At 53.5% G+C, this 112,859-nt stretch carries 112 protein-coding genes, 3 tRNA genes and 1 pseudogene (2 of these 116 cut by a window edge); 66 read left to right on the top strand and 50 right to left on the bottom strand.

The window, feature by feature from the left end:
- Positions 1–1,820: the 5' portion of an MMPL family transporter gene (locus E3E23_RS03610; RefSeq protein ID WP_371807515.1), read on the bottom strand. 1,543 nt of this gene lie to the left of the window's left edge; the window shows 1,820 of its 3,363 coding nt (coding positions 1–1,820); the start codon lies at positions 1,818–1,820; the stop codon falls past the left edge of the window.
- Positions 1,821–1,927: 107 nt separating this feature from the next.
- Here E3E23_RS03610 and E3E23_RS03605 point away from each other — a divergent pair, with 107 nt between their 5' ends.
- A complete protein-coding gene (locus tag E3E23_RS03605; protein WP_371807514.1) occupies positions 1,928–2,425 on the top strand; it encodes a helix-turn-helix transcriptional regulator in 498 nt (165 codons plus the stop codon).
- Between the two features lie 16 nt (positions 2,426–2,441).
- Here the strand turns inward: E3E23_RS03605 and E3E23_RS03600 are convergent, their stop codons facing one another.
- The gene (locus E3E23_RS03600; RefSeq protein WP_167906681.1) at positions 2,442–3,515 is read right to left on the bottom strand and encodes a Xaa-Pro peptidase family protein; all 1,074 of its coding nucleotides are present in this window, start codon (positions 3,513–3,515) and stop codon (positions 2,442–2,444) included.
- A 129-nt stretch (positions 3,516–3,644) separates the two neighbouring features.
- Here E3E23_RS03600 and E3E23_RS03595 point away from each other — a divergent pair, with 129 nt between their 5' ends.
- The 3 genes from E3E23_RS03595 (at position 3,645) to E3E23_RS03585 (ending at position 5,449) form a co-directional block, all read left to right on the top strand.
- On the top strand, positions 3,645–4,229 hold the full coding sequence (locus E3E23_RS03595; RefSeq protein WP_068666027.1) for a 50S ribosomal protein L15e: 585 nt from the start codon (positions 3,645–3,647) through the stop codon (positions 4,227–4,229).
- A 93-nt stretch (positions 4,230–4,322) separates the two neighbouring features.
- Positions 4,323–4,778, top strand: coding sequence for an RNA-binding protein (locus E3E23_RS03590; RefSeq protein WP_167906679.1), 456 nt, complete (start codon positions 4,323–4,325; stop codon positions 4,776–4,778).
- Positions 4,775–5,449 (top strand): Ribonuclease P protein component 3, encoded by a 675-nt coding sequence (locus tag E3E23_RS03585; RefSeq protein ID WP_167906347.1) that lies wholly within the window; start codon positions 4,775–4,777, stop codon positions 5,447–5,449. Before E3E23_RS03590 ends, E3E23_RS03585 begins: the two co-directional genes overlap by 4 nt.
- Here E3E23_RS03585 and E3E23_RS03580 read toward each other — a convergent pair.
- Positions 5,446–6,777: a TrpB-like pyridoxal phosphate-dependent enzyme gene (locus E3E23_RS03580; protein ID WP_167906345.1), complete on the bottom strand. Its 1,332-nt coding sequence runs from the start codon at positions 6,775–6,777 to the stop codon at positions 5,446–5,448. The two genes, E3E23_RS03585 and E3E23_RS03580, sit on opposite strands and share 4 nt — an antisense overlap.
- A gap of 572 nt (positions 6,778–7,349) precedes the next feature.
- Between E3E23_RS03580 and E3E23_RS03575 the strand changes: the two genes are divergently transcribed.
- Positions 7,350–8,357, top strand: coding sequence for a TIGR00341 family protein (locus E3E23_RS03575; protein WP_167906343.1), 1,008 nt, complete (start codon positions 7,350–7,352; stop codon positions 8,355–8,357).
- On the opposite strand, the gene E3E23_RS03570 is transcribed toward E3E23_RS03575, so the two are convergent.
- Positions 8,354–8,800 carry a hypothetical protein gene (locus E3E23_RS03570; RefSeq protein ID WP_167906341.1) on the bottom strand — a complete coding sequence of 149 codons (447 nt, stop codon included), beginning with the start codon at positions 8,798–8,800 and terminating at the stop codon, positions 8,354–8,356. The genes E3E23_RS03575 and E3E23_RS03570 overlap by 4 nt on opposite strands.
- Positions 8,801–8,882: 82 nt before the next feature.
- On the opposite strand from E3E23_RS03570, the gene nikR reads away from it, so the two are divergent.
- Positions 8,883–9,299: a nickel-responsive transcriptional regulator NikR gene (gene nikR / locus E3E23_RS03565; RefSeq protein WP_167906340.1), complete on the top strand. Its 417-nt coding sequence runs from the start codon at positions 8,883–8,885 to the stop codon at positions 9,297–9,299.
- Positions 9,300–9,318: 19 nt separating this feature from the next.
- Entirely contained in the window at positions 9,319–9,741 is a 423-nt protein-coding gene (locus tag E3E23_RS03560) for an amino acid permease (RefSeq protein WP_167906338.1), read from the top strand.
- On the opposite strand, the gene rqcH is transcribed toward E3E23_RS03560, so the two are convergent.
- Positions 9,738–11,690 carry a ribosome rescue protein RqcH gene (rqcH, locus tag E3E23_RS03555; protein WP_167906337.1) on the bottom strand — a complete coding sequence of 651 codons (1,953 nt, stop codon included), beginning with the start codon at positions 11,688–11,690 and terminating at the stop codon, positions 9,738–9,740. The genes E3E23_RS03560 and rqcH overlap by 4 nt on opposite strands.
- A 124-nt stretch (positions 11,691–11,814) precedes the next feature.
- On the opposite strand from rqcH, the gene E3E23_RS10110 reads away from it, so the two are divergent.
- Both E3E23_RS10110 and E3E23_RS03545 read left to right on the top strand, forming a co-directional pair.
- The gene (locus E3E23_RS10110; RefSeq protein WP_167906336.1) at positions 11,815–13,512 is read left to right on the top strand and encodes a 1,4-alpha-glucan branching protein; all 1,698 of its coding nucleotides are present in this window, start codon (positions 11,815–11,817) and stop codon (positions 13,510–13,512) included.
- 343 nt (positions 13,513–13,855) lie between these two features.
- A complete protein-coding gene (locus E3E23_RS03545; protein WP_167906678.1) occupies positions 13,856–14,173 on the top strand; it encodes a P-II family nitrogen regulator in 318 nt (105 codons plus the stop codon).
- Here E3E23_RS03545 and E3E23_RS03540 read toward each other — a convergent pair.
- Positions 14,170–14,898 carry an alpha-glucosidase gene (locus E3E23_RS03540; RefSeq protein ID WP_167906335.1) on the bottom strand — a complete coding sequence of 243 codons (729 nt, stop codon included), beginning with the start codon at positions 14,896–14,898 and terminating at the stop codon, positions 14,170–14,172. The genes E3E23_RS03545 and E3E23_RS03540 overlap by 4 nt on opposite strands.
- A 156-nt stretch (positions 14,899–15,054) precedes the next feature.
- Positions 15,055–16,638, bottom strand: a complete 1,584-nt coding sequence (locus E3E23_RS03535) for a sodium-dependent transporter (RefSeq protein ID WP_167906334.1) — start codon at positions 16,636–16,638, stop codon at positions 15,055–15,057.
- A 623-nt stretch (positions 16,639–17,261) separates the two neighbouring features.
- Between E3E23_RS03535 and gdhA the strand changes: the two genes are divergently transcribed.
- A complete protein-coding gene (gene gdhA, locus E3E23_RS03530; RefSeq protein WP_167906333.1) occupies positions 17,262–18,524 on the top strand; it encodes a glutamate dehydrogenase in 1,263 nt (420 codons plus the stop codon).
- A 119-nt stretch (positions 18,525–18,643) separates the two neighbouring features.
- On the opposite strand, the gene E3E23_RS03525 is transcribed toward gdhA, so the two are convergent.
- Positions 18,644–19,807 (bottom strand): hypothetical protein, encoded by a 1,164-nt coding sequence (locus E3E23_RS03525; RefSeq protein ID WP_167906332.1) that lies wholly within the window; start codon positions 19,805–19,807, stop codon positions 18,644–18,646.
- A 112-nt stretch (positions 19,808–19,919) separates the two neighbouring features.
- Here E3E23_RS03525 and psmB point away from each other — a divergent pair, with 112 nt between their 5' ends.
- The 6 genes from psmB (at position 19,920) to E3E23_RS03495 (ending at position 25,097) form a co-directional block, all read left to right on the top strand.
- Complete coding sequence (psmB, locus tag E3E23_RS03520; RefSeq protein WP_167906331.1) at positions 19,920–20,531, top strand: archaeal proteasome endopeptidase complex subunit beta; 612 nt, start codon at positions 19,920–19,922, stop codon at positions 20,529–20,531.
- 10 nt (positions 20,532–20,541) lie between these two features.
- Positions 20,542–22,488: a beta-CASP ribonuclease aCPSF1 gene (locus tag E3E23_RS03515; RefSeq protein WP_167906677.1), complete on the top strand. Its 1,947-nt coding sequence runs from the start codon at positions 20,542–20,544 to the stop codon at positions 22,486–22,488.
- Between the two features lie 5 nt (positions 22,489–22,493).
- A complete protein-coding gene (locus E3E23_RS03510; protein ID WP_167906675.1) occupies positions 22,494–23,828 on the top strand; it encodes a pyridoxal-phosphate dependent enzyme in 1,335 nt (444 codons plus the stop codon).
- A gap of 39 nt (positions 23,829–23,867) precedes the next feature.
- A complete protein-coding gene (locus E3E23_RS03505; protein WP_371807513.1) occupies positions 23,868–24,221 on the top strand; it encodes a hypothetical protein in 354 nt (117 codons plus the stop codon).
- Between the two features lie 4 nt (positions 24,222–24,225).
- A complete protein-coding gene (gene rpiA, locus E3E23_RS03500) occupies positions 24,226–24,909 on the top strand; it encodes a ribose-5-phosphate isomerase RpiA (protein WP_167906330.1) in 684 nt (227 codons plus the stop codon).
- 100 nt (positions 24,910–25,009) lie between these two features.
- Positions 25,010–25,097 (top strand) — tRNA-Leu (locus E3E23_RS03495).
- 141 nt (positions 25,098–25,238) lie between these two features.
- Here E3E23_RS03495 and upp read toward each other — a convergent pair.
- The 5 genes from upp to E3E23_RS03470 all read right to left on the bottom strand — a co-directional run bounded on the left by upp (position 25,239) and on the right by E3E23_RS03470 (position 34,148).
- Entirely contained in the window at positions 25,239–25,907 is a 669-nt protein-coding gene (gene upp / locus E3E23_RS03490) for a uracil phosphoribosyltransferase (RefSeq protein ID WP_167906329.1), read from the bottom strand.
- A 171-nt stretch (positions 25,908–26,078) separates the two neighbouring features.
- A complete protein-coding gene (locus E3E23_RS03485; protein ID WP_167906673.1) occupies positions 26,079–27,530 on the bottom strand; it encodes an MATE family efflux transporter in 1,452 nt (483 codons plus the stop codon).
- A 39-nt stretch (positions 27,531–27,569) separates the two neighbouring features.
- A complete protein-coding gene (locus tag E3E23_RS03480; protein WP_167906672.1) occupies positions 27,570–28,955 on the bottom strand; it encodes an MATE family efflux transporter in 1,386 nt (461 codons plus the stop codon).
- A 141-nt stretch (positions 28,956–29,096) separates the two neighbouring features.
- On the bottom strand, positions 29,097–31,448 hold the full coding sequence (ppsA, locus tag E3E23_RS03475) for a phosphoenolpyruvate synthase (RefSeq protein WP_167906327.1): 2,352 nt from the start codon (positions 31,446–31,448) through the stop codon (positions 29,097–29,099).
- Positions 31,449–31,682: 234 nt separating this feature from the next.
- The gene (locus E3E23_RS03470) at positions 31,683–34,148 is read right to left on the bottom strand and encodes a glycosyltransferase family 39 protein (protein WP_167906325.1); all 2,466 of its coding nucleotides are present in this window, start codon (positions 34,146–34,148) and stop codon (positions 31,683–31,685) included.
- Between the two features lie 57 nt (positions 34,149–34,205).
- Between E3E23_RS03470 and E3E23_RS03465 the strand changes: the two genes are divergently transcribed.
- From E3E23_RS03465 to cdr, 5 genes are all read left to right on the top strand, one after another.
- Entirely contained in the window at positions 34,206–35,243 is a 1,038-nt protein-coding gene (locus E3E23_RS03465; RefSeq protein ID WP_167906324.1) for a hypothetical protein, read from the top strand.
- 236 nt (positions 35,244–35,479) lie between these two features.
- Positions 35,480–39,883: a S8 family serine peptidase gene (locus E3E23_RS03460; protein WP_167906323.1), complete on the top strand. Its 4,404-nt coding sequence runs from the start codon at positions 35,480–35,482 to the stop codon at positions 39,881–39,883.
- A gap of 75 nt (positions 39,884–39,958) precedes the next feature.
- Positions 39,959–40,258 carry a DUF424 domain-containing protein gene (locus tag E3E23_RS03455; protein ID WP_167906670.1) on the top strand — a complete coding sequence of 100 codons (300 nt, stop codon included), beginning with the start codon at positions 39,959–39,961 and terminating at the stop codon, positions 40,256–40,258.
- Between the two features lie 5 nt (positions 40,259–40,263).
- Complete coding sequence (locus tag E3E23_RS03450) at positions 40,264–41,430, top strand: 60S ribosomal export protein NMD3 (protein WP_167906671.1); 1,167 nt, start codon at positions 40,264–40,266, stop codon at positions 41,428–41,430.
- 60 nt (positions 41,431–41,490) lie between these two features.
- A complete protein-coding gene (gene cdr / locus E3E23_RS03445) occupies positions 41,491–42,819 on the top strand; it encodes a CoA-disulfide reductase (protein WP_167906669.1) in 1,329 nt (442 codons plus the stop codon).
- Between the two features lie 21 nt (positions 42,820–42,840).
- Here the strand turns inward: cdr and E3E23_RS03440 are convergent, their stop codons facing one another.
- Entirely contained in the window at positions 42,841–44,085 is a 1,245-nt protein-coding gene (locus E3E23_RS03440) for an MFS transporter (RefSeq protein ID WP_167906321.1), read from the bottom strand.
- A gap of 128 nt (positions 44,086–44,213) precedes the next feature.
- Positions 44,214–44,513, bottom strand: a pseudogene (locus E3E23_RS03435) (Rossmann-like domain-containing protein); the annotation flags it as partial.
- A 59-nt stretch (positions 44,514–44,572) separates the two neighbouring features.
- Between E3E23_RS03435 and E3E23_RS03430 the strand changes: the two are divergent.
- From E3E23_RS03430 to E3E23_RS03405, 6 genes are read left to right on the top strand one after another with little or no spacing between them, the layout of a single operon-like run.
- On the top strand, positions 44,573–45,364 hold the full coding sequence (locus E3E23_RS03430; RefSeq protein ID WP_167906319.1) for a hypothetical protein: 792 nt from the start codon (positions 44,573–44,575) through the stop codon (positions 45,362–45,364).
- A gap of 4 nt (positions 45,365–45,368) precedes the next feature.
- On the top strand, positions 45,369–45,611 hold the full coding sequence (locus E3E23_RS03425; protein WP_167906318.1) for a DUF4405 domain-containing protein: 243 nt from the start codon (positions 45,369–45,371) through the stop codon (positions 45,609–45,611).
- A gap of 44 nt (positions 45,612–45,655) precedes the next feature.
- On the top strand, positions 45,656–46,606 hold the full coding sequence (locus E3E23_RS03420) for a radical SAM protein (protein ID WP_167906317.1): 951 nt from the start codon (positions 45,656–45,658) through the stop codon (positions 46,604–46,606).
- 33 nt (positions 46,607–46,639) lie between these two features.
- Positions 46,640–48,085: a potassium channel family protein gene (locus tag E3E23_RS03415; RefSeq protein ID WP_167906315.1), complete on the top strand. Its 1,446-nt coding sequence runs from the start codon at positions 46,640–46,642 to the stop codon at positions 48,083–48,085.
- Positions 48,086–48,089: 4 nt separating this feature from the next.
- Positions 48,090–49,232 carry an ATP-NAD kinase family protein gene (locus tag E3E23_RS03410; RefSeq protein ID WP_167906313.1) on the top strand — a complete coding sequence of 381 codons (1,143 nt, stop codon included), beginning with the start codon at positions 48,090–48,092 and terminating at the stop codon, positions 49,230–49,232.
- Between the two features lie 49 nt (positions 49,233–49,281).
- Positions 49,282–50,010 carry a P-loop NTPase gene (locus E3E23_RS03405; RefSeq protein ID WP_167906668.1) on the top strand — a complete coding sequence of 243 codons (729 nt, stop codon included), beginning with the start codon at positions 49,282–49,284 and terminating at the stop codon, positions 50,008–50,010.
- Positions 50,011–50,075: 65 nt separating this feature from the next.
- Here E3E23_RS03405 and E3E23_RS03400 read toward each other — a convergent pair whose 3' ends face one another.
- From E3E23_RS03400 to E3E23_RS03375, 6 genes are all read right to left on the bottom strand, one after another.
- Positions 50,076–51,275, bottom strand: a complete 1,200-nt coding sequence (locus tag E3E23_RS03400; protein WP_167906311.1) for a cysteine desulfurase — start codon at positions 51,273–51,275, stop codon at positions 50,076–50,078.
- Positions 51,272–51,565, bottom strand: coding sequence for a hypothetical protein (locus E3E23_RS03395; RefSeq protein ID WP_167906309.1), 294 nt, complete (start codon positions 51,563–51,565; stop codon positions 51,272–51,274). Before E3E23_RS03395 ends, E3E23_RS03400 begins: the two co-directional genes overlap by 4 nt.
- A gap of 79 nt (positions 51,566–51,644) precedes the next feature.
- Positions 51,645–52,655: a hydrogenase expression/formation protein HypE gene (hypE, locus tag E3E23_RS03390; protein ID WP_167906307.1), complete on the bottom strand. Its 1,011-nt coding sequence runs from the start codon at positions 52,653–52,655 to the stop codon at positions 51,645–51,647.
- A 160-nt stretch (positions 52,656–52,815) separates the two neighbouring features.
- Positions 52,816–55,128, bottom strand: a complete 2,313-nt coding sequence (gene hypF / locus E3E23_RS03385) for a carbamoyltransferase HypF (protein WP_167906667.1) — start codon at positions 55,126–55,128, stop codon at positions 52,816–52,818.
- A 92-nt stretch (positions 55,129–55,220) separates the two neighbouring features.
- A complete protein-coding gene (gene hypD, locus E3E23_RS03380) occupies positions 55,221–56,324 on the bottom strand; it encodes a hydrogenase formation protein HypD (protein ID WP_167906305.1) in 1,104 nt (367 codons plus the stop codon).
- Position 56,325: 1 nt separating this feature from the next.
- Positions 56,326–56,571: a HypC/HybG/HupF family hydrogenase formation chaperone gene (locus E3E23_RS03375; RefSeq protein ID WP_068666102.1), complete on the bottom strand. Its 246-nt coding sequence runs from the start codon at positions 56,569–56,571 to the stop codon at positions 56,326–56,328.
- A gap of 296 nt (positions 56,572–56,867) precedes the next feature.
- Here E3E23_RS03375 and E3E23_RS03370 point away from each other — a divergent pair, with 296 nt between their 5' ends.
- From E3E23_RS03370 to mobA, 19 genes are all read left to right on the top strand, one after another.
- On the top strand, positions 56,868–57,419 hold the full coding sequence (locus E3E23_RS03370) for a TetR/AcrR family transcriptional regulator (protein ID WP_167906303.1): 552 nt from the start codon (positions 56,868–56,870) through the stop codon (positions 57,417–57,419).
- Positions 57,420–57,834: 415 nt separating this feature from the next.
- A complete protein-coding gene (fdhF, locus tag E3E23_RS03365; RefSeq protein WP_240920724.1) occupies positions 57,835–59,898 on the top strand; it encodes a formate dehydrogenase subunit alpha in 2,064 nt (687 codons plus the stop codon).
- Positions 59,899–59,903: 5 nt separating this feature from the next.
- A complete protein-coding gene (locus E3E23_RS03360) occupies positions 59,904–60,401 on the top strand; it encodes a 4Fe-4S dicluster domain-containing protein (RefSeq protein ID WP_012571238.1) in 498 nt (165 codons plus the stop codon).
- Between the two features lie 14 nt (positions 60,402–60,415).
- A complete protein-coding gene (locus E3E23_RS03355; protein ID WP_167906299.1) occupies positions 60,416–61,867 on the top strand; it encodes a hydrogenase 4 subunit D in 1,452 nt (483 codons plus the stop codon).
- A 6-nt stretch (positions 61,868–61,873) separates the two neighbouring features.
- Positions 61,874–63,853, top strand: a complete 1,980-nt coding sequence (locus E3E23_RS03350; protein WP_167906297.1) for a complex I subunit 5 family protein — start codon at positions 61,874–61,876, stop codon at positions 63,851–63,853.
- A 10-nt stretch (positions 63,854–63,863) separates the two neighbouring features.
- On the top strand, positions 63,864–64,766 hold the full coding sequence (locus E3E23_RS03345; RefSeq protein ID WP_167906295.1) for a respiratory chain complex I subunit 1 family protein: 903 nt from the start codon (positions 63,864–63,866) through the stop codon (positions 64,764–64,766).
- Between the two features lie 3 nt (positions 64,767–64,769).
- On the top strand, positions 64,770–66,521 hold the full coding sequence (locus E3E23_RS03340) for an NADH-quinone oxidoreductase subunit C (protein ID WP_167906294.1): 1,752 nt from the start codon (positions 64,770–64,772) through the stop codon (positions 66,519–66,521).
- A complete protein-coding gene (locus tag E3E23_RS03335; RefSeq protein ID WP_167906293.1) occupies positions 66,521–67,138 on the top strand; it encodes an NADH-quinone oxidoreductase subunit I in 618 nt (205 codons plus the stop codon). Before E3E23_RS03340 ends, E3E23_RS03335 begins: the two co-directional genes overlap by 1 nt.
- On the top strand, positions 67,135–67,935 hold the full coding sequence (locus tag E3E23_RS03330) for an NADH-quinone oxidoreductase subunit B family protein (protein WP_167906292.1): 801 nt from the start codon (positions 67,135–67,137) through the stop codon (positions 67,933–67,935). Before E3E23_RS03335 ends, E3E23_RS03330 begins: the two co-directional genes overlap by 4 nt.
- Positions 67,925–68,191, top strand: coding sequence for a hypothetical protein (locus E3E23_RS03325; RefSeq protein ID WP_167906291.1), 267 nt, complete (start codon positions 67,925–67,927; stop codon positions 68,189–68,191). Before E3E23_RS03330 ends, E3E23_RS03325 begins: the two co-directional genes overlap by 11 nt.
- 4 nt (positions 68,192–68,195) lie before the next feature.
- Positions 68,196–68,480 carry a monovalent cation/H+ antiporter complex subunit F gene (locus E3E23_RS03320; protein ID WP_012571230.1) on the top strand — a complete coding sequence of 95 codons (285 nt, stop codon included), beginning with the start codon at positions 68,196–68,198 and terminating at the stop codon, positions 68,478–68,480.
- On the top strand, positions 68,477–68,833 hold the full coding sequence (gene mnhG / locus E3E23_RS03315; RefSeq protein ID WP_167906290.1) for a monovalent cation/H(+) antiporter subunit G: 357 nt from the start codon (positions 68,477–68,479) through the stop codon (positions 68,831–68,833). The genes E3E23_RS03320 and mnhG overlap by 4 nt, the downstream gene beginning before the upstream one ends.
- Positions 68,826–69,080: a hydrogenase subunit MbhD domain-containing protein gene (locus tag E3E23_RS03310; RefSeq protein ID WP_167730531.1), complete on the top strand. Its 255-nt coding sequence runs from the start codon at positions 68,826–68,828 to the stop codon at positions 69,078–69,080. Before mnhG ends, E3E23_RS03310 begins: the two co-directional genes overlap by 8 nt.
- Positions 69,081–69,854: an MnhB domain-containing protein gene (locus E3E23_RS03305; protein WP_167906289.1), complete on the top strand. Its 774-nt coding sequence runs from the start codon at positions 69,081–69,083 to the stop codon at positions 69,852–69,854. It abuts the gene before it with no gap.
- Entirely contained in the window at positions 69,851–70,243 is a 393-nt protein-coding gene (locus tag E3E23_RS03300) for a sodium:proton antiporter (RefSeq protein ID WP_167900179.1), read from the top strand. The genes E3E23_RS03305 and E3E23_RS03300 overlap by 4 nt, the downstream gene beginning before the upstream one ends.
- Positions 70,240–70,725 (top strand): Na+/H+ antiporter subunit E, encoded by a 486-nt coding sequence (locus E3E23_RS03295; protein ID WP_167906288.1) that lies wholly within the window; start codon positions 70,240–70,242, stop codon positions 70,723–70,725. Before E3E23_RS03300 ends, E3E23_RS03295 begins: the two co-directional genes overlap by 4 nt.
- A gap of 10 nt (positions 70,726–70,735) precedes the next feature.
- Positions 70,736–72,301 carry a proton-conducting transporter membrane subunit gene (locus E3E23_RS03290; protein WP_167906286.1) on the top strand — a complete coding sequence of 522 codons (1,566 nt, stop codon included), beginning with the start codon at positions 70,736–70,738 and terminating at the stop codon, positions 72,299–72,301.
- A 25-nt stretch (positions 72,302–72,326) separates the two neighbouring features.
- On the top strand, positions 72,327–72,767 hold the full coding sequence (locus E3E23_RS03285) for a nucleotidyltransferase (RefSeq protein ID WP_167906277.1): 441 nt from the start codon (positions 72,327–72,329) through the stop codon (positions 72,765–72,767).
- Positions 72,764–73,345, top strand: a complete 582-nt coding sequence (gene mobA, locus E3E23_RS03280) for a molybdenum cofactor guanylyltransferase MobA (protein ID WP_167906275.1) — start codon at positions 72,764–72,766, stop codon at positions 73,343–73,345. Before E3E23_RS03285 ends, mobA begins: the two co-directional genes overlap by 4 nt.
- Positions 73,346–73,562: 217 nt before the next feature.
- Here mobA and E3E23_RS03275 read toward each other — a convergent pair whose 3' ends face one another.
- The 3 genes from E3E23_RS03275 to hypA are packed head-to-tail and all read right to left on the bottom strand — an operon-like array spanning position 73,563 to position 75,214.
- On the bottom strand, positions 73,563–74,039 hold the full coding sequence (locus tag E3E23_RS03275) for a hydrogenase 3 maturation endopeptidase HyCI (protein WP_167906274.1): 477 nt from the start codon (positions 74,037–74,039) through the stop codon (positions 73,563–73,565).
- A gap of 27 nt (positions 74,040–74,066) precedes the next feature.
- The gene (locus E3E23_RS03270; protein WP_167906272.1) at positions 74,067–74,798 is read right to left on the bottom strand and encodes an Mrp/NBP35 family ATP-binding protein; all 732 of its coding nucleotides are present in this window, start codon (positions 74,796–74,798) and stop codon (positions 74,067–74,069) included.
- Complete coding sequence (gene hypA / locus E3E23_RS03265; protein ID WP_167906270.1) at positions 74,795–75,214, bottom strand: hydrogenase nickel incorporation protein HypA; 420 nt, start codon at positions 75,212–75,214, stop codon at positions 74,795–74,797. The genes E3E23_RS03270 and hypA overlap by 4 nt, the downstream gene beginning before the upstream one ends.
- A 145-nt stretch (positions 75,215–75,359) precedes the next feature.
- On the opposite strand from hypA, the gene E3E23_RS03260 reads away from it, so the two are divergent.
- Entirely contained in the window at positions 75,360–76,247 is an 888-nt protein-coding gene (locus E3E23_RS03260) for a cation diffusion facilitator family transporter (protein WP_206205611.1), read from the top strand.
- 351 nt (positions 76,248–76,598) lie between these two features.
- On the opposite strand, the gene tdt is transcribed toward E3E23_RS03260, so the two are convergent.
- Positions 76,599–77,603, bottom strand: coding sequence for a tellurite-resistance/dicarboxylate transporter (gene tdt, locus E3E23_RS03255; RefSeq protein ID WP_167906664.1), 1,005 nt, complete (start codon positions 77,601–77,603; stop codon positions 76,599–76,601).
- A gap of 59 nt (positions 77,604–77,662) precedes the next feature.
- The gene (locus tag E3E23_RS03250) at positions 77,663–78,037 is read right to left on the bottom strand and encodes a NifB/NifX family molybdenum-iron cluster-binding protein (RefSeq protein WP_167906268.1); all 375 of its coding nucleotides are present in this window, start codon (positions 78,035–78,037) and stop codon (positions 77,663–77,665) included.
- A 119-nt stretch (positions 78,038–78,156) separates the two neighbouring features.
- Here E3E23_RS03250 and E3E23_RS03245 point away from each other — a divergent pair, with 119 nt between their 5' ends.
- Genes E3E23_RS03245 through E3E23_RS03230 form a run of 4 tightly spaced genes read left to right on the top strand, consistent with a single transcriptional unit; the run spans position 78,157 to position 81,806 of the window.
- Positions 78,157–78,858: an FmdE family protein gene (locus E3E23_RS03245; protein WP_167906266.1), complete on the top strand. Its 702-nt coding sequence runs from the start codon at positions 78,157–78,159 to the stop codon at positions 78,856–78,858.
- A 1-nt stretch (position 78,859) separates the two neighbouring features.
- The gene (locus E3E23_RS03240; RefSeq protein ID WP_167906264.1) at positions 78,860–79,993 is read left to right on the top strand and encodes an iron ABC transporter substrate-binding protein; all 1,134 of its coding nucleotides are present in this window, start codon (positions 78,860–78,862) and stop codon (positions 79,991–79,993) included.
- Between the two features lie 5 nt (positions 79,994–79,998).
- Positions 79,999–81,033 (top strand): iron ABC transporter permease, encoded by a 1,035-nt coding sequence (locus tag E3E23_RS03235; protein WP_167906662.1) that lies wholly within the window; start codon positions 79,999–80,001, stop codon positions 81,031–81,033.
- Entirely contained in the window at positions 81,030–81,806 is a 777-nt protein-coding gene (locus tag E3E23_RS03230) for an ABC transporter ATP-binding protein (protein WP_167906262.1), read from the top strand. The genes E3E23_RS03235 and E3E23_RS03230 overlap by 4 nt, the downstream gene beginning before the upstream one ends.
- Here the strand turns inward: E3E23_RS03230 and E3E23_RS03225 are convergent.
- Positions 81,774–82,733 (bottom strand): tetratricopeptide repeat protein, encoded by a 960-nt coding sequence (locus E3E23_RS03225; RefSeq protein ID WP_167906260.1) that lies wholly within the window; start codon positions 82,731–82,733, stop codon positions 81,774–81,776. The two genes, E3E23_RS03230 and E3E23_RS03225, sit on opposite strands and share 33 nt — an antisense overlap.
- Positions 82,734–82,822: 89 nt before the next feature.
- On the opposite strand from E3E23_RS03225, the gene E3E23_RS03220 reads away from it, so the two are divergent.
- The 12 genes from E3E23_RS03220 to glmM all read left to right on the top strand — a co-directional run bounded on the left by E3E23_RS03220 (position 82,823) and on the right by glmM (position 94,055).
- On the top strand, positions 82,823–83,752 hold the full coding sequence (locus E3E23_RS03220; RefSeq protein ID WP_167906258.1) for a ribonuclease Z: 930 nt from the start codon (positions 82,823–82,825) through the stop codon (positions 83,750–83,752).
- 2 nt (positions 83,753–83,754) lie between these two features.
- The gene (locus E3E23_RS03215) at positions 83,755–84,438 is read left to right on the top strand and encodes a TraB domain-containing protein (protein WP_167906256.1); all 684 of its coding nucleotides are present in this window, start codon (positions 83,755–83,757) and stop codon (positions 84,436–84,438) included.
- A 10-nt stretch (positions 84,439–84,448) separates the two neighbouring features.
- The gene (locus E3E23_RS03210; protein WP_167905487.1) at positions 84,449–84,634 is read left to right on the top strand and encodes a hypothetical protein; all 186 of its coding nucleotides are present in this window, start codon (positions 84,449–84,451) and stop codon (positions 84,632–84,634) included.
- 49 nt (positions 84,635–84,683) lie between these two features.
- Positions 84,684–84,863 carry a KH domain-containing protein gene (locus E3E23_RS03205; protein ID WP_167906254.1) on the top strand — a complete coding sequence of 60 codons (180 nt, stop codon included), beginning with the start codon at positions 84,684–84,686 and terminating at the stop codon, positions 84,861–84,863.
- A complete protein-coding gene (locus E3E23_RS03200) occupies positions 84,860–85,474 on the top strand; it encodes a site-2 protease family protein (protein ID WP_167906252.1) in 615 nt (204 codons plus the stop codon). Before E3E23_RS03205 ends, E3E23_RS03200 begins: the two co-directional genes overlap by 4 nt.
- Positions 85,475–85,540: 66 nt before the next feature.
- Positions 85,541–86,110 carry a glucose-6-phosphate isomerase gene (locus E3E23_RS03195; protein WP_167906660.1) on the top strand — a complete coding sequence of 190 codons (570 nt, stop codon included), beginning with the start codon at positions 85,541–85,543 and terminating at the stop codon, positions 86,108–86,110.
- Between the two features lie 68 nt (positions 86,111–86,178).
- Positions 86,179–87,540, top strand: coding sequence for an ADP-specific glucokinase (locus E3E23_RS03190; RefSeq protein WP_167906250.1), 1,362 nt, complete (start codon positions 86,179–86,181; stop codon positions 87,538–87,540).
- 75 nt (positions 87,541–87,615) lie between these two features.
- Positions 87,616–88,998, top strand: a complete 1,383-nt coding sequence (locus tag E3E23_RS03185) for a mannose-1-phosphate guanylyltransferase/mannose-6-phosphate isomerase (protein WP_167906248.1) — start codon at positions 87,616–87,618, stop codon at positions 88,996–88,998.
- 2 nt (positions 88,999–89,000) lie between these two features.
- Positions 89,001–89,405, top strand: a complete 405-nt coding sequence (locus E3E23_RS03180) for a hypothetical protein (protein ID WP_167906246.1) — start codon at positions 89,001–89,003, stop codon at positions 89,403–89,405.
- A 10-nt stretch (positions 89,406–89,415) separates the two neighbouring features.
- Positions 89,416–90,288 (top strand): EamA family transporter, encoded by an 873-nt coding sequence (locus E3E23_RS03175; protein ID WP_167906244.1) that lies wholly within the window; start codon positions 89,416–89,418, stop codon positions 90,286–90,288.
- 4 nt (positions 90,289–90,292) lie between these two features.
- On the top strand, positions 90,293–92,674 hold the full coding sequence (locus E3E23_RS03170) for a hypothetical protein (protein WP_167906242.1): 2,382 nt from the start codon (positions 90,293–90,295) through the stop codon (positions 92,672–92,674).
- A gap of 13 nt (positions 92,675–92,687) precedes the next feature.
- Positions 92,688–94,055 carry a phosphoglucosamine mutase gene (glmM, locus tag E3E23_RS03165; protein ID WP_167906240.1) on the top strand — a complete coding sequence of 456 codons (1,368 nt, stop codon included), beginning with the start codon at positions 92,688–92,690 and terminating at the stop codon, positions 94,053–94,055.
- Here glmM and E3E23_RS03160 read toward each other — a convergent pair.
- From E3E23_RS03160 to E3E23_RS03105, 12 genes are all read right to left on the bottom strand, one after another.
- Positions 94,045–94,845: an energy-coupling factor ABC transporter ATP-binding protein gene (locus E3E23_RS03160; RefSeq protein ID WP_167906238.1), complete on the bottom strand. Its 801-nt coding sequence runs from the start codon at positions 94,843–94,845 to the stop codon at positions 94,045–94,047. The two genes, glmM and E3E23_RS03160, sit on opposite strands and share 11 nt — an antisense overlap.
- Positions 94,842–95,501, bottom strand: coding sequence for a CbiQ family ECF transporter T component (locus E3E23_RS03155; RefSeq protein ID WP_167906237.1), 660 nt, complete (start codon positions 95,499–95,501; stop codon positions 94,842–94,844). Before E3E23_RS03155 ends, E3E23_RS03160 begins: the two co-directional genes overlap by 4 nt.
- 1 nt (position 95,502) lies before the next feature.
- On the bottom strand, positions 95,503–95,751 hold the full coding sequence (locus E3E23_RS03150) for a PDGLE domain-containing protein (protein ID WP_167900207.1): 249 nt from the start codon (positions 95,749–95,751) through the stop codon (positions 95,503–95,505).
- Positions 95,748–96,362 carry an energy-coupling factor ABC transporter permease gene (locus E3E23_RS03145; protein ID WP_167906235.1) on the bottom strand — a complete coding sequence of 205 codons (615 nt, stop codon included), beginning with the start codon at positions 96,360–96,362 and terminating at the stop codon, positions 95,748–95,750. Before E3E23_RS03145 ends, E3E23_RS03150 begins: the two co-directional genes overlap by 4 nt.
- A gap of 140 nt (positions 96,363–96,502) precedes the next feature.
- On the bottom strand, positions 96,503–97,303 hold the full coding sequence (locus E3E23_RS03140) for a proteasome assembly chaperone family protein (protein WP_167906233.1): 801 nt from the start codon (positions 97,301–97,303) through the stop codon (positions 96,503–96,505).
- 4 nt (positions 97,304–97,307) lie between these two features.
- Complete coding sequence (locus E3E23_RS03135; protein WP_068666187.1) at positions 97,308–97,484, bottom strand: RNA-protein complex protein Nop10; 177 nt, start codon at positions 97,482–97,484, stop codon at positions 97,308–97,310.
- Between the two features lie 11 nt (positions 97,485–97,495).
- A complete protein-coding gene (locus E3E23_RS03130; RefSeq protein WP_167906231.1) occupies positions 97,496–98,323 on the bottom strand; it encodes a translation initiation factor IF-2 subunit alpha in 828 nt (275 codons plus the stop codon).
- Between the two features lie 95 nt (positions 98,324–98,418).
- Positions 98,419–98,616 carry a 30S ribosomal protein S27e gene (locus E3E23_RS03125; protein ID WP_012571194.1) on the bottom strand — a complete coding sequence of 66 codons (198 nt, stop codon included), beginning with the start codon at positions 98,614–98,616 and terminating at the stop codon, positions 98,419–98,421.
- Between the two features lie 3 nt (positions 98,617–98,619).
- Positions 98,620–98,904 (bottom strand): 50S ribosomal protein L44e, encoded by a 285-nt coding sequence (locus E3E23_RS03120; RefSeq protein WP_012571193.1) that lies wholly within the window; start codon positions 98,902–98,904, stop codon positions 98,620–98,622.
- A 210-nt stretch (positions 98,905–99,114) separates the two neighbouring features.
- Positions 99,115–99,300 (bottom strand): HTH domain-containing protein, encoded by a 186-nt coding sequence (locus E3E23_RS03115; protein ID WP_234394333.1) that lies wholly within the window; start codon positions 99,298–99,300, stop codon positions 99,115–99,117.
- Positions 99,301–99,355: 55 nt separating this feature from the next.
- Complete coding sequence (locus E3E23_RS03110; RefSeq protein ID WP_167906230.1) at positions 99,356–99,937, bottom strand: lysine exporter LysO family protein; 582 nt, start codon at positions 99,935–99,937, stop codon at positions 99,356–99,358.
- The gene (locus tag E3E23_RS03105; RefSeq protein WP_167906228.1) at positions 99,934–100,179 is read right to left on the bottom strand and encodes a hypothetical protein; all 246 of its coding nucleotides are present in this window, start codon (positions 100,177–100,179) and stop codon (positions 99,934–99,936) included. Before E3E23_RS03105 ends, E3E23_RS03110 begins: the two co-directional genes overlap by 4 nt.
- A gap of 183 nt (positions 100,180–100,362) precedes the next feature.
- Between E3E23_RS03105 and E3E23_RS03100 the strand changes: the two genes are divergently transcribed.
- A complete protein-coding gene (locus tag E3E23_RS03100; RefSeq protein WP_167906659.1) occupies positions 100,363–101,559 on the top strand; it encodes a pyridoxal phosphate-dependent aminotransferase in 1,197 nt (398 codons plus the stop codon).
- A 47-nt stretch (positions 101,560–101,606) separates the two neighbouring features.
- Here the strand turns inward: E3E23_RS03100 and E3E23_RS03095 are convergent, their stop codons facing one another.
- The 4 genes from E3E23_RS03095 to E3E23_RS03080 all read right to left on the bottom strand — a co-directional run bounded on the left by E3E23_RS03095 (position 101,607) and on the right by E3E23_RS03080 (position 103,736).
- Positions 101,607–102,506, bottom strand: coding sequence for a hypothetical protein (locus E3E23_RS03095; protein WP_167906226.1), 900 nt, complete (start codon positions 102,504–102,506; stop codon positions 101,607–101,609).
- A 459-nt stretch (positions 102,507–102,965) separates the two neighbouring features.
- Entirely contained in the window at positions 102,966–103,169 is a 204-nt protein-coding gene (locus E3E23_RS03090) for a MoaD/ThiS family protein (RefSeq protein ID WP_167906658.1), read from the bottom strand.
- A 386-nt stretch (positions 103,170–103,555) separates the two neighbouring features.
- Positions 103,556–103,630: transfer RNA gene (locus E3E23_RS03085), tRNA-Cys, on the bottom strand.
- A 20-nt stretch (positions 103,631–103,650) separates the two neighbouring features.
- Positions 103,651–103,736: transfer RNA gene (locus E3E23_RS03080), tRNA-Ser, on the bottom strand.
- A gap of 110 nt (positions 103,737–103,846) precedes the next feature.
- On the opposite strand from E3E23_RS03080, the gene E3E23_RS03075 reads away from it, so the two are divergent.
- Positions 103,847–105,097 carry an Nre family DNA repair protein gene (locus E3E23_RS03075; protein ID WP_167906224.1) on the top strand — a complete coding sequence of 417 codons (1,251 nt, stop codon included), beginning with the start codon at positions 103,847–103,849 and terminating at the stop codon, positions 105,095–105,097.
- 74 nt (positions 105,098–105,171) lie between these two features.
- On the top strand, positions 105,172–106,293 hold the full coding sequence (locus E3E23_RS03070) for an alkaline phosphatase family protein (protein WP_167906222.1): 1,122 nt from the start codon (positions 105,172–105,174) through the stop codon (positions 106,291–106,293).
- A gap of 11 nt (positions 106,294–106,304) precedes the next feature.
- Here E3E23_RS03070 and E3E23_RS03065 read toward each other — a convergent pair whose 3' ends face one another.
- From E3E23_RS03065 to E3E23_RS03035, 7 genes are all read right to left on the bottom strand, one after another.
- The gene (locus E3E23_RS03065; RefSeq protein WP_167906220.1) at positions 106,305–108,812 is read right to left on the bottom strand and encodes a glycoside hydrolase family 57 protein; all 2,508 of its coding nucleotides are present in this window, start codon (positions 108,810–108,812) and stop codon (positions 106,305–106,307) included.
- Between the two features lie 172 nt (positions 108,813–108,984).
- Positions 108,985–109,632, bottom strand: coding sequence for a 30S ribosomal protein S7 (locus E3E23_RS03060; protein WP_167906218.1), 648 nt, complete (start codon positions 109,630–109,632; stop codon positions 108,985–108,987).
- 5 nt (positions 109,633–109,637) lie between these two features.
- Positions 109,638–110,081, bottom strand: coding sequence for a 30S ribosomal protein S12 (locus E3E23_RS03055; protein ID WP_012571180.1), 444 nt, complete (start codon positions 110,079–110,081; stop codon positions 109,638–109,640).
- Positions 110,082–110,091: 10 nt separating this feature from the next.
- Complete coding sequence (locus tag E3E23_RS03050; protein ID WP_068666213.1) at positions 110,092–110,529, bottom strand: NusA-like transcription termination signal-binding factor; 438 nt, start codon at positions 110,527–110,529, stop codon at positions 110,092–110,094.
- Entirely contained in the window at positions 110,529–110,831 is a 303-nt protein-coding gene (locus E3E23_RS03045) for a 50S ribosomal protein L30e (protein ID WP_167906216.1), read from the bottom strand. Before E3E23_RS03045 ends, E3E23_RS03050 begins: the two co-directional genes overlap by 1 nt.
- Positions 110,832–110,844: 13 nt before the next feature.
- A complete protein-coding gene (rpoA2, locus tag E3E23_RS03040; RefSeq protein WP_167906214.1) occupies positions 110,845–112,020 on the bottom strand; it encodes a DNA-directed RNA polymerase subunit A'' in 1,176 nt (391 codons plus the stop codon).
- Positions 112,021–112,025: 5 nt separating this feature from the next.
- Positions 112,026–112,859, bottom strand: partial view of a DNA-directed RNA polymerase subunit A' gene (locus tag E3E23_RS03035; RefSeq protein WP_167906212.1) — the 3' portion only. Its footprint extends 1,884 nt past the window's final position; 834 of the gene's 2,718 nt are visible here — the last part of the coding sequence; its start codon lies beyond the right edge, outside the window; it ends in the stop codon at positions 112,026–112,028.

Genomic DNA, 112,859 nt, shown 5'->3' with positions numbered 1-112,859 from the left:
GCGGTTGCGACACCTGTAAACGGCAGGAGTGTTGCGAGCAGTGCCGCGCCCATGATGACGAAGAGCACTATCAGCGCCCCGATGATGCTGAACTTCGTCGTCTTGTCGTTGTCCTCCTTGCCGTACTTGATGGTCTCATAGGTCTGAACCGGCGTGCCGCTGACGTAGGCCTCGACCTGTGGGAAGGCCTTTCCAAACTCCTTAAGCGCGACTTCTTTGGCCTTCAGGGAGTTCTCGTACTGAACCTTTGAACTCTTCTCGAGGTCAGATACTCCCTTGAGACCCTGTGGGACGAAGAGGATGAGCATCGTCGTGTTGTCTGGGCTCTTGAGCATCTCGATGTAGTTCTTCGCCTTATCGTAGATCGTCGGGTAGATGTACTCCTCAATGGGCGTAACGTCATCCCTTGTTATGGCATTGGGGTCGTCCTTGAACTTGAAGGCGAGGTTCACGAGCTCGTCCGTGTCAATGTGAAGCTCAAGGCCCTGCGAGTTCTCGTTTATGTACTCCCCGATCAGGGCCTTAACCTTCTCCTTAACTAACGCCTCAAGCTCCTCCTCGCTCAGCGGATACTCCTTAATAACGGCCGTTAGGGTGTCCTTCATGGCCCACTTCACGATCTCGGGTGCGTCAATGTCCTCCAGCTTCCAGTTGATTTCGTCAATGAAGAGCTCCTCGGCGATCTTTCTCGGGCTCTCGCCCTCGTAGATCCTCTTTGCCACGTCCTCGACGTCTATCCCTTCAACGTTTCCAGCGAGGGAGACGACGACGCTCAGGGTGGCGTTCTCAAGCTTCTCACCACTTAGTATCCCCTCTGGATCGGCCGTCGCGACTTCTACAAGCTTCTTAGCAGTCTCGTTGGCGTTGGGCATTCCGGCAAGCTTCTCGATGGTGCCCTGAATCAAGAGGGCCTTTGCTATGTCATCGACGTTTCCGCCACTCTCGTAGATGGCCTCAAGCGTCTTCTCGTCGAGAGAAAGGCCCTGTTCTTCCAAAACATTCTCCATCAGCCCAATCGTAACCTTCTTGAGCAGGACTGGATCCTTTGCAAGAACTCCTGTGGCGTTCGTGTCGTAAGCCATTACGGTTTTCACAATGACGGGGACGAGGGCTTTCTCTTCCTCCGGAACACTCTCTGAGATCTCCTCAATGAGCACCTTTTCGAGTTCCTGCTGGCTAGCGTTTATGAGGTTCCTGCTGAGCTCAACGTATGCCATGTCAGTGGAGTTGATGAGGACCTTGAGACTCATCATCTGGTTGTAGAGGAGCGTGAGGTTCTGCCTCAGCTCAAGGTATGCACCGGCAAGTTCAGGGAGGCTCTCCCTCGTCATGTTGATTGACTGTGATAGGAGCTCCATCTGAGAAAGGACTTCTCCGAAGGCGTCGCTCGCGTTCAGCGCTGAGATATAGAGAATTCCTGTAAGGTTGGCAGTCTGCTTCGTCAGGTTGAGGGCTATGTCGTAGGACTGGTTCTGGAGAAGCTCAACCGCGTCGTAGTAGGATGTGAAGTTGTCACCGTAGGGCTTGGCTTCCGCCTTGAAGCGCTCGTAGGCCTCTTTCGCCTTTGGATCGTTCACGTTGATGTTGGTTATCACCATGTAGGTCTGGTTATCGCTCTGGGAGAAACTTGGAAAGTCCTGGGACAGCATATCCTGAACCTTGACCGACTCAACGTCGTTCGGCAGGAACTGGTCGGTGCTGTAGTTGGTCACGTCCGTCAGCTTCGCCGCTAGTGGCGCCGCGAGGATTATGATGACTATCCAGAGCGCGACTACCAGCTTCGCGTGCTTCACTATCCACTCGTTCCAGGCCATAGCCATCACCGTCTATGTCACTCTTCAATATGAAGTTTTCAAACATGTCTAAGTTCGACATGTCTTTGAGGGATATATTTTATAAGCCTTTTGAACAAATTTATGATAAGGGGGTGGTAGAAACGACCGATAATGTAGAGAAGCGCATAATCAAGGGGCTGTTTACTGTCCCCCTGAAGAATATAATTCTTGTTATTGTCGGCTTAAAGGGGGAAACTCATGGCTATGAACTCTTGAAGGAGCTCGAAAAGTTCACCGTCGGCCTCTGGAAGCCGAGCCACAGCAATCTCTACACGCTTTTGAATAAGATGGTCGAGGAGGGCCTCCTCGAACCTAAGGAGGAGTACCGAGGAAAGGTTAGGCGCGTGAAGTACCGCCTCACAGAGAGGGGATGGGAGTACCTCAAGACCTCGAACGACCTGGCTTTGAGAACCCTCTACACGGCCGTTGACTATCATGAGAGGCTCAAGAAGAAGCTTGAAGCGGCTGGGCACGAGAGGAAGATGAAGAGGGAAACCGTCATGGAATACCTTGATCTGCTCAAGAAGATAAGGAACATCCTCGACGAGGAGATAAAGAGGATAGAGGAGGAGCTTGAGGGGGATCAATAAGCCTCTTCGTTAGTTGTCACAGCTGAACAAGATCCCTTTCAGCTTTGGTTAGCCTCTCCCCCCTTCCGTTTTCAACAACCACATCGTCCTCTATCCTGACTCCCCCGAGGCCCGGGAGGTATATTCCTGGCTCTATCGTGAAGATCATGCCGTTTTCCAGGACTACCTCTCCATCCGGCCCTATGTATGGCTCCTCGTGGACGTCTAAGCCCAGGCCGTGGCCGGTTCTGTGGGTGAAGTATTTGCCGTAGCCTGCCTTCGCTATGTATTCTCTCGCGGCCCGGTCGACTTCCCTGGCCGTTATCCCCTCGCGGACGGTCTGGAAGGCGCTCTCCTGGGCGTTCTTGACGACCTCGTAAATCTCTAGAAGCTTTTCGTCCGGCTTTCCTAACGCGATGGTTCTCGTTATGTCAGAGCAGTAGCCCTTCCATCTGGCCCCGTAGTCGAGGATAACGAGGTCTCCCTTCTTCAGCTTCCTTTCGCTGGGTGCGTGGTGTGGATTAGCCCCATTCTCTCCTGATGCCACTATCGGCTCGAAGGAGATTCCGTCGGAGCGCTCCCTTATCATCAGCTCGATTTTCAAAGCGAGCTCTCTCTCGCTCATACCGATTAAGTCCATGGCGAGGATTTCCTCGAAGACATCATCAACGACTTGGGCCGCCTTCTCCATGAGCCTTATCTCTTCTCTGTCCTTCCTCATCCTCAACTCGCGCATTAGACTGCTGAGCGGATGGAGGTCGTAGTCCCTGAGGAGCTTCTCGATGCCTATCAGCCAGTCGGCCCTCATAGTGTTCTCGACAAGGAGCCTGCCTGAGGCTATGTCAAGCTCCCCCAAAATTCCCCCCAGCTTCTCGTAGGGATTCTCTCCATCACGCCAGAAGGTAACTGGGAAGTCCTCGATAACGTTCTCGTAGAGGCTTGGAGCCAGGAGGTGATATTCTCCATCGGAATTCACTGCCAGAACGGTCAGCCTCTCTCCTGCCTCATGGATGTGCAGGCCGGTCAGGTAGTAGAGGTTTGAGCCGGGGCTCACCAAAGCTCCATTAAAACCCTGCTTATCCATGAGGGAAACGAGCTTGTCGAGGCGCATTGCTATCACCGCCTAAACTACTCCGCAACTTTTAAAAACTCAATCTCCAACTTCGCTCGACTAGGCGGGGGAACCCGCGGGATGTTCCGCTAAGCGGAGAACCACAAACGAGGAAGTGAGGTGGAAAAGATGGGAATGTACAAGTACATTAGGGAAGCCTGGAAGACTCCGAAGAAGACCTACGTCGGTCAGCTTCTCAAGGTTAGGATGATTAAGTGGCGCAGGGAGCCGAGCGTCGTTAGGGTTGAGCGCCCAACCAGGCTCGACAGGGCCAGGAGCCTCGGCTACCAGGCCAAGCAGGGCTACGTCATCGTTCGCGTTCGCGTCAGGCGCGGCGGAAGGAAGAGGCCCAGGTGGAAGGGCGGTAGGAAGCCCTCCAAGATGGGTATGGTCAAGTACAGCCCGAAGAAGAGCCTCCAGTGGATTGCCGAGGAGAAGGCCGCCCGCAAGTTCCCGAACCTTGAGGTCCTCAACTCCTACTGGGTCGGCGAGGACGGAATGTACAAGTGGTTTGAGGTCATCATGGTCGACCCGCACCACCCCGTCATAAAGAGCGACCCGAAGATCGCCTGGATTGCCGGCAAGGCCCACAAGGGCAGGGTCTTCCGCGGACTCACCAGCGCTGGCAGGAAGAGCCGCGGCCTGAGGAACAAGGGCAAGGGCGCCGAGAAGGTCAGGCCCAGTGTGAGGGCCAACAAGGGCAAGACCAAGTGATTCTGCCCTTTTGTTTCTATTCCTTCAGCTTTTTGTCCCCAGCCCAGGCGAACTTTTTAAACCCTTCATCGTTTCTCTTCTCAGGTGAGAAAAATGGCGAAGATAAAGGCACATCACATCAGGCTGACCACCTTCATCCACGCGACTGAGGATGAGGACAAGGTTCTTGAGGCGATAGCAACCTTCATCCCAGAGGAGATAGACGACGATGATGTCCTCTTTGACATCGTTGAGACTCAGGGCTTCTTTGGTAATCCGATTAAGGTTGTGAACGTTGAGATAAAGAGGAGCAAGGCCGTCAGGACCTTCCTCGAATACTTCAAGGAGCTCCTGAGCGATCGGGATAAAACCTACCTCCTTGACCACCTCGACGAGAAGGTCGACGAGGAAGGCACCTTCTACGTCCGCTTCAACAAGCAGAGGGCATACCTCGGCGAGGCAGAGGTAGATGAGGGCGAGGACGTCATCCAGATAAAGATAAAGGCCAAAGCCTTCCCGATGAAAAAGGAAGCCGTCGTCAAAGCCGTTAGGGAGTGGCTGGAGGAATGATTCAGGAAGTTGATGAGGAAATTTCTTTTTCCCGCGAGCACTGGATAGAGATGGACGTAAGGAGTGAAGAGGCCTACGAGCTGGCCGAGGAGTGGTTCGACGAGGTGGTCTTCACCAAGAGGCTTTTCCTCGACGATAGGCCAGACTTCGAGGCACTCAAAGCCGAGATTAGGGAGCTGAGGGAGAGATACGGTAAAGTTGCCCTCCTCCTCGTCACAAAGAAGCCCTCCCTAATCCGTGAAGTCAAGGGCAGAAACCTCAAGGCCCTCATCTACGTTCAGGGCGGAGATATGAAGGTGAACCGCTTTGCCCTTGAGCTCGGCGTCGATGCTCTCATAAGTCCGTGGTTGGGCAGAAAAGATCCGGGCTTTGACCACATACTGGCGAGGCTTGCGGCCAAGAACAACGTGGCAATAGGTTTCTCCCTATCACCTATTCTGAGGGCCAGCCCATACGAGAGAGCTCAGATCCTGCGCTTCATGATGAAAACCTGGCAGCTTGTCGAGAAATACGGTGCCATGAGGTTTTTAACATCTTCAGCCGAGAGCAGATGGGAAGTCCGCTCGCCGAGGGATTTGATGAGCCTCGGAATAGCGCTTGGCATGGAGATCCCTCAAGCTAGGGCAAGCCTGGACTTTTATCCAAGAATGGTTTTGGGGAGGAAAAGCTAAACCTCCCCCTTCAAAGCTGGAAACTCTTCTGGCTCGTAGTCCTCAAGCTTTCCGTCGAGGAAGTCCCCGTAGCCCTTGAGGTCGAGAAGGCCGTGGCCGCTGAGGTTGAACAGGATGACATCCTCCCTGCCCTCTTCCTTCGCCTTGAGGGCCCTGTCTATTGCAGCCCTGACCGCGTGGGCGCTCTCGGGTGCTGGAACTATGCCTTCCGTCCTGGCAAAGAGCCTGGCCGCCTCGAAGACCTCCGTCTGATGATAGGCTACTGGCCTAACTATCCCGTGGTTTATCAGAATACTCAGCGTTGGAGCCAGGCCGTGGTACCTCAGGCCGCCAGCGTGTATCGGCGGGACGTAGTAGGTGTGGCCGAGGGTGCGCATCTTCATCTTCGGCGTTAGCCCTCCAGAGTCCCCGTAGTCGTAGGTGTAAACGCCGCGCGTCATGCTCGGTGCCGCCCTTGGCTCAACCGCTATGAACTCGTAGTCAGCTTTGCCGTCTAGTCTATCCTTGACGAAGGGATAGGCCAGGCCGGCGAAGTTGCTTCCTCCCCCAACGCAGCCAATTATGACGTCTGGCTCCTCGAACTCCTTCATCTGCTCCTTGGCTTCCAAGCCTATGACCGTCTGGTGCATTAAAACGTGGTTGAGCACGCTTCCAAGGGCGTAGCGCGCTTTTTCGTCCCTTAGAACGTCCTCGATAGCTTCGCTTATCGCTATTCCCAAGCCACCTGGGTGGTTTGGGTCTTCGCTCAGGAACTTCCTTCCTATCTCGGTCCTGTCGCTTGGACTGGGGTAGATTTCGGCACCGTAGAGACGCATTATAGTCTTCCTGTAGGGCTTCTGGTAAAAGCTGGCCCTAGCCATGTAAACGCGAACCTTTATCCCCATTAGTGCCCCTGCCAGAGACAGGGCAGTTCCCCACTGGCCCGCACCCGTCTCTGTTACGAGCCTCTCGATGCCCTGCTCCTTCGCGTAGTAGGCCTGAGCCAATGCGGTGTTTATCTTATGACTTCCTGTGACGGTAGCCCCTTCGTATTTGAAGTATATCCTCGCCGGCGTTCCGAGGGCCTTTTCGAGGTTCGTCGCCCTGAAGAGAGGCGTGGGACGGCCTATTTTAGCGTAGAGCTCGCGAACCTTCTTTGGGATCTCGATGTATCGTTCCATGCTCATTTCCTGCTTCACCAGCTCCGCTGCGAAGATGCGGAGCAGCTTCTCTGGCTCCATCGGCTCGTCCGTCTCCGGGTCGAGGGGCGGTGCCAAAGGCTCCGGCAGGTCGGGCAGAATGTTGTACCACCTCTTTGGTATCTCGGAATCCGGCAGAACGGCTTTCATTCAAACCACCTCCTGATTTTTGGAAGAAGTCCCAAAGGCGAGGGAATAAAGAGAGTAAGGACTAACCCAAAGCAGAAAGCTCCAGCTGGGTGGAGGCATAAGCTTAATCCTCTAGAACCTCCAAAAACGAGCCCCCCTATCAGTCAGGCCAAAAACGATCCCGCCCTTGAGCCGTTAGGCTAACCCAAACATTCAGGGGGACCTCAGAGACGCCAAAAACAATCACTCCTGGTCATCATGGTGCATCGAAGTCCAAGGGATTGCAACCCTTAAATGTTTTTCTTCAAGTTGACTGGAGAAATGACGATTATTTTCACGATTATGTCGAGATTTTTGACATTTTTGCAAGCTCTGAGCTGCGAAGGGATGTTCTGGGATACATGCCCGCCAAAACTTTTCACGCGGGTTTGGATGGGATTGCTCCGTTCGGCATTAGGGCCGAAGACCTCTTGAAAGACCGTTCCATGGACGGGATGCATTTCCGCGTGAGGGGCCAACCGCACTGATTGCGGCAGGGGCAATCGTAGCGGAAACGGTTATTAACCTCCCCTTACAATATCATACGATGCCTAATGCTCCGGCTTGAGGTCTACTGTGATGAAACCGAGGGAGAGCAAGTTTCTGCGGTTCTCGGTAAGTGGAACGTCCAGTTCTACATGGAAGAGGTAAGGGGCAACGATCACCGCGTCCTCAAGTTCGTGGCCCTTGTCCCTGATTTCATCATAAACGACCTTGCAGACGAGCTCATGAAGGCTATAGACCTCAGAAAAGGGCACTCGGCGATAACGTGGTCGCAGGTGAGCGGCAAGTCCGTCAAGTACGCCAACTCCCTCAAGTCACTCAGGAAGTTCAAGCGCCGCTGGAGTCTCGCAGCTATAGAAAAGCTCATAGAAGACGCCAACAACCAGGCAACGGTTGATCCGATTCAGCTCACCCTCGGCGCGGTCGCTTCCATAATAGCCCTTTTCGGACTGATAAACGACAGCATCGTGATGATAATCTCTGCCATGCTCCTCTCTCCTATCCTCGGCCCCCTCTACGGATTCTCCCTCAACGTCGTCATGGGCAAGGGGAGAGACGCCCTTAACGCCGTCTATTCCATCCTTAAGCTCTTGGTAGTTATCTTTCTCTCCGCCGCCATCGTGACGCTCATCCTCAAGCTGGCTGGAGTTATGCCTTCTCAGCCAACCCACGAGATAGCGATCCGCGGAAATTCCGGCCTCGTTTACATCCTGCTGGCCGTTATACTCGGCTACGCGGGTGTCGTGGCTATAGTCAGCAAGGTACCCGAGATACTGGCTGGCGTTTCCATTGCTGCCGCCCTCGTCCCCCCAACGACGGTCATTGGAATATCCCTCGTCATGGGCTGGTTGGATGTTTTCGGCGGCTCGCTGATCCTAACTCTCGAGAATGTTCTTGGCCTGCTGACCGGCTCGCTGCTTGGGCTGTACATCCTCAATGTCTCGCCGAGGAGCTACTACGAGAGGAGAGCGGCAAGACTCTACACGAAGAGAACCATGCTCGTCCTAGCGTCGATGATAGCGCTGATAGTTCTCCTTGAACTCATGTTTCCGGGCTAAGCAACCTCGGTCTGTTCATAGATTAGCTCACCCTTCCTGTGCCTCACGAGCAGGCCGTAGAAGAACTCCTTCATCTCGGGGCTCATGTCGTCGTCAAGCAAAATGTCCGCCTTTCCCAGATAGCTCTTCTCCGCCTTCGTCACCAGAAGCGCTATCTGGGGAGTGAGATGCTCGAGGAGAATTCTCACCACCTCGGGATAGGCCTCCTCGTTTAGCTCTTCGTCGGCCTCTATGCCGAGGTAAACTGTGAACCCCTTCATCTGGACTGCCAGGACGAACTCATTCTCACTCAGCTCGAAGAACGAGAAGTTGTAGCTTTTCGATTTTACCCTTGCGATCAGAACACCCTTTATTGAGAGGGTAACGGGTTCTCCCTCTATCTCGAACACCAGGTCCTTTGCGAGCTCCATCTGGGCTGTGGTGTAAAGCTCTTCCATCTGCATGGCCACTTCTTGTTTTCCGAAGGATAAAAGCATTTCGCGTCATCTTTTTAACGATGAGGCCCAAAGATATCACGGTGGTGTTATGAAGATAACGCGCTTTGGTGTATCCGTTCCCGATGAGCTGCTTGAGAAGTTCGACCGCATCATTGAGGAGAAGGGCTACGTCAACAGGAGTGAGGCAATCAGGGATTTGATGAGGGACTTTATCGTCAGACACGAGTGGGAGGAGGGAGACAAAGAGGTGGCCGGGACGATAACCATTGTCTACAACCACGACGAGGCGGATGTCGTTAAGGAACTCCTCGATTTACAGCATGACTATGTCGATGAGATCGTCTCAAGCCTTCACGTTCATATGGATGAGCACAACTGCCTCGAAGTCGTCGTCGTTAAGGGCAAGGCGAGCAGGATAAAGGAGATAGCGGAGAGGCTGATAAGCCTGAAGGGCGTCAAGCACGGAAAGCTCGTGATGACGACAACGGGGAAAGAGCTTGTATGAGGCCTGTGAGGGAGAAGTTATGAGATTGCTCGGTTTTCTGTCTTCCATTGTTGTGGCCCTGTCCTTCATTCTCCCCTGGTTCAGGATACCAGTCAACGGTGGCGTGGAGGAAATCACCTTCCTTGCCATACTCGAGGAAACCCTGGGCAGCTCAAACGGTCCTGAGGGGGCCTTTTGGTGGCTCAACCCAGAAAGCGTCGGCACGATATTCCTCTTCATCGTCTTCTTCACGGGGATATTCATGATACTCGTCGGGATTCTCTTTGGTCTCCTCGGCGGCCGCACTGGGCCTGGGATCGGGGTCATCGGAGTGTTCATCCTTACTCTCGTGGCATGGCATGTGTATGGTGAGGGATTCTTTGCGGTACTCGGGGAAGGCTACATAATAGCACTGCTAAGCTTCGTCGTCGGCTTTATTTGGGGAGGGGGAAAGGCGCTCTAAGCGCCGACCACCTCTACTACGTCACCGTTCCCCGGCGGCAGGACTGCCATGATGTCTTCTTCTCTCACCTTATAGCCCCACTTCTCGAGGATGCGTTTGATTCTCTTCACCAGCTCGCTCTTCTTCAACGAACCGGGCCTTATGACGATGTACCTGTCGGTGTGGGTCTTTATTGCCTCAACCGGCGCGCAGACCACGAAGTCCTCGCCTTCATAGTTTATTACCCCAACGGCAAGCTTGAGCGGAAGCCCGTGGAACCAGTTCCTCTTTCCGTAGACCATGAAGGCTCCCTTGCCCATGTACTCACCGCTCGGCGCCTGCTTTGTCACCTGGTTTGGATACGCCCAGTATGCATCGGCGCTGTAGAGTCCCTGGCTCCAGGCCTTTGACATGCTCACTGCAAACTGGCAGGCCTCGAAGAGCGTCTTCTCCCCAGCCTTCTGGCCATCCTTGATGACGACGTGAGGAGCTCCGTAAACGTCCGCGTGGCAGTAGAGGTCGTTTTCATTCATGTGCTTCTTTATGAGGTTCTCGTTCGTGCTGGCGTCTTTTCCAGCCAGGACCAAAAAGCCCTCACTCGACACGAACCAGCGGAACTTCTCGAACCACTTCTTCTTTCTGCGCTCTATTCTCTTTACCGCGAGCTCCTTCTTCGTCTCTTCCTCTATGAGCTTCTCGATCTCATCCAGCTTCCTCTTCGTGTCCTCGTAGGCCTTAAGCGCTCCCTCGAGCTTGTGCTTGGCCTTCTTGGCCTTCTCGTAGTAGAGCTCCGCGTTTTCACCTATGCTCTTGTTGAGGTAGAGACGAATCTTCTTCCCATCGAGCTCTATCGTTACCGCCTTCTCCTTCGGGTCGGTGGACTTGACCATTAGGGCCACTTTATTGCCTGCCTTCTTCCCCTCCTCTATTCGTCGTTTGAACTCCTCCCAGCCGAGCTTTTCAACGGCCTTCCTGAACTCTGCTAGGAGATTCTCAATGAGCGTGAAGTTGGCGTATATCAGATCCCCGAGTTCTTGGTTTGCCCTCGCCTGTTCTTCAAAGCCCTTCAGCATTTCCTCCTGCTTTTTGAGGGTCATTAAGAGCTGCCTTTTCTTCCCCTCAAGCTTTTTTGTCTGCTCGAGCCTGGCTTTCTCGACGGTTATCTTCCCGAAGTATTCGTCAAGTGCCTCGCTGAAGGTGCTGAAGTATTCCCTTTCATACCCCTCGTACCACTTCAGCTCTATTGGCAGGACATCTATCATGGCACCGTCCTTGAAGACGATGTTCGGCTTTGGCTCCTCTTTGAAAAGAGCCTTCATAGTGTCGAAGATTAGCTTAAGCTCCTCCTCGCTCAGCTCGCTCGCTTTTTTCTTCTTGTCCATCCCCGCCCGAAGAAGAATTTCCTCCGCGTATAGGCCGCCCATGTTGAGCTTTCTAGCCAGCGCCCGGACTACCTCGACATCTTCCTCCAGGATTAACTCCTTAAAACGCTCCCATTCAACATCGAGCGGGTTTTCCCTTGCTGGCGGGAACTTGTATTCTGCCTTCGGCTTTATCGCCCTGTCTTTGAACTCCTCGTAGCGGAGTGCAGCGATGATTCTGTTCTCAGAGTCAACCAGTATTATGTTTCCTCTCCTGAAGAGCTCGCCGATGAGAGTGTAGTCGCCCACCTTAATTTTGACTATTCTGTCGAAGTCGTGTTGCTCTATAGCGTCTATGAAACCGCCGCTGAGGTACTTCCTCAAAAGCATGGTGAAGCTTGATGGCATCTTTGGTGCTTCTTTGATGTAGGTCGTGACGTGGAAGCGCTTGCCCGCCTCCAAAATCAGATCCTGCCTCCCCTCCTTCGTGCGGAGCTTTATCCTTATCTCGTTTCCATCGTGATATATCTTGTCAACGCGAGAGCCCACCAAGCTCTGCAGTTCCCTCACGATGTAGCGTATGTCAACGCTGCTCATCTCCTCCTTCATTCTCTCACCCGAAGAGATTTCGCGGTTGAGTTTAAAGGGTTGCTGGCTGATTTCGTCTCCCCAACGAAAAATCAAAGGTTAAGGTTAAATAGTCGAACGTACATAACACTCTAGGTGATATATAGTGAAAGGATACCTAACCTTTGTTCTCCACACCCACCTCCCCTATGTGAGGAAGCATGGAAAATGGCCGTTCGGTGAGGAGTGGCTCTACGAGGCTATGAGCGAGACCTATCTGCCCCTGCTTATGGAGCTTGAGAGGCTGAAGGCTAAAGGCATGAAGTTCAGGCTGGTCATAAACGTCACGCCGGTTCTCGCCGAGCAGCTGGCCGACGACTATATCAAGCGTGGCTTTGAGGAGTACCTGGCACGCAAGCTGAAAGCAACAGAGGAAGATCTGAGGAGTGGAAAGTACGACGAGAAAGCTGTAAGCTTCATGCTCGACCACTTCAGAAAAGTCCACGACTACTGGAAAGCTATCAACGGCGACATCATAGGAAAGCTCCGCGAGCTTCAGGAGGAGGGCTACATCGAGGTGATAACTTCAGCGGCGACCCACGGTTACCTGCCCCTGCTTGGCAGGGACGAGGCCATACGCTCTCAGCTCGCCAACGGCATTTTAACCTATGAGAAGCACTTCGGCAGGAAGCCTAGGGGGATATGGTTGCCCGAATGCGCCTATAGGTCCGGGGGAGAATGGCCACTGCCCGGCGGAAAGAAGGTGCAGAGACAGGGAATCGAGAAGTTTCTCGAGGAGTTTGGTCTTGAATACTTCTTCGTGGAGAGCAACCTAATTGATGAGGGACCCGTAACGAAGGAGTACGGTGAGGTAACGCTGGCCGAGACTGAGAAGAGCACACTCAGGCCTTACTGGATTAAGGGAAGCAACATTGCGATCTTCGCCAGAAACCGCGAGGCTGGCCATCAGGTCTGGAGTGCCCACTTCGGCTACCCCGGTGACTTCTGGTACAGGGAGTTCCACAAGAAGGCCGAGGAGAGTGGCGGCCAATACTGGCGGGTAACGGGCAAGGACGTCGACCTCGGTGATAAGGAGTTCTACGACCCTGACAAAGCTATGGAGCGCGTTGAAGAACATGCGAGAGACTTCGTCTCGCTGATTGAGCGCCTCCTGACGGAGCATGAGAAGAAGTTCGGCGAAAAAGGCATAATTGTCTCGCCCTACGACACAGAGCTCTTCGGCCACTGGTGGTTTGAGGGGGTTAAGTGGCTTGGAAGGGTTCTTGAGCTCATGGCAGAGTGTGAGATAAGGACGACGACGCTTTCAGAATTTCTCGATAGCTACTCTGGCGAGAGGCACAAGATAGAACTTCCCGAGGGTTCCTGGGGCAAGAATGCGGACCACTCGACATGGTGGAACGAGGAGACGGAATGGACCTGGGAGTACGTGTATTCAGCGGAGGACAGGATGGTGGCGCTGGCGACTAAATACTACGGTAAGGACCGGCTCGCTGACAGAATTCTGGAGCAGCTCGCAAGAGAACTCCTCATCTTGGAGGCGAGCGACTGGCAGTTCCTCATCACGACGGGTCAGGCGAAGGAGTACGGTAAGAGGAGGGTTCTCCTCCACGCGAGTGACTTCCACAGGCTGGCCAACGAGCTTGAGATGTACATGAAGACCGGGCAGTTTGACTTCAAGCTCCTTGAGGAGCTCGAAGAGCGTGACAATCCGTTCCGGCCCATCATCATTGCTCACTACGTGAGCGGGAATCCCCCTGAGGTTCCGGAATACGTTGAGCCGCCTGAGGTTCCGCCTGAGAAGAAGGAGGAAAAACCCGAAGAACTCGTCAAGATGGAAGAGTAGAGGACCTATGCGAGGGAGGTTGCCAAAGCCCTTGCCCAGAAGCCCAAGAGAGGGACGGGGAGCCGCAGTGTTATCAAGGAAAGAGGCGTTGACTCTTCCCTGATGGTGAGAGAGGCGAAAGCTGCCCTCAAAAGGCGAAGCGGATCGGCGAGAGAATGAGAAAACTCCCAGAAAGCCCGAAAGTAACCTGCTTAAGATAAAGGACATCGGGCCAAAGACGCTTGCCAAGCTGAAAATGGCGGGTATTTTGTGAGACAGATTAGGTGATACTTGTTTTTGACCTTTTTCTTTGAATTTTCGAAAGCTTTTTCGGGAGTTTTTCCAAAATATCATTGTGATACCCATGAAGAAAGTTGAGGCAATTATCAGAAACGAGGACCTTGATAGGGTTAAGAGCGCCCTCAAGCAGCTTGGTATAATTCCTCTGACGGTCTATCCCGTCCAGGGGCGCGGCGTTCAGGGTGGAGTTCCTCCCTACGACTTGCTACCGAAGGTGAAGATTGAGATTGTCGCCAAGGACGAAGACCTTGAGAAGATTATAGACACCATCGTTAGAAACGCGAGGCGCGGAATTCCGGGAGATGGAAAGATATTCGTTCTGCCCGTTCACGATGCCATCAGAGTAAGAACTGGAGAGAGGGGCAACGAGGCCCTCTATTAAAGGAACGCGTGCCTGTGCTTGTAGAGCATGTAGCTCGCATAGCCGAGCAGGATTAGGCTTGCCGCTCCTAGGAGGGTTATCAGTACAGCTATTCCCTGTGCGACAGCCAAGCTCTGCCCGAGAGCCTCCGCTATCCTCGTAAGCTCCCCCTCGTTGGTTAGGGCGTATATGCCATAGCGTATTGAGAATGCCCCCATGACCATCGGAATCGGCATGACGGCGAAGGAGAGCATCAGACCGAGGCTTCCCCTTTTCCTCAGGCTGAACATAGCTAACAGGGTTGGGATTATCAGGATAAGGGCCGTTACCGCGTATACTGGGCCAAAGATGCCTGAAACGACGTAGAACGGTATCATTCCGAACAGGAATGCCCTGTATGCCCTTTGGAGATCTTTCACTTTTCCGGCAAAGTCGTAGGGGGCAGCCTTTGAGTACCTGTTTATCATGCTCACAGACTTCATGTACTCCTTCTCGCCCATCTTTTCGATGAACCTGTCATTGGTGTTGTTCTTCAGCTTGACAGCCCTCTTGAGGAAGAAGTTGGCCAGCTCCTGGTTGTCGATGGCAACGTTCTCCGACAGTTCCATGAAGTTCCTCCTCGCCTCCTCGAGGAGCTTTAGGGCCTTCTGTTTATTTTTATCTGAGAGCTTGGTGAGGGAGTTAACTTTTTTCTCAGTATCTTCAATTGTCTGCGCTACATCTCGCAGAATCTCTTGACTCTTCATAAAAGCACCTCCAAAAGGTAAAAGAAAAGGGAGCTTTAAGCCTTTTGCTCCTTTTCGGCTTTGAGGAGCTTGCTAATGCTCCACCACATTAAGATAAATATCGAACCCCATGCAAAGGCCAGGAAGGCCAACGCACCCGTGTCCATCTCGACCACCTCAGATCTTTATGATGACCTCGTTCTTTGCCAGCTCCTCGCCGTACTTCTTCTTGATGGCCAGGTATGCCTCGATGGCGCCGATGACGAGGATTATGAGGATCACTATCCTGGCCCTGGTGATGAGGCTGATGACTTCTGGGGTGTAGTCGTATCCAAGTATCTGAGTGACATAGTACTCCGATACTGAGAAGGCTCCGTTCCTTATGTAGTCCCAGGTGTTGCCACCCAGGAGGAACAGCATGAACAGCGGCGCTATTATGGTCATTATCGGCTTGTACCACTCCGGAACGTTAATGTAAGCACCCTTGTGGAGCTCCTTCCAGAAGTTATCGGGCTTGAAGAGCCACACTGCAACTATGATGTCGAAGAGACCGAGCAGCACGAGGAAGTAGGAACCAACCCACATGTCGAGCTCGCTGAGGTACGCTAGGGTGCTGTCAAGGGCAACTGGCAGTCCAAGCAGGAACAGGAACACGAAGACGACCCAGGTGCCGACCTTCCTCTCGATGTGAATGTCCTCCTCGAGCATGGCGACGAGGTAGTTGTAGGTGGCTATAGCTGAAGTGAATCCTGCGAACCAGAGCAGGAGGAACCACATGGCACCGAATATCTGACCTGCCGTCATGTTGGCGAAGACGTTCGGAAGGGCCATGTATGCGAGACCGACACCGCCCTTGACTGCCTTCTCCGGACCGAGATAGGCGAAGGCTATCGGTATGGCGAGCGAACCACCGAGGATGACCTCTGCGAACTCGTTGAGCGAAACCGTGGCTAGACCTGAGAGGGCAACGTCGTCCTCAGGGCCGAGGTAGGAAGCGTAGTTGTGGATGATACCCATACCGAGGGACAGGGTGAAGAATATCTGTCCCGCCGCTGCCAGGCTTATCTTGAAGAAGTTCTCCCTGAGTACTGTGAAGTCTGGCTTCCAGATGTACTCAAGACCTGCTATGGCGCTCCACTCTGGCTTAACCGGTGAACCGAGGGTAAGGGCCCTGATGACCAGGAGTATAGCGAATACATATAGGACGGGCATCATGACCTTGACCCAGCGCTCGATACCTTTACTGACGCCCTGTCCAACGGCTATTCCAAGGAAGAGCATCGTCAGTCCCCAGAAGAACAGCACTGCCTTGGTGTTGGCGACGTAGTCGAGGAAGAACTGGACGGTGTCCTTTCCGAAGTAAGCACCGGTGAGGCTGTAGTAGGTGTACGCTGCTGACCAGCCTATGACCTGGTAGTAGTATGAGCTAAGCAGGGAAGCGACAGAGAAGGCCAGCATTCCACCGATTATACCGAAGATTAAAGCCGTTCTTGGCTTGAGGCTCTCCCTGGCCATGAGGTAAAACATTGGCCCGATTGTACCGTGTCCGTACTTACCACCGTAGCGACCAGTGGTCCATTCAATCCACATCACTGGAATTCCAAGGAATACCAGTGCTATGAAGTACGGTATCATGAAAGCGCCGCCACCGTTGCTAGCTAGCTGGTATGGGAACCTCCAGAAGTTTCCGAGACCGATGGCATTTCCAGCCATGGCTAAAATCAAACCAATCTTTGTTGCCCATTGATCCCTCTGCTCCAAGCCTTTCACCTCCGTTCTTAAATGGATGGACAACAAACCCCCGTGCACTGTTACGGGGTATTATGTATAGCATATAACATTCTATAAAAAGCTTTCTGCTGCCTTTTTTCGACAAAAGACGATTTGCTTAACCGTGAAATGGTTGAAATTTAATTCTTATATATCTTTCAGTACGTTAGTGTCTCGTAATTAGAAAATGGTCATTGTGACAATGTTCTACCGGATAGTTAAAAAGGGCGACAACATCCGGCTGACCTCCCAATGGGCATTTGCGAAGGGTTAATATATGTATAGAATATGACAAACGAATGCCCGATGACTGGAACAGAGAGTGAGCTGACGGGATGATGACCGACTTCTCGCTGAGGGCATCCCGTTTCAATTTTGTTTCATTCGTTCTTATTCAACCGTGTCCCTTAATGTTCGTCAATGTATAAAAAATCTTGGATGTACAGCCTTGTTTTTGCCCTAAAATTTCGGCAGGTTTTTTCTTTTGGCCGAAAATTTCCGTATATAACTTTTTGTTTGAAATTGGCCGTTCTCCTGCCTCCTTTAGCGAAAGATTTATATATGTGACCGTCGTAACCCGTATCGCAAATTACCGAAACCTGAGGTGGTAAAAGATGGTCGAGATAGACCCGTTTGAGATTGCGGTTCAGCAGCTCGAGAGGGCTGCCCAGTATATGGACATAAGCGAAGAGGCTCTCGAGTTCCTTAAGAGGCCTCAGAGGATTCTCGAAGTCAGCATCCCTGTTGAGATGGATGACGGTTCTGTTAAGGTCTTCACCGGTTTTAGGGTTCAGTACAACTGGGCTCGCGGTCCGACCAAGGGTGGTATCAGGTGGCACCCTGAGGAGACCCTTGGTACCGTCAAGGCTCTCGCCGCTTGGATGACTTGGAAGACCGCCGTTATGGACCTCCCGTACGGTGGAGGTAAGGGTGGTATCATCTGCAACCCGAAGGAGCTCTCCGACAGGGAGAAGGAGAGGCTCGCTCGCGGTTACATAAGGGCTATCTACGACATCATCAGCCCGTACACCGATGTTCCCGCTCCTGACGTTTACACCAACCCGCAGATCATGGCCTGGATGATGGACGAGTACGAGGCCATCAGCAGGAGGAAGACCCCGGCCTTCGGTATCATCACCGGCAAGCCGCCGAGCGTCGGTGGTATTGTCGCCAGGATGGATGCCACCGCCAGGGGCGCTGCCTTCACCGTCAGAGAGGCCGCCAAGGCCCTCGGATGGGACACCCTCAAGGGCAAGACCATCGCCATCCAGGGTTATGGTAACGCCGGCTACTACATGGCCAAGATCATGAGCGAGGAGTACGGCATGAAGGTCGTCGCCGTCAGCGACAGCAAGGGCGGCATCTACAACCCGGACGGCCTCAACGCCGACGAGGTCCTCGAGTGGAAGAGGAAGAACGGCAGCGTTAAGGACTTCCCAGGCGCCCAGAACATCACCAACGAGGAGCTCCTCGAGCTCGAGGTCGACGTCCTCGCTCCGTCGGCCATCGAGGAGGTCATCACCAAGAAGAACGCCGACAACATCAAGGCCAAGATCGTTGCCGAGCTCGCCAACGGTCCGACCACCCCGGAGGCCGACGAGATCCTCTACGAGAAGGGCATCCTCATCATACCGGACTTCCTCTGTAACGCCGGTGGTGTTACCGTCAGCTACTTCGAGTGGGTCCAGAACATAACCGGTGACTACTGGACCGTCGAGGAGACCAGGGCCAAGCTCGACAAGAAGATGACCAAGGCCTTCTGGGACGTCTACAACACCCACAAGGAGAAGAACATCAACATGCGTGACGCCGCCTACGTCGTCGCGGTCAGCAGGGTCTACCAGGCTATGAAGGACCGCGGATGGGTCAAGAAGTGATTTCTTGCCTCCTTTCTTCTTAATTCTCTTCTTGCCGTTTGGCTGTCCTCTGCTTTGAGATCCTGATGTGGCCTCTACGGGACAATTTCTTTGGCGAAAAATTAGGATAGAAGAGAGATCTAAGCTTTCGCCCAGTAGTCCTTTTCCTCCACCATCGCCCTTATCATCTCGTCCTCGTCCTTGAACATGGTTCTGCGTGACGGGTTCTGCATGCCGTAGAACTCCATGAACGGACTCGGACGCCTCTCGAAGGGATAGTAGAGGTATATGGCAGCGAGCGTTCTGTAGGCTTCGGCCATTTCGCTGATAACCCCTGCAGAGACTCCTTCCGCGTAGTGATACACCGCTATTGCCTTGCTGACATCGACCAAGTTGAAGTCCCTCTCCACGAGCTGTCTTCTTAGAATGTCGGTAGCCTGCTCTATGTCCTCCCTGTCGAGTTCCTCAACTTCCTCGCCGTCGAGCAGGTGCTTGATTTTAATCCTCCTTATGGATGGGTCTTTAGCTACTTGGTTGTCGTACTCGGCGACCACCCACCAGTCGTCGAGGGCGCCAGGGTCGAGAACCGTGAAGTGCTTGCTCAGCTTGTCGTAGAAGTCCCTGACGCGGTGGTAGTACTCATTCTCGTGGCCCGTCATCGGGTAGCTGAGATAGATGAGGGGCTTCTCATTCTCCCTGAAAATCAGGTTGAGGAAGACCTCGTGTGGGTGCCTTATGCCGAACTGGAGGACGTAGCGGACTTCAAGGCCTTCTTTCTTCAGCTCGTGGACGAGGGTCTTCACGTGGTTTATGGCATCCTCACGCCACATGACGAGGGTTGTCAGCTTTATGTTCTCGGGGTCTTTGCCGAAGCGCTCGAACCACTCGGGGTCGTTTATTATCCTCCGCCTGACGGAGAGCACGTCGTCCAGGACAATTATCACCCTGTTCGGTCTGAGGAGCTTAAGATTGCTCGTGGTGAACCCTAGGACGCTCCCACTTCCCCAGCGGAAGAGGCTGGGAGTTGAGACAAGGTGATACTTCTTGTCGCTTTCATCTATTTCCTTTCTTATTCTATTGAATGCTTCGTCCCTTATCTCGTTCATCAAATCCTGATGGCTTATTGCGAAATCTAGAACGTTCTTGCGCGTGATTTTAACGCCGAGCTCCTTGCCGACTTCCCTTATGTAGTCAAAAACGTGATAGTATACGTAGCTCTCCCCTTCGGCGAGCTTGAGGGCCTCGGTTATATATTCGTCCCTGCCGTTGAGCGGCGGGCCAGTTAAGAGTATAACTTCCTTCATTCTACCACCCCACTGCCCCCTCTTTTGGGACGAAACCTTTAAATACTATTCCCCTAAACCGCACTTGTAGAGGTTCTTCTATTCTAAAAGCAGACCAACAGGGGTGTTGTAATTGGCTGAAAAGCTAAAAGGAACGACTACAGTCGGCATTGTATGTAAGGACGGCGCGGTGCTGGCAGCGGACAAGAGAGCGTCCCTCGGCAACATGATACTGTCCAAGGACGTCACCAAGGTATTCCAGATAGACGACCATCTTGCCCTGGCGGGTGCAGGGAACGTTGGGGATATTCTGGCTCTGGTTAGGCTTCTCCAGGCTGAGACCAGGCTTTACAGGGCCAAGGTTGGAAGGGAGATGAGCGTTAAGGCACTCGCTACCCTCACTGCGAACATCCTCCACGGGAACAGACTCGTGCCGTACTTTGGATGGTTCTTAATAGCCGGCTACAATGAGAATCCCGCGCTGTATTCTGTCGATATGGCGGGCGGCGTTACCGAGGACAAGTTCACCGCGGCTGGCTCCGGAATGGAGCTCGCCTTTGCGGTTCTCGAGAATGAGTACAAGGATGATATGACTGTTGAAGAGGGCGTTAAGCTCGCCCTCAAGGCGATAAATATCGCCACCAGGCGCGACGTTTTCACGGGTGATGGGATAACCCTCATAACCATAACAAAGGAGGGCTACAGAGAGCTGAGCAAAGAGGAGATAAAGGCTCTTCTAAAGTGAGGTGGTGGCTTTGATAAGGAGAGAGACCTTCGTTGATGACATTCTACGCGATATAAAAGCAGTAATTTCCCAGATGGTTCCTAAGGAGGCAAGGATTACGGACGTTGAGTTCGAGGGGCCGGAGCTGGTTATTTACGTCAAGAATCCCGAGGCCATAATGCAGGACGGTGAGCTGATAAAGAACCTCGCCAAGGTGCTCAAGAAGAGGATAAGTGTAAGGCCTGATCCAGACGTTCTCCTCCCACCTGAGCGCGCGGAGGAGATGATAAAAGCTCTCGTCCCGCCTGAGGCCGAGATAACCAACATAAGCTTTGATCCATCTGTCGGTGAGGTTCTAATAGAGGCCAAAAAGCCGGGTCTCGTCATTGGAAAGAACGGCGAGACGCTTCGTTTAATCACTCAGAAGGTTCACTGGGCGCCGCGCGTTATAAGGACACCGCCCATACAGTCCCAGACGATTTACTCAATCCGGCAGATCCTTCAGACTGAGAGCAAGGACAGGAGGAAGTTCCTCAGGCAGGTGGGCAGGAACATCTACCGCAAGCCCGAGCTCAAGAGTGAGTGGATTAGAATCACGGGCCTTGGAGGCTTCCGTGAGGTTGGCAGGAGTGCGCTGCTCGTCCAGACCAACGAGAGCTATGTGCTGGTCGACTTTGGTATCAATATAGCTGCCCTCCGCGACCCAAAGAAGGCCTTCCCGCACTTCGACGCGCCCGAGTTCCGCTACGTCCTGGATGCAGGCCTTCTTGATGCCATAATCATAACCCACGCCCATCTCGACCACAGCGGTTTGCTGCCCTACCTCTTCAGGTTCAACCTCTTCGACGGGCCGATATACACGACCCCGCCGACGAGGGACCTGATGGTGCTCCTCCAGAAGGACTTCATCGAAATCCAGCAGATGAGCGGTATGGAGCCTCTCTACAGGCCGAAGGATATCAAGGAGGTCATCAAGCACACCATAACCCTTGACTACGGTGAGGTCCGTGACATTGCCCCGGACATGAGGCTTACGCTCCACAACGCCGGCCACATCCTTGGTTCGTCCATAGTCCACCTCCACATAGGCAACGGACTGCACAACATAGCCATAACAGGCGACTTCAAGTTCATCCCCACGAGGCTCTTCGAGCCAGCCGTGAGCAGGTTCCCCCGCCTGGAGACCCTCGTGATGGAATCGACTTACGGTGGAAGCAACGACTACCAGATGCCGCGTGAGGAAGCCGAGAAGCGCTTGATAGAGATCATACACCAGACCATCAGGAGGAAGGGCAAGGTCTTGATTCCGTCGATGGCCGTCGGTAGAGCCCAGGAGATAATGATGGTGCTCGAGGAGTACGCGCGCGTCGGCGGCATAGACGTGCCCATTTACCTCGACGGAATGATATGGGAAGCAACCGCCATACACACGGCCTATCCGGAGTACCTCAGCAAGCACCTCCGCGAGCAGATATTCCACGAGGGCTACAACCCGTTCCTCAACCCGATATTCAAGAGCGTCGCCAACAGCAGGGAGAGGCAGGACATCATAGACAGCGACGAGCCGGCGATAATCATAGCGACATCGGGCATGCTCGTTGGTGGGCCGAGCGTTGAGTACTTCAAGCAGCTCGCTCCCGATCCGAGGAACAGCATGATATTCGTCAGCTACCAGGCAGAGGGAACGCTCGGAAGGCAGGTGCAGCGCGGCCTGCGTGAGATCCCACTGGTCGGTGAGGATGGCAGGACAGAGGTCGTTCAGGTCAACATGGAGGTTTACACCATCGATGGCTTCTCCGGTCACGCAGACAGACGGGAGCTCATGAGCTACATTGCCCGCCTCAGGCCAAGGCCAGAGAGGGTCATCACCGTCCACGGAGAGGCGCACAAGTGTCTCGACCTCTCAACGAGCATCCACAAGAAGTTCGGTCTCAGCACAAGGGCTCCGAACAACCTCGACGCGATCAGGTTGAAGTGATGGAAATGCGGGTGAAGTGCCCCTCCTGTGGGAGGGTCTATTCCTCCCTTATTCCCCCTAAGTGCTCCTGTGGGGCGTCCTTGACGATAACCTACGACTACGAGTCCATAGACGTTTCCAAGTGGAGGAACCGTGTTAAGGGTGTCTGGCGCTATAGGGAGCTTCTTCCGGACGTCAAGGAAGTTGTGAGCCTGAGTGAGGGTGGGACTCCCCTTTTGAAGGCTAAATTGGGGGAGGAGCTGGGCCTAAACGTCTTCATCAAGGACGAGACGAGGAACCCGACCGGTTCCTTCAGGGACAGGCTCGTTAGTGTGGCTGTTTCACACGGTTTGCCCTACGCTGAGAATGGTTTTGTCGTTGCCAGCAACGGAAACGCTGCGGCATCGCTTGCCGCATACGCTGCACGTGCCGGCAAGGAGGCCTATACAGTTGTCCCAAAGCTTATAGAGAAGTGCAAGCTCACTCAGATAGCGGCCTTCGGGGCGAGGATAATACGATACGGCGAGAGCGTTGACGAGGGCATAAGTTACGCCGATGGACTGGCCGAGGGCAAGGGGCTCTACAACGTCACGCCCGAGAGGAACGTAGTGGGCCTTGAGGGGCAGAAGACAATAGCCTTTGAGCTGTGGGAGGAGCTTAGCCCTACGCATGTGATAGTTCCTACTGGGAGCGGCAGCAACCTCTACAGCATCTACAAGGGCTTTAAAGAGCTCCTCACCATCGGGGCCATCGATGAGATGCCCAGGATGATAGCGGTTCAGGCTGAGAGGTGCTCACCCATAGCGAGTGAGGTGCTTGGCATCGAGCCTAAGGCAGAGCCGACCAAGGCACTTGGGCTGTACGTAAAGAACCCGCTCACGAAGGAGCTGGCGTTGGAGGCCATACGTGAGAGCGATGGGACAGCTGTTCTCGTGGGGGAGGATGAGCTCGATCTCGGTGAGAGGTTGCTCGCGAAGGAGGGCATCTTTGCGGAGTATGCATCCGCTGTTATAGTCCCGGCTCTTCTCAAGCTTGCCGAGGAGGGCTACTTTGATAGGGACGATAGAATAGCCCTTATAGTGACGAGTTCTGGCCTTAAGGGCCATTATTCCGAGAGCAGGGAGAAGTTTGCGATTGGTGGCACAAAACTGGAAATCCTTAAGCTCCTTAGTGGGAGGAGTATGTACGGCTATGAGATTTGGGAGGCCTTGGAGAAGCCCCTCAAGTATCAAGCGGTCTATCAGCATCTCCGCGAGCTGGAAAGCCTCGGTCTGATAGAGGAATCCTATCGGAAGGGGAGGCGGGTCTACTACGGCATAACCGAGAAGGGCAGGAAGTTCCTCGAGACACTCTCCGCTTAACGGAAAGGTTTTAAACCATCTTTTAAAAGCTAACCGTAGGTGAAGAACGTGGGGCTGACAGTTGAACATAAGTTTTCACTATCAGTATATCTGTGGGGACTGATCACTGGGTTAATCAGTGGAATAGCAGCGGCAAAGGTCCAATACGGCTGGCTGCTCGGCGTTGCTCTGTACTTCGTCATCGACAAGTTCGTTCTGGCACTCATAAAGGAGCTGCCGTCCGAAATTGAGGACGAAAGAATGGTGCTTAAGAGAGCCTTCTGGGGCTGGTTCCTGTTCTGGCTCTACTTCACGATGCTCAGCTACACTATCATGATAAACTTCCAGCCGGTGTTCTACTCGAACCAGAGCCTGCTCTATCAAATCACCCATAACGGAACGGTGACGGGGTGAGCAGATGGAGGAGCTGAAGAGAGCGGTTGCTAAAGAGGCTTTGAAGTTCATCGAGGACGATATGATAGTGGGCCTTGGAACAGGCTCCACTACGGCCTACTTCATCGAGTATCTCGGCAAGCTCATAATGGAAGAGGAACTCGAAGACGTCTACGGCGTCCCGACGTCCTATCAGGCAAGACTATTGGCACTCGAGTACGGCGTTCCAGTTGTTGGCCTGGATGAAGTTGATGCTATAGACATAGCCGTTGACGGCGCCGACGAGGTTGACCCCAACCTGAACCTGATAAAGGGCCGCGGGGCAGCGCTGACAATGGAGAAAATCATCGAGTACCGTGCGGGAACGTTTCTCGTGCTGGTGGACGAGAGCAAGCTCGTAGAGAGGCTCGGTCAGAAGATGCCAGTGCCCATAGAGGTCATCCCAGCCGCGTGGAGGGCCATAAAGGAGGAACTCGAGGTCTTCAACGCCACAGCCGAGCTCAGGATGGCCAGCAAGAAGGACGGGCCGGTGGTCACGGAGAACGGAAACTTCATCCTCGACGCGAGGTTCCACCGCATCGACGACCCGCTAGACCTCGAGATAGAGCTCAACAACATTCCGGGCGTAGTTGAGAACGGCATATTCGCTGACATAGCCGACATAGTCCTCGTTGGCACGAGGGAAGGCGTCAAGAGGCTCGAGCGCTGAGCTTTTTCTGTTTTCTGTCTCTCAGCTTTTACCGAGTTTTGTCGGGACGTTAAATTTATAAGTTCGCCTTTAGTTATTCCTTCTGACCGCGCTTTTGGGCGCGGGGGTTGCCGAGCCTGGTCAAAGGCGGTGGACTCAAGATCCACTCCCGCAGGGGTTCCGGGGTTCAAATCCCCGCCCCCGCACCATCACAGCCCTTGCCAACACAAAGTTTTTGACTGATTAAGGTTGGCATGTCATTCTAAAACTGCCAGTTCTTCAAGGGGTCTATTCTTCATTTGGCGGTTTTACAGTGTTTTACTTAAACAATCTAAAAGAGAAGAAGGGCTTCAAAGCTTAATCGGCGCTCCAAATGCTCTGTCTCCGGCATCGCCAAGGCCTGGCAGGATGTAGCCCTTTTCGTTGAGCTCCCTGTCTATCGCCGCGACGAACATCTCCACGTCGGGGTGAGCTTCCTTTATCCTGCTTATTCCCTCTGGAGCGGCCAGGACGCCGACGATGACGTAGCGCTTGGCCTTTCCGTACTTCTTGACCTCGTCGAGAACCTTAATCAGCGTTGAGCCCGTCGCTATCATCGGGTCGGCTATGATGACTGTGTCCTTCTCTGTTATCTGGGGTACCTTGACGTACTTCATCTCTATTTCGAACTTCGGAGCCTTGCCGCGGGAGGCCGAGACGATGCCCACGCGGGCGTGGTCGAGAACCTTGATCAGACCTTCCATCAGCGGAATCGCGGCCCTGAGAACTGTTATTATGACAACGTTGCGCCTGTCAGTGATGAGGACTCCGTCAGTCTCCTCGAGGGGCGTCTTTATTCTGATTCTCTCTGTCTCCATAGTCTTGGTTATCTCGTAGGCCATGTAGCGCCCAAGCTTGACGAGTCCCTTTCTGAAGGCTATAGGCCCAGTCCTCTCGTCCCTGAGCTCGGTTAGGATCTCCATAATAAAGGGCGAGTCCTCAAAATGGTAAACTCCAGTCCAGCGTTCGTCCCTGATCATGCCATCACCAGGAAGGGGTTGGGGGAGGGGTTTATTAGTCTGACTCCTGATTTGATCTGCTGATTGTATCCTCTGATTCTAGACTCGGATTTCGCTTAAAATTTCCAAGAGAGTTTAAAAATTCTTGGTCTTTACTCAGAACAACAGAAAATGTTTCGGAAACGTTTTGATTTATTCCACTCTTCCAATGACCCTCCGCATCCAGGTGCCCTTCATGAACCAGACTAAAGCCACTCCAGCCGTTATAAAGTTGCTCATGCCCATGCCAAAGAACACTCCCTTGCTCGTGAAGTTGAAGAGCTCGGCCAGCGGAATGTGGACGCTGATTGTGTGCCCAAGCAGGACGAAGCTGAAGGCCAGCGCTGGTATATAACCAAAGGCGTAGCTCATCGGTATCCTCAGGCCCCAAAGGCGGAGTATGCTTAAGGTCATGCTCTTTTTCGTGTGACCTGCACTCCTGAAGACGTTGGTAACTACTACGAAGATGCCGTTGAAGAATGGGACAGAAATTAGGAAGTACTTGAGAACGATTTCACTCTCGGCTATAACTGCTGGGTCATTGAGAAAGACCCGGAAAACCTCCTCTCTGAATATGCCGATCAGGAGAACCGAGAAAGAGGCTATGGCAAAGTTTACCATCATTGTCCTCTCGGCTATCCTCTTGGCCCTCTCGTACTGCTCCGCACCGACGTTCTGGGCGACCATCGTGCCCATTCCCATGCTTATTCCCCTTGATATGCTCGTGAGCACGTTCACGAGGCGGGTGGTGATTATGTAGGCAGCGTAGGCGACGTCGCCGAAGCCGAAGATTATTCTCGTCAGGATGACGAACCCGAAGTTGTTGGCAGACTGGCCGATGCTCGAGGGCAGTCCGATGCGGAATATTTTACTGTAGAATCCCAAATCCGGTTTGAGGTTCTCCGGAGTGAGGTGCACGCCAACCTTACCAGTGAAGAGCAAGTAGGCACCTATGAGTGAGCCAATGCTGTTAGCTGTTATCGTGGCTAGGGCGGCTCCAGTGACCCCCATTTCAGGAAAGCCGAACCATCCGAATATTAGGATGGGGTCGAGGACTATGTTTACGGCCACCGTCAGGAGGTTGAGCTTCATCGGTGTTTTGGTGTCACCGACGGCCCTTAGGAGAAAGCTGAAGGCAAAGCTGGTGAAGGCAAAGGGTATGCCGAGGAATATTATCCTCGTGTAGCTCAAAGCATATGGGTAGACACTCACTGAAACGTGCATGAAGCGGAGTGCATAGGGTGTCGCGAAGTAGCCGAATATCCCGACAAAGGTGGCAAAGATTAGCACGAGGGAGTAGAGTGAACCCGCAGCTCTGTTCGCTTCTTTGTATCTCCCGGCCCCTACGTACTGCCCGACGAGTGCAAAGCCTGCCGTGGCAAAGCCCATGCCGAGGGCCATAAGGGTTCCTATCATAGGCCAGGCAGTTCCTGGAGCTGAGAGTTCTGCCCTTCCAAGCTTGCCGAGCCAGAATGTGTCGGTGATGTTGTACAGAACCTGCACTAAGTTGTTGATTATGAGCGGAAGCGAGAGAGACAGAAGCGTCTTCTCAATGGGCCCGTGGAGAATTTCCTCGCGCGTCCTCTGAACTTTGGAGTCCCTCATATTCAATCAGACGGCAATCGAAACGCTGATATAAAAGGGTTATGGTGCTTTTTCTATTATCTTTCTCATCCAGCTCCCCCGGAGGAACCAGGCGAGGGCAAACAGTGCGCTGAGGATGTTGCTCAGCCCCATACCGAGCCAGACGCCGATGGTGTCATTCAGGAACTGTCCGAGACCGTAAGCGAGGGGAATTCTCAGGATCCAGAGCCTTATCATGCCAAGCACCATGGCCTTCTTAGTGTGGCCAGCGCTCTGGAAGACGTTGCTTACCGCGGAGAGTATGCCGAAGAAGGGCAGCGAGACCGCGAAGTACTTCACGAACTTGACGCTCTCCGCTAAAACCTCTGGATCCTTTATGAAGAAGCCGAATATCTGCGGCCTGAAAACGATGACTATGGCCGTTCCAGCGCTCAGGATTATGAAGTTGATGAGCATCGCTTTTTCGGCTATCTTCTTGGCCCTCTCGTACTTCTCTGCCCCAACGTTCTGACCTACCATCGTACCCATGGCCTGGCTTATGCCGTTGGCAAAGGCGAACATGAAGTTGATCAGCCTGTTGGCTATGCTGTACGTTGCGAAGGCCACAGTTCCGTAACCGTATATAATCCTTGTAAGCACAACGAAACCTAGGGCATCCGTGGAGAAGCCAACACTTGACGGAATGCCTACCCTGAAGATACGCTTGTAGAAGTCCCAGTGTGGCTTCAGGCTCTCCAGCGTTAGGTGGATTCCAACCCTGCCCTTGAAGAGCAGGTAGCCGCCTATGAGCGAACCGATGCTGTTTGAGACCATCGTGGCCACAGCCGCTCCGACGACGCCGAGGGCTGGAAAGCCCAGCCAGCCGAAGATCAGAAACGGGTCGAGGACTATGTTGAGGAAGACCGTGAATGCGTTTATCTTCATCGGCGTCTTAGTGTCTCCTATAGCCCTCAGGAGGAAGTTGAAAGCGAAGAGCGTAAAGGAGAATGGTATTCCGATGAAGACTATCCTCGTGTAGCTCAGGGCATAGTCATACACCTCAGGCGTGACATTCATGAAATCCATCGCCAGAGGCGCTATCAGAACACCGACGACCGCCACAATGGCGGAGAATATCATCATGAGGGAGTAGAGGGAACCAGCCGCCCTGTTTGCTTCGTCGTACCTCTTGGCTCCCACGTACTGGCTCACGAAGGCAAAGCCCGCTATGGCGAAGCCCATTCCTATACTCATGAAGAACCACACGAGGGGCCATGCGGTTCCTGGTGCAGAGAGCTCTTCCCTGCCGAGCTTACCGAGCCAGAAGGTGTCCGTGAGGTTGTAAAGAACCTGCACTAGGTTGTTGATGATGAGCGGAGAAGCTAACTTGATGAGAGTCTTCTCCACGTGCCCCTCGACGATTTGCTGCCTCATCGCGTCTATTTTGTCCCTTCTGTCACCGTCCATGTCAATCAAACGGGTGTCGAAACGCTAATATAAAAGCCTTGCCATGGATAAAGAATCCATCCCCTGTTTCAAGAAACCGGAGAATGCGTCAAGTCAAATGAGATAGAAAAGAAGGAAGCGCAGAGCGCTGCTCGAAGAGGTTCACTCAAAGAGCCTCTTCCTGGCGGCCTCGAGCATGAGCTTCTGCTCTTCCCTGGCAACGGTCTTCCTGACGAGCTCGACGGCATCCGGGTTGGCGCTGACGCTGTCGATACCCATCCTGACGAGGAGCTTGACCATCTTCGGGTCGCTGCCGGCCTGGCCGCAGATGCTGGTCTCGACGCCGTACTTCTTGCAGACCTTGATGACGTTCTCGATGAGCTTGAGAACGGCCGGGTGCTTCTCGTCGTAGAGCTTGAAGACGCGCTCGTTGTCCCTGTCGATGGCGAGGGTGTACTGGGTGAGGTCGTTGGTACCGAAGCTGACGAAGTCAAGGCCCTCCTTGATGAGGTCCTCGATGATGAGGGCGCTGGCCGGGGTCTCGATCATGACGCCCCACTCGACGTCCTTGTGCGGAATGAGGCCGACCTCCATGGCTATCTCCTTGGCCTTCCTGATCTGCTCTGGGTGGCTGACGAGCGGGAGCATGACACCGATGTTGTCGTAGCCCTCGTCAACGAGCCTCTTGATGGCCTTGAACTCGGCCTTGAGGAGCTCCGGCTGGTCGAGACCGCGCCTGATGCCTCTCCAGCCAAGCATCGGGTTCCTCTCTTCTGGCTCGTCCTCGCCACCTGGGAGCTCGCGGAACTCGTTGGTCGGGGCGTCAAGGGTCCTGTACCAGACCCTCCTCGGGTAGAAGGCCTCGACGACCTTCCTGATACCCTCGACGAGCTTCTCGACGAGCTCCTCCTCCCTGCCCTCCTTGATGAACTTGATCGGGTGGGCACCGATTCCGAGGATCATGTGCTCGGCCCTGAGGAGACCAACTCCGTCCGCGCCGGTGGCGGCGGCCCTCTCGGCGACCTCAGGCATCGAGACGTTGACCTTGACCTCGGTGGCGGTGATGAGCGGAGCACCGGCGACAACTACCTGACCGCCAGCGGCCTTCTCCTCTTCGCCCTTAACGAGGCTCTTGACTATGCCCTCGTAGACGACACCCCTGGTACCGTCGACGGTAACGAGCATGCCGTCCTTGAGGACCTTGGTAGCATCCTTGGTACCGACAACGGCCGGAATACCGAGCTCCCTGCTGACGATGGCAGCGTGGCAGGTCCTACCGCCCTCGTCGGTGACGATAGCGCTGGCCCTCTTCATGGCCGGAACCATGTCCGGGTTGGTCATGGTGGTGACGAGGACATCGCCCTCTTTGACCTTGTCTATGTCACTCGCGTCGAAGATGACGACAACCTTACCGGCACCAATGCCCGGTGAGGCTCCAAGACCCTTGAGGAGAACCTTCATCTCCTCAGTCATCTCGGCCTCTTCCGTCTTAACCTCTTCCTTAAGGGTCGTAATCGGCCTGGACTGGACGATGTAGAGCTTGCCGTCGTCCTTGTCGTAGGCCCACTCGATGTCCTGTGGCCAGCCGTAGTGCTCCTCGATCCTGGCACCGATCTTGGCGACCTCGAGTATCTGCTCGTCGGTGAGGACCTGCTTCTCGACGTACTCTGGGCCGAGGTACTCGGCGGTCTTAACGGTGACGGTTCCCTTACCGGTCTCGGGGTTCCTGACGATCATTATCTCCTTCTTGGCGATGTACTTCTCCTTGATCTTCCAGGTGCCCTTCTCGACGATGTACTCGTCCGGAGAAACGGCACCGCTGACGACGGCCTCACCGAGGCCCCAGGCGGCGTTGATCATTATCTCACTCCTGTCGTTGGTGACCGGGTTGGCGGTGAACATGACACCGCTGGTCTCGCTGTTGACCATCTTCTGGACGACTGCTGAGAGGTAAACCTTGCTGTGGTCAAAGCCCTGCTTGGCCCTGTAGAAGGTGGCCCTTGCAGTCCAGAGGCTGGCCCAGCAGCGCTTGACCTTCTCGAGAACGTCGTCCTCGCCGTAGACGTCGAGGTAGGTCTCCTGCTGGCCGGCGAAGGAAGCCTCCGGAAGGTCCTCAGCGGTGGCAGAAGAGCGGACGGCAACGTAAACGGCGTCCTTGTTGAAGCGCTGGCTGAGCTTCTTGTAGGCGTCGACAATCTCCTTGGCTATATCCTCTGGCATCTCCATGGAGATGATCTTCTCTCTTATCTTGGCGGTGTTCTCCTGGAGCTGCTTGCTGTCATCAACGTTAGTCTGGGCGATTATGTCTATAATCCACTCCTGAAGGGTTCTACCATCCTCAACGCGGACGTTCTCAACGAAGTACTTGTAGGCCTCAGCAGTAACACAGAATCCAGGTGGAACTGGAATACCAGCGTTGGTAAGTTCACCAAGGTTTGCACCCTTTCCACCAACAAGGGCAACATCCTTCTTTCCGAGCTCTTCAAACCACTTTATAAACTTGTATTCACTCATCCAAATCCCCTCCAAAGTGGTTTACCGCAGTTGCTTACTGCGGGTGATATATCGAGAGTTTATATTTAAAATTAACTATCCAAGGATGTTCGCTGGAGTACAGAAATGATAAAAACGCCAAATGTGCTCATTGGTGGAATAAGGCTAGCCTAATTCTTCTTTATGCTGTTCACCAATGTTCATCATTTTATGGGACTCCATTGGTGTCACGGTACCAAAATTGGAATAAAAAGGTTACTCAAACTTCACCATTGGGTGAAGCCTGAGCAGATTGTTTAGCATCTCAATTGCTTTGTCGGGTCCGTATGCATAGCCGAAGTAGCGGTATATGGTTATGACTGTGTCCAGCGGGTGGACTTCCCTGTTGGGGTTGAAGGTGTCAAAGATGAATTTAAGTGTGATCTCCTCTTCCTCTGTTAGTCCAGCGACGTGGTATATATAAACCATCTGGGCATAGGTGGCGCGGGAATATGCGTAGTCGAACTTCTCCGCTTTGAGCTTTCCGGTCTCATCCTGCTGGTCTTTCAGCCATTCGGCGGCTTTCTTGACGGCTTCTAAAACTGTCTCGTTTCCAGTCAGCTGGTAGTAGCGGGCGAGGCTCGATGCTATCGCTATCGTTGTTCCTAAATTACCGTTCCAGTTACCGTCCCCCCTCTGCTCGTTCAGGATTTCTCTGAGGATGTTCTTTTCGGTGGTCTCGTTGAGTATTCCAAGCTCTTTGTAAACTGGTAACATCATGGCGTTAGTTACAAGGCCCCCTTTCTCGTCTGTTGGCGTTGTCATGAAGTAGTCTTCTTTTTCCCTGCTCTTGAGCAGGTCTAAGGACTTCTCCTTGCCCTCAAAGGTGAAGTTCTTCAGCGGTTCAAGGGTGTACGAAGTGTAAAGCGTGAAGTCGTTTGGTGGAACCCCCCACGGGAAGGCTCCGTTGTCCATCTGTTTGTACGAAAGCCATTTGAGGAGCCAGTCGGTGCGTTCCTTGAATGCCTCATCTCCCGTCTTCTCATAGAGCCTGCTGTAAAGCTCCACCATCCAGCCGTTGAGGTTGAAGTAGGCCTTGTAGCGGTCATCGAAGTCGGCGTAGTTGTAGCCGGTCCAGAACTTCTCCAGGAAGCTTACGAGAGGCTCATAGGTTCCAGTGTAGTTTAGCGGGAACATGTCTACTGGCTGAAGCGTTGGTTCCGGAATGAAGAGGTATATCTGGGCGTTGCCGTTGCAGAACTCGAGCTTGAAGTGGGTATCGTAGGGTGCGTACTCCATGAGACCGTATTTTATGAGGCCGTAGCTCAGTCTCGTCTTATCCACGAATATGTAGCTCACGTTGTATTTCTTCATGAGGAAATAGACGCGCTCCCTCTGGTTGGAACTGAACATCACCACGTGGTCGTTGTATGCCTGGCTCGCCTCCATCGCGGTTGGTGCCTCTCCGAAGAAGCCCTGATACACCTTCTTCCAGATGACGACGTCCTTCCTGTGGGTGTTTCCGATGATGAGGTATCCCATGTCCCACCAGACGAGTATCGTGGCGTCCTCGGGAGTGTTGTCGATTATCCACTGGTAGGCCTCCTTGTCGCTAACGGTCGGCGGGTTGATGTATCTGAAAGCGCTGTACGCTCCCTGGGCGAGGGGCACAAAGAGCATCAGTGCAATAACCGCGGTTGCGAGGCCCTTCTTGGTGGAAACGTTCTTTACCCACTTTGAGCCAATGCCTCTGATATCGCTGAGTGCGTTTCTTAACAGCGGGCCAACCCTTGGGAAGACCTCGTCGATTAGGAACTCCGCCGACATCGCCGCGAGTGGAATGGTGGCGTAGGGATCCCTGAACCTGAAGGATATTCCCCCCGCGAACATGAAGGCCCAGGCCCAGAGGGCGAAGCCCCTTCTTATCGGGTCTCTCTCAAGGTAGTACTTTGTCCCGAGGGCGCCGAAGACTAGCTGTATGACCCCTATCCACTTGAAGTAGCCTAAGAAGCTGACTTCCGTCTTCTGGAGCCTAAGGAAGAAGTCTGCCACGAGGGAGTTGATAAAATCAATCTTGAGGTACGCTATGTACGCCAGGATGAGCAGCGCGATGAAGTAGTGCAGGTTCTTCTTTATTATCGGCCAGATGTATGAGAGAATGATTACTGACGCGGCCATAAGGAAGAAGACCCATCCCCTGTGAGTGAGCATGTACACCCCAAGCAGAACGCCGAGGACTATCAGATACTTGAGACGCCTGGTCTTCAGGAACTTTATCAGTAACAGCAGGCTGAAGGAGAACATTGCCAGTCCGAGGTTCTCGGGGATGTAGAGGCCAGTTCTGTATATGAAGTTCGGGGCGAAGGCGAGCAATGAAGTAGCCAGGAGGGCACGCTTTTCGTCCTCCATGAGCTCCTTAAAGGCGAGGTAAAAGCCAAACACCGCTATGGTGCCGTAAATCGGGGGCAGCATGAAAAACACATAGTCCGAAGGGAAGAGTCTGTAAAGGGCAGCTCCGATTATGTGGAACAGCGGGGGATAGCTGTATGCCCTCAGACCTAAGAGGGAGGGTATATCCTTTGAGATGGCACTCAAACCTTGGCTGGCAAGTCTTATCGTTATATCTCTGTGGAGATACTCGTCGTATGTGGCCAACAGAAGGGTTCTGTGGGGTATCAATCTCACGATGAAGGACGCGATGAGAATCATGGAAAGATAAAGCTTCTCAGTTCGGATTTTCATCCCACCTGCACCCCTTAAATCTTTTAAACTCCCGCTTTAACATTAGTTGGTGGTAAAGTGAGGGGGTTAAAAATTTTTAGCCTCGCGTTTTTCAGCTACCTGTTCCTTTCATTGTATTCTAACTACTTTGACAGCGAGCTGAGGGGGCTGATTTATGCTAGGGGCCTTTCTCCCTCGATGCTACTGTTAGGCGTGGTTTATGCTCTGGCGTTCTTTGCAGTATTTGCCCTCGGTTATTCAACCAGATTCAAGGTAAATCCTTGGTTCTACGCTCTGGGAATATTCGTGCTCTCATTCCTTGAATATCCCCTCGGCCCGCTGTTGGCCGCCCTGCTCATTGTGGCTTACTGTCTCCGTATCAATGTGTACAACAGATTTGCAGTTCATGCTTTGGTTATTGCCCTTCTTATCCCGGTTGGTCTTTATCTGGCCGTGGGTGTTCCTCTATTTGAGAAACACCTGAGGTATGAGCTGGTTGGACCGCTTGTCTTTTCTGCGCTTTTGGGGGCCCTCAGCATTGTGTACACAGACACCAGCACCAAAGTGAAGACTCTACTATTCCTGATCTTTACCTTCATCTTCTTCCTCGGAACGTTCCGCTCCCTTATAGTGCTGATGTACCTCGCCTACGTCTTTGACCTGTACTCTCGTGGGATTTTCAGAGTTGATACCAAAACCCTAGGGGGTGGTCTCCTCTTAGGCCTTTTGGTGATATGGCTCAGCGGTAGCATCGAAGCAATTCTGATTAGGATTGGTTTTACTTTCTTAGTGTTTCATAACTTGGTTCGTCTTTCCCTTCCGACTGGCATCTTCCATGGGAATCTGCTATTCAGCAACAATCCGAGGCATATGATTGCCGGGCTCTTTGGGGCGAGCGGCAACTACACGTACTTCTTTTTCGGACAGGCAATTGCCGATTTTGGATTTTTTGGACTTCTGGAGGCTTTTTTGTTAGGTTTCCTTCTGAGGGAGAGTGAGAAAAACACAAAAAGTTTTGCATTTGTGCTTGCCATTATGGTATATGCCCTCGATCCTGGAATCGACGCTTTCCTGCTGATATTCCTTCTGGGGGCACTGCTGTTTCTGGAGGAGTGATTGTTGTTCTTATCTGAGTTAAGGTGGTTTCTGAGGAACGTATGGGCGTCACATCACTCTGTACTAGATTCACTTTCAGTTTTAATGGAGTGATAAACGAGAGTTTAATGCCCAAAAAGGGTCACTATTGGTGTTTCATGGTTAGTAGAGGCTTTGTGGTTACTCCGTAGAACGAAATCTTTATATCTGTGTGACCTTCACAGTATAGATGAACATTACGATTGGGAGGTGTCATGATGAATAAAAAGGCCTTGAGCCTTTTAGTCGTGGTAGTGATGCTACTATCGGTGGTACCAGCGGCAATATCCGTTCCAGTGGCTACACTAGGCACGGTAACATCAGAAATGCCCGTTGAGCACACTGAGGTAAATGTTGTCCAGGACGGCCCATACGTTCCAAAGTCAGTTATAGAGGCTTTTGTCCAGGCCAAAGCTAAAGGATGGGACGTAGTGCCCTTAGTAGTTCACCTTAAAGATGGCTATACTGCCGAAGATTTGGCTAGAGAGGGTTTTATTATTGGTAAGACTTTTGATTACCTCCGTCTCGTAGCGGTTGCCGTTGATGTCAATGACATGGGCCTTCTCTACAAGAGCAAGGTTATAGATAGGGTTTGGCTTGATCAGATATACAAAATTGAGCCGCCAAAACCTGAAGATGACGACCTTAAACCAAACTTCTTCTTTGGCAATGTTACTCTCACTATAGAAGAGGCACAGGGACTCGCCAACGTTAGCGTTGAGAGCACATACGCTAAGCAGATGTGGCAGCTCGGCTTTGATGGAAGAAACGTTACTGTTGCCGTTATAGACACGGGTGTTGATCCAGGTCACCCGGACCTCCTCTGGACCACCGACGGAAAACCCAAGATTAAGGACTACATCGACGTAACTGACACTTGGCTGCTGAGCTACTACTTCGGGATACCCGACAAGCCTGCCTCGGGATGGTTTGACACTTCCACCGAGGTTGAGGCCACTAACGGAACCGTTGTTTATATGGGCATGACTTTCGAGCTTCCAAACGATGCTTCGTCGAAGAGCGGCGTCTACCACATCGGTCACGTTGAAGAGTGGGGCGTTGAGCTTGACGGTGACTTCTACAACAATCCGTATATGGACCCCTACGATGGTTTCCACTATGATCCCTGGGCTGGAGCTATCCTCGTGGTCGACAACGAGACCGCCGGCGAATACAACCTCGTCTACATCGACACCGACAACGACGGAAGCTTCGCCGACGAGAAGCCCCTCACCCTCTACAGGGTTAACCCAGGTCCTGACAATGTAGGCGCCTGGGTCTGGAACGAGACCCTCGGAATCAAGAAGGACTTCGTTGTTTCAGAGCTTGATCCAAACGGAAACTGGGTGATACTCGGCTATGACATGGGTGACCATGGTACCCACGTCGCAGGAACCATAGCCGCCAACGGCTGGATTAAGGGAATGGCCCCCGGCGCTCAGCTCATGGTAATTAAGGTCGGTACCGACTTCTTGGGAATAATACTCACCAGCTACCTCATTGACGCTTTCGTCACTGCGGCCCTTGGACCCGATGGCATTCCAAACACCGGGGATGAGGCCGACGTCGTCAGCATGAGCATTGGAGGACAGCCTCTGTTCCAAGTCGGTGACCAGCCCGATGACATAGTCCTCAACTGGGTTGCCGACCAGTTCGACATACCGTTCTCGATATCTGCTGGAAACGAGGGTCCGGGAATAAACAGTGTTGGTGACCCGAGTGTTGCCTTTAACGCCATTTCCGTAGGTGCTGCCCTTGAGAAGCTCAGGATGGAGTGGCTCAACGAGAATGTCATTTATACTCCAGAGTACCAGTACATAGCCTCCGAGTGCAATGTCTCTGTTGAGGGCTTCCCAGTTGACCAAATTACTGACTATGCCGTTGTCACCACCTTCAGCTCAAGGGGTCCTAACGAGGTCGGTCAGTTCAAGCCGACAATACTTGCACCTGGTGCCAATGTAATGTCCGCCATGCCATTGGTGGAACTCTACTACATAAACGACGTTCCCTACCAGTACATGAGCGGAACCTCCATGGCAGCACCACATGTAGGTGGTGCCCTCGCGCTCCTCATAAACGCCTACGAGGAGACCTACGGGGCAAAGCCGACCCCTGACATGCTCGAGGATGCCCTCGTCAGGGGAGCCGTGCCGTTGAATCAGAGCGTCATCGATCAGGGAGCTGGCTTCCTCAACGTCACAGGTGCATGGGAGGTTCTTAGTACCTTTGACACCGTTGAGGAGTCACCACTCGTATACTCCGGTTACTACGCCAGGAACAGCGTCGCGAGGGAGGAGTACCAAGATGAAACTACCCCGTATGGCTATCCGTTTATGTGGTTCCCAATCGACTGGTACTACAACGTTTCAGCCCAATACTCCATTACTGATTACACCCTAGCTATGGTTGCTAGGTACGATGAGCCAATAGGCTTCATTACCATCTACAACCCCAGTGACAGCAACATAACCATCGACCTGAGCGTTGAGGGAGAGCTTGCGCCGTATATATCCATGAACGACAACCTCACCCAGCTCTTGGACGGAGTAGCCAAGACTTCTATTGTAGTCCCTGCTAATGACATAACTACATTGTTCTTCACGACGCCGTACTACTTCAATGAGACCCTTGCCCCAGGAGTCCACGAGGCCATGATAATCGGCGACGACCCGACTACAAAGATAATCGACATGAGGGCCCCGATTACCATCGTCGTTCCCTACGAGTTCACCGCTGACAATGGCTACAGAATCAGCGAGGCCCTCACCGTAAGCCCCGGAGAGGAAGGAATCGCCAACGAGAGGAGGCTCCTCTTCAACGTGCCGAGTGATGCCCAGCTGATTGACATTGAGGTCTACCAGAGAACCGGTGTGGATGTGGCCAGCTTTGTTTACGACCCCGATGGAATGTACTACATGTTCATTGGAACCGTTGGTCCAGACATGCCGAGCAGCGACAACTGTACTTACTACTGGGACATGGGAGGCCCAAGGGACAGGAGATATATAGAGTATCCCTCCGGAGGAATCTGGGAGATATACTCCTCCAATGACTACTTCAACTCCTGGGTTTGGGACGTATTCGCGAGCCCGCAGCAGGCTGAGATTGACTTCAACGTCACCCTCTACGGTGTGAAGTCTGGAGACTACGTTCCGTTAGTTCCATACAATGAAGGACTTGTAATATTCAACTACACTATCGAAAACCTCTACGCTGCAATAAACGCCACTGTCCTCACCATCGGTGTTGGTCCATACAACTCCAGCATCAGGAACGTTGGTGATCGGGCATGGTACGTTGAGCAGTACACTGTGCCGAACGGCACCCTGCAGTTCCACGTTGAGATAGGCAACCCAGGAGACCCCGAGGCTGACCTTGACCTTTATGTGATAACCCCAGATGGCGAGGTGTACTCAAGTGAATCTCCAACTTCCAACGAGGCCATTGACATCGAAGACCCGACTCCTGGAGTTTACACAATCAGCGTCTATGGATGGAGTGTTCCAAGCGGCGAAACTAACTTCATGCTCACGAAGTACGCCCTTAGGGACGGCTACCTTGGAAGCTACGACGACAGCATCTACCTTGCCCCAGGAGATATATCGAACATAACCCTCGTGCTTAACGCCAATGAAGAGGTCTATCCAGGTGTCAACATAGGCCTCGTTGGGTTCCTTCTCAACGAGCCGTACATGGAGGACGGTGTAGTTGAGTTCTTCAGCGTCCCAATGTTCGTTAGAATCGGAGGTTCATCATTCGCAGTCGGCCTTGAGAAGACCGACCTCACGCTCGGTATGGAGAGCCCGACTATAATCGTCAAGGACGCCCTGACGGGAGTTGCCGTCCCAGGAGCGGCGGTCTTCATCAATGGAGAATACTACGGCCTCACTGACGAAGAAGGCAGGCTCCAGCTCGATCTTGATCCAGATATGCTGGAGATTGGCAAGCACGACATTGAAGTCACCATCGAGAGAGAAGGATATGTGCCACTATCAAAGACGCTGACATACAATGTTGTGGACATTGCTCCAGGCGAAGTCCTCAGCTCAACTGATCTCGAGCCATTTATCGCGATTGGCAGTGGGACCATAACGGATGTGAGTGTAGAGACTACGACAATGACGATAATCGCAGATGGTCCAAGTGGATACACTGCCTATCTCATCGTCACTCTCCCAATTGATACCCAGTACGTCACAGTCAGCGGTGACCACGTCCTCAGCTATTACACCACTATGGGTAACAACGCAATATACCTAGTAATCGAGGTCCAGTATGCCTCCCCGGTTACAGTTACCATCGAGTACAAGACCGCCCGCTACATAGTCAGCACCTGGAACTACGTCTGGTACATGCTCTACTGGAGGTACGACCAGAAGTTCGACCCACTCTACCAGAAGGCAGTTGAGCTTGGCGTCGACAACGAGACCCTCCAGGAGGCCATGTACTACAAGGAGCTCGCCGACAGCTACTACGAGGAGGGCAAGAAGTACATGAACCCGATGAGGGAGAGCCTCGCCGTCGCAGCACTTCCGTACGTCAGGAATGCCTACCTCAACATCCTCAAGGCCTACAAGATACTCGAGGAGGCTATTAAGGAACTCGAAGGTTCTGAGGGCTGATGCCCTCTTTCTTTCCCTTAGTTTTTCTACCCAATGCTTTTAAACTGCCGCGCTTTTCTCCAACTGGTGACGCTCATGATATACATCAAAGTTTATCGCGTTCAAGGGGAGGTTTTATTGGCCGCCTGCGACAAGGAGCTCCTGGGGAAAACCTTCCGAGAGGGGGAGCTCAAATTAGAGGTAAAGGAGCGCTTTTACAAGGGCGAACTCGTTGAGCTCGACACCTTAGAGGAGCTCCTCGAGGAGGCGACGATAGCCAATCTAGTCGGTGAGAGGTGCGTGGGGAAGGCCATAGAGCTGGGCTACGTCGACGAAAATCGCGTTTTGCGGATTGAAGGAGTACCCCACGCTCAGATGGCGAAGATGAAGTGGTGATGGCCATGAGTGAACGCTTCTGCTACCGCTGCGGGATAAGTGAGGAGGAGGGGGGTCCCCTCATCGAGGGCCTCTGCCAGGTATGCTTCCGGAAGGAGAATCCGGTTCTCCTCATGGAAGGAGAGATAAACACAGAGCTGTGCCAGAACTGCGGAAGCTACAAGAAAAGGGGAGTCTGGGTTGATCCAAGCACCTACGAGCTTGAGGAGCTTATTTTCGAAGTTGCTGACAGTGCTCTCCTTGAGGAGCTTGGGGATTCCCTCGATGAACGCGTGAGGAGCTTTGAAGTAGTTTCAATGGAAGAGCTCGAGGAGGTTGAAGAACTCCCGGTCGGGGGAGCCCTTGTGGCTTTCCAGCCGGTGGACTGGCACATCGAGTATTTCCCTGCTATAATAACCTACGAGGTTCGCGTTAAGGCCAGAATACACGAGCTCCAGCACGAGCTCCACGATGAGACGAAGTACGTTACTGTCTACGTCCGCCAGACCGTCTGCCCTCGATGTCAGAAGTTCCTTGGCGGCTATTTTGAGGCCATCCTCCAGGTCCGCGCCGAAGGTAGGCCCCTGACGGAAGAGGAGCGCAAGGTCATTGGGAAGCTCGTTGAGGAGAAGGTCGATGAGATAATGCGCAAGGACAGGATGGGCTTCATTCAGGACACCATAGAGAAGGAGGAGGGCCTCGATTTCTACATGGGCTCTACCTCAAGTGCCAGAAAGCTCGCCCAGGCCATAAAGGAGCGTTTCGGCGGAACCATAAGCGAGGCCTACGAGCTCGTTGGAGTGGACAGACAGACGAGCAGGGAAGTTTACCGCACGAGCGTCAGTGTGAGAATTCCGAAGTTCCAGAAGGGGGACATAGTCGAGGATAAGCATGGCAACGTTTACGAGGTCGAGAAGGTTGACGGCAGGGGAATGAGTCTCAGGAACCTCTCGACCAACGAAAGCGAGCACAGAGACTGGAAGACCGTGAAGAGGGACGGCATAGACTGGGCAGATCACGAGGAGAGCGAGGCCATGGTAACGAGCATAACTCCGAACGAGGTTCAGCTCATGGACATGGAGACCTACGAGACCTATGAGCTTGAAAAGCCCGGGATAGAGCTTAGAGAGGGCGAGGTCTACAGGATGGTCGAGGTGAAGGGTAGAAAGTACTTCCTGCGGAGAATGGAATGACCCGCTTTTGTCCCGCCAACCTTTTTAACCAGTGGTTTTGAACCTTTTTTGGTGGTGTTCATGGAGAGAAAGACGGTCGTTATCATAGGTGGTGGTGCCGCCGGAATGAGCGCAGCCTCTCGCGTGAAGAGGCTTAAGCCCGAGTGGGACGTTAAGGTCTTTGAGGCGACCGAATGGGTGAGCCATGCACCCTGTGGCGTCCCCTACGTCGTCGAGGGCATCTCACCAAAGGAAAAGCTCATGCACTATCCACCAGAAGTTTTCATCAAGAAGCGCGGTATAGACCTGCACCTCAGGGCTGAGGTCATCGAGGTGGAGCAGGGAACCGTTAGGGTTCGGGAGGAGGATGGAGAGCACACGTACGAGTGGGACTATTTGGTTTTCGCCAACGGAGCCTCGCCACAAGTTCCGCCCATAGAGGGAACCGAGCTTGAGGGGGTTTTCACCGCAGATTTGCCGCCCGATGCCGTCGCCATAAAGGAGTACCTTGAGAAGAACGACGTTAAAAACGTCGTCGTCATCGGAACGGGTTACATAGCCCTCGAGATGGCCGAGGCCTTCGTCGCCCAGGACAAGAACGTAACACTCATCGGGCGGAGCGAGAGGATTCTGAGAAAGACCTTTGACAAGGAGATAACCGACATCGTCGAGGAGAAGCTTAGGAAGCATTTAAACCTCCGCCTCCAGGAGCTGACGATACGCATAGAGGGCGATGGAAAGGTCGAGAAAGTGGTAACTGATACCGCTGAATATCCAGCGGATCTCGTAATAATTGCCACGGGCATAAAGCCAAACACCGAGCTCGCAAGGCAGCTGGGAGTGAAGATAGGTGAGACTGGTGCCATATGGACGAACGAGAAGATGCAGACGAGCGTTGAGAACGTTTACGCTGCCGGAGATGTGGCAGAGACAAGGCACATAATAACCGGCAGGCACGTCTGGATTCCGCTCGCCCCGGCAGGAAACAAGATGGGCTACGTCGCTGGAAGCAACATAGCCGGAAAGGAGATAAGCTTCCCCGGCGTCCTGGGAACGAGCATAACCAAGTTCCTTGATCTTGAGATTGGAAAGACCGGCCTCACCGAGGCTGAGGCAATAAAGGAGGGCTACGATGTCAGGACAGCCGTCATAAAGGCCAGGACGAAGCCCCACTACTACCCCGGCGGAAGGGAGATTCACCTCAAGGGCGTCGTTGACAACGAGACCAACAGGCTGCTCGGCGTTCAGGCGGTGGGTGCAGAGATACTGCCGAGGATTGACGCTGCCGCGGCGATGCTTCAGGCTGGCTTCACAACCAAAGATGTCTTCTTCACGGATCTGGCTTACGCTCCACCGTTCGCCCCGGTCTGGGACCCGCTGATCGTTCTCGCAAGAGTTCTTAAGTTCTGAAGCTCTTTTTTACAGCCCTTTTTACCTTCTCAGCAGCAGCACGCTCCCACCCAAAAGGGCCACTCCGAGGCCAAAGGTCATGCCAAAGCCGAAGGCCGAGACGACATATCCGCCGAGGGCACTCCCGGCTATGTACCCTGCTGAGCTTATCACGTTGTAGGTTCCCATGGCGCGTCCATTTTCCTTTTCACCGGCCTTTTCACTAACTATGGCCGTCGATGAGACGCCTATGAAGGTCCAGGAGTAGCCAGCCAGAGCGTATGAGGCGAACGCCAGAGGGAACAGTGCTGGAGAGACCAGCGCGCCGGCAGTGATTGCCACGAACGCCCCCGTCCTGAGAAGGAGGCCTTTTCTGAGTGTTCCTTCCTTGTTTTCACCCATGCTCATTCCGACGCGGGTGTAGTTGAGGGCTGCTATGGTGGAGTTGACGATCAGGGCAAGGTAGATGAGCTCCCTCGTGTAGCCGCTCTCCGTAAGGAGCACGGGAACCTGTGGGAAATACAGTCCTGCCGCTATCCAGAAGAGCAGGAACGAGATGTAGAACCTTTTCAGACCATTTGGAAGGCTGAAGTTGGTGTGGAGGATGAAGCTCGGGAAGTAGCGAGCCTTCTCGATAACGTAGTTGCAGAAGGCCCGTATCGCCTTCCTGTTGACGTATATCGGGACCTCGCGTATCATCCTTTGGGCCATGAACACCGATGGCAGGCCGAGGAGGGCGAAAGCCACGAACAGCTGGGGAATCGTGAGAAACCTTGACAGGCCGAAGCCGAGAACCAGACCGAGCACCCAGCCCCAGCCGCTTATCTCGTTGAACTTCCCTATGCCGTAGTCCCAGTTGTGCTTTCTGACGCTCCTTAAAACTAGGGCTATCGGTACGGAGAGCGTCGATGCAAGGAAGAATGCGTAGACAGTGTTTACAGCTATGAGCTGAGCCGGTGTTTTGACGAATGCCATGAGCGTTAGGAAAACTGGCACGCTCGCGAAGCCGAGCAGTATAAAGGGCTTCCTTCTCAGGGTCTTATCGCTGAGCTTTCCCCAGAATAAAGCGCCGAGCATTGAGGCTAAACTAGCAAGGGCGAAAGTTAAGCCAACGGTCGAGGCGTTCCCGCCAAGCTCAAGGAGATACAGGCTGACCAGGGCTGAGCTCCCACCAGTGGCTACCTTGAAGGGCACGAAGGAGTAAAACCACCGCGGCATCTTGGGAACGTAGCGGTAGCGGTTCGAGACCATTGTGTTTCTAACCGCAACCGAAACTCTCTGACTCATTTTCTCACCTTGGAGCCTTCGGGAGTCGCTTTTGGTTTAAAAAGATTTGTGACGCGGAGAAGGCTATAATGTTCAGAATTGTTCATTGAATATGTGTGGAAGAAACGACAAAAAAGAAAAAAACTCCATCAAGGCTCAACGACGTACTTCTCGTTCTCGTCGGAGAATCCCCTGAAGCAGCCAAGCTTCAGCTGGAGTATTGCATTTTCGATGTTCACAACCTTCATCGAGGCTATGTGTGTTACCCCTGTGCCCTTAAAGAACTCGGGAAGAACCTGGCCTGTTGGACCGGTCAAGAGGAAGATTCTGGCGTTTTTAGCCCTGTCAAGCAGCATGTCGATGGTTCCGTTCAGGATGCAGGTTGCACTTGCCATTACCGCGTCGACCTCTGGCAAAAGCCAGTACTCCAGCGAGTCGCTCAGTGTTTCGTTTACGGACAATTGTACCAAAAAGCTTAAATTCTCTTTCATATGTAAGTTTTCGATGTATGGAACGGAAACTCATCGCGGCCTTCATCCTGTGCATCCTGTTCACTGCCCTTCCCTTCGCGGTTAGGTGGGAAGAGGGAAGGCTTTCCAGCGCTACTTCCCTTCCTTCTGAAGACTCCTCGGTGCTCTCTTCTAACGGCGTTCTCTATGTTGGCTCCGCCGTTTCCCATGAGGGTTCTGACCTCCTCTGCGTTGTCCCTGAGAAGGCCTACGTTCCTGAGCCTGGGACGGAGGTTATCCTCAATGTTACCGTGAAGTTCAAACACGCCCAGCCCTGTCCCTACTCGGACTGGGAAATAATAACCGAGAATCCCAACAACGTTGAAATCGTGAACGAAACTGAGACTAAGCTTCTTGACCCCTACACGGCGTTTAAGCAGTACACCGTCAAAGTTCTTGGCAACGGCACCCTCGATGTCGTTTTCAAATACGGCACTGGATGTCCCTACGGGACTGAGGAGAGGGTAACCATTGAGTTCTACATTGGACAGCCCCCAGAGAACATCAATGCCACTTCAACGAATCCCGAGGAACTGTTCAACATCACGACTATGAACATCACAGGCATCGTCGAGGAGATCAACTTGGTCGATCGCTACTTCGTCGTGGATGGGAAGGCGATATGGGTGAGGGGCAGGTGGACGGGACCAAACGGGGTTGAATACACTTGGAAGGACATGCTTCTCCTTCTCCACGTTGGGGAGAGGGTCGAAGTCCTCGCGAGCTATGAAAATGGCGAGCTGAAGGCCGACGTCATAATCATAAACGGCCAGAGGTTTGTAAGGGGGTAGTGCCATGAGCTATAAACTGAGGATGTGGGTCTCGCTGACGCTCTTCGTCCTGTGGCTGATTACGGGGATAACTGGAATTATTCTGCTCATTGGTCCTCTCGCGGCCCAGCTTGGGTTCAACCTGCCCGTTGATCTGGCGGATACGCTCCATACTTACCTTGGCTTCGCCTTCTTCGGGCTGTCATTCGTCCACATAGCCCTCAACTGGTCGGCGATGAAGGCTTACTTCAGGAAGCTCCGCTCGTGAGCAAAGTTTATACGCTTTTAGGTTAACCTAATTCGGGTGGTGACATGATAGCCTTCGGTCCGGTCCCTTCGAGACGGTTAGGAAAGAGCCTCGGAGTGAACAATATTCCAGATAAAGTCTGCTCTTATGCCTGCATCTACTGTCAGATTGGGAGAACCGTTAGGATGGAGGTCGAGAGGAGGCCCTTCTACGAGCCCTCCTTCATATTCGGGGAGGTCCGCAAGAAGGTTGAGGCCGCCGAAGAGAGGGGCGAGAGAATCGACTATATAACCTTCGTGCCCGACGGCGAGCCGACCCTCGACTCTAACCTCGGGAAGGAAATAGAGCTTTTGAAAGACCTTGGAATTCCGCTCGCGGTAATCACGAACTCATCGCTAATATGGCGTGAGGACGTAAGGGAGGAACTGTCCCAGCTCAATTTCGTTTCGTTAAAGCTCGACGCCGTGAGTGAACCCCTCTGGAGGCGCATAGACAGGCCCCACAAGAGCCTGAGCCTTGAGAAAATACTCAATGGAATGCTTGAGTTTAGGGACGGCTTCGACGGAACCCTCGTTACTGAGACCATGCTCATCAACCTCGACTATGGAAACGAGTTTGGGAAGCTTGCCGAATTTTTGAAGGAACTTAGGCCGGATAAAGCTTACATAGCCATCCCCACGAGGCCACCGGCCGAGTCATGGGTAAGACCCGCTGATGAAGAGACAATAAACCGCGCATTCCAGGCATTCGCTGAAGTTCTCGGAGATGAACACGTTGAGTATCTTATCGGCTATGAAGGGAACGCTTTTGCATTCTCTGGGAACATTGAAGAGGATCTGCTGAGCATCACTGCCGTCCACCCAATGCGCGAAGAGGCAGTTAGGGAACTCCTTAGGAGGGCCAACGCCGACTGGGACACTGTTGAGAAGCTTTTGAGTGCGGGGCTGCTCATAGAACTGGACTACAACGGAAGGAAATTCTACATGCGTTCACTGAGGAGCAGGAGAAAACCTTAATTACTTCCCACAGCGAGTTTATCCGGGAGGATTATGTGCGAGTACACATATGAGAACGGTAGGAAGTGTAGACTAAAGGCTCTAGAAGGCTCCCAGTACTGTGCCCTCCACATACCGTACGAGGAAGGTGAGCGTTTATTTGGGGATGAAATAAGGCACATTAAGGAGGAGACGTTTCTGAAGAGGTTAAAGTCGGGCCAGACGTATTTTGAGGGTGTCTACCTCTACGAGGTCAAGATAAGCGATTTCAGGGCCAAGAAGCCGATAGTCTTCAAGAACTCTCACGTCAAGACGTTGCTCTTCGATGACGTGAGCATTCCTGGGCTGACCTTCTACAACTCTTCGGCTGGAAGGATTGTGGTCTTTGGGAGTGAAGTCGGAACGCTCCTCGTTCACGGCTCACGGATTTTCGGCCTCAACATTCTCCGCGTGAAATTTTCGAACTCGATATACATTAAGGACTCCAGCGTCCGCTACTTCATGCTGAATTCGACGGAGTACATCGGAAAGGCGGAGAAAGGTGAAGAGGAATACGGTGAGAGAAAAACAGCAACAGGAAGAATAGAACTAGCCAACCTGAGGGATGTACGGAGGATAGGCATAAACGTCCGGTATCCCCTCATGAAGCGTCTCCTCGAAGAGCACGGGATAAAGATCTCGAGTTCCGCGGAGAGAACCGTCAAAGCAACGGCCCTCGTCCTCAGGGACGTCCAGTTTGACCAGTCCGCGCGCTTTAAGAGGCAGGTCAGGCTGAGCGTGAGGCACTTCCACGGCCAGATTGTTCTCGAGAATCTCCACGTGTTCGGGCACGCGGAGGTGCTCGGTGGCAGAATAAAGATTCCTGAGTTCGTCCACGTCACCGTGATGGGGAACTTCATATTCCGGCGGGTTAGTTTCTACGGCGATGCAACCTGGAACGTAACCGTTCTCCCCCATCTGCCCCTTGAGCTCAACGTTGAGGGTTTTGTGGTCGTCGAGGAGTGCCGCTTCAACAACCCGAGGATGTCTGAGATATTCTACCGCATCGCCAGGACGAGCTGGGAGAGAAACGGGGACCTTGAACGTGCGGATGAATACTACTACCTTGAGATGGTCGCCAAGAGGCATGCGCGGCTAACTGCGAGGGTTAGGGGTCTTAAAAAGGCCCTCCTAAAGCTGGAGGGAATATTCGAGTGGCTCTTCGCTGACCTGACGTGCAAATATGGAACGGACTGGAAGCGGCCCATACTTCTGTGGCTTGCCGCAGTGAACATTTTCTTTCCCCTTCTGTTCTTCCTGACTAAGAGCGTCCAGGGCCTCAGTGGGACGATGGGGTTCTTTGACTATGAGTACTTCAGCGTTGTCACTGCAACGACCCTCGGCTATGGTGACTACCACCCGGTGGGAGTTGGTAGGGCTATTGCATCCGTCGAGGCACTATTCGGAATGTTCATGTGGGCTGTGTTCCTAACGGTCTTCGCGAGGAAGTACATGAGGTGAGCCCATGAGGATCGGTTTAATCATAAACCCCATAGCCGGAATGGGGGGCAGGGTGGCCCTGAAGGGAACTGATGGGGTTGTCGAAGAGGCTGTGAGGAGGGGGGCCAAGCCGATAGCTAAAGATATCGTGAGGCTTTTTCTTGGGGAGCTGTCTCATTACGAAGAGTCCCGTTCAATTGAGTTCCTCACAGGCCCGGATGGCCTCGGCGAAGAAGTGCTGGAGGAGTTCAATTTTTCCTTTGGTGTTATCAGGCATAGGGACGTTTCCTACCGTGAAATTAGCGGGCTCAAGCTCCCGGATACGACCGCAGAAGACACCCAAAAGCTCGCCAGGGAGATGCTCGGGAAAGTTGAACTTATCGTCTTTGCCGGTGGCGACGGAACGGCGAGGGACGTTTACTCCGCCGTTGGAAAGGAAGTCCCAATCCTCGGCATCCCGACAGGGGTGAAGATGTATTCTGGAGTATTCGCAACCTCACCAGAGAACGCAGCAAAGATTATCGTGGGGCTCATCAGAGGAAATGCTCGAATCGTCGAGAGAGAAGTTATGGACCTCGACGAAGAGGCCTACAGGCATGATGAAGTAAAGCCGAGACACTACGGCAAAGCCCTCGTTCCGTGTGTCGAGACCCTTGTGCAGGGGAGCAAGGAGGCCACCCCTCTGGATGAAGGAGAGGAGCTTGAAGCAATAGCCGAGGCATTGGCCGAGGAAATCCTCGAAAGCGATGGGATCTACTTCCTCGGTGCCGGCTCGACGATAAAACGCATCAAAGATAATCTTGGCATTGATGGAACCCTCCTAGGCGTGGACGTCATTGAAGTTAAGGACGGAAAGGCCCGGCTTCTTGTGAAGGATGCGGCTGAAAAAGACCTCCTTAAGTTCGTCGATAAGAACCCCAAGATAGTTGTTACCGTCATCGGCGGCCTCGGCTTCCTGTTCGGCAGGGGCAATCAGCAGTTCTCGGCGGAGGTGCTGAGGAGAATCCCCAAGGAGAATATAATCGTTGTGGCATTGCCCTCAAAGATACGGGACGGGATTATCAGGGTTTACACTGGTGACAGAGACGTGGACGAAAAGCTGACTGGCTACATAAAGGTGCGCGTGAGTCCGTGGATGGAGAAGATGGTGCGGGTCATAAAGAGCTGAACCAAAGACCTTTTAAATTGTGTTACTTTTTTTGCGTTTGGTGATACGAATGAAGATTCTCGTCAGCGGTAAAGGTGGCTGTGGGAAGAGCACCATAACGGCCATGCTCGGTAAATACTTGGAGGATAAGGGCTACAGGGTCCTGATAATCGACGCCGATGAATCTAACCCGGGTCTCTACAGGATGCTTGGATTGCCGAAGGTTAAGACTCTGGCTGAGCATCTGGGTGGCAGACGGGGAGCAAAGATTCTCATGGCGGCGGAGGGTAAGGGAGAGCTCGACGAGGAGCTCTTCAACTGGACCCTTGATGACATTCCGGGGGAAATACTCGCAAGGAAGGGCAACCTCGCCGTTCTGACCATAGGTAAGATAGAGGAAGCAGAAGAGGGCTGTGCCTGTCCCTACGGCTTCCTTGCCAGAAAGCTCCTTGAGGGTATAAATCTGGATGACAACGAGGTACTCATCGTTGATACTGAGGCTGGAATAGAGCACTTTGGAAGGGGTATTGACAGGTACGTTGACGTCATCGTAGACGTTGCCGAGCCTTCGGCCGAGTCTCTCGAACTGTCAAAGAAGATTGAGGGTCTGGCCGGGAGCCTCGGTCTCAAGCACGTCCTGGTTCTCAACAAGGCCCTGCCTGGCATAGAGGACAAGCTCCCCGTTAAACCCGATGTCGTTATACCCTATGACCAGCGCTTTATCATAGAAAGCCTTGAAGGCAGGGAGATCAGACCTGTTTCGCAGGTGGAGGAGCTGTGGATGAAAATAAGCGGATGAAGTTATTTTTCTCTTTTTCAAGCCGCCTTGGCATGCGTTTGCGGAGAAATAGAAAAAGGGTCGGGTCACTCCCTGAGATTCCTCACGAGCTCTTCCATAACGCTCAGGAAGGTCTCGACCTCTTCAATGCTGTTGTAGACGTGGAACGATGCCCTCACCGTCCCGTTTATTCCCAGTTTCTTCATCACGGGCAGCGCACAGTGGTGGCCCGAGCGAACCATGATGTCGTGGTCGTCGAGTATGGCCGCGACGTCGTGTGGATGAAGCGGTGGCACGTTGAAGCTGACAACACCTGCGTGCTTTTTCAAATTGCGCGGCCCGTACCATGGAATCTCGAGCTCATCGAGGCCTTCGGTGGTCCTCTTAACGAGCTTGTACTCCTGCTTCTCGATTCTGTCCAGTCCAATCCTCTCGATGTAGCGGATTCCGGCGGCCAAACCGATCGCACCGCCGATGTTTGGCGTTCCGGCCTCGAAGCGCTCCGGTGGCTCGGTGAGCTTGTAGCCGTCGAGCGATACGTCCTCTATCGTTCCGCCTCCAATGAAAGGCGGCTCGAAGGTCTCAAAGAACTCCTCCCTGATGTAGAGCACGCCTATTCCAGTTGGCCCCATCGGGCCTTTGTGACCGGAGAAGGCCAGGAAATCGGCGTGGAGCTTCTTGACGTCTACCTCCATGTGGCCGGCGCTCTGGGCGGCGTCGACTACGAATATCGCGCCTTCATCCTTGGCCATCTTCCCGAGCTCCTCGACCTCGTGGATAACACCGAGAGCGTTGGAGACGTGCTGAACAGCGACAAGCTTCGCTCCCTTTATCTTCTTTTCTGCATCACTTAAATCGAGGTTGCCCTCGTCGTCGCCCTCTATGAACTCCAGTTTGAGGCCCAGTTTTTTGGCCAGACGCTGCCAGGGCAGTAAATCGGAGTGGTGCTCGTAGGGTGTGGTCACGATTCTGTCTCCCTTCTTGAAGAGATGCTCAAGGCCAAGCGCAACCAGGTTCAGGCTCTCGCTCGTGTTCTTTGTAAAGACTATCTCTTCGAACTTTGCCCCGATGAAATCTGCCACGATCTTTCTGGACTCCTCGTACTTGTGGGTCGCCATCTGGGAGAGCCTGTGAACTCCCCTGTGGACGTTTGCTCTGTACCTGAGGTAGTACTCATCCATCGCCTCTATTACGGGCTTCGGCGTGAGTGAAGTCGCCGTGTTGTCGAAGTAGATAACCTCGCTCGTCAGGGGTATGTCCTTTCTAACATCGTCGGGAATCCTCACGATACCACCTCCAGAACTCCAGCACAGTCGTATATGATTCTAGCAATCTCCTCGCCTTTCTTTGAGTCCTCGAGGAGCTTGACGATTATTTTGCCGCTGGGATAAACGCTGACCTCATAGCCGTCCATCTCCAAGATCAGCATCATCCCGGGGAAGAGCCTCTTGATAGTATAGCCTCTTTCCTTTAGACATTGGGCGGTCTTGGTAATGTCCACTTCAATCTTTTTATCCCAGGAATACCCGCTTATTACAGTCCCCTTCATAGTAACACAGGGTTTCGCTATTATCATGCTCTCACCAATTGAAATCTCGAAGAAGGACGATTTATAGCTTTCCTAAACTCAAGGTTAAGGACAAAAATGGGAAAAATCAGCAGACCCTCGGAACCGGGTCTCCAGCTGGTGGTTCCAAAAACCTCTTTCCGCCTATGCCCGTCTCAACTAAGACCTTTCCGCGGTAGTCTTCAATAACCTCGCCGATTATGGCAGCGTTCCTTCCTTTCTCCGTCTTCCTCATCGCTTCAAGAGCATCCTCAGCGTGCTCTTTTGGAACTATCATCACGACCTTGCCCTCATTGGCCACATCGAAGGGGCTTATTCCGAGCATCTCACTGGCTGCCCTTACCTCCGGCCTTATAGGCACGTCCGCCTCGCGGATGAGTATGCCCACGTTGGCCTTTCTGGCCATCTCGTTGAGGGCGTTGCTTAAACCACCCCTCGTCGGGTCCTTCATGGCGTGGATGTTCTCCCAGCCTATTGCGTCTGCCACAGATTTAACCACTTCCCAAACAGGCGCCACGTCACTCTTCAGCTCGGTCTCAAAGGCAATTCCCTCGCGGTGGCTCATCAGGGCTATTCCGTGGTCTCCTATCGTCCCGCTAACTAAAACAACGTCCCCCACTTTGGCCCCAGCGTCGCTTATCGGCCTCTCAGCTATTCCTATGCCTGCGGTGATGACGAAGATGCCTATGTCGTCCTCCACAACTTTGGTGTCGCCAGTAACTATTGGAACGGGCACTTCCTTTGCCGTCTCGTCCATCGAACGGAGGATTTTAATGAAGTCCTCACCGTCGAAGCCTTCCTCGATTATCATTGAGTTTGCCAAGGCTATGGGCTGGGCCCCCATAACGGCTAAATCGTTGACCGTTCCGCTGATTGCCAGGCGTCCTATATCGCCGCCAGGGAAGAATATGGGCCTAACCGTGTGGCCGTCGATAGTGAAGACGACGTGCTTATCCCCGAAGGGTATCGTTGCACCGTCGTCTAAAGCGTCCAGCCCTATTCCTCCCGCACTATTGAGGCTCAGGTTCTTCAGTATCACATCCCTCAGGAGCTCTTCCATTATTTCTCCACCGGCACCGTGCTCGAGCTTGATTTTCATTTTTATCCCTCCAACAGGCTTTTAGTTCAAGACTAACGAGGCTATGGGGAGTTCTCTCCTAACAGCGGCGAGGATTTTATTCTCCTCTGCGATTTCACGGCTCGGTTCCTCTTCATCCTCCCACCTTTGCAGCCTATCGCCCTTTCGGCATTTAACCTTTTCACAGCATGAGGTCCTCTCCACTCAGGTATCCCTCAAGGTACAATCCCCCGAGGAAGGCCTGGCCAACGTTTATTCCGTTGTCTCCCCTTGGAACTTCGTAGGTTGAGTAGAACTTCAGACCGTTGGCCTCAACGATCTTCCTTACTGTCTTTACGATGAGTTCGTTGAATGCAACGCCACCGCTGATTCCAACGTTCTTGACCCCGAACTCTTTAGCTTTTTCCACAGCTATCTCACCGAAAGACCTCGCGAGGGCGAGGTGAACCGAATAGGCGACATCAGCGGGTGCGGCGTTCACTTCTAGGGCCTGCCTGAACAGCTCCTCGACCTTTATCAGTTCACCCTCCACCGGAACAGTAAAGCCGAGGTCGTTCTTGCCGCGCATGGCGAAGCTCTCAAGCTTCATAGCCGGTTCACCCTCGTAGTGCCTCCTGTAGGCCACGTTAAGCAGGACGGAGAAGGCATCGAGCACCCTTCCAGTTGAGGAGGCGTAGGTAGTGTTCACTTCCTTTGCCAGCTGGGTGAGGATGACGTTGAACTCGACCCTTCCATAGGGGAGGCTCTCTACCGCCTTCGGGCAGCACTTCTCGATAATTTCCTCAAGCTCATCTATGCCGTAAACCTTGCTGAGGATTCCCATTAACGCCCTGAGTGGGTAGTAACTGGCTAGATCCCCGCCTGGAAGTGGATAGTAGTCAATGTGGGCCAAGCGCTCGACATCCTCGTAGCTGAGATATATCACCTCGCCACCCCAGGTGTGGCCGTCGGTTCCGTAGCCGACGCCGTCGACCGCTATGCCCACTATCTCGTCGAGGTTGTGCTCGGCCATCACTGAGGCTATATGCGCGTAGTGGTGCTGAACCTGCAGGAACTCGACGCCAAGCTCGTTGGCCATCTCCATCGCGAGCTTAGTGGTGTTGTATGAGGGGTGAAGGTCGGCCACGATTAAATCCAGCTTTTTGATGCGGAGTATCTTCTTGAAGTGCTCTATGGCTTGCCGCATGAACTCCAAGACTTCAACCTTTGAGGTGTTGCCTATGTACTGGCTTGGGTAGATTTTTCCGTTCTTGGAAAAGCCGAAGGCGTTCATGAGCTCTGCTCCCATGGCTAACCCGCTGTACCCGAAGGGTATCTCTATCGAGAGTGGAACAAAGCCGCGGGAGCGCCTGATAATGGCCCTCTTGCCGTCCACAAAGCGGACTACGCTGTCGTCGGCTCTGTTAAGTATCTTCCTGTTGTGGAGCAGGAGGTAATCAGCCATCTCTTTCAGTTCCTCGAAGGCCTTCTCATTGTCCTTGACCATCGGCATTCCGGGGTAGTTGGCGGAGGTCATGACGTAAACGGGGGTTTTTGAGTAGTGGAAGAGTATATAATGCGTCCCCGCGTAGGGGAGCATGACTCCGATGGTGTGGAGCCCAGGTGCGAGTATCTCCGGGAGTGGGAAGGGTTCCTTCTTGCGGAGCGTCACGATGGGCTTGCGGTAGCTCGTGAGTTCCTCCAGCTCTTCTGGACCGATAAAGGCGAACTCCTTTATTGTCTCGATATCCTTTGCCATTATCGCGAAGGGCTTTTGGGGGCGGAGGGTCCTTTTCCTGAGCTCCTCGACGACGTCTTCTCTAGTGGCGTCACAGGCGAGGTGAATTCCGCCGATTCCCTTGATAGCCACGATGTAACCCTTGTCTATCAGCTCGGCGGCTTTCTTCAGGGGGTCGCCGATTATCTCCTCGCCGTCGTTTGTATAGAGCCTGTAACTTGGCCCGCAGACGGGGCAGCATACCGGTTCGGCGTGATAGCGCCGGTTGAGGGGGTCTTTGTACTCACTCTCGCAGAAGTCACACATCGGGAATTCCTTCATGGTTGTGTTCTCACGGTCGTAGGGCAGATCCTCAATTATCGTGAACCTTGGCCCGCAGTTAGTGCAGACGATGAAGGGATACATGTAGCGCTTGTTGGTGGGGTCAAAGAGCTCTCTGACGCAGTCGTCGCAGATGCTCACATCGGGTGGAATTATTGAGTCTCCTCCAGAGCCGCCAGGGGAACTCTTTTCAATATAGAATCGGTCGAAACCTTGAACTGGAATCTCCCTTTTCTTGATCCTTTCAATTCTAGCGAGAGGGGGGAGCTTCTCCCTTAAATCGCGCAGAAAAGCGTTGATGTTCTTTTCGTGGCCTTCAACTACTATCTCCACTCCTGCATCTCCGAGGTTCTTGACGTAGCCCTTCAAATCATGCTCGTGAGCGATCCTGTAGACGAATGGCCTGAAACCAACGGCCTGAACGATACCCTGAACGTGAATCCGGTAAGCTTTCATTCCTCTCACCGGTTTCTCTTTAATGTTTACAGCCTTTATACGTTTCTAAAACCAAAAGTTAAAAACTAGGAGCGAGTTCTAAACCTTTGGTGTCAGAATAACGCCCCGTACTTGTAGAAGATGCTGCAGGTTCCCTCGTAGGACACCATGCATGGGCCAACCGGATGTCTCGGAGTGCACGTCTTCCCAAAGTGCGGGCACTGCGGTGGAAGTGCCAAGCCGCGCAGTATTGCCCCGCAGAGACAGCCCTTCTCCAGGTCTGGTAGCTTGGGAACCTCTGGGTTATAGTAGGTTCTTATCTCCAGCTCCTTCCACTCGTCCTTCAGCTCAAGTCCGCTCTTGGGAATAACCCCTAGGGCGCGCCATTTCGCGTCCGTTACCTCAAAGAATTTCTCGATGAGAGCCTGAGCGGTGATGTTGCCCTCGTACTTGACGGCCCTCGTGTACTCGTTGATTATCTCAACTCTGCCTTCCTTGACCATCCTTATCAGGAGCAGGATCGCGAGGAGCATGTCAACCGGCTCGAAGCCGGCAACAACCTGGGGAACACCGTACTCGGTGGTTATGTATTCCCAGCCTTTCACTCCTATTATTGTGGAGACGTGGCCGGGGTCTATTAATCCGTGGAACCTCGTGCCCTGCTTCACCAGAGCCTCAACTGCTGGGGGCGTTAAGCGGTGAACGGAGTAGATTTTGAAGTTTTCAAGTCCTTCTTCAACGACCGCGTTGAGCATTCCAGCGGCTGGTGCAGTGGTGGTTTCAAAGCCAGGGCTGAAGTGAACCACTGTTCTGTCGGGATTTTCCTTGGCGAGCTTGTAGGCGTCAAAGATGGAATATACCACCCTGACGTCGTAGCCTTCGCTCTTCAGGTCGGCGAAGCTTCCTCTTGGCGTTGGTATCTTGTACATGTCGCCGAAGGTAGTGAGGATTATCTTGTCCCCTTCCTCATAGGCCTGGCGCATTATCTCCTGCATCTTGACTATGTCCTCGACCGGCGTTATGCAGACGGGACAGCCGGGGCCGCTGACGATTTTGACATTCTCTGGAAGCAGTGATCGAATTCCGCTCCTCGTTACCGTGTCCTCGTGGGTTCCGCAGACGTGCATGAAACGAACCTCTTCGAGGCCCTTTGCCTCTTCGTGGATTTCCCTGACTATCTTCTGGGCGAGTTCCTTGTCCCTGAACTTTTCGAGCATTTCAATCCCTCCGCGGGAGTCCTCCGCCCCGGGTTATTCTAAAGACTTCGTCCCATGCTTCGAGTATCTCCTTAGCGCGCTCCTCGTCCAGCTTCTCTATTGCGAAGCCCGTGTGCACAATCACGTAATCGCCAACCTCGACATCAGGAAGCAGGTCAAGGCGCGCTTCCCTCTTTACGCCTCCGAAATCAACAATCGCAACGTTTCCGTTGATTTCGAGAACCTTAGCTGGAACCGCCAGACACATTTCTCTCACCTGTTTCTAGGTTTGCCGGGGGCTTTTTAAATGTTGCATAAAAAAGAATTTCATGTAACTTCAACTAAAAGGATAATCTCTCCAACTGGAGATTACAGTTCCACCTCAAGACCTGATTAAACTCGCAAACCAAAAATTCTCAAAGACTAAGGGGCTTGTCCTCCTTTAGGAGCTCTTCTTACCTCCATGATGAACACAGGTCTTCCCCGCGAATTATTTGAATTGCCGTAACTTTTTTATATAACGCCAATGACCTCGCAGTCAGTATAACGCGGGGAGTGCTGGGAATGGACACCAGAGAGCGGATACTGAAAGCTGCAGAGGAACTCTTTGCCGAGAAGGGCTATGATAAGACTACCGTTGATGAAATCGTTGAGAAGGCAGGGGTTGCTAAGGGCACTTTCTACAACTACTTTAAGAGTAAAGAGGAGCTGATAAAAATCGTTGCTCTCCAGTCCCTGCCGTACTCCGCAATAAGGGAGGAGCTTGAAAGAGAGCACGAGAGCCTTACGGAGTTTCTGCACAGTATTGCAAAGGCGTACATTGTATATTACTGCGATCCGGTCTTGCGATCCCTATTCTTCTACACGCTGGCGGTGAGAAGCAAAATAAAAGAGGTTGAGGAAATCCACAGGACATTCTGCACAGAGGCGATTTCCAAGGGTGCCAAGAAGATATCTCAGCTCGCAAACGTGGATGAAAAAACTGCCATGGTGGTTTTTAAGGCGTTTTATGGTGCCCTCTTTTCGAGATTGGTTTTTGTTGAATATTCGTGCACCCCGGATGTGGATTACGTTTCAGAACTTATCAAGTTAATAGAGAAAAGTTTGAAAAACTAGGCGGTGCTGTGAATAATTTTTTGCATAATCCCTTTTTCTTGAGCATCTTTGTGCATTTGGGCGTTGTTGTCCGGAGGTGGTAAACGTAATCACTAAATGGGCCCTTTCTCATTTGGAAAATCTGTTTAACTTAAGGATGCTTTTTTGTGTTCATCTCGTTATTGTAGTTCAAAGTGCAGCTCCATATACGCGAATTGTTACCCATTTTAGCATTCTCATTCCGATCTGAATAATATGATTTTGGTGGACAACAAAATCCATACTTTTTGTTATCAATTGGCCAAAGAACACGAACTTGCACTAAAAAACCAACTGTGTGTACAACACAACGTTAAGGAAAACTATTTAAATGATTCATTACTCACTGCGTTCGAGTAAACTGACCAGTCAGTCATAGCCGACTTGGGTGATGCATATGGCAGAGAAGTTGGTGCCAGTGGTCTGCCCGTGGTGTTCCGTTGGTTGTAGGTTCTACATAGTAAATGTGAATGGATACCCCAAGAAAATTGAGTTTGACTACGAACATGACACCAGGAACCACGGCAAGCTCTGTCCGAAAGGTGTCGCTGCCTTCCAGTACCTCAGGCACCCAGACAGGCTTAAGAGGCCTCTCAAGAGAGTCGGCGAGAGAGGCGAGGGCAAATTCGTGGAGATAAGCTGGGAGGAAGCTATTAAGGAAATCGCCCAGAAGCTCAAGGAAATCAAGGAGAAGTACGGCCCGGAGGCTCTTGCTTTTCTCGGAAGTGAAAGGTGCTCCATAGAGGAGAACTACGTTCTCCAGAAGCTGGCAAGGGCTTTGGGAACCAACAACATCGAGTATGTATGTAGGATGTGTCAGTCAACCGCCGTTGCAGGTAAAGGAATGGTTCTTGGACACCCCGGCCTGACGAACCCCTTCGAGGACATTCTCAAGGCCAAGGTCATTGTCCTCTGGGGATACAATCCGGCTGCGACCAACCCGGTCTTCTTCGGCCAGTACATTGAGAAAGCAATCCTCGACAACGGTGCCAAGCTAATCGTCGTTGACCCGAGGAAGACAAAGACCGCGAAGTACGCGGACATACACATACAGCCCTATCCTGGAACTGACCTTGCTGTTGCCTTGGCTATGCTCAACGTCATAATCACCGAGGAGCTCTATGATAAGGACTTCGTGGCGGAGCGCACGGAAGGCTTTGAGGAGCTCGCCAAGACCGTCGAAAAGTACACCCCGGAGTGGGCTGAAAAGGTCAGCGGTGTTCCGGCTGAACTCATAAGGAAGGCTGCAATCACCTTTGCAACGGCCGGAACCGCCGCCCTGCTGACGAACGAGGGTGTGAACCAGCACGCCAACGGAACGAGGACTGTTATGGCTATCACTGAGATGATGGTTCTCTGCGGCTACTTTGGAAAGGAGGGCGTTATGTCTGGAGCTATACCCGGTGCCCACAACGGTATGGGCGCTGGCCTCATGGGTATTGGACCACACGAACTGCCAGGAAGATTCCCGCTCCACGCCGAGGAGCACAAGAGGAGAATTGAGGAGGCATGGGGCTTCAAGATCCCAGAGAAGCCTGGAATCACTTACGTTGAAATGATTGACGCAATCCTTGAGGGCAAGCTCAAGGCCCTCTACGTCATGGGAACCAACCCTGCCAAGGCCCTTCCGAACCTCAAGAAGGCTGAGGAGGCCTTTAAGAACATCGAGTTCCTCGTCGTCCAGGATATCTTCCTTACTGAGACCGCGAAATACGCCGACATAGTACTTCCAGCGGCTGCATGGTTTGAGAAGGACGGAACCGCCATAAGCTTCGAGAGAAGGGTCCAGAGGAGCTTTAAGGCTGCTGACGCACCGGGAGAGGCCAAGCCTGACTGGGAAATCCTTGTTATGCTCGCTAAGGAGCTCGGCTTTGGAGAGTACTTCAACTACTCTGATGCAGACGACATCCTGAGAGAAATAAACAGAATCATTCCGCCCCTTGCTGGCGCGACACCCGAGAGGCTCAAGAAGAACCTCAAAGGCTGTATGATACCCTGCCCAGACGAGAACACTGAGGTTCCGAGACTCTTTGTCCAGGGCTTCCTCACGCCAAACGGAAAGGCCCAGCTCATACCTGTGGAGTATAAAGAGCCTGGAGAAGTCCCCGATGAGGAGTACCCGTTCTGGCTCACCAACTACAGGCTCGTTGGCCACTTCCACACCGGAACCATGAGCCACAGGAGCAAGAGCCTGAGCAAGAGGTGGCCGGAGGAGTACATTGAGATCAACGAGAACGACGCGAAGAGGCTCGGCATAAAGGACGGCGACCTCGTGAGGGTCGAGACCAGGAGGGCAGCGCTCGTCTTCAAGGCTAAGGTCACACCGCACATCAGGGAGGGCGTCGTTGCCGCGCCGTGGCACTGGGACTTCAACTATCTGACCAAGGACGTCCTTGACGAATACGCCAAGATGCCCGAGCTGAAGACGGCCGCATGTAGAATCTCCAAGGTTGAGGGGTGATTTAAATGAGCAAGAAGATATTTATTGATTTTAAGCGCTGCATCGCCTGTAAGGCCTGTGAAGTCGCCTGTGAAATGGAGCACGGGGAAGCGAGGATTAGGGTTTTTGAGTTCCCCGATCTGACCAGCGTCGCCTTCAACTGCCGCCACTGTGAAAAGGCTCCATGTATGGAAGTGTGTCCAGTTAACGCGCTCTCCAAGGACGATGATGGCGCAGTCGTTCTCGACCCCCTCAAGTGTATCGGCTGTCTCATGTGCGGCCTCGCCTGTCCATTCGGCATTCCGAAGATAGACGAGTACAACAAGATAATGGACAAGTGCGACCTCTGTGCCCACAGGAGAGCCGAAGGAAAGCTTCCGGCTTGTGTCTCAGCGTGCCCAACTGAGGCCCTCAAGTACGGCGACATAAACGATGTCCTCTGGGCCAGAGAAGGAAAGATAGTCGCCGAGCTTAAGGACATTGGTGACAGGACCAACGTCCTCGAGGCCTACCTCATCAGATGAAAGGAGGTGCCGGGATGAACGCCTCTCCCTTCATCATATCTTTTTTGATCCCCCTGCTCCTCGGTCCGCTCCTGTTCAAATTAGACGGTAGAAAGGCCGATGTATTCATGCTCATCGCCGTTGTGTCTTCCTTCCTGGCTAATCTGGTTGGAGTCCTTGAATACCTAAAGGTCGGTGGCGCTTATCACATCGTTTACCTCGAAACTTCTTCCCTCGGTGAAGTCTACGGCGTTATAATCGACCCGATGAGCGTTTTGGTCGGTTTTGTCGTGAGCTTGGCTGGCGTGCTGTTCCTTCTCTACGCGGTGGACTACATGAGCGAGAGGAACAAGCAGCACCCTGTCTACTCTGATAAGGGCAGGTTCTACGCCTGGATGGTCATCTTCGTTGGGGCTACGCTGGCGTTCATATACTCCTCCACGACGCTTCAGCTGCTCATATTCTTCGAGATAATGGGACTCGCCTGCTGGGGTGTCGTTGGGTATTATAAGAGCCCGAAAGCCGAGAGGGCTGCATACAAGGCCCTGCTCGTGCCGAACTTCGGTGCCATGGTGGGCCTCTACACCACCGTTGGCATTGGCATCCTCAAGCTCCATGATTTGAGCATCTATGCGCTCCAGAACCTGAATGATGAGCTCAAGCTTCTCGTGTTCCTCGGCGTAATGGTTGCGGCCTTTACTAAGAGCGCCCAGTTCCCGCTCTATTCATGGCTTCCGGACGCGATGGCCGCTCCTACCCCAGCGAGTGCCTTCCTCCACGGTGCAGCGATGGTTGAGATGGGCGTCTATCTGCTCGCCAGGGTTACTCAGTTCATGCAGCCGATTCCAGAGACAGCTTTCTACGTTATGCTCGTCTTCGTCTCGCTGACCCTGCTCGTAGCAATTCTCTACTACCCGCTCCAGAAGGACGCCAAGAGACTCCTTGCTTACTCCACCATAGCAGAGGCCGGAGTGATGTACGTCGGCGTGCTCTATGCCGTGCTCGGCTCTGCATACGGCCTCCAAGCGGCCATGTTCCAGCTGGCCAACCATGCCTTCGTCAAGGGGCTCGCCTTCCTCACCGCGGGAACCTTCAGCTACGCCTTTGGAACGCTCGACATGGAGAGGATTAAGGGCCTCGGAAAGCTCGTTCCGGTCGTTGGCGCGAGCTGGTTCTTGGCCCTTCTCGGCCTGGCTGGAGTTCCTCCGCTCGGCCTGTTCTTCAGCAAGGCGTACCTCTTCATGAACGCCTCAGCGATAGCCAATTGGGTCGGCTGGATTCCGCTCTTCCTAGTGCTGGCCGATGCCACGGTTTTCCTTGCGGTATCGCTCGGGTGGATTAAGAGGATGGTGTTCAGCGAGCCCCTCCAGGAGAGTGCAGAAGTTTCTCCTCTGATGCGCTTTGTCCTCGTAGTCCTAATAGTCCTGTCCATCGTTGCGCCGTTCCTGAGCGTGAAGCTCGTGACTCAGATAGGGTTCATGGGGTGATGCGGGATGATGGAAATTCCGATCTCGCTCTACTCACTCTCAGCGATTTCCGGCCTGGTTGGGGACTTTAAGCGGAGCATTAAGATTTCGAGCGTCCTCTCAGCCATGGCATCCTTATCCCTCCTGGGCATAGCTGCTGATGCCCTATCTAGAGGACTCCCCGTTCAGGAGAGCTTTTTGGGCATTCCCCTAATCATAGACAGCCTCTCCCTCCCGTTCCTGTTCATCATCGCCCTGCTCAGCCTCGTGGTTTCGGTGTACTCCATCTCTTATATGGAAGTCCACAGAGATACCGGAAGACCACTGGCGTACACCCTCCTCTACGGCACGTTCGTGCTGTCGATTGTATTCGTGGCTCTGACGTCAAACCTGCTCTGGTTCGTCTTTTTCTGGGAGCTGATGACTCTAACTTCCTTCGTCTTCGTGAGCTGGAGGGAGCAGGACGCTGGAATTAAATACCTCCTTACCATGCAGCTCGCCAACACCGTGCCCCTCTTCGTGGCCCTCGGCATAATCTACTCCGCCACTGGAAGCTTCAGCGTTGATTACGCCACGCTTAAGGAGGTTTCATCGTCCCTTTCTCCGATCCAGCTCAAGCTGCTCTACGCAATGTTCCTCGTAACTTTCCTTGCGAAATCTGGAAGCGTGCCCTTCCAGTTCTGGGTACCTGATGCCTACGAGGCAGCTCCCAGCAATATAGCCTCGCTGATGGCCGGCGTCATGGAGAAGATGGCGGTTTACGGTCTGATAAGGCTCCTCTGCAACGCCCTGCCATGCAGTGAGAGCGTTGGCTACGTTCTCGTCATCGTCGGCATACTCACCTTGACCTTCGGAACCCTCTATGCCCTCAGAGAAACCCACGCAAAGAGACTCCTCGCGTACTCAAGCGTTGGACAAATGGGCTACATCTGGTTCGCGGTGGGCATGGGTATGGTCTTCCTGACGAGGGGCATGGAGAGCCTGGCCTACCTGGCCTTCCTCGCTGGAGTCTTCCACTCCTTCAACCACACCCTCTTCAAGGGGCTGCTCTTCCTCATTTCGGGCAACTTCGAGTACTCCGCCGGAACGGCTGACCTCAACGAGCTTGGTGGCTTGAGGAGGGCAATGCCGTACTCGTCGCTCTTCACCGTCATAGGTGCGCTCTCCCTCGCTGGAGTGCCCCTCTTCAGCGGCTTCCTCTCCAAGTGGATGATTTACCAGGCCGGCTACTACTCTGGAATCGGCCTCTTCGTCTTTGGCTCCGTAATGGCGGTGTTCATGAGCGCCGTAACCCTGGCGTACTCGCTCAAGCTCTATACTTCCGCCTTTGGAGGTGAACCGAACGAGAAGACTGAGAACGCCAGGGAAGTCCCGTCGGGCATGCTCCTCGGTGAGGGAATCCTTGCCTTAACCTCGCTTGCCGTTGGAATACTTCCAGCTATCGCTTACCCGATATTAACGATTTCATTGAATGGCGGCGACGTCACCGTTACAATGGGCTCGATATCCACTGACTTTGAGTACTTCTCACCAATAGCCCTGCTCCTTGCGGTTTCATTCATTGCGGTTGCTTCATACTTCGTCTTCAGACCAAAGACCGCCGATGTCAAACCTTGGAACACTGGAGCGCTCTTCCTGCCGGAGGAGAGGTATGGAGCGAAGGCCAGGGACTATTACAGGCAGTACTTTACCGAGATGGGGGGCCTCTATAAGCTTGGAAGCGCCGCTGGCAAGGTCGGAAGGGTCCTTCTCTCTGCTCTGATGTCCGTCTACCTCGTTCTCGCCAGGGGCCTCGTCTACACCGGCAGGGAGAAGAAGCGCTCCTTCACCCTTGACGAGCTTCGCCACCGCACCGTCAGGTACCTGGACGAGGCATTCTTCGCGCCGATAATGGATCTAGTCAAAAACATCGCCGTGCTGGCAGCGGGCATCTCGGTGTCCATGGACGAGCTCTTCCTGGCTTCAATGCTGACCACGGTGATAATACTCGCACTCCTCGTGTTGTGAGGTGATGGTGATGGACTACGTAAGCATTATCGCCGCTCCAATCGTCCTCTTCCTCCTTCCACCGTTCCTTGACGGAATAGGGAGAAGAATAAAAGCAAGGATTCAGTACCGGAGAGGACCGCCTATAATGCAGACGTTCTACGACCTCGAAAAGCTTCTCAAGCTGTCGTCAGTGCTCCCCACTGACAGCCCAATCTTCAGGCTGGCCCCGTACATAGCCCTGGCATCTGCCATTGCCGGCGGCCTAATGCTTCCCTTCGGAAGCGAGCCGGTGTTGGCTTTTGGAAAGAGCCTCATAGTGTTCTTCTACGTCATGGCGATGGTCAGTATAGTGATGATACTTGCTGCTTTCTCCGTCCAGAACGCGTTCTCGCACATAGGCGGACACAGGGAGGTCATGCTGATACTCTCGATTGAGCCAGTGCTGGCCGTCGTCTTCGGTGTCCTGGCATTCAAGCTTGGAACGCTCAACGTCGCTGAGATGCCCTTCAGCGCTGGCCTTTCGCTTTCCGTTGCCCTCGCTTACATCCTGCTGGCTTACGCGGTCTACGTTGAGGGCGGCTTCGTTCCATTTGACATAGCTGAGGCGGAAACCGAAGTAATCGGGGGCCCGCTCACCGAGTACAGCGGAAGGCTCCTCGGAGTCTTCAAGTACGCCCTGCTCGTCAAGAGGGTTGTCCTGCTCTGGTTGCTGGCGTCTATGATTGTGATTCCCGCCATGAGGTCTCTCGGTATAACGGGTCCAGTGGCACTGCTCGTCGCCCAGCTGGTCGTTACGTTTCTGCTTTATTCGCTTGCCGTGGCCGTTGAGGCTGCAAACGCCCGCCTGAGGATCGACCAGGCGGTTTCCCTTAACAAGAAGGTCTTCCTGATGTCCCTTGCTGTCCTGATAATAGCGCTGGTGGGGTGGTGAATTATGGAGTGCAGCGTATGTGCAGGTGGATGCAGATCAGCTGAAGTTGAGGACGTCCTTGAGGATGGTCATCTAAAGGAATTCGTGGAGAAGTTTAGGAAGGCAATCTTCGAGTGCAAGAAGCTGACGAGGAACCAGTACCTGTTCGTCGTTGATAGGGAGGCACTTCCGGAGATGGTCCTCCACTGGCACAACCATCCCGAACTGAAAGAAACCCACTTCTCGATGGGAATAGGAACCGATGAGAGGAGCATCGCCGGAAAGTTCGCCTACGCTCCGGTGATAAACGTTGCCGTTGAGCCTGGAAACGGGGAGAGGAACTACTGGGTTATTCTGAAGGCCTACCTCGACGAGGACAACCCGGAGTTCCCCTCCATAGCTGCGGAGCTTCCAGCAGCCCTCTGGGCGGAGAGGGAAGTCTACGACCTGCTTGGCTTCAACCCCAAAGGCCACCCCGACCTGAGGAGGCTCGTCCTGCCGGAGGACTGGCCGGAAGGTGTCTACCCGCTCAGGAAGGACCATGACTACAAGGCCTCGCCGATGGACACGCCAAAGTGCTACTACAAGCCTGGGCCGCCCGACACGATGACGGTTCCGATTGGTCCGTACCACCTGGCGCTCGACGAGCCGGCACACTTCAGGATATTCGTCAAGGGGGAAACGGTAGTTGACGTTGACTACCGCGGCTTCTACTCCCACAGGGGAATCGAGAAGATAGGAGAGGGGAGGCTGACCTACAACCAGGTGCTCTTCATAGCCGAGAGGATCTGCGGAATCTGTGGCTTCCAGCACTCGACGAGCTACGCTCAGGCGGTTGAAAACATAGCCGGCGTTGAAATCCCCGAGAGGGCCATGTACATAAGGACGATAATGCTTGAGATAGAGAGGATTCACTCCCACATGCTCTGGGCTGGTGTTGCGGCTCACCTGACTGGCTTTGACACTGGCTTCATGCACGCCTGGCGCATCAGGGAGCCCGTCATGTGGCTCGCAGAGAGGCTCACAGGAAACAGGAAGACCTACGGAATCAACATCGTCGGAGGAGTTAGGAGGGACTTCCTCGACTACCGCAAGGAGATGATAATGGAGAAGATCAGGGAGCTCAGGAAGCAGGTCGAGGAGTTCATCGAGATAGCGACCGGTACGGCAACCTTCGTCAAGAGGGCCGAGGGGGTTGGAATTCTGCCGTACAAAGTTGCCAAGGCATATTCTGTTCTCGGCCCGAACGGCAGGGCCAGCGGAAGGAACATTGACGTTAGGAGAGACCAGCCCTTCGCGGCCTACAAGGATCTGGACTTCAAGGTGCCGGTTTACAAGGAGGGCGACGTCTTGGCGAGGTTCCTCATCAGGATGGACGAGGTGTTCGAGAGCATATGGATAATTGAGCAGGCCATCGACCAAATGCCCGGAGGAGACGTCTTCGTGCCGATAGGGGAACTTCCGGAGTATGAAGAGGCCCTTGGCTACAGTGAAGCTCCAAGGGGTGAGGTCGTCCATTACGTCATGACTGACAGAAAGAACAAGGTCTACCGCTGGAAGGTCAGGGCGCCGACTTACAACAACCTGCCCGCCGTTCCAGAGATGCTCAAGGGCTACAGCGTCGCCGATGCTCCGCTCATCATAGCGAGCATAGATCCGTGCTACTCCTGTACGGAGAGGGTCCAGATAGTGGACGTTGAGACCGGAAAGGCCCAGACCCTGAACGAGCAGCAGTTCAACATGCTCTCAATAAAGAAGGGCAAGGAGGTGGCCTGATGGCCCAGGCGATTTCGTTCACCGACAGGCTCAAGTTCTGGAAGCGGCCCGAGGAGGACGTTAAGAAGGCTCCCGTCACGACTCCTTATCCTTTTGTTGATATCGAAAAGCCGCCGGAGTACAGGGGCATACCCCACATAGACCCCAACCTCTGCATTGGCTGTGGCGCCTGTGTTAGGGCCTGTCCACCAGACGCGCTCACGATAGAGTGGGACTTCGAGAACGGGAGGAAGAGGATAGTCTTCAACGCCGCGCGCTGCATAAGGTGCCACCGCTGCGTCGAGGTTTGTCCAACCGGTGCGATGCAGGGCACAACGAGGTTCGAGATAGCGACGCCGAACAAGGAGGACCTCATCGAGGTTGTTGACCACAAGCTCTACAGATGCCCGCGCTGTGGGCGGTACGAGGAGTTCACCGAGAGGCAGATAGGGAAGATGTTCCAGATTCTGCCGAAGGAAGTCATTGACCAGCACGGCATAGCCGAGAGGGCTTTTCTCTGCAGGGAGTGCAGGATGGAGGAGAGCGCCAAGACCTTGGCGGTTCAAGGGCCCTATGCGGATAGCCTTCTCCTTTCCCTCTATCCGAGAGGCTCAAAGGTGACGGGTGAGAGGAGATGAGCGGGTTGAAGTCCGTTTGGGTCTTCCACGTTGACAGTGGGAGCTGCAACGGCTGCGACATAGAGATACTCGACGTGCTCACGCCCTACTACGACGCCGAGAGGCTCGGAATAAAGCTCGTGCCGAGTCCAAGACATGCCGATGCCCTCCTCGTTTCAGGCCCACTCACGAGGCAGACTTACTACGCTGTCAAAGCCGCCTACGAGGCGATGCCGCCGAAGCCGAGGATAGTTGTGGCCATAGGCACCTGCGCGTCCAGCGGGGGTATATTCTACAACGGTTACCCAATCTACAACCCGAACCCGGAGAGGGGAAGCGACAGGCTCAGGACGGGCGGAATAGAGGTTCTTTTGGCGGAGTACGGGAAAAAGCCCGACATGTACATACCAGGATGCCCACCGAGTCCGGAGGAGATACTCTATGGACTGGCCCAGCTCCTCGGCCTGAAGGAGAAGAAGATGAAGGGCGAGTACTACTATGCAGACGAGATTGAGTTCGTCCTGCCCGACAGGCCGATTGAGGAGAGGATTTACCTGACGCTCAGAGAATCCCTGAGGCGCGTCGTGGGATACTTTGACAGGGAGAAGGTTCTCGAGGACTTCATGGCCCTTGTGGAGAAGGCCCAGGAGAGCGAGAACCCGAGGGAGAGGCTCCACGAGCTGGTCATCGGCTACTTCCTGAGGGAGAAGGACTCCCGTGTGAAGTTCGCGATAAGGTTCCTCGAAAACGAGTACTGGAGGTTGAAGGATGCCTACGAAAAGAGGCACCTGGCACTTGTTAAAGCTAGTGTACGTTAATCCACCTTACGTCTCGAAGGCGATGGCGCATTTCGCCGGCGACATGGCCGTGTTAGAGGAAATAGGCACGCTGAAGGAGAAAACCATCGAGATAATCAAGGAGAGCCTCGGGGCAAAGGGAAACGAGATAGACCTGTCTATACGCGACCTGATACTGATACCAGTGGAAAGGCTGCCCGAAGACGATAGGAAGCTCCTCTTAAAGGTCGCCCAGGAGCTTGGGGCGGACGCCAAGCTCAAGATAGTGAGGAGGTGAGGGTATGAGCCTTGAGTCCCAGTTCTTCCTGCTGATGAAGTTTGTGATACCGGTTTATCTGCTGGCTTTCATCATCTATGCCGTCAGAGCCTTCAAGGGCCCAACGATAGCGGATATAATCCTCGCCGTTGACTGTCTCTCCTTCGATGTGGCAGCGTTCATGGCCATCCTTGCGGTTTACTTCAAGAGCGTTTACTTAGTGAGCGGGGCGATGATTCTGGCACTGTGGGGCTATCTGCTGGATATCTACATCGCCAAGCACCTGGTGAGCAAGGAGGTGGGAGCATGAGCGTTCTGTTCTACATAGGGGCGCTCCTGATAGTCATAGGCGCCCTCTGCGATTTCTTCGGAGCGTTGGGATTACTCCGCTTCCCGAACTTCTACGTTAGGCTGCACGCCGCGACCGTGGGCATCATCGGCGGTGCAGCGGTTCCGCTCTTCGGCGTTGCCCTGCTTGCTCTCGGTGCTGACTTTCTGCCCAACAGGTACGCCATAGCGGGAGCAAGCTTCATCACCGGGGTGATAGTGCTCCTTGCCTCACCCGCTGGAAGCCACGCTTTGGCCTACGCCGCCCACAGGGCCAAACTCGTGGAGTGGGAGCCCAAAGTGGACCATCTCGGGGAGGTGAGGGGGAGTGATTGAAGTTCACCTGCTCATCCTCAGCCTCGCCCTCATCCTGGGATTCATAGCCAGCTATCTAGCGGTGATGGAGAGGGATCTGCTTAAGGCAGTGGGCTTTTCCTCCGTCCAGGCCATAGCCTACGCCATAGCCTTCTACATCCTAATGGCGCCGGACATAGTTCTCGCCTACATAGCGATAGCCGTGGGAATATACTCTGCCCTGCTGATATTCGCCATCAGCAAGACCGAGAGGTACGAGGTGGTGTGAATGAGGGGCAAGGGCCTCATCACGGCGGTTATAATCCTGACCTTCGCCGCGCTCATGACTTACGCTGTTGTCTCCCTCCAGGTCTTCGGTGAGGGTACTGGAGTTAGACCCCTTGGCGAGTTTTACCTTAAAAACAGCTATTTCGGGGATTACTCTGCCAGGAGCCCTGAAGTTGTTACCTCAATCCTCTGGGACTATCGTGGCATTGACACGCTCTTCGAGACTGCAGTGTTCTTCCTCGCGATAATAGGCAGCCTTACGGTCTTCAGGCTCACCAGGGAGCAGGAGAAAGAGGTCAAGAAGGTTGAAAGCGCTCCAACCGAGCTGACGCCAATAGTGAAGGACGTTACTAAAGTCATCGTCGTCATGATTCTTGCCGTCTCGGCCTCGATTGCTCTGCACGGTCACTTAACGCCCGGAGGAGGCTTCCAGGGCGGTTCGGCATTGGCTGTGGCACCGCTTCTCATAATAGCGGCATACTCAAAATACACTCTGGAAGGCCACGGCATGGACAAAACCAGGGCTTTAATCCTTCGTTCCATCGGACTGCTTGGCATAGCTCTGGTTGCTCTGGTTCCGCTCCTCAGCGACGGCTTCATCATGCAGAACCAGCCAATATTCCCGGCTGAGATTGGAGGCCAGCTTATCGGTGGTTCCCTAATCTACTACAACTTCTTCGAGTTCCTGGCTGTTGGCGCTGGATTCACGGCGGTATTCCTCCTCCTGAGCATACCGGAGGAGAAGTTCAAGAAAATCCTGGGGGTGAAGAAATGAGCACTTCAGAGTTCCTGTGGGCTTACCTCTGGGTCGTCTTACTGCTCACGCTGGCGGTATCGCTGTACGGCATAATCGCTAGGCCGAACATGCTGAAGAAAATCATATCCCTCACGATACTCGGCGATGCCGTCAACGTCATGGTCGTTCTCATAGGCTACCGCCTCACCTATCCAATCGCCCCACCGATACTGCCATCGCTCTCAAAGGAAGCATTGGAAGGGTTCGTGAGCTCTGCCGTTGATCCACTTCCGCAGGCACTAGTGATTACCGCCGTCGTCATAGGAATGGCGGTGAACATGCTCCTCGCGGTGCTGGCGATACAGCTCTACCGCCTCTACGGCACGCTCGACGTGAGGGAGATAGCGAAGAGGGGTGGTGAGGAATGAGGGGGGTCATTCCAACGGCCCTGCTCGCGTTCATCACGTACATAATCTTCACTGGTTCAAGCAGTCCCTACGACCTGTTCACTGGAGCTGTTGTGGCAATAGGTGTGGGGCTGCTGATGGGGAAATACGTTGTTCAGAATGATGCCAAGGCCATAAATCCAGTGAGGTGGCTGTGGGGACTCGTGTACTTCCTCTGGTATATGCTCGTGGCAGAGACGAAGTCCCACATAGACGTCATAATCAGGATTATCACCGGCAACTACAATCCCGGAATAGTGAAGGTGCCTATTGGTGTCGAGACGAGCTACGCCAAGACCCTCGTGGCGAACTCGATAACCAACACCCCCGGAACGGTCGTGGTAGACATGGACGAGAACTACCTCTACGTGAACTGGATTGACGTGACGACTCTGGACCCTGAGAAGGCTAAGGGAGAAATCTCGGCGGACTTTGAGAGGTTCGCGAAGAGAATATTCGAGTGAGGTGAGAGGCATGGATGTGGTCGGACTGACACCAATCATTCCAGTACTGTTTGCCTTTGGCCTTCCCCTCACGTCGATTATTATCAAGGGCAACAGGAAGATAATCCAGGCGTATGCCCTCCTGGGAACGGGTTTAACTTTAATCAGTGCCTTTAAGCTCTTCCAGCTGGTCTACTCTTCGGATAAGCCCCTGATTTACACCTTTGGTAAGTGGGTGGCTCCAATAGGCATAATCTATGAGGTTGACAGGACCGGCGCTCTCATAGCCCTGGTTACTGCGGCGCTGATGTTCCTCATTGCGATTTACAGCTACCGCTACCTGGAGCACGAGGAGGGCTTAGAGTGGTACTACACGCTCTACCTCGGCCTTGAGGCTGGACTCCTGGGAGTTCTCCTCACTGGCGACGCCTTCAACCTCTTCGTCATGATAGAGGTCACCAGCATCGCAGCGTATGCCCTCGTGGCGTTCTACAGGGGAAGGAGGGATGCCGTGCACGCTGCCCTTAAGTACGCATTCATAGGTGCCATAGGAACCACCATGTACTTCCTCGCGCTTGGAATACTCTACGGCGCCTTCGGCACGGTTAATCTTGCCGATTTGACGGCAAAGGTTCACGGAATGGACTTCCCTCTAACTGGTGCTCCAGTTGGGGATATCGTGGTTGCCTCGGGTGTTGCCTTGGCCTTGGCAACCTGGGCGTTCTTGATTAAGTCCGCCATAGTCCCGAACCACTTCTGGCTTCCAGAAGCGCACCCAGCAGCGCCGAGTCCAATCTCGGCCGTACTCTCCGGACTGGTCGTCAACGTCGGTGTCTACTCACTCATCAGGTTCATCTACACCGTCTACGGCGGCGAACTCGCGCCGGGCTTGGCGAAAGTAGTTGGTACCCTTGGAACGGTGCTCATTGCCCTCGGTGCAATCTCGGCACTCTTCGGTGCCCTTATGATGAACGCCCAGAGAGACGTCAAGAAGCTCATCGCCTACTCCACGATAATGCACATGGGCTACCTGTTCATGGCCGTTGGCCTCGGCACCCAGCTTGGACTCCAGGCGGCACTTTTCCATATCATTAACCATGCCATCGCCAAGGCCCTCCTCTTCCTCGCCGCTGGGATGTTCATCCACGCCGCTGGCTCCAGGGACATCGGCGATTTGGCCGGCCTTGGCAGGCAGATGCCCGTCGCCACCTTCAGCCTGGCAATAGCAACGCTGAGCCTCGTGGGGATCCCACCGCTCAACGTCTTCTTCAGCAAGTTACTGCTCTTCGATGCACTGATGGAGAAGAGCCTTACCCTGGCAATGGTCATAGTTGTCAGCTCAGTTATTGCGCTCGTTGCTTACATGCGCGTCCTCTACAGGGTATGGCTCGGCAAGCCGTCCAGAGAAGTGGCAGTGGGAGAATCTAGGAGCATGGCATTCGTGGTGCTCCTGCTGGCGGCTGCGGTTGTTGTGATAGGCCTTGCCGCGCCGGTGATACTCCAGCACTACATCGAACCTGCCGCGGCCCAGACGATGGACTACAGGCTTTACATCCAGACTGCCCTAGAGTATGCGTCAAGATTAAAACTCCTCTAACCTCTCAATTTTTGGAGGTGTTGGAATGAGCATTGAGGCGGCAAAGCAGAGTCTTCTTCAGCGGATAAGGGAATTCTACGGCGATAACCTGCTCTCCGTGGTCTTCTACGGGGCACATCTGAAGGGAGGGCTTGATGAGATTGATGTGCTGGTTATAATCGATGAACCCTACGACCCGGTCAAGATCAACCGGGTGGCGGACTTTATAGAAAACATCAAGGAGCCCGTTGAGGAGGAGTACGGCCACTTCATAGCCTTTGAGCTCTACACGAGGGAAGAGGCGGAGAACTTCCACTCGTCCTTCCTCGACGTTGCCAAGGCCTATGAGATAGCTTACGACAGGGACAACTACTTCCAGAACCTGCTCAGAGAGATGCTAAATCCGAAGAAGACTATAGAGTACGTGAAGTACATAAGCACCATCGAGTACATCCCGGTGGAAAAGGAGCAAAGGGAGGAGAAATGATAGGAGCCGTTCTGGCGGGGGGACGGGGAAGGCGTTTCGGGGGTGATAAGCTGCTCTTCAGGATAGACGGAAAGCCCCTCATAGCTTATGCCATCGAGAGCCTAGAGGCCGCTAGGGAGATAGACGAAGTCGTGATAGTTGCCTCTCCAAAGAATGCGGGAAACATGGAAAAACTCGGCTACGAGGTCATCGTTGACGGGCTGATGGTCGGTCCCATAGGGGGCATCTACACTGCATTGAGCCTCGGTGATGCCTTCGTGGTAGCTGGGGACATGCCCCTAATAGTCACAGAATTCGTTGATTACATAATTAGTGAATTCAGGAAAAGTGGAAAAGCGGTCTGCGTTCCGCGCTGGAGCAACGGCTACCTAGAGCCACTGCATGCGACCTACTCGGCGGAGTTCAGAAAAATCCTCGAGGAGCAGATTACCAGCGGGGACTATATGATAAGGAAAGCCATAGAGAGGATCAACACCTGCTACCTGCCGATAGAGGAGCTCCCGGAGAGGTGGCGCGAGAGCTTTTTCAACGTGAACAGGAAGGAGGATTTGAGAAAGTTTCCTAAGCCCTCTTTCTAATCCACTATTTCTTGGCCTCTGGCAAATATGCTACGGTCGAGGCCAGAAGGGGGGAACGAGCCGAGAAGAATTCTGTCGAGGTGGCAAGTCGGGAACACAAAGTTAAGAGACCGTCTTTCAGCTTCTCCCCGTTGCTGGTCTCTTCCATGAAGTCGAGCAGGAAGAAAACGAAGGAAGCAACGGATGCGGGGATGAAAATAATCCTCAGGTCATTCCTTCATCCCTGTGAGTTGAGAATTTCGGCAATGGCCTCAGCGAGCAGCTCGGCTTTTTCCTTTATCACCTCGGTCGGCTCCTCGAAGAGGCCCATCAAGCGGGGCTGGCAGCCGATAAGGACGAACTCAGCATTTACCATCGTCTTCATGAACCGCGTTATGAACTTGAGGGGAAGCCCGTGGGTAGACACTGCCTCGCCCAAGGTTCCCTCAGGGTCGGCTACGACGAGCTCTCCATGCTTTCCGCCGAAGTCCACGGCATCAATGAAGACCACTAAGTCGGGCTTGAACTCCGCTATCCTGCCCGTGTAGTTCTCTGGCACTTCCCCGCAGTTGAGTACGAGGACGTTTTCTTTCTTGACGAGTTCCTTCAGCCTCTCTGCCACGAGAACGCCAAAGGCGTCGTCTCCCCTTATGTCGTTTCCTATGCCACAGATCACGATTCGTTTTGCGTTTTGGAAGAGCTTTTCAAGTTCCATCGTTTCACCCCAGAAGAAAATAGGAAATCAGAGCTTCTCTGCCACTTCCCTTATCTTTTCCGCGAACTTCGTCTTCAGGAGCTCCTCTGGTTTCCCTATCTTCTCCTCCAGGTCAGTGTAGAACGGAATCCCTGCTAAGTACGGGACGTCAAGCTTCTCCGCCAGCTCCTTCACGTCATTCTCATCGTTTAGTTTCATGTTCTCGATAACACCAACGACCTTGTGCTTCTCCTCCTTGAGGAGCTCTATCAGCTTCCTCACTACGTTGAGGGCCAGCTTTGACGGCGTTGCAACGACGATGAATTCTCCTCCCTTAAGGAACCTCAGCACGTCGAGGAACTGATCTCCCAGACCTGGAGGCATATCAATGATGAGGTAGTCCAGCTCATCCCAGCGCGTTATGGTGAGGAGCTCTATGAGAGCGTCGCTTACCTCCATTCCCCTCATGGGGGTTGGCTTATCCTCTGAGTAGTACACAATGCTCATGAACTTTATTCCGTGAACCGTCGGAGGAACGACGCCCCTGTCCTCCTCCGGGAACTCCTTCGGCTCGAAGCCGAGGACTACGTGGTCGCTCGCCCCGTGGAAGTCGAGGTCGAGGAGGCCAACTTTGTAGCCCTTCTCGGCAAGAACGAGGGCGAGAGTTGTCGCGGTTAGGGACTTTCCAACGCCACCCTTGCCGCTGACAACTGGGATTATCCGCTCCACCCTTTCGAGCCTCGCCTCTATGCCCTTGACGCGGGGGTCTATGGCTATCATGCCTCTCCCTCCTTCTCGATTTTTATCCCGCTTATGTAAACTCCCCTGCCCTGGATGACTTCGAAATCGTGGCTACCGCACTTCGGACACGCTAAAAAGGCGTGAACAACCTCTGGAATGAAGTGTATGTCCTCTTTTATGCGTTCGTCAAATCTGTCCCTGACTTCCTTGAGCTTCCACTCGTGGCCGCAGCTCCTGCACCTGAAGACTGCCTCTTCCTCGATGAACTCTATCTCGGCTCCTTCTCCTATGGTGCCCTTGAGGAGTTCCCTCATGGCAAACTCGACTATCTCGGCGTTGACATCCTGGAGCTCTCCGAGGACTACCTGGATTGCCAGAAGCTTTTTTGCGCCCTCCCTTTGGGCGTAGTCGAGGGCGGTCCTAACTATTCCATCAGCCAGAGCCCACTCGTGCATGGTATCACCGCTAACTTTCTGGGTAGTTCCCTTAAAAAGTGTTGAGTTTCCAACGTTATGTTTACGTTATCTTTCACTTGGAACTTCCCAATTTTGGCCTCAAAATGCTTTTAAGCCTCTCCCCCGACTGCTTCTGGGGAGGGGAATGGTACACGACCACTCCCACGAGGGCATGAAATCCAGGATTGTCTTCTCCATAGTTCTGAACTTCGTAATAACGCTCGCCGAGGTCATAGGAGGAATCCTCTCCGGGAGTTTAGCTCTCCTGAGCGACTCGCTCCACAACTTCAGCGACGCGATGAGTCTTTTAGCGAGCTACATAGCAATAAGAATCGGCGAACGCGAGAGGAACGAGAAGTACACCTTTGGCTACAAGAGGGCCGAGATACTCGTCGCCTTTGTCAACTCTGCCGTCCTCGTCGGCGTTGCCCTCTTCCTGCTCGTGGAGGCCTACAAGCGATTCAGGGATCCCAATCCTATAGACACCGGCCTCATGCTTGTGGTGGCGGTTATTGGACTTCTGGCGAACCTTCTCTCCGTTCTCCTCCTCCACGAGCACGCCCACGAGAGCATCAACGTCCGCTCCGCTTACCTTCATCTCGTGAGCGACACGCTGTCTTCGGTGGCAGTAGTGGCCGGCGGTCTGGCCATAAGATACTACGACCTCATCTGGATCGATCCCCTCGTTACCGTACTCATTTCCCTCTACATCCTCCGTGAGGGCTACGAGATACTGAAGGAAAGCGTCGAGGTTCTCATGGAGGCATCGCCTGAGCTCGACTTCCATGCCATCAAGGCGGAGATTGAGTCTATTCCCGGCGTGAAGAACGCCCACCACTTCCACGCGTGGCGCATAGGAGAGAGGGAGATACACTTTGAGTGCCACGTTGAGGTCAACGATATGCCCGTGAGCGAGGCCCAGAGGATAATCGACGAGATTGAGGAGCGCCTTAAAAGACACGGCATAACCCACGTAACGGTTCAACTCGAGGTGAACCGCTGCGGGGACGATGGGGTTATATGCAGGGGCTAACAGAGAAGTCCCTATTTATGCTCCTTCCTACACTTCTTGTTCTGGCTGTGCTTGGCTCTCTTTTTGAAGAGGTATGCAAAGCTTGCTATCCCGAGAACGGACTCGACTCAACTGTACCGTAAACAGCCCTGAGGAGCACGAACCTCAGATATTCTTCCTCACCCACGAAATCCCACCGCCGTGGTATGCCCAGAGGGAAAGGAATGTCAGAGGGTTAATCGATCGAGGGGAGGCGTGGAGCCGCTGAGCACTTCGGCGAAAAAGGGAGACAATAGGGAAAGCGTGAGTGCAACTTTGGTGTTCTCGTCCATGTATTTAAGGAGGGGCTGAAACACTTATACTTTATCCCTGTCACTCGGAGAGCACGTGCCCAAGGGTTCTGACCCCCGTTACAGTCCACATGGCCAGGAGGAGCCAGTAGATGGCGAAGCCGAAGTCCGTGATGGCGCCTATTCCAAAGGTCGTCCCCACGTTGTATGTGGCGCTCACGTAGGCACCAAGGGGGAATATGAAGGCCCACCAGGCTAAACTATAGGGCAGATTGAGCTTTCTGATGTAGTGGATGGTCAGCAAGACGGCCATGATGAACCACCAGACGCCGAAGCCCCAGAAGAGCAGTCCAAAGGTCAGAAAGGCTTCCTTGGCCGTTACGAAGTCCGAGGCTTTGATGAGGGCGTAGAGCGTTGAGGTTCCGGCGCCAATTGGACCGAGGTTTATCCATATCGACGGCGCTATGCCGCAGGGCATGGGCTCGTGGGTTATAAGTCTGTACATGACTATCGCAAACAGGGCTAGATACAGGAAGAAGCCCGAGCCCCAAGCAAAGTAGTTGATAAAGGTCATTAGCTCTCTAGCAGCCCCGCTGGTCAGAGTCATAAGCTTTGCCCCGCTTATCGGGATTACTATCAGCCCCACCGGCGGAATGAACCAGGCCGGTGTTATGGCCTCTGTATCAACTCCGTCGCCCGTGAAGACCATGTAGGGAATCAGCAGGGCAAAGAACACCGTTAGTGGAGTCCCAGCAAGCCAAAAGAGCCACGCTACCTTCGTGTTCCCGAAGACAGTCAGGTAATCGGCCGAGAGCACGAGCATCGCTATTGCTATCGTCCCGTAGAAGTTGCAGAGGATGGGATGGTGTAAATCCGCAAGCGCGTTCTCGCGGTATTTAACCCAGCGGAGAACCCATGGGACGAGCAGGACGAGGAAGAGCCCGGTGTTCAGATAAACGAGTAACTCTGCGAAGCTCCCCAGGGCTGAAAGCTTTGAGGAGTACGCTTTGCTCACCAAAGCTAACGCTCCGGTGCCCATAACACTGGCGAACCAGCTTGGAGCAAAATCCTTCACGTTCAGCTTCACACATATCACCAAAACAAATGAAAAAAATTTCATATAAAAACCTTGCCAAAACAGAAGGTTCAGAACTCGTGTCTTCCAAAGTCTCCTTTGCTTCTCCAGTCGGGGTCGGCCTTCAGCGTGCCCTTGGCGAGCCCTTCGAGAACATCTCTAACTTTTCCGCTCACACCAGTGATTACCTGAACCCCCATGGCGTTGAAGTATGCGATGGCCCGTCTACCCATGCCGTAAGCGAGAACCATCTCTCCCCCGTGTTGTTTGATGAACTCTGGCAGGTCTCCAGGGCTGTGCTCCTCGAAGGGCACCTGAACGACCTCAGAGCCCTTGATCTCTCCATCCTCAAGATCAACGAAGACGAAGTATCTGGCCTTTCCGAAATGCTCGCAGACCTCGCTTTCGAGGCCGCTATCGTCCTTGATGGGTACAGCTATCCTCATACTATCACCGTTCATGTATGAATAGTTCTTCATTAAAAACCTGCCGCAACCAAAGGTTGATAACACCAAGATTCAAAAAGGATTAAAAATGTGTTACTGTATTGGAGCTCGGTGATACCATGCTCGCGCTCAACCGCCTCGTGGAGGAGCGCAACGCGGAGGGAATCCTCGAAATCGCAAGGGAATTTCACGGTCACGTCTGCCCCTATTTGGCCCTTGGAATAAGGGCATCGTTGATAGCCATGGAAGAGCTCGGCGTTGGCAGGCTTGACTACTCCAGCAGTGTCGATGAGTCCGTCTTGGCCATAGTCGAGGTCAACAGCTGCTTCACAGATGGCGTTCAGGTTACAACGGGCTGCACCCTCGGGAACAACTCCCTGGTATACCTCGACCTCGGCAAAACGGCCCTAACACTGGTCAAGCGCTCCACATGGGAGGGAGTCAGGGTTTACGCAGACGCCGAAAGGCTGAGGAAGTACTACCCCCCAGAGGCGACCGAGCTCTTTAACAAGGTTGTCAAGGAGCGGAGGGGGACTGAGGAGGAAAGGGAGCGCCTTTGGGAGCTGTGGGAGGAGATGGCAAAAACCATGCTCCACCTCCCGAGGGAGGAGTTCAAAATCGAGCGCGTTAAGGTTCCGCCTGTTGAGCAGGCCCCCATCTTCGAGAGCGTTCGCTGCTCCCGCTGCGGGGAACTGGTTATGGCGACGAGGGTGGTCTACATTAACGACGAGCCCTTCTGCCTCCGCTGTGCTGGTGAGAGATACCACGCGCTCATAGGTAGGGGTATAGTGGAAGCCAACGACTATATGAGGGGGTGCTGAGATGAGGAGGGTTCTTGCTTTTCTCTTGATACTGCTCCTCGTTCCAATAAGCGGGTGTATAGGCAACACAAGCCAAAGCCCGACTCAGAGCTCAACTCAAACTCCGGCGTATGTAACGGTCACTGACATGCTCGGAAGGGAAGTCAAAGTTCCAGAAAAAGTTGAAAGCATCGTCGCCGCTGGGCCGGGTGCACTCAGGCTCATCGTCTATCTCAACGCGAGCGACATGGTGGTGGGCGTGGAGGACTTCGAGAAGCGCTATAACTACGGCAGGCCCTACATAATCGCCCATCCCGAGCTCAAGGAGCTGCCCACCATAGGGCCGGGTGGCCCAGGAAAGCTTCCCGATTTGGAAGCACTGGTTAAGCTCAAGCCTGACGTGATATTCATCACCTACGTCGATGCCAAGACCGCCGACGATATTCAGGAGAAGACCGGCATTCCAGTCGTTGTCCTCAGCTATGGCCAATTAGCTACCTTCGAGGACGAGGAGCTCTTCAGGTCTCTCGAGCTTGCTGGAAAGATACTCGGAAAGGAGGAGCGCGCCAAGGAGGTCATCAACTTCATCAAGGGCATTCAGGACGACCTCACGAAGCGCACTGAGAACGTTGAAAGCCCGGCTGTTTACGTTGGGGGAATAGGCTACAAGGGAGCCCACGGCATAGAGAGCACCGAGGCTGATTATCCGCCCTTCGTGGTTCTCCACGCAAAGAACGTTGCCGATGAGCTCGGCGAGGGTCACAAGTTCATCGACAAGGAGAAGCTCCTGGAGTGGAACCCCGACTACATCTTCATCGACGAAGGTGGCTTAAAGCTCGTTCTTGACGACTACAGCAAGGACCCAGACTTCTACAACTCGCTCAAGGCCGTTAAGGAGGGCAACGTTTACGGAATCCTTCCGTACAACTTCTACACTACCAACATCGGAACCGCTTTAGCGGATGCCTACTTCATCGGCACGGTTCTCTATCCGGACCGCTTTGAAGACATAGACCCCGCCGAGAAGGCCGACGAGATATACACCTTCCTCGTCGGAAAGCCCGTCTATAAGGAGATGGCCGAGCAGTTCGGCGGCTTTGGAAAGATCGACCTCGCCAACGGAACCGTTAAGTACTCACTGCCTACTTCACCGTGATGGCCATGGACTACGAGGGCTACGTTGCCAGGAGGTGGCTCATAGGCTTCTCCCTTCTTTTCCTTCTCATCCTGGTTAGTCTCTACTCTCTGGCAAACGGAGCCTACAGCCTCTCAGTCCGGGAGGTCATCGATGCCCTTCTCGGTAACGGGAGCGAGAGCTCTAAGCTCGTCATCTGGAACATCCGCCTGCCGAGGATTGTCGCGGCACTTCTCGTGGGGGCTTCCCTTGCCATAGCCGGAGCGGTCATGCAGGGCTTCCTCAGGAACCCTCTAGCCACTCCGTTCACGATGGGCGTTTCTCACGGGGCGATGTTCGGCGCCTCTCTGGCGATACTCCTCGGTGCTGGCTATGCGGAAAGCTCGGGCAGGATTTCACTCAACAACCCTTACGCGGTGGTTATCTTCGCCTTTCTCGGGGCGATAAGTGCTACCGCGGTTATCCTTGCCCTAGCCAAACTCAAAGGCCTCAGTCCTGAGGCCATAATTCTCGCCGGAGTGGCCATGAGCTCCCTCTTTGTGGCCCTAACGACACTCGTCCAGTACTTCGCCGACGAGCTGCAGCTGGCTGCAATGGTCTACTGGAGCTTCGGCGACCTTGGCAGGGCGACGTGGAGGGAAGATGGAATAATGTTTGCCATCTTCCTTCCCGTTTTTGCCTACTTCGTGCTCAAGAGGTGGGACCTGAGTGCTTCGGCCATGGGAGACGATGTCGCCAAATCGGTCGGGGTTGAGGTCGAGAGGGTCAGGCTCATCTCGACGTTTTTGGCTGCGCTGATAACGGCAGTCAGTGTGGCCTTCGTTGGAGTAATAGGCTTCGTCGGCTTAATAGCTCCCCATGCCATCAGGCTCATCGTTGGGGGTGATTATCGCTTTCTCATCCCGCTGTCTGCTTTAACCGGCGCTCTGCTCCTCCTCGCGGCGGATACAGTCGCGAGGCTGGCTTTCTCACCGATGATCCTGCCCGTTGGCGTTGTAACCTCCTTCCTCGGTGCGCCGACATTCATATACCTCCTCATAAGGATGGAGGGGCGGCGATGAAGGCAGTAAAAGTCAGAAACCTGCGCTTCACCTACAATGGCTCCGAGGTGCTGAGGGGAATAGACCTTGAGGTCGAGGAGGGCGAGTTCATAGCAATCCTCGGGCCGAACGGCGCCGGAAAGAGCACGCTCCTGAGATGCATCGCGGGAATCCTTCACTGTGAGGGAATTGAGGTTCTGGAAAGGCCTCTTAGCAGCTACTCGAGGAACGAGCTGGCCAAGGTTCTGGCCTACGTCCCCCAGAGGAGTGAGCCCGGCTTCATGACGGTCTTCGACACGGTTCTCCTCGGCAGGAGGCCCTACATGGGGTTGAGGCCTTCGAAAAGGGACATTGAGATTGTAATGAAAACCCTCAAAAAGCTCGGTATATCTCACCTCGCCCTCAAGCCTACCAACAGGCTCAGCGGCGGTGAGCTCCAGAAGGTTAGTATAGCGAGAGCGTTAGCTCAGGAGCCGAGAATCCTCATGATGGACGAGCCCACCAACAACCTCGACCTGAAGAGCCAGCTTGAGGTCATGGAGATAGCCAGGGATTTCGCGCTCTCGGGAGGAACTTCGATAGTGGTCATGCACGACGTCAACTTGGCCCTGCGCTTCGCCGAGAGGTTTGTTTTCATGAAGGATGGAGAAATAGTCGCTGATGGCGGGAGGAAAATCCTCAAGCCAGAGCTCTTCGAAGAGGTCTACGGCGTAAAAGTTGAGGTGGAAGAAATAAGGGGAATCCCAGTGGTCGTTCCCCTCTCACATCTCGGCCTCTCCGAGGAATTCAAGTAAGTCAAGCAGCTTTCTGTCTTTGACTTTCTCGATGACTTTTCTGGCCTCTTCCATGTCAACCCTGCCATCCTTGTAGAGGGCTATGGCCTTAACACCTTCGAAGAACTCCTTGAGCTCTGGCAGAGCGTTGGCGAACATGTCCATGTGGAGATAAACCGTTTCGAAGTCGTCCTCGAGCATCAGCTGCCAGATGACGTCGATGAGCGCGTCGAATGCCACGTCGTAGTACTCCGTACCCTTTGCCCTCATCAGGGCGTAGAGGCACTCCTGCAGGGCGGCATCGTAGTTCTCGTCGTCCTCGAATATCTCCTCGTAGGAGAGGTGTATCTCAGCCAGGAGTTTATCGTTGCCCATAGCTTTGGGGATGACTCCAGCGAGCATGGCCTTGGCCTTGTAAGGCTCACCCATCTCGAAGGTTACGTATGCCTTGTAGACCGCTATGTGCAGCACCTCTTCCTCCTTTCCGAGCTCTCTGTAAATCTCCTCGGCCTTCTCCATGAGTTCGAGGGCCTTTTCGTACTCCTGGATCTCCTCGTGGATGAGCGCCATGTTGTAGTAAATCTTCGCTATGTTCTCCTTGTTGCCCTTCTCGGTCTCTTCCTCCAGGAGAGCCCTGTAGAGGTCGAGGCTCTTCTCAAACTCGCCGAGGAGGTAGTAGAGATCAGCAAGCTGGAATTTGGCTTCGAAGGTGTCCTCCTCCTCGGCCATCTTCTCGAACTCGCTTATCTTATCCACACCGAGCAGCTCGTGGAAGTAGTAAACGATGAGCTTGTAGAGTTCGGGGTCCTTACACTCAAGGGCGAGCTTTTCAGCTTTTTCAAGAATCTCCATGAGCTCCTCATCGCTCAGCCCGTCCACCTTGTAGTAGAGGAGGCTCGCCACTTTTTTGCAGTCCTTCTCCTCAATTGCCTTCAGAATTTCCTCCATCTAGATACACCTCAAAAATTAGTTCGCCTAGACATATTTAACGGTTTGGCCACTGCTAACTTTTTAACCCCTCCCACCGAGATGAAACCATGCTTGAAGTGATCTTCCTGGGTACCGGCGGGATAATGCCCACCCTCGAGAGGAACGTTCCAACCATAGCGCTCCGCTATAAGGGTGAGATAATACTCTTCGATGTTGGAGAAGGCACGATGAGACAGATGAACACCGCAAAGCTCAGCCCGATGAAGGTTGAAAAGATATTCATCACCCACTTTCACGGTGACCACTACCTCGGCCTGGCCGCACTGATACAGACCATGAACCTCTGGGGCAGGGAAAAGCCCCTCCATATCTACGGGCCAAAGTACACCTTCCAGTTTGTCCAGAACTTCCTGAACAGCGGCTTCTTCAGGCCCGGCTTTGATATACACGTCCACGAGCTCGGCGAGACCAGACTGAAGTTCGGGGACTACGAAATCTGGAGCTTTAAGGTTGAGCATGGCGTTCCTGCCCTCGGCTACGTTTTCAAGGAGAAAGACCGGAGGGGCAAATTTCTGCCGGAGAAGCTCGCAGAATACGGCCTGAGCGAGGGGCCGATTCTGGGAAAGCTTGAGCGGGAGGGTAAAATCGAGTGGAACGGAAGGATAATCCACCTCGAAGACGTTACTGGGCCGCGGAGGAAGGGGGTTAAAGTCGTTTACACAGGTGACACGGAGCCATGCGAGAGGGTGCGGCTCTTCTCTGAAAACGCCGACCTGCTCATCCATGAGGCGACTTACCTAACTTCGGACGACAGGGGCGAGAGCTACCACTCGACCGTCGAAGAAGCCTGTCAGACGGCCAAAAAGGCCAAGGTTAAGCTTTTGGCGTTGTTCCACAGGGCCTTCCGCTATACTTATGACGAATACGTGGCAAAGGCGAGGGAATTGTGCGATGTCCCCTTTGTGGTCCCTAGGGACTTCGACGTTCTGACCTTCAAATCTGGGCGCTGGGAGATGAGAAACCTTCGGGAGGATTGACAATGAGCTACCTGCGCTACGTCAAGCTTATCGGAACCATGCACGTCTCCCCAAAGAGTAGAGAGGAGGTAATAAGGACCATTCTCTCTGAGAAACCTCATGCAGTTGCGATAGAACTCGACAGGACGCGCTTTTTGGCCATGAGCCAGAACCGTAAAGTTAGCCTCGAGGATGCCCTCCGCTACGGAAAGAGGGGGCTTATAAACTACGTTCTGGCTAAGGTCGAGGAGAAACTCGGAGAAGAGTTCGGGATGAAGCCCGGAGAGGAAATGAAGGCCGCGATAAGCGCCGCCCAAACCCTCGGCGTCCCGTTATACCTCATCGATGAGGACATCAACGTCACACTCGCCAAGATAGCCGCCGCACCATCGCGCGAGAAGCTCCTGATGGCGCTTGAGAGCCTCAGCATATTTCTGCCCTTAAATCTCGGAGAAAGCTCTGATCCAATGGCAGACTACAGGGTGATGATGCTCCAATTCAAGCGTCGCTACCCCTACCTCTATCACGTCCTCGTGGAGGAGCGCAACGAGATAATGGCTCGCAATCTAATCTCGATCGTGGATTCCCTGAGAACCCGGGGCGTTAAGAAGCCGAAGGTTATTGCGGTTGTGGGCCTTGGCCATAAACCGGGCATCGAGCACATACTAGACAGGGAGAGGGGAAAGTTTTTACCCACAACTGGGTAATAGGCAATTGGTGATCCACGTGGAACACAGGCAGCTTAAGTGCCCCCTCTGTGGGGGGACCGACTTCCGAGTTGAGGAGGGAAAGCTCGACAGCAAGTGGGGTTTAACTGCCCACAAGGTTAAGATAGTAATCTGCAGGAACTGTGGCTACGTGATGATGTTCTACAAGGGCAGGACCATTTGGGACTTTGACTGATTTCGTTACTTTTATATTGGGAAGTGAGGAGGATTTCTGGGGATTCACCATGAAGGACAGACTCGAGAAAATGCTCAACGTTAGGGTCTTGGAGATAGAGGAGCTCGACGACAAGATAATCGTCTACGTCCCGGAGGACCAGGTAAGGATAGCCGTTGGCAGCGGCGGGGCAGCTGTGAAGGCCGCCGAGCTCGTCATCGGCAAGAGGATTGAGGTGAAAGGTAGATGAATCTCCCCACAGGGGAGCATCTCCCCGGAAGGGCGTACCTCCACGGGAGGGAGCTGGAAGACTTAGCGGTGTCCTTCCTCGTCCTTGTCTTGTTATTTTCCAACTTCGACCCGTACGACATCCCCTACGTGCTCGTCGCGGTTCTCACTGCGTTCATCTTCCACGAGCTGGCCCACAGGGAAGTGGCGAGGCGCTATGGCTACATCGCCTTTTACAAGCGCTGGGATACTGGAATAGCCCTCGCTCTGCTAATCGGCATCTTCACCAAGCTGCTCACGGGCAATACGTGGATATTTGCAGCACTCGGGGCGGTCCACATCTACGCACCCTACCAGTACTGGTACGACAAGGAGGCCTACGGCAAAATAGGCCTCGCGGGACCCCTGACGAACATAGCCGTTGGAATCGTTGCTATAGTCCTGATGCGCCTCCTTACACCTTTCACGATACCCTGGTATGTCCTAAGGGTGACCGCCGGTGTGAACCTCTGGCTGGCCTTCTTCAACCTCCTGCCCGTTCCCCCGCTTGATGGCTGGAAAGTGCTCCGCTGGAACACCGGCTACTGGGCAATAGCCATAGGCGTTGCCTACCTCCTCAGGGCCTTCATATAACACTCGCAGTGATATAGAAGCGAAAGGTTAAATAAGCCAAATAGCGATTTTTGAGTGGTGATATGGATGGAGTACAAGGCCCCGATTGGTGTTAAGATCGACCTCGAAACTGGGGTCATCCCGGGTGCCAAAAAGCTCGTTAGGCGCCTGAGTGACCTCAAGGGCTATTTCCTCGATGAAAAAGCCTACGAAGAACTCCTCAAGGATGACCCCGTTGTCTACGAGGTCTACGCGATTGAGCAGGAAGAAAAGGACGGCGATTTGAACTTTGCCACGACGGTTCTCTATCCTGGCAAGGTCGGCAACGAGTTCTTCTTCACCAAGGGCCACTACCACTCGAAGGCTGACAGGGCGGAGATATACTACGCCATCAAGGGCAGAGGCGGCATGCTCCTCCAGACGCCAGAGGGAAAGGCCGAGTGGATTCCGATGGAGCCTGGAACCATCGTTTACGTCCCGCCCTACTGGGCCCACAGGACGGTGAACACTGGGGATGAGCCATTCATATTCCTGGCTATCTATCCAGCCGATGCCGGCCACGACTACGGCAGTATAAAGGAGAAGGGCTTCTCGAAGCTGGTGGTTGAGGAGGACGGGGAGGTCAAGGTCATCGACAACCCGAAGTGGAAGGTCTGAGCTCTTCTCCTTTTTTCTTACCGCAATCCTTATTAACTTGCTCGATTATACCACTCCCGGTGATATAAATGGCTTGGGATGACCTGTACTCTGCCGCGTTTCAGAGAGTCAGAGAAAGGCTCGGGAAAGTCGGTAACGTTCTGCTGGCTTACAACACCAACATCGACGCGATAAAGTATATTGATTCTTCTGACCTCGAGGCAAGAATAGAAAAAGTTGGAAAGGAGGAAGTTCTCCAATTTTCTGAGGAGCTTCCCGAGAGAATAACTCAGGTTCAGCACCTCCTCGGGGGAATACTTTGGAGTGTGAGGCGGGGAAAAGCGGCGGAGCTGTTCGTTGAAAGCTGCCCTGTCCGCTTCTACATGAAGCGCTGGGGCTGGGACGAGCTGAGGATGGGTGGCCAGGTCGGCATAATGGCTAACCTGCTCGGTGGGGTCTACGGTGTGCAGGTGATAGCTCACGTTCCCCAGATTTCAAGGCTCCAGGCGAGCCTCTTCAAGGAGGGGCCGATATACGTGCCCACGCTGGAGAACAGAAAATTAAAGTTCGTTCATCCGAAGGACTTTGCCGGCGACGAAGAGAATTTGATCCATTACATCTACGAATTCCCAAGGGGATTCCGGGTTTTTGACTTTGAGGCCCCCAGGGAGAACAGGTTCATAGCGAACGCCGATGATTACAACCCCAACCTCTACATAAGATCGGAGTTCAGTGAGAATTTCGAGGAGATTGCTGATAGGGTTGAACTGGCTATAATAAGCGGCCTGCAGGCGCTAACAAAGGAGAACTATTCCGAGCCGTTTGAAGAGATAAACCGCCACTTGGGTATTCTTAACGATAGGGAAATTCCCGTCCACCTTGAGTTCGCCTTCACGCCAGACGAGACGGTTAGGAAGAAGCTCGTGGGAATCCTCGGGAAGTTCACGAGCGTCGGCTTGAACGAGGTGGAGCTGGCTTCGATAATGGAGGTAATGGGTGAGAAGGCCATAGCGGAAAAGCTCCTTGCTCATGATCCGGTGGATCCAGTCGCCGTCGTTGAGGCAATGTTGAAGCTCGCGGATGGGACTGGAGTTCAGAGGATACACTTCCACACCTACGGCTATTATCTGGCCCTGACGAACTACGAAGGCGAGCAAGTCCGCGATGCACTCCTCTTCGCGGCTTTAGCAGCGGCCGCAAAGGCAAAGCTTGGCGACGTGAGGAACATAGACGACGTTGCTGGGGCCATGGATGTCCCCGTCAACGAGAAGGCTCAAGAGGTTGAAGATGTCCTAACCGGGGAGTTCGGCCTTAAGGATGGCATAGCTCAGCTCGATGGCTACCAGCTTGCCTTTGTCCCGACCAAGATAGTGGAGAAGCCGAAGAGTACCGTTGGGATAGGCGACACCATATCCAGCTCGGCATTCATTGGGGAGTTCGCCCTCCGTTGAGTTTCCTTCTTTCCCCCTAAAGTTAAAAACTTTGAAGAACAAAGATACTCAGAGTTAAACTGGTGGGGTGGTTCAATGAAGACGTTGATTCTCGCGGGGGGTAAGGGGACACGTCTCTGGCCTCTTAGCAGGGAGCTGATGCCCAAGCAGTTTATCAGAATACTGGATAACTATTCTCTCTTTCAGAAGACGGTTCAGAGGGCGCTGCTGTTCTCCAGACCTGAAGAGATCTTTATTGTAACCAACAATAAGTATAAGTTCCGGGTTCTCGACGACCTGCGCGAGCTCGGCCTTGAGCTTCCAGAAAGGAACATCCTCCTTGAGCCGGTCGGAAAGAACACTCTTCCAGCCATCTTCTGGGGAATAATGAAGATAGAGGAGGCATTTGGGGATTCCGTTGTGGCCGTTCTCCCGTCGGACCACATGATAGAGACCAACGAAAATTACCTGAAGGCCTTCCAGAGCGCCGAGAGACTCGCTCGTGATTACCTCGTAACCTTCGGGATAAAACCAACGAGACCCCACACGGGCTACGGCTACATAAAGCCTGGCGAGAGACTGGAGGGCGGATATAAGGTTGAGGAGTTCAAGGAGAAGCCTGATTTTGAAACGGCAAAGCGCTACGTCGAGGAAGGCTACTACTGGAACAGCGGCATGTTCATGTTCGACACGGAACTCTTCATCGAGGAAGTCAAGAGGTTGGCTCCGGAAGTTTACGATGCCTTTGAGAGTACCAATAGCGTCGAAGATGCATACGGGCTGGTTCCTGACCTTTCGATTGACTACGGAATAATGGAGAAGACTGATAAAGCTGCAGTCGTTCCGCTCAACGTTTACTGGAATGACTTGGGCAGTTTTGATGCACTCTACGAGGTGCTCGACAAAGATGAGAACAACAACGCGGTAAAGATTAGGGGAGCCAAGGGATACCATGTGGGAGTGAATTCAAAGAACAATCTAATCCTAACGGAGCGCTTAACGGCAACCGTTGGTGTCGAGGATTTGATAATCATAGACACCGACGATGCCCTGCTCGTTGCCCATCGCGGTGATAGTCAGAAGGTCAAGGAGGTTTACAGGAGGCTCAAGGAGAAAGGCGACGAGAGAGTTTTCGTCCACAGAACTGCCTACAGGCCCTGGGGAAGCTATACCGTCCTTGAGGAGGGCGAGCGCTACAAGATAAAACGCTTGACCGTTTTGCCCGGCAAAAAGCTCAGCCTCCAGATGCACTACCACAGGAGCGAGCACTGGGTCGTCGTGAGGGGAACGGCGAAGGTTCTCGTTGGCGATGAGGAGATTCTCCTGCGGCCGGGTGAGAGCACCTTCATTCCCGCTGGAGTTAAGCACAGGCTTGAGAACCCTGGAAAGGTCGTCCTTGAGGTCATAGAGACTCAGATCGGTGAATATCTAGGGGAAGACGACATAGTCCGCTTTGATGACGACTTCGGGAGGGAATAGTCATGGCCAAGGAAGAGAATGTCAAAAACTGCGGCGATGGCTGGGAACGGTTCAGCGGGGGAATATCTTCCCTCTCCATCAGCCTGCTCTCAACGCTGCTTTTTATTCTTGTGATTTCCTACTTCATGATGAAGGGCCTGCAGGGAGTTCAAATAAACATCCCCGTGGAGGGACAGACCGTTACCGTGAACTATCCTGAAGTCAAGGTTCCGATAGACTTTCTGGCGATTAGGAATTCGGTGATTTACCTCTTTGGGGCGATACTCCTGGGACTGCCAGTGCCTCTCTTCTCAGAGAAGCTCAGGCCGCTGAAGATAGCCATATCGCTGTTTCAGGTCGGGGTCTTCGTCTATGCGCTCTACATCTTCGTGAGGGTGATACTGGATTTCACCAGCGCCTTTCTGTGAGGTGTTGAACATGGAGCCCTGGTTCGCGCTTTCTTTTCTTTCGGCTCTTCTCCTTGCTGTGGGGAACATACTGATGAGAATTGAGTTTGCCAAGGGTAGGGATTTCTGGGATACTATAATCGAAGCCATGTTTTGGGGACTGATAGTTCTGGTGCCCTTTTCCGTCCAGGAGCTCTCCTCAAAGCACTACGCGATAACGCGTGACCAGGTGTTGCTTTACTTGATCGTCGGTCTGCTTCAGTTTTTCCTCTCCAGGATAGCGTACTTCAAGGCTGTCGAGCTTGGAGGGGCCTCGGTTGCTTCCACAGCCTCTTCAGCCTCCGAGCCGATACTAACGGCCCTCCTCGCGGCCCTGCTCATACGTGAGGCTATCGGCCTTAAGCTCGCTTTGGGGGCTGTCCTCGCCACCTTCTCGATGTTCCTTCTTCACGCGGGCTCAGCTGGGTCCTTCAGTGGTCCTACGAAAGCCATGCTTCTTGGGATGGGGGCGGGCTCGATAGCGGCCTTAACCGCGGTCATGCTCAGGTACCTCTCGCTCACGAGCGTGATGGCATTTCCCACCACGGGAGTCCTCATAGGACAGGGCGTCGCCCTCGTGGCCCTGCTCCTTTTCAGGGGGATTCGGGGAAGATTTCCCAGGTTTTCTCCCAGAAGGGCCATAATCTTCGCCGGAGTTTCCCTATCTTTGGCCCACGTCATGAGGTTCGCGGCCTTGGCTCTGGGGGGTGCGACGGAAGTCACAGTCGTGGTTCTTTCTTATCCCGCCCTCATAGTGATCCTCGGGGCCTTTGTTAAATCGGCCGGGGAGAACATCACACCTTATAAGGTGGCCGCCGTGATAGGTGTTGTTATAGCTAACGCCCTTGTGGTTTCGGCGGGGTGATAGAATGGAGGGAAATTTCGAAAAGAGCTTTGAGCTTTTTACCCTGATCGACGATACCTTCAGAAACGTGCTCATTGGAATACTCGGCATAATCCTTGCAATTCTTGCCGTGGAACCTTCCCCCCTTGAGGTGACTGGGAGCATACTCTCTATCCTTCCCACCCCCTACTGGGCATCCCTGATGTTGATTTCACTTACTCCCCTTATCCTCATGGCCTCAGGGGTTTACGGTTGGGTGTACGCCCGCCTCCTGGAGAGAAGTGGAAAATCTTTTCTGAAGCTCCTTAATGTGCTTGTTGATTTCAGGAACTTCATAAAGGCGCTCATTACTGGGGGTCTCCTTCTCGTCCTCTCCGCGATGGCAGTAAGGTTGCTCGACGACGGGACTCTGCTGCTCTTTTACTCCTACATCCTTGTGATTGTTGAAGTCAACCTCTTTGCGTTTTTCATCTACTTTATGTACAGGCTCTTCGTTGAAGTTTCGGAGACCCATCTCATTCTACCGAGAGAAAGGCCAGAGGAAATGGAGCACGTCGTAAACCTCTCCCAGAGCCTCAGAAAGGTGAGAAGGCTCAGCAACGAGACGTTTATCGTTTCGGGTCTTATAATAACCCTTCTCGTATCAATGGGAATTGCGTTCTCTTCTATAACCCAGCTTGGCGGCTCCGTGGGGAGTGTGGATTGGTGGTACGTGCCTTTGGCGCTGGTTCTCTGGCTACCTTTGGGCCTTTTCGCGGCGTTTTTCATGAAGTCATATGAGCTGGGGGTGGAATCTTTGGGTAATCACCTCCTTGATGACTACGACATCGTGATATTCCTGACGGGATTCGAGTATGGAGATATACCGAGGAGCTTTTCCCTAATATCGGCAATAGAAAAAGTTTTGAGGAAATTCAAGCCCAAGGAAATCCCAAAGAACACTTACTTCCGGAGCCTTTCAACCGACCGAGTGGCGGCTATGATAGCGGGCGTTGGTCTCGCAGGGAAGGTTCCATACCCCGACAGCGAGATATATGGCGTGGGGAAGAGTGACGATGGAAGGCTGGTTATAGTGGAGAGCTACGATTCACTCGGCGGGATAATGAACCTAATCCCTCCCCTTCTCCTGCCGGAAGAAGCCGCTAAGAAGGGCCTTACGAGTGTCTCCGGATCTCCGGTCCCAATTCTGGGAACGTTTCCCTACGCCCTAAAACTCGCCATCGAAGTTAAAGAAGGGAACGTTGACCTCGAGGGTATTTTTAAGGAGGTGTTCGGTTCCGGACAGGTTGGGTACTCCCCGACAATACTTGCACACGTTCTCGAAGAAGTCCGACAGTCACTCGGCGTGGAAAAGCTTAAGGTTGACGTCAGGTTTGAAGTGAGCACAGATGCTATACGGGAGGCCGTGAACCACAAGGAGGAGCTCGTCGGGATTATCGTTGACTTCATAAACGACCTAAGGGAGTCCGGCCTTTCCGAGGCGCTTTTCTATTCGGTTTGTCATCCTGACTTCTGCGAGAGAGATAACGAGGATCCCCACGTGGTCCTTCATATCCTTGGATACAACGAGGAGCTTCCCGAGGGGGCGGTCGAGTACCCCCTGCCACTGCTGGTTCCCATCATCTCGGTTCGTGCCCTGGAGAAAATCCTGGAGCTCTATGCCCAGAAAAATCCTCCCCATGGGAAAAAGCTCAAGATAGCGGTCGTTGCTTTGGGTTCAATCCAGTCAAACCCCGTTATTCACTACGTTATCGCCCACAACAGGTGGGTAGGGAGGGCGAGGGGAATCTATGACCTCTCGAATCCCTTCGACTGCGAGGAGTTCAGGATGAAGAGATATCGGCAGGGGCTGACGGTCAAGAGCGTTGGGCCGCTCCAGTTCTCTGTAAGCGGTTACGATCCCAAGGTCAGAAAGATAGTGACGGGCTTCGCGTGCGGCAGGGAAACGGAGAACAACTGCTTCCTGGTGGGTATGGTACCTTTCTCGTTCCTCTACTTCCCGTACAGTCCGCTCCACAAGGTAGTCCTCAGGGCAAGGGATGCGCTGAAGGCCCGCGGGCTTGAGCCTAGGGAAGTCTCAGTGGACTTCTGGACGCTTAGCGGTGCGGGACATCCAGGAGCCATATCGACTATCATAGGTGCCATGATCCTCCCCGGGCTGCTGAAGAGCCTTGAGGGGGCGGTCATGAGGACGGAACTGCTAGATGACGATGACCCCACTTTCTACATAGTCTCCTTCCCCATCGATAAGACTCTGAGACTCCTCTCAAAGGATGGAAAAGGAACCGCGCCCTGCCCCAACTTGGGCTCCATAAACTCCTGCTACACAGTCTTCGAGGAGATGGTTAAGGCTTTGGAGTCTGAGGAGGTTAAGTCGCTTAAGGTCGTTGGAATGAGGGTTGATTGAGGAGGTGAAAGACATGGGAAAGCTGTTTGGAACCTTCGGCGTCAGGGGGATAGCCAACGAGAAGATAACCCCCGAGTTCGCGCTTAGGATGGGTATGGCCTTCGGAACGATGCTGAAGAGGGAAGGAAGGGAGAAGCCGCTGGTAGTTGTTGGCAGAGACACCCGCGTTAGCGGTGAGATGCTCAAGGAGGCTTTAATAAGCGGTCTCCTCAGCGTTGGATGTGACGTTATCGATGTCGGAGTCGCTCCAACTCCAGCCATACAGTTTGCCTGCAGGTACTTCAAGGCCGACGGCGGAGCGGCAATAACTGCAAGCCACAACCCGCCTGAATACAACGGCATAAAGCTCCTCGAGCCCAACGGCATGGGCTTGAAGAAGGAGAGAGAGGTGGTAGTTGAGGAGCTGTTCTTCAACGAGGACTTCGACAGGGCTAAGTGGGACGAAATCGGAGAGGTCAGGAAGGAGGACATAATAAGGCCATATCTCGACGCCATAAAATCGAGGGTGGACGTTGAGGCAATAAGGAAGAGGAGGCCATTCGTAGTCGTCGATACGTCCAACGGTGCCGGCTCGCTCACCTTACCCTACCTGCTCAGGGAGCTGGGCTGTAAGGTTGTCAGTGTAAACGCCCATCCAGACGGCCACTTCCCGGCGAGAAATCCTGAGCCCAACGAGGAAAATCTTAAGGACTTCATGAAGGTTGTCAAGGCTCTCGGGGCGGACTTTGGAGTGGCTCAGGACGGGGATGCCGACAGAGCCGTTTTCATCGACGAGAACGGCAACTTTGTTCAGGGTGATAAGACCTTTGCGCTGGTTGCCGACGCTGTTCTCAGAGAAAACGGCGGCGGGCTGCTTGTCACAACCGTCGCCACCTCCTACCTGCTTGATGACATAGCCAAGAGGAACAATGCCAAGGTAATGCGCACGAAGGTTGGTGACCTTATAGTGGCGAGGGCTTTGTTGGAGCACGACGGAACCATAGGTGGCGAGGAGAACGGCGGCGTAATCTTTCCAGACTTTGTCCTCGGCAGGGACGGGGCCATGACAGCGGCAAAAATCGTGGAGATATTCGCGAAAAGCGGTAAGAAGTTCAGCGAGCTTATAGATGAACTCCCCAGGTACTACCAGTTCAAGACGAAAAGGCACATCGAAGGCGACAGGAAGGCGATAGTCGCTAAAGTAGCTGAGTTGGCCAGGGAGGGAGGTTACACCATCGATACAACTGACGGAACCAAGATACTCTTCGACGACGGCTGGGTATTGGTCAGGGCCAGCGGAACGGAGCCGATAATAAGGGTTTTCAGCGAGGCGAAGAGCGAAGAAAAGGCAAGGGAATACCTCGACCTTGGCCTGGAGCTTTTGGAGAAGGCTATAGCTTAGCCCTTCTCCATTCTTCGAGTATTTTTCTTGCCTCTTCAACGTTCCTTGGAACCTTCAGCCCTAAGCTTAGGAACAGCTCCACGATGGATGGGACCTCAAGGTTGTGCTCTCTAAGGAGCCTGGGATTACCGAGTATCTCCTCAGGCGTTCCAACGGTTATTATCTTCCCACTGTCCATTAGGGCTATCCTGTCGCAGAGGGTCAGATATTCTGCCTCGTGGGAGGCCAGGATTACCGTCTTCCCTTCCTCCTTCATCCCTCTTATCAGCTCCCCGAGGAGCCGTTTTCCCTTGAAATCAAGGTTGGCGAAGGGCTCGTCAAAGACGATGATTTCGGGTTCCATCGCAAGGATCGTGGCTATTGCTATCCTCTTCTTTTCGCCGAAGCTGAGCTCCTTTGTTTCCCTCTCTGCGTAGCCCTCCATACCCACCTGTCTCAGTGCCCACAGGACTCTCTCCCTCAGCTTCTCCCCACGGAGACCGAGGTTGTAGGGGCCGAAGGCAACGTCCTCGAAGACAGTCGGCGAGAACAGCTGGTCGTTTGGGTCCTGAAAGACGATGCCAACCTTCCTTCGAACCTCCTTGGGGTTCTTAGCGGGATCGAGGCCGTCTATAATCACCTTTCCCTTCTTCGGCTTCAGTATGCCGTTGAGATGAAGAACAAGCGTGCTCTTTCCAGCCCCATTGGGTCCGAGAATTCCGAAAATTTCTCCCCCTTCGATAGTGAGGTTCACATCCCTCAGGACCTCTCTTCCTGCGTACGAGAAGTGAACATCCCTCAGCCCTATCATATCAGCAGACCCCCGATGGCGAGGAGCATCAGCAGTCCGATTGAGGGGTTTGGACGTGGTTCTTCAAGCCTTGGGAACTCGCCAAAGCCCCTTGAGAGCATTGCCTTATAAATTCTCCCGTTTCTAAGGTATGCCCTCACAAAAATCTCGCCTATGAGTGCTCCAAGTTTCCGGTAGTATTCCTTTCTCCCGATTCCAAAAGCCCTGGAATCGAGGGCCCGCTTCATCCTCTCGGCCTCCTCTGCAAAGAGGTCGAGGTAGCGGTACGTGAACGCGAGCGTCAGGATGAGTATCCTCGGAAACTTCAGAACCTCCATCTCTGCGAGTATCCTTGAAAAGCCGACCGAGCTGGTTATCACTACGGCGGTTCCCGCGGATAGAAAGGCCTTCCCGAGGAGCAGGAAGAAGGAATAAAGTCCTTCGTGGGTTATCGACCCTAGGGGGGTATCGAGAATTGGTCTTCCAGGATTGAAGAGGGCAAGGATGAAGAGCAGCCCCTCGAACCCGAGGAGGAATCCGAGGTTGAGGAGAACTCTCTTCTTAGGCCTCATCATAATGGCTACCGCAAGGAACAGGAGGGCAAAATAAGCTAACTCACTCAGGCTTTTTCGGGTAACGACGCCAATCGCGTAAATAAAAATGAACGGCAGGTACACTTCAGGCACCCTTGGCGAGCTTTGCTAAGCCGTAGCCAACCACGAAGGTCAAGGTTATTCCGAGGAGCCCCATGGCGAAGCTCTGGGCCCAGCTTTCGCCATAATCGAGGGGGGCGTGGTAGATGGGATTCTCTTCGAGGCCGACCTTTTCCATGGTGGCCTCTAAACCATCGGGATTGCTCGAGGCCAGCGGAAGGACTATGGCCAATATAACGGCTATGACGATGAGTCCCTTCACTATCGCCCTCATGCGGTCACCCCCTCTATCTCGGGAAGCTTCATCCTAACGGCCTGGACAATGAGTATAGTGAGTATGGCCTCACCGATGCCGATTATAGCATGATAGCTTATCATCAGGGTGAGAACCTTGGCGAAGGGCAGGCTCTGGCTGAGGCCTATCTCGATAGCAGTCATCGTTGCCCCCAGGACAACCGAAAGCCACGCGGCAAAGCCCATGGCGAAAGCCTCATTGATGTTCTTCAGCCTGGTGTAGATGGCGTAGCCAACGAACGCCCCGATAAGCCCCATGTTGAGGATGTTGGCCCCGATGGCCGTTATTCCACCGTCGCCGAAGAGCAATGTCTGGATGAGCAGCACCGCAGTCATGACTACTACCGCCGCGTACGGGCCGAGCAGTATGGCCACGAGCGTCGCTCCGAGCAGATGCCCACTGACTCCCCCGATTATCGGGAAGTTGACCATCTGGGCCGCGAAGATCCCAGCCGCAAAGAGGCCGAGGAGAGGTATCTTCTCTTCCGGGAAGTCCCTGAGCTTTTTAATTGAGTACAGAACGCCCGCTATGGTTATTGCGTAAGTCACTATTATAACCGGCGTGCTCAACAGCCCGTCTGGTATGTGCAATTTATCTCCCTCCTTAACCCGAGGGTGTTATCAAAGTCAAAAAAGATAGCACTATATAAAAGTGTTTCTCCAACCCGGTATTATTAACCATAGGTTGGATGTGCCAGAAGCCAGTAAGAGACCTGAAAAAGGGAAGAAAATCAGAGGTAGCCCCTGTCCTCTTCCTCTGGTGTGGGGGGCATCGCCTGCTCAAGCATGGCTCTCTGCATTTCCTGAACCTTCTTGAGTATCTCCTCGGTTTCTTTTGCACGCTCATCGAGGGCGCTCATGTCCAGTTCAATGCCGAGTATCTTGGTTGCGGCACTGAGGACGGATTTAGCCGCTTTGGCATCGACGATGTAGCCGAGGCTCTCCCCGAGGAGCGATATCCCAAACATGCTCCTGAGCTTGCCCATGCCGAGGAGCAGTCCGGCGGCACCAACTATAGCGCCTCCCTCGTCTTCCCTCCATACGACCTCTACCTGGCAGCCTTCCAGCTTGGCTTTGTAGTATTCAACCAGCTCCTCGTGGGTTACCGCCGCTAAAACCCTCGGCTCGCCTTGAAGCTCTGGCACCTGGTAGCCGCCCATCGTGATGATTTCCCTTACCCCGAACTCGCTCACGAAGTCAAGCATTTTGCCAACGACCTCGAAGTGGCCGGGACTGTCTGTTGGAGGAACCTGCTGGTCACCTGTGATAATTATGAGGTCTCTCCCGTTCTCGTCGGGATTCTTCCAGTAGTAGAACTCGTTCTTCATCAGCTCAACGACGGAGTTCTTCTTGATGAGCACCTGGTGCATGAAGTGCGGTGAGTAAAGTTCGGCGAACTTGACTGCCTCAAGCTCCTGAATCAGGTGTTCTGCGGCAAGCTTTCCAACGAGGCCTATACCTGGGAGCCCCTCGATGAACACGGGGTCTCTCAGCTGAGGCCTCTCGTAGACGTAAATCATGGTTTCCTTCATGCTCTCACCCCTTGGTTAGCCCCAACTGCTCGCGCTTAAGCCTCCGCCTGTACTCGCCGTAGGGGTCTTCTGGCGAGAACCTCGGCGGATGGGCCACTCTTGTCTTGGCCCCGCAGACGGGGCAGGTCTCCTTTAAAGTATAGCGCCCGCACTCGGGGCACTTCCTTATGCGGAACCTCATGCAAATCCCCTTCAGGCGCCTCTCCTCTTTATCTTCTTGATTCTCTTCTCCTTCCTCAGGAGAGTTGCCTCTCCGCCCGCCTGCTTTATGACCCTGAGAATCTCCTCGGCGATGTCCTCAAGAACCTCTTCGGCCTTGTAGTAGTCGGGTGCAGTTATGTCTATCCTGTATCTCGGCGCTCCCTGGTAGGTGAACTTGACCTCGATGTCCTTCTCCTCGTTCACCCTGTCCCTGGCCCTTATGAGGGCCTCCTTGATGATCTCAATGCCGTTTGGCTTTGGCACGGTTATCTCGAACTCCGCATCGATGGTAACGGTTGGAACCTCGACGTAGTTGGTAACTACCTCGTTGAGGGGCTCGAGCCACTCGTCTGGGATTATGCCCTTCAGAACCTCTATGCCATTCTGGGCCGCGTCCTCAAAGGCGGCGTAAACTTCCCCATACTCCTCCTCGAGCGGAACCCAGACCTCGCGCCAGGCCGTATCGAAGTCCTTTCCGAGCTTTTCTGCCGCCATCTTGAGAAGGTTCTCTGCCTTCTGGGCGCGCTTGTACTCCTGGAGCTTGGCCTTTCTCTGCTGCTGGTTCACCCTTTTGAGGCTCAAATCTATGTGTCCCTTGCTCGGGTCTACCCTGATAACCTTGGCCACTATCTTCTGGCCCTCCTTGACGAAGTCCCTGATGTTCTTAACCCATGTGGAGGCGACCTCGCTTATGTGCATGAATCCCTCCTTACCGGGGTACTCGTCGAGCTTGAGAAACGCACCGTAAGGATGGATGCTCTTGACGGTCGCGATGACAAACTCTCCCTCCTCGGGATACTCCTTGGCTTTCCTCGGCATTTTAACCACCTCAAAATTTTCTCTACCTGAGTAATTTACGGAAAGAGGTTTTTAAAGTTTAGCAGAAGGCCGAAAGGGAAGAGAAGGAAAGGCGTTCACTCGAGAACCTCGAGTATCTTGGCCTTGATAACGCCCTTACCGCCAGTGGGCTCGACGAGAGTGGCACCGCAGACGAGGCACCTAACGGTGGTAGCCGGGTTGCTGAAGACTATCTGCTCGTTGCCGCAGTCGATGCACTTGACGCGGAGGAACCTGCTCCTCGGCATCGGGATGAGGTTCTTCGGGAGCGCCATGCATCACACCTCCACGAGCTCGAACTTCTTAACGCGGAAGCCCTGTCCCCTCGTGTGGGCCTTACCGCAGACGGTGCACCTGAACCTGAGGTCGAGCTTCTTGACTGGCTTTTCCCTTCCAGCTGGGTTCGGCCTCGGGAAACCGCGGTAACCCTTCATGATTCTCCTGAAACGCCTCTGACCCTGGCTGAGCTCGCTCCTTGGCCTCTTCTTGACCTTCTCGACTTTGTGGATGGTGTGCTTCTTACAAAACGGACAGTAAGTCCTTATCTGCTTTGGATACTTCATTCTCTCACCTCCACAGAGGGCCCGGTGGGTTCCTTCTCCTCGGACACCCCCGAGCCGTGAGGGATTATCCTGCAACCCTCGCTAATCGTGAGGCTTTAAAAATGTTTTTGCTATCGACTGGGGCGAATTCCGGTGGGCTCTCAGAGCGGAGTGAAGGAAATCGAAAGAAAGACCCCGCTGGAGAAATTGGAAGAAAAATACCTGGCTGACTCACTCGGCCGGCGCGTAGTAGCAGCGCTTCGGCGAGATTATCTTGCCCTCTTTTTTCAGAATCTTTATCGCCTTATCGACTTCTTTCTTGTCGATGCCGGCAAGCTCGGCTATCTCCTTGCTCTTAAGTGGCTTTCCAGCCTCTTTTAAAACCTTGAACACGAGCTCAACCTCGCTCATTCTCATCACCTTTGGGGTTTGTCAAAAGAACCTAAGACGTTTGAACTTAAAAGCTTATTGGTTAAAGCTGAAGGATGAACGGAACCACAAATGGAACGAGAGCAGTGAGGATGAACCCGTGGACAAAGGCTATTAGAGCGACTTCACTCCCGCCGAACTTGGTCATTATTGGCAGGGTTGTGTCCATGGTCGTTGCCCCGCCCATTGAGACCGCTAACTCCTTGGGAATTCTTTTGATTGCAACGGGATAGAGGAGAACCGTGAATATCTCCCTCGTCAGGTTGACGAGGAAGCCCAGGGTTCCGTAGACTGCCGAGTATTGGGCTATCAGCGGTCCGGTTAGGCTGTACCAACCGCAGCCAGCTGAAACGGCAAGCCCCCACTTCAGGTCTATCCCGAGGATCAGCGAAGCTGCCAGTCCTCCAAGGAGAGAACCTGCGAGGGTTCCAAGGGGCAGCTTGAGGGCGAGCTTTCCGAGCTTTCTTATCTCTTTGAGCCTGAAGCTCTGGGCGAGGTCTATGCCAATCAGGAATATCAGGATGTAGAGCATTATCTCGTACAGGTTACCGAAGTCCGGGGCGTAGAAGTGACCGACCAGGATTCCCACAAAGAGGGAAGTCAAAACGTAAGCCAAGAACCTCATCTTCTTCCCCCCAGAAGCAGTGCCACGCCGACGCTACCGACTATTGTTAAGGCCGCGAAGATTATCGAAGAAGTCAAGAGCCATAGGGCGTTGATTTTGACCTTTCCAGCTTCAACCCCCATGAAGAATATCAGCAACAAGAGTGCAGCGCTCATTGGGAGGTCCACGTTGACTTTTTTGTTCTTCCGCCTTAGAAGGTACCCTATGAGGACTCCCAAAAGCAGGGGAATGAATATGTTCATGCAGCGAAGTTCCTCTGAAGGTTAATAAACGTATCGAGGGGCTCGGTGGGTGTTCACGTCATCATTCCGCATCGTCTCAGCATGCTTGCTAATCGTCATCGCCCGTTTTAGTTATCCACCCCCGCTTTTAAAGCTATGCTAAGGTTTTTATGAGGAAGCATTCAACCGTCTCCGGTGATGGTTATGATTCGCGCATCTAAGAGGGCCATGGGCATTGAATACGCCATAAGGGATGTTGTCCTTCCTGCCAGAGAGCTCGAAAAGAAGGGAATAAAGGTAATACGACTCAACATCGGCGATCCCGTCAAATACGACTTCCAGCCGCCCGAGCACATGAGAAAGGCCTACTGCGAGGCCATCATGGAAGGCCACAACTACTACGGAGAGAGTGAGGGAGACTTTGAGCTTAGAAAGGCCATCGTTGAACGCGAGAAGAAAAAGAACGGTGTTGATATAACGCCCGACGATGTGCGCGTTACGGCGGCGGTTACGGAAGCCCTGCAGTTCATATTCGGTGCCGCCCTCGACCCGGGGGATGAGATTCTCATACCTGGTCCGAGCTATCCGCCCTACGTTGGCCTTGTAAAGTTCTACGATGGCATCCCCGTCGAGTACAGAACCATCGAAGAAGAAGGCTGGCAGCCCGACGTCGATGACATAAGGAAGAAGATAACCGAGAGAACGAAGGCAATAGCCGTCATCAACCCCAACAACCCGACTGGTGCCCTCTACGATAGGAAGGTTCTGAAGGAGATACTCGATATAGCCGGCGAACACGGCCTTTTCGTCATAAGCGACGAGATATACGACCTCATGACCTACGATGGAGAGCACGTTTCTCCGGCTTCCATCACTAAGGACGTGCCCGTTATAGTTATGAACGGCCTCTCGAAGGTCTACTTCGCCACCGGCTGGCGGCTGGGCTACATGTACTACGTCGATCCCGAGGGCAAGCTCGACGAGCTGAGGGAAGCGATAGACAAGATGGCAAGGATAAGACTATGTCCAAACACCCCTGCTCAGAGGGCAGCCATAGCCGGCCTCACGGGTCCGATGGACTACCTCAGGGAATACATGGCGAAGCTCAGGGAGAGGAGGGACTACATCTACAAGCGCCTCAACGAGATGCCGGGAATAAGCACCCAGAAGCCGCAGGGAGCCTTCTACATCTTCCCGAAAATTGAAGAGGGCCCGTGGAAGAGCGACAAGGAGTTCGTCCTCGACGTCCTGCACGAGGCTCACGTACTCTTCGTCCACGGCTCCGGCTTCGGAAGGAACGGTACCGGGCACTTCAGGGCGGTCTTCCTGCCGCCGGTTGAGATACTGGAGCAGGCCATGGACAGCCTTGAGGCCTTCATGAGGAAGAGGCTGAGTTCCTGATTCCCTCTCCATTTTCTCTGTTAGAGAAAGAAAAATAATGGGAGTTCTCATGGACCGATTATTTTGTAGGCTTTTACGCTGTTCCATGTTTTGATGTAAACTATGTTTCCATCAAGTTTCACGTCATATGGCCGCTCATTAAAGCTCTTGCAGGCAATTTTGATTAAATGGCCTGCCGTGTAAATGCAAACTCCGTTCTTTTCTTCGCCTTTCTCATTTTTAAGATAATATGCCACCGCAACATGGCTGTCATCAGCGTCTACACGCACTCTAATCCCAAGGCCCTCGCCGTTGATGCTTGTAATTGTTTTCCTCTTAACTTTCTTCCCTTCCACGATGTAAAGGATTACTTTAGTCTTAAGGGAAGACCACCCTCTGTCTGGCCACCCAACTGTCACGTAAGCTTTGTCACCAATAATTCTGACATCAGAGATATGGGCTCCCAAAACATCGGGGCAAAATCTGAATGTTGTTTCTCCCGTGGAGATATTCATGAGATATGTACAGGACTCACCTCCAGAGCCAAATGGGGCAGAACTAACGAGAATAAGGCCGTCTCGGGTGTACCTGAGTGGATAAGCACTAAATGGACGCCACCATTTTATGCTCAGATTGTGGTCGAGAAAAATCATAGACGTTTTCCCCCTTCCTCCCTCAAGGAAATACGCATATAGGAGAACTCCCTCTGGGGTGCAGATATACCCCTTGTTCATCCCAGGTAGCGTGTAATTGGCAACAAGCGTGTCGTTCACAAAAATCCTGAAAACATGGGAAAAATTAGAGGGTATGTAAGTTGCATGAATCCTGAATGGGCAACTTGTTGATATGGTACTATCCTCAAAAGATACTCCTTCTGCGTTTGTTGGGATAAGTAGTCCTTTGGGTAAGAAGAAAATAAATAAAATGGCAACAATCGATAATATGAAAAATACCTTTCTGGCTTTCATTCACTACCCTCCAAGGCTACCCATTATCAAACAGCACCACCGTTGCTCTTCCACATTGGTCTCCATATTCTTCTTTGGTGCACACAACGAAGTTTTGAGATCTTGCTTGATCTGGCGCAAAACATCCACCACAGTGCGTATTTGCCCACTTGCAGGAACTTCCGACATCTCCATACTTGTGTTCTGGCAGGTCTTTGAGTTGGTGTAGAATTCCGGGTTGTTCCTTTCTGCACGTACTCGAGACCACTCAAAACGAACAGTCCAATAACGAACATTACTACCCATTTCCGCATTCACCCCTCCCCCAAGAGAATTATCAATTATAATTCCCGTAAGTGGTATATAACACTTTCGTAGTTTAAATATAGCAATTAAAAACTTACATTACTAAATTGTTGTCCGAGGAATTAAAAATTTAGTTTTAACATAAAATATTGGATAAATCTCTGTAACTCTGCTTCATCCACCCGAAACCACAGGGATAACCTCCACGTAGTCACCATCTTTCACGTTCTCGTCCTCCAGAGCAACGCGGCCGTTGAGCTTTGCTATCGCGCTCTCTGTGTTGAAGCCCATCTCGCGGAGAACATCTGCAATCTTCATTCCCTTCCTCCACTCAATTTCCTTCTCTATTCCTCTTCCAATGACCTTGACCTTGATCATCGTCACCACCGAAAGGCATATCTTTCAAGCGTTTATAAAACCTCCCGGCCGATGAGGAACGTTTGGCCCGGCACCGAGGGGTGAGGAGGGCCACCACTTCCGAGGCCATCAACCTTTGCGCAAGCAAAGGTTGATCAAAGAGTAAATCTCATCTGGCTGAATGAGTTTGCATGTCCTCTCAAGAATCCAAATCAAAGGAAGATTTAACTCAAAAGCAAGTCTATGAAACGGGTTTCATTCACCCTTTAATGCCCAAAGGGCATTAAATTCACAGTGAAACACTGTAAAACTGCCATTAGGGAGTAAATCTACCCAGAAACCAGCCAGTTTTAGAGATGACATGCAAACCTTGATCAAACTTCGCGAAGGCGAAGTTTGTTAAAATGTGGAGCCGGGAGGGGGATTCGAACCCCCGTAAAGTGGATCTGCAGTCCACCGCCTCACCTCTAGGCTATCCCGGCATTCGACCCAGAGAAAGATTTGGCGCCGCGGAGGGGATTTGAACCCCTGTGGGCCACGCCCACCGGCTTAGCAGGCCGGCGCCCTACCAGGCTAGGCTACCGCGGCACTCCAATGCCCGAGTTATATGAGCTGGAGAGGGTTTTTAAGTTTTTTGGAAGATACTCGAGATGCCAGCATTGGCAAACCATAAATACCTTCTGGAGTAAGTATCCCCGATGACCCAGCTCTTCAACTCCAGGCTCTGTGCCGTCTGCAAGGGCAGAAAGCTCCTCTGCGGCAGGCCAACCTGCCCGATTCTTGAAAGGTTCAGGGTAGCTAAGAGAGTCGAGGAAAGGCTCAACAAGCGCCACCTCTTCGGCTCCTCCCCGCCAAGCATCTTCGTCGGTGAGTACGGCTATCCCAAGGTTAGAATCGGTCCCCTCGTGCCGCCGATTGAGGGAAACACGAGCCATCTAGATAACCCCCTCAAGTGGGAGAACAAGACGATAAAGGACATCCTCTACTACCGCTCGCTATTGGTTATGGGCGAGACAAAGGCAGACGTCCACGTAAGGAGGAGCGGAAGAATACTCGGCGAGGTTCAGGAGCTGGCCATGTCGATAAAGCCAGTTGACAGCGAGATACTCCTGAAGAGAAAGCCCGTTCTCAAAGTCCTTCCAAGCGAGTTCGCCCCACCGATAGGTCCAAAGGCCGAGCTTCTCGACTTCGAGCTCACGGAGAATCCTAAAATACCGCGAAGAACAGACTACGTGGTGAGCGACGAGCTCAAGGCCGAGCAGGCAATAATGCGCCTCTACAACTGGGGCTTCGACGAGTACTATATTATAAGGCTCCTCTCTGCTGGATTGCTCGGGCTTGATAAGAAGCTCGTGCCAACGAGGTGGAGCATAACGGCTGTCCAGGACACCATAGGGAACAACCTCCGGAGAGAAATCCTCAGTTATCCAGAGATAAACGATTACGAGGTTTACTTCTACGAATTCCTCGGCAACCGCTATGCGGTTCTCCTTATGCCAGAGAGCTACGCCTTCGAGCTGCTTGAGGTCTGGCTCAAGGGCTCGCTCTTCGGAAGTGAGGAGCCGAGTGTTATCCATGACTACGAGGACTTCCGCGGAAGAAAAGGGTACGTCAAGGAAACGGCCGGAGCCTACCACGCAGCCCGTCTGAGCGTTCTTGAAGCTCTGAGAGCGAGGAGGAGGCAGGCAAGGATTGTTGTTTTCCGCGAAGTCACTCCCAAGTACTATGCCCCCGTGGGAGTGTGGCAGATAAGGCTGGGCGTTAAGAAGGCTATGGAGAACCCGGTTGGGCGCTTCTCGACGCTCAATGAAGCCCTGGAGGCAATAAAGCGTCGCCTCGAGCATCCCTTCGACCGCTACGTGGCCAGAAGTTACGTCCTCGGGAACCTCGCGAAGCAGAAAACCCTTGACGAATGGCTCGGAAAGAATTTATACCGCCTCACCGAATAGCGGGTGGATGATGACCACTCCATCCCACTGAGAGGTGATGAGTGCACGTCAGGCTGACACTTGGAGGTAGTGAAATGAGAAAAAAGCTCGCTCTCGTAAGCATTGATGGCAACGGGGTCTACAACCTCAAGCACATGCCCTTCCTGGGCGAGCTGGCTGAATCGGGGGAGCTTGCCGTTGTCGATTCAATCTTTCCAACGTTAACGGACTTAGTCCACACCAGCGTGATGACGGGGGTATGGCCCAAGGATCACGGCGTCGTCGAAAACGGCTACTACGATAGGCTGGCTGATAGGAAGGTGAACTTCTACGACTATGAGGTGGCCTTCAACCCCCACCGGGTCATAAAGGCCCCGACCATCGTTGATCTGCTCCGTCCGAGGGGTGTCAGAACGGCCGCGGTGAGCGGCTACACCATGCCGCCATTCAGCGGGACAGACGTTAGGATCTTTCCCCCCTTCTTTGCAAGCGACAAGATGTATAGGCAGCACGGTCGCGACTGGAGGAAGGACGTCTGGGTCATGAACTCGGCCATCTACCTATACGAGGAATGCAAACCTGATCTGCTCCTCGTCCACTTCGCCTCGATAGACGGCATGGGCCACGATTTCGGGCCGCTGAGCGAGGGGGCTTTGAGAGCTGTCGAGATCGTCGATACTGCCGTTGGAACCCTCTGGGAGCGCATGAAAGACGAGTACGCCTTCATAATCTTCGCCGACCACGGACAGGAGGAGGTTCACACCTGGGTGAACCTGAAAACCTACCTCAGGAAGCACGGCATCGAGACGCTCCGCGTCTCCTCTGGCGGTGGGGTTCACGTTTATCTTAGAGACCCGAACCAGACCGAGGATGCCTTTGAGGTTCTCCGGAGAGCGCCGGGGGTTAAAGAAGTCTTTTTCCGCGATGAGCTTCCTCACCTCGACACGCCCCTGAGCGGCGAGCTGATAGTCTCGGCCAAGCCCGGCTACTGGTTCTGCTCCCACAGAATGTGCAGGGGGATTAAGGGTGCAAGCCACTGGGTAAGGGGCATGCACGGCTCGATGAACGAGCCGGTTGTTAAAGTCCCACTCATACTGTGGGGATTTGAGAACGTTGAGCTTGAAAACGCGAGCCTCATGGACATAGCGCCGACGGTTCTGGACTTCTTTGGCTTAGAAAAGCCCGGAAACATGGTGGGGAAGAGTTTGATAAAATGAAAAGTTGGGGTTCACTCCTTCTTTCTCAGAAGGAGGATGAGCAGGGAAAGGACAGATAATGCCCCAACACCACATATCGAGAACCCGTTGCTCTCTCCCGTTTCGGATGTCGAGTGGGTTTCGGTGGCCGAGGTGGCGTCGTGAAGGGTGGCTGCAGACGTTGTTGTGGTCATTGTCGTTGGAGTGACGTTCGTGGAGCCGCACCCTTTCAAGCCGTCCTTCACCAGGTTTTCCGTCCAGTTGAGCCACGCATAGACGTGGGGTGGATACGAGAACTCCGCCCAGTAGAAGTCGCTGTCTAGGGCTTGGGCGAGCCCGTAGAGGGCCTTTTTATAGATCTCATCCCTCCCACAATTCTCAAGGTACTCGCGCGTGAGGTTGTACACCTCTTCGTCGCGCTCCCACATCGGACTCTGCACCGAGGCCTTCTCCTTCGTCCATTTGTCCCACGAACAGAGCCAGGAAGTGGTTAGAGGCGTGATATTCCTGTAGGGCTGGAGCTCGTTAACCGCTTCCCCGAAGGTCACAGTCTTGATCAGTCCCTTCTCCTGAGCCTCCTGGAGGTACTGAAGGAGGTACTCGAAGTACTTTGCAGTTAAGCCGGGATTGGGGGAGAATATTATCCAGTTCTCGCCGTCTGCCGCTATCGTTACCACTTCGGCGCTGGGGTTGACGTTTCTAACGTTCAGGATCTCCTCCACGATCTTCCTCGCCTTTTCTCTCGCATCGTCTTCGCTCCTGAAGTTGTTGTTGAAAGCGAAGTCGTCGCTTATGGTATGATCCCTGAACAGAACCCTGATCGAGGAGTTTTCAATTCCGTAGACGTGGTAGGGCGAGTACGGGTAGAGGACATTCAGGTGGCAGCGGTCGTCGAGGACGGTGTACCTGACCCCGTGCCTCTCGAGAAGGGGAACGAGCTTCGGGCTGAAGGCCATCTCCGGGAGCCACATACCGCTCGCGTTTACGCCCATAATTTCCTCCGTCGTCCTCTTTCCCAGAGAAAGCTCATAATCCAGTATATCGAACCAGCCGTAGCGTTCCGCGATGTAGCCGCTTATCGGATGGGCAAAGTAGCTGGAGAGTATCTCTATTTGGCCCCTCTCGTATAAGTCTCTGTACAATCTCATCGCTTCCCTGACTTTTTCGGCCTCGGGACTCTCTGGCGTGAAGCACTGATAGGAAGGATAGCTCTGGCACCAGCCGGTGTTGGTGAGATTCCACTGCCAGAGGAGGGAGGGGGAAAGGTGGTAGGTCATCTTAATCTCCGGGTACTTCTGGAGAATCCATGCGTGGAAGTAGTAGGCGCCACCGTCATAGTAGGGTTCGAGTTCGTCCTCGTAGGTGTGCACGAGAGTCCAGGGACCGTGCAGCGTCCCGTTGGGCCAGACCCCGGGGCTCTGATGATGGTGCCAGACGAAGACTACCTTGAGGGGCTTTCCCTTCTCGAAGGCCCTCATAGTTGTGCTTGCGCTTGCGATGATTTCTCCCTCTAGTTCAAGTTCGGCCTTTATCCTGCAGCTCTTCTCGGCCTTCACCTGGATGCTTACCCCGCTTTCACCTCTCAAGTCAACGGGGTAGGCCTCCTCGAATGAGTTTTCACCGCATGCAATGGAGATCAGCAGGTTGCCGGTCTTGTTGAGGGGCTCCCTTGGCGTGATGGCCACCGTGATGTTGGTAGTCTCGCCGACTATGGGGAAAGTGGGGAGTTCGAAGGTTATCTCAAAGCGTTCCTTCTCGATGAATGGAGTTAGCTTCTCGTAAACTTCTGGGTAGGCTTCCTTAAGATCCCCGATGTGCCCCACGAACACCCCGAATACGTAAGTCTTGCTCTCTCCGGGTTTGAGAATTAGGGGAGCTAACTCTGCCCTCGTTTCAACCCCCCAGCTTCCGGTTTCAAGCCAGAGAGCTACACTCTCCTCACTGGGAAAAACAAGCGCTATCAGGTCCTCGTCAAAGTCCACCAGGCCAAAGGCCTCCACCTTTGCTCCGAGTCTCACCCAGTTCTTCTCCTCGATGTGAAGTTGCCCGTTTTCCATCCATATCTCCTGCTCACCGCCGGGCTTTCCAAGGTAACCTGCCCAGGCCATGGCATAGCCGAGGTCAAAGGAGTCCCAGCTCACGAGACTTTTGAATGTGGAATTTCCAGTGTTGGTGAACGTCACGTCTAAGAGAGCCCTGTTGGAGTCGAGAACTTGAAACCTCTTCTCCACGAGCAAAGAACCGTCCTGTAAGGTGCCTTTAATGATACCTTCATTCTCAGAAATCTCATACTCCCCAGTTGCGAGGTTTCCTGGCCATGGCTCGCTCAGCAGCCAGTCCCAGAGGGGATAGCTCTGCCCGAGTGCACCTCTCTCGCCGGCACCGATAACGTTCACTCCCTCGAGCTCCCAGGAGTCTAAGCGAAATCCTGCTGGGTTTATGCCAACGCCATCACGCCCGGATGTCGCTACAGTTGAAGCCGCGGATGGGATAAGACTTAGGAATAGAATTGCCAGGATCAGCAGAGATGCTGTCCTCATGATATCACCGAAAGGGATACACTCCGAGCTAAATAAACCTTGCCACATGGACAGCGGGCGATGGGGAAATTTAGAAACTTGATGCCTGCCAGAATATGGCCAGACGGCTATGAAAAACTGGCTTGATAATTTTTAGCCAACAATAAGAAGGGAAGAAGAAACCCGCCAGCCCTCACCTTGAGGACTGGGCAATCCTCTCGATCTCTTCCTTCTTGCTGTAGGCGAAGCTCTTCGGGTCCTTGTTGGCCGCAGCGATTATCTCCTCGGCAAGGGCCTGGGCGTAGCTGGTCTTGTTGCGGTAGCACTTAGCGCTCGCACCGAGGGCGATGTTCTTGAGGGCTATGTCGAGCCTCCTGAGCGGTGAAACGTCAACGGCCATGTGGTACCTGATTCCACCGAAGGCTATGGTGGTGGTGTCCTCTCTCGGAGCGGAGTTCTCTATGGCCCTGATGAGAACCTGAATCGGGTTCTGCTTGGTCCTGCGCTCGATTATCATGAAGGCCTCCTTGACGACCTCGTAGGCCTTCATCTTCTTGCTCATGAGGGAGCGGTGCTCTCTCCTCATGAAGTGGCCGCCGACCTTGTGGCTGCTGGCACCGCTGCGCATGACCTTGTTGATGAGCCTCTCGACGATGTGAACCTGGGCCTTGCCGAAGGGCTTCTTGGCGTGCCTTCCGTGGCTGTGCGGGAGGATTCTTGCGTCGAGGTTTATGTAGGGCCTGAGCGATGGGTCGTTGACGACGACGTCCTCAACGCTCCACCTGCCCATGACCTTGAGCTCCTTAGGCTGATAGAACCTCTCGGTAAGCGGCTTGGCCATGTCCTTCACCTCCTTGGCTTCTCCTTCCTGCCCTTGACGAGCTCCTTGAGGGAGACCCTGTTCACCTTGACGACCTTGTACCTGATTCCTGGGATGTCACCCATCGAACCACCCTTTGGACCGCCGATTCCCTCGATGATGACCTCGTCGTGCTCGTCGATGTGGTTTATAGCGCCGTCACCAGGGGTGAAAGCGGTAACGACCTTACCGTTCTTGATGAGCTGAACCCTAACGGCCTTACGCATTCCAGAGTTGGGCTGCTTTGCCTCGACGGCTATCTTCTCGAGGACTATACCCTTGGCCTGCGGGGCTCCCTCAAGCGGGTCGCTCTTCTCCTTGAGCCTGAGTACCCTTCTCTTGTACCTAATGTCGCTCCAGCGGAACTTCTTCCTCTTGAGCTTGAGCTTCCTACCGGCAAACTCTCCATACGGAGCCTTCTTTCCTGGCATGAGCATCACCTCAAATTATGACCACGTCGTGAATACCGTGGTGTCTCTCCATCAACTCTTTCACGAGGTTGATGTTCTGGCCGCCCCTTCCGATGGCGCGCGGCTTCTCGCGCGGGCCTATGTCGAGGAGGGCGACCTTCTTACCATCCCTCTTTTCAGTAATGTGGACTTTTTTAACCTTTACCCCGAGGCTCTTATAAATGTTCCTCAGGAACTCCTCCGGATTGTCGGAGTGCTCGATGAGCTCTATCTCCTTACCGAGCATGTTCTGGACGCGTTTGACGTTGGCACCCTTCTTTCCGAGTGCCAGTCCCATCTCGCCCTTCTTGATGACGTAGATGAGCCTGTTCCTGTTGCTGTCTATGAGGCAGTCCATGACAGTCGCTCCCGTCATGCTCTCGAAGAGGGCTATGTACTTGATCTGGTCAGTGTTGAGCTTGAGCGGCATTACTCCTTACCCCCAAGGGCCAGGATTTTGCTCTCTCCAGGGTCAACTACGGCCAAAGCCGAAACAGTGTGCGGCCTTCCGAGGATCGTTCCGAGCTCGACGCTGGTTCCATCGAACTCGTAGACCGGTATGCCGCTGAGCTTGGCGTAGTAGTAGATGTCCTCCTTGATGTCTGGCCTGGCGTTCTTCGCAACTATAATAAGCTTAGCTCCACCCATCTTGGCGAGCTGGATTGCCTTTTTGGCGCCCTTGATAACCTTTCCAGTTTCATCAGCCTTCCTAAGTTCGAAAGCTAAGTCCATCAATCACACCTCCCTACTCCCTTTTCGGTCTCAGGGGGAGATTCATTGCCAGCCTGACTATTCCCGTTCCGACTGGAACGGGCTGTCCGATGAGCACGTTCTCGACGACACCGTTGAGCGGATCAACCTCGCCCCTCTCGGCCGCCTCGAAGAGGTGCTGAGTGGTTATCTCGAAGGCGGCCCTGGCCAGCACGCTGGCCTTCTCCCCAACTATACCGTGCCTGCCTATGGGCAGTATGACGCCGTCGAGCGTCATCATGTCGGCGACGAGCATGATGTGTCTGACGTCAACCTCAAGACCCTGATCACGCATCGTGTTAACTATTTCCTCAATGATGGCGTTCCTCGCAGCCTCGATTCCGAGCACCTCTGCAATCTCGTGGATGTTGTTCGTCCTCGTCCTCGTCGGGTCAACGCCCGGGACTTTGAGTATCTGCTTGAAGTTGGAGCCCTCGGTGTAGATGACGTATTCGTTGCCTTCCTTCCTGATAATCGTCTTTCCGACGCCTGAGAGACCCTTCAAGCGATGCTTTTTAACCTTTTCGGAGAGCCTCCTCAGGTCTGAAAGCTTGGTGACCTTCTTGGGCCTCATTATGAGCGTGTAGCCGTCCACTTCGAATTCCGCGCTCTTGAAGGAGCTCTCCAGCTTCCTCTGAATCTTCTCCATGTCGAGGCCGCTCTTCTCAAGCCTCTCGGGGTCAATCTCGATGATGAACTCGAAGTTAAGGATATCTATGCTCATCTCCCTCGCGAGGTTTTCTATGGTGGTTCCCTCAATGCGCCTCGCAACTTCCAGGGCCTTCTCCCTGTCGTAGCGGTGCTTTTCGTCAAGGTAGACGGTCATGATCGGTGTTGACGGATTCTTTCTTGCATCGACTATTTCTATGATTCTCGGCAGACCGAGGGTGACGTTAATCTCAGCGACACCCGCGTAGTGGAAGGTGTTGAGGGTCATCTGCGTGGAGGGCTCACCTATCGACTGGGCTGCAACTGTTCCTATGGCCTCGCCAGGCTCGATGAGCGCGTTCTGATACTCCTTCACGGTCTCCTCGATTATGGCTTCGATCTCCGCCTTCTTGAGCTTGTACTTCTTGTTGTACTCGATGAGCTTGTTGTAGAGCTCTTCCTTAATGTTATCCGGAAGCTCTGCCTTATCGACGAGGCTCTTAATGGTCTTTGGAGTCACCATCTCTCTCACCCCTTACCCCTGACCTTGAGCAGGGTTCTCATTATAACCCTATCTACATCCACGGTCTTGCCCTGCCAGCTCCTCATCGGGTCAACGCCGTCCTCGCCGTACTTGAACTGGACGATGATTCCCGTTGGGTCTCTGACCGTTCCGTCGTAGTCAACCTTGAGGTCCTGAAGAGCGTTGATCAAACGGCGCTGCATGTAACCGCTCTGGGCAGTCCTGACTGCAGTATCGACGAGACCTTCCCTACCACCCATTGCGTGGAAGAAGTACTCCTGCGGCGTTAGTCCGCTCTTGTAGGAGTTGACGACGAATCCCCTTGCCCTGGCTCCCAGGTCACCCTGCCTGAAGTGGGTCAGAACCCTTCCGCGGTAGCCGCGGTAGAGACGCTTACCACGGATGGACTGCTGACCAAGCATTGCCGCCATCTGGGTGATGTTGAGCATCTTACCCCTCGCACCGGTCTTGGCCATGATGACCGCGTGGTTGGTCATACCGAGGTACTTCTCAGCGACTTTACCTGCGTTGTCACGCGCTTCAGCCAAAACCGCCATGATGTTGCTCTCAAGGGTCTCCTCAAGGGTCTTACCTGGGAGAGGTTCGAGCTCGCCGTTCTTGTATGCCTCGATGAGCCTGTTAACCCTCTCCTCAGCCTCGCGGATTATCTCCTTGATTCTGTCGAGGGCCTCGCTCGGGAGGTCTTCGTCGTCTATGGCGGTAGTGAAGCCCTTGTGGGTGATGACCCATATGGCGAGCTTGGTAACCTGGTCGAGGAACTGCCTTGCCCTATCAACGCCGTACTCCCTCACGATGATGTCAAGTATCCTTCCATCTTC

The sequence above is a fragment of the Thermococcus sp. CX2 genome, from assembly GCF_012027555.1.
Classification (GTDB): domain Archaea; phylum Methanobacteriota_B; class Thermococci; order Thermococcales; family Thermococcaceae; genus Thermococcus.
Note: the sequence above shows the minus strand (reverse complement) of the source record. Positions and strands in the feature narration are given on the sequence as shown.

What these genes read in the sequence shown, in the direction of transcription:
- E3E23_RS03600 (WP_167906681.1), bottom strand. Translation starts at nt 3,515, where the DNA reads ATGCGCCTCGACAAGCTCGTTTCCCTCATGGATAAGCAGGGTTTTAAT.
- E3E23_RS03595 (WP_068666027.1), top strand. Translation starts at nt 3,645, where the DNA reads ATGGGAATGTACAAGTACATTAGGGAAGCCTGGAAGACTCCGAAGAAG.
- E3E23_RS03590 (WP_167906679.1), top strand. Translation starts at nt 4,323, where the DNA reads ATGGCGAAGATAAAGGCACATCACATCAGGCTGACCACCTTCATCCAC.
- E3E23_RS03585 (WP_167906347.1), top strand. Translation starts at nt 4,775, where the DNA reads ATGATTCAGGAAGTTGATGAGGAAATTTCTTTTTCCCGCGAGCACTGG.
- E3E23_RS03580 (WP_167906345.1), bottom strand. Translation starts at nt 6,777, where the DNA reads ATGAAAGCCGTTCTGCCGGATTCCGAGATACCAAAGAGGTGGTACAAC.
- E3E23_RS03575 (WP_167906343.1), top strand. Translation starts at nt 7,350, where the DNA reads ATGCTCCGGCTTGAGGTCTACTGTGATGAAACCGAGGGAGAGCAAGTT.
- E3E23_RS03570 (WP_167906341.1), bottom strand. Translation starts at nt 8,800, where the DNA reads ATGCAGATGGAAGAGCTTTACACCACAGCCCAGATGGAGCTCGCAAAG.
- nikR (WP_167906340.1), top strand. Translation starts at nt 8,883, where the DNA reads ATGAAGATAACGCGCTTTGGTGTATCCGTTCCCGATGAGCTGCTTGAG.
- E3E23_RS03560 (WP_167906338.1), top strand. Translation starts at nt 9,319, where the DNA reads ATGAGATTGCTCGGTTTTCTGTCTTCCATTGTTGTGGCCCTGTCCTTC.
- rqcH (WP_167906337.1), bottom strand. Translation starts at nt 11,690, where the DNA reads ATGAAGGAGGAGATGAGCAGCGTTGACATACGCTACATCGTGAGGGAA.
- E3E23_RS03545 (WP_167906678.1), top strand. Translation starts at nt 13,856, where the DNA reads ATGAAGAAAGTTGAGGCAATTATCAGAAACGAGGACCTTGATAGGGTT.
- E3E23_RS03540 (WP_167906335.1), bottom strand. Translation starts at nt 14,898, where the DNA reads ATGAAGAGTCAAGAGATTCTGCGAGATGTAGCGCAGACAATTGAAGAT.
- gdhA (WP_167906333.1), top strand. Translation starts at nt 17,262, where the DNA reads ATGGTCGAGATAGACCCGTTTGAGATTGCGGTTCAGCAGCTCGAGAGG.
- E3E23_RS03525 (WP_167906332.1), bottom strand. Translation starts at nt 19,807, where the DNA reads ATGAAGGAAGTTATACTCTTAACTGGCCCGCCGCTCAACGGCAGGGAC.
- E3E23_RS03510 (WP_167906675.1), top strand. Translation starts at nt 22,494, where the DNA reads ATGCGGGTGAAGTGCCCCTCCTGTGGGAGGGTCTATTCCTCCCTTATT.
- rpiA (WP_167906330.1), top strand. Translation starts at nt 24,226, where the DNA reads ATGGAGGAGCTGAAGAGAGCGGTTGCTAAAGAGGCTTTGAAGTTCATC.
- upp (WP_167906329.1), bottom strand. Translation starts at nt 25,907, where the DNA reads ATGATCAGGGACGAACGCTGGACTGGAGTTTACCATTTTGAGGACTCG.
- E3E23_RS03485 (WP_167906673.1), bottom strand. Translation starts at nt 27,530, where the DNA reads ATGAGGGACTCCAAAGTTCAGAGGACGCGCGAGGAAATTCTCCACGGG.
- E3E23_RS03480 (WP_167906672.1), bottom strand. Translation starts at nt 28,955, where the DNA reads ATGGACGGTGACAGAAGGGACAAAATAGACGCGATGAGGCAGCAAATC.
- ppsA (WP_167906327.1), bottom strand. Translation starts at nt 31,448, where the DNA reads ATGAGTGAATACAAGTTTATAAAGTGGTTTGAAGAGCTCGGAAAGAAG.
- E3E23_RS03470 (WP_167906325.1), bottom strand. Translation starts at nt 34,148, where the DNA reads ATGAAAATCCGAACTGAGAAGCTTTATCTTTCCATGATTCTCATCGCG.
- E3E23_RS03460 (WP_167906323.1), top strand. Translation starts at nt 35,480, where the DNA reads ATGAATAAAAAGGCCTTGAGCCTTTTAGTCGTGGTAGTGATGCTACTA.
- E3E23_RS03455 (WP_167906670.1), top strand. Translation starts at nt 39,959, where the DNA reads ATGATATACATCAAAGTTTATCGCGTTCAAGGGGAGGTTTTATTGGCC.
- E3E23_RS03450 (WP_167906671.1), top strand. Translation starts at nt 40,264, where the DNA reads ATGAGTGAACGCTTCTGCTACCGCTGCGGGATAAGTGAGGAGGAGGGG.
- cdr (WP_167906669.1), top strand. Translation starts at nt 41,491, where the DNA reads ATGGAGAGAAAGACGGTCGTTATCATAGGTGGTGGTGCCGCCGGAATG.
- E3E23_RS03440 (WP_167906321.1), bottom strand. Translation starts at nt 44,085, where the DNA reads ATGAGTCAGAGAGTTTCGGTTGCGGTTAGAAACACAATGGTCTCGAAC.
- E3E23_RS03430 (WP_167906319.1), top strand. Translation starts at nt 44,573, where the DNA reads ATGGAACGGAAACTCATCGCGGCCTTCATCCTGTGCATCCTGTTCACT.
- E3E23_RS03425 (WP_167906318.1), top strand. Translation starts at nt 45,369, where the DNA reads ATGAGCTATAAACTGAGGATGTGGGTCTCGCTGACGCTCTTCGTCCTG.
- E3E23_RS03420 (WP_167906317.1), top strand. Translation starts at nt 45,656, where the DNA reads ATGATAGCCTTCGGTCCGGTCCCTTCGAGACGGTTAGGAAAGAGCCTC.
- E3E23_RS03415 (WP_167906315.1), top strand. Translation starts at nt 46,640, where the DNA reads ATGTGCGAGTACACATATGAGAACGGTAGGAAGTGTAGACTAAAGGCT.
- E3E23_RS03410 (WP_167906313.1), top strand. Translation starts at nt 48,090, where the DNA reads ATGAGGATCGGTTTAATCATAAACCCCATAGCCGGAATGGGGGGCAGG.
- E3E23_RS03405 (WP_167906668.1), top strand. Translation starts at nt 49,282, where the DNA reads ATGAAGATTCTCGTCAGCGGTAAAGGTGGCTGTGGGAAGAGCACCATA.
- E3E23_RS03395 (WP_167906309.1), bottom strand. Translation starts at nt 51,565, where the DNA reads ATGATAATAGCGAAACCCTGTGTTACTATGAAGGGGACTGTAATAAGC.
- hypE (WP_167906307.1), bottom strand. Translation starts at nt 52,655, where the DNA reads ATGAAAATCAAGCTCGAGCACGGTGCCGGTGGAGAAATAATGGAAGAG.
- hypF (WP_167906667.1), bottom strand. Translation starts at nt 55,128, where the DNA reads ATGAAAGCTTACCGGATTCACGTTCAGGGTATCGTTCAGGCCGTTGGT.
- hypD (WP_167906305.1), bottom strand. Translation starts at nt 56,324, where the DNA reads ATGCTCGAAAAGTTCAGGGACAAGGAACTCGCCCAGAAGATAGTCAGG.
- E3E23_RS03375 (WP_068666102.1), bottom strand. Translation starts at nt 56,571, where the DNA reads ATGTGTCTGGCGGTTCCAGCTAAGGTTCTCGAAATCAACGGAAACGTT.
- E3E23_RS03370 (WP_167906303.1), top strand. Translation starts at nt 56,868, where the DNA reads ATGGACACCAGAGAGCGGATACTGAAAGCTGCAGAGGAACTCTTTGCC.
- fdhF (WP_240920724.1), top strand. Translation starts at nt 57,835, where the DNA reads ATGGCAGAGAAGTTGGTGCCAGTGGTCTGCCCGTGGTGTTCCGTTGGT.
- E3E23_RS03360 (WP_012571238.1), top strand. Translation starts at nt 59,904, where the DNA reads ATGAGCAAGAAGATATTTATTGATTTTAAGCGCTGCATCGCCTGTAAG.
- E3E23_RS03355 (WP_167906299.1), top strand. Translation starts at nt 60,416, where the DNA reads ATGAACGCCTCTCCCTTCATCATATCTTTTTTGATCCCCCTGCTCCTC.
- E3E23_RS03350 (WP_167906297.1), top strand. Translation starts at nt 61,874, where the DNA reads ATGATGGAAATTCCGATCTCGCTCTACTCACTCTCAGCGATTTCCGGC.
- E3E23_RS03345 (WP_167906295.1), top strand. Translation starts at nt 63,864, where the DNA reads ATGGACTACGTAAGCATTATCGCCGCTCCAATCGTCCTCTTCCTCCTT.
- E3E23_RS03340 (WP_167906294.1), top strand. Translation starts at nt 64,770, where the DNA reads ATGGAGTGCAGCGTATGTGCAGGTGGATGCAGATCAGCTGAAGTTGAG.
- E3E23_RS03335 (WP_167906293.1), top strand. Translation starts at nt 66,521, where the DNA reads ATGGCCCAGGCGATTTCGTTCACCGACAGGCTCAAGTTCTGGAAGCGG.
- E3E23_RS03330 (WP_167906292.1), top strand. Translation starts at nt 67,135, where the DNA reads ATGAGCGGGTTGAAGTCCGTTTGGGTCTTCCACGTTGACAGTGGGAGC.
- E3E23_RS03320 (WP_012571230.1), top strand. Translation starts at nt 68,196, where the DNA reads ATGAGCCTTGAGTCCCAGTTCTTCCTGCTGATGAAGTTTGTGATACCG.
- mnhG (WP_167906290.1), top strand. Translation starts at nt 68,477, where the DNA reads ATGAGCGTTCTGTTCTACATAGGGGCGCTCCTGATAGTCATAGGCGCC.
- E3E23_RS03305 (WP_167906289.1), top strand. Translation starts at nt 69,081, where the DNA reads ATGAGGGGCAAGGGCCTCATCACGGCGGTTATAATCCTGACCTTCGCC.
- E3E23_RS03300 (WP_167900179.1), top strand. Translation starts at nt 69,851, where the DNA reads ATGAGCACTTCAGAGTTCCTGTGGGCTTACCTCTGGGTCGTCTTACTG.
- E3E23_RS03295 (WP_167906288.1), top strand. Translation starts at nt 70,240, where the DNA reads ATGAGGGGGGTCATTCCAACGGCCCTGCTCGCGTTCATCACGTACATA.
- E3E23_RS03290 (WP_167906286.1), top strand. Translation starts at nt 70,736, where the DNA reads ATGGATGTGGTCGGACTGACACCAATCATTCCAGTACTGTTTGCCTTT.
- E3E23_RS03285 (WP_167906277.1), top strand. Translation starts at nt 72,327, where the DNA reads ATGAGCATTGAGGCGGCAAAGCAGAGTCTTCTTCAGCGGATAAGGGAA.
- mobA (WP_167906275.1), top strand. Translation starts at nt 72,764, where the DNA reads ATGATAGGAGCCGTTCTGGCGGGGGGACGGGGAAGGCGTTTCGGGGGT.
- E3E23_RS03275 (WP_167906274.1), bottom strand. Translation starts at nt 74,039, where the DNA reads ATGGAACTTGAAAAGCTCTTCCAAAACGCAAAACGAATCGTGATCTGT.
- E3E23_RS03270 (WP_167906272.1), bottom strand. Translation starts at nt 74,798, where the DNA reads ATGATAGCCATAGACCCCCGCGTCAAGGGCATAGAGGCGAGGCTCGAA.
- hypA (WP_167906270.1), bottom strand. Translation starts at nt 75,214, where the DNA reads ATGCACGAGTGGGCTCTGGCTGATGGAATAGTTAGGACCGCCCTCGAC.
- E3E23_RS03260 (WP_206205611.1), top strand. Translation starts at nt 75,360, where the DNA reads ATGGTACACGACCACTCCCACGAGGGCATGAAATCCAGGATTGTCTTC.
- E3E23_RS03250 (WP_167906268.1), bottom strand. Translation starts at nt 78,037, where the DNA reads ATGAGGATAGCTGTACCCATCAAGGACGATAGCGGCCTCGAAAGCGAG.
- E3E23_RS03245 (WP_167906266.1), top strand. Translation starts at nt 78,157, where the DNA reads ATGCTCGCGCTCAACCGCCTCGTGGAGGAGCGCAACGCGGAGGGAATC.
- E3E23_RS03240 (WP_167906264.1), top strand. Translation starts at nt 78,860, where the DNA reads ATGAGGAGGGTTCTTGCTTTTCTCTTGATACTGCTCCTCGTTCCAATA.
- E3E23_RS03235 (WP_167906662.1), top strand. Translation starts at nt 79,999, where the DNA reads ATGGACTACGAGGGCTACGTTGCCAGGAGGTGGCTCATAGGCTTCTCC.
- E3E23_RS03230 (WP_167906262.1), top strand. Translation starts at nt 81,030, where the DNA reads ATGAAGGCAGTAAAAGTCAGAAACCTGCGCTTCACCTACAATGGCTCC.
- E3E23_RS03225 (WP_167906260.1), bottom strand. Translation starts at nt 82,733, where the DNA reads ATGGAGGAAATTCTGAAGGCAATTGAGGAGAAGGACTGCAAAAAAGTG.
- E3E23_RS03220 (WP_167906258.1), top strand. Translation starts at nt 82,823, where the DNA reads ATGCTTGAAGTGATCTTCCTGGGTACCGGCGGGATAATGCCCACCCTC.
- E3E23_RS03215 (WP_167906256.1), top strand. Translation starts at nt 83,755, where the DNA reads ATGAGCTACCTGCGCTACGTCAAGCTTATCGGAACCATGCACGTCTCC.
- E3E23_RS03205 (WP_167906254.1), top strand. Translation starts at nt 84,684, where the DNA reads ATGAAGGACAGACTCGAGAAAATGCTCAACGTTAGGGTCTTGGAGATA.
- E3E23_RS03200 (WP_167906252.1), top strand. Translation starts at nt 84,860, where the DNA reads ATGAATCTCCCCACAGGGGAGCATCTCCCCGGAAGGGCGTACCTCCAC.
- E3E23_RS03195 (WP_167906660.1), top strand. Translation starts at nt 85,541, where the DNA reads ATGGAGTACAAGGCCCCGATTGGTGTTAAGATCGACCTCGAAACTGGG.
- E3E23_RS03190 (WP_167906250.1), top strand. Translation starts at nt 86,179, where the DNA reads ATGGCTTGGGATGACCTGTACTCTGCCGCGTTTCAGAGAGTCAGAGAA.
- E3E23_RS03185 (WP_167906248.1), top strand. Translation starts at nt 87,616, where the DNA reads ATGAAGACGTTGATTCTCGCGGGGGGTAAGGGGACACGTCTCTGGCCT.
- E3E23_RS03180 (WP_167906246.1), top strand. Translation starts at nt 89,001, where the DNA reads ATGGCCAAGGAAGAGAATGTCAAAAACTGCGGCGATGGCTGGGAACGG.
- E3E23_RS03175 (WP_167906244.1), top strand. Translation starts at nt 89,416, where the DNA reads ATGGAGCCCTGGTTCGCGCTTTCTTTTCTTTCGGCTCTTCTCCTTGCT.
- E3E23_RS03170 (WP_167906242.1), top strand. Translation starts at nt 90,293, where the DNA reads ATGGAGGGAAATTTCGAAAAGAGCTTTGAGCTTTTTACCCTGATCGAC.
- glmM (WP_167906240.1), top strand. Translation starts at nt 92,688, where the DNA reads ATGGGAAAGCTGTTTGGAACCTTCGGCGTCAGGGGGATAGCCAACGAG.
- E3E23_RS03160 (WP_167906238.1), bottom strand. Translation starts at nt 94,845, where the DNA reads ATGATAGGGCTGAGGGATGTTCACTTCTCGTACGCAGGAAGAGAGGTC.
- E3E23_RS03150 (WP_167900207.1), bottom strand. Translation starts at nt 95,751, where the DNA reads ATGAGGGCGATAGTGAAGGGACTCATCGTCATAGCCGTTATATTGGCC.
- E3E23_RS03140 (WP_167906233.1), bottom strand. Translation starts at nt 97,303, where the DNA reads ATGAAGGAAACCATGATTTACGTCTACGAGAGGCCTCAGCTGAGAGAC.
- E3E23_RS03135 (WP_068666187.1), bottom strand. Translation starts at nt 97,484, where the DNA reads ATGAGGTTCCGCATAAGGAAGTGCCCCGAGTGCGGGCGCTATACTTTA.
- E3E23_RS03130 (WP_167906231.1), bottom strand. Translation starts at nt 98,323, where the DNA reads ATGCCGAGGAAAGCCAAGGAGTATCCCGAGGAGGGAGAGTTTGTCATC.
- E3E23_RS03125 (WP_012571194.1), bottom strand. Translation starts at nt 98,616, where the DNA reads ATGGCGCTCCCGAAGAACCTCATCCCGATGCCGAGGAGCAGGTTCCTC.
- E3E23_RS03120 (WP_012571193.1), bottom strand. Translation starts at nt 98,904, where the DNA reads ATGAAGTATCCAAAGCAGATAAGGACTTACTGTCCGTTTTGTAAGAAG.
- E3E23_RS03115 (WP_234394333.1), bottom strand. Translation starts at nt 99,300, where the DNA reads ATGAGAATGAGCGAGGTTGAGCTCGTGTTCAAGGTTTTAAAAGAGGCT.
- E3E23_RS03110 (WP_167906230.1), bottom strand. Translation starts at nt 99,937, where the DNA reads ATGAGGTTCTTGGCTTACGTTTTGACTTCCCTCTTTGTGGGAATCCTG.
- E3E23_RS03105 (WP_167906228.1), bottom strand. Translation starts at nt 100,179, where the DNA reads ATGAACATATTCATTCCCCTGCTTTTGGGAGTCCTCATAGGGTACCTT.
- E3E23_RS03100 (WP_167906659.1), top strand. Translation starts at nt 100,363, where the DNA reads ATGATTCGCGCATCTAAGAGGGCCATGGGCATTGAATACGCCATAAGG.
- E3E23_RS03095 (WP_167906226.1), bottom strand. Translation starts at nt 102,506, where the DNA reads ATGAAAGCCAGAAAGGTATTTTTCATATTATCGATTGTTGCCATTTTA.
- E3E23_RS03090 (WP_167906658.1), bottom strand. Translation starts at nt 103,169, where the DNA reads ATGATCAAGGTCAAGGTCATTGGAAGAGGAATAGAGAAGGAAATTGAG.
- E3E23_RS03075 (WP_167906224.1), top strand. Translation starts at nt 103,847, where the DNA reads ATGACCCAGCTCTTCAACTCCAGGCTCTGTGCCGTCTGCAAGGGCAGA.
- E3E23_RS03070 (WP_167906222.1), top strand. Translation starts at nt 105,172, where the DNA reads ATGAGAAAAAAGCTCGCTCTCGTAAGCATTGATGGCAACGGGGTCTAC.
- E3E23_RS03065 (WP_167906220.1), bottom strand. Translation starts at nt 108,812, where the DNA reads ATGAGGACAGCATCTCTGCTGATCCTGGCAATTCTATTCCTAAGTCTT.
- E3E23_RS03060 (WP_167906218.1), bottom strand. Translation starts at nt 109,632, where the DNA reads ATGGCCAAGCCGCTTACCGAGAGGTTCTATCAGCCTAAGGAGCTCAAG.
- E3E23_RS03055 (WP_012571180.1), bottom strand. Translation starts at nt 110,081, where the DNA reads ATGCCAGGAAAGAAGGCTCCGTATGGAGAGTTTGCCGGTAGGAAGCTC.
- E3E23_RS03050 (WP_068666213.1), bottom strand. Translation starts at nt 110,529, where the DNA reads ATGCCGCTCAAGCTCAACACTGACCAGATCAAGTACATAGCCCTCTTC.
- E3E23_RS03045 (WP_167906216.1), bottom strand. Translation starts at nt 110,831, where the DNA reads ATGGACTTAGCTTTCGAACTTAGGAAGGCTGATGAAACTGGAAAGGTT.
- rpoA2 (WP_167906214.1), bottom strand. Translation starts at nt 112,020, where the DNA reads ATGGTGACTCCAAAGACCATTAAGAGCCTCGTCGATAAGGCAGAGCTT.